The organism is Pseudomonas sp. SCPG-7 (assembly GCF_002156405.1).
GTDB classification, from domain to species: Bacteria; Pseudomonadota; Gammaproteobacteria; order Pseudomonadales; family Pseudomonadaceae; genus Aquipseudomonas; species Aquipseudomonas parakoreensis.
In genome coordinates this window covers 167456-280482 of sequence record NZ_MVOO01000004.1, presented here as the reverse complement: position 1 = coordinate 280482, position 113027 = coordinate 167456, and the positions used below count along the sequence as shown (strand labels likewise).

The following is a 113027-nucleotide window of genomic DNA, read 5'->3' as shown; positions in this document are numbered from 1 at the left end:
GGCCGACCGACACGTTCGGTTCACCCTGGGCCAGGCTCTGCGAGCCGATGGCGCGGCCAATCCAGTACGCGGTTTCGGCATTGAGGAATTCCGGCACGGTGCCGCGAATGTCATAGGCGCGGAAGATGCTGTCAGGTAGCTTCGGGGCGATCTTGGCTGGGGTGCTCATCTGCACAAATGCTCCATCTCGAAAGTGGCGGGACAGACCGACGACTCACTCGGCGGCAGGCTCAAACTGAAGGGTATGACGGCGTTTTCCACAGAGAGTTCGTGGTGTGAAAGGGCCATGACGCCTCGGCTGGCGTGGCTTTCGGCCGGCAAAACCTTGATTTTCGGTGTTAAAACCTGCTGCCGATGTAGCGCATTTTTTGTGGCGAGGGGGCTTGCTCCCGCTTGGGTGCGCAGCGCCCACAAGATTTTGGGTCTGCTGCGCAGCCCAGCGGGGGCAAGCTCCCTCGCCACAATGATGTATATCCGGTTATTTAGTGCCGGTATGACCGAAGCCGCCCGCGCCGCGCTCGGTTTCGACGAACTCTTCCACCATTTCGAAGTGCGCCTGTACTACCGGCACCAGCACCAGCTGCGCCAGACGCTCGCCGACGGTCATGGTGAAGTCGCTCTGGCCACGGTTCCAGCAGGACACCATCAGCGGGCCCTGGTAATCCGAGTCGATCAGGCCGACGAGGTTGCCCAGCACGATGCCGTGCTTGTGGCCCATCCCCGAGCGCGGCAGGATCAGCGCGGCGAGGTTCGGGTCGCCGATGTAGACCGACAGACCAGTAGGGATCAGCACGGTTTCACCCGGCTTGATCACGATGTCCTGCTCCAGCATGGCGCGCAGGTCGAGGCCGGCGGAGCCCGGGGTGGCGTATTGTGGCAGCGGGAATTCGGTACCGATGCGGGGGTCGAGGATCTTGGCTTGCAAAGCGTGCATGTAAATTAAACCTGGTTCAGACGTTCGGCGATAAAAGTGACCAGTTGGCGAGCGATCTTGCCCTTGCTGGTCTGGGCGAAAACGGTGGCGTGAAGCTCACGGTCGATCACGCTGCAGGCGTTTTCTTCGCTGTTGAACCCGATGCTCGGATTGGCCACGTCGTTGGCGACGATCAAATCGAGATTCTTGTCTTTCAGCTTGCGTGCAGCGTAGTCGAGAAGGTGTTCGGTCTCGGCGGCGAAGCCGACACTGAACGGACGGTCGGGACGGGTCGCGATGGTGGCCAGGATGTCCGGGTTACGCACCATTTGCAGGACGAAACCGTCGCCGCTTGTAGGGTCTTTCTTGAGTTTTTGCGGGGCAACCACTTCCGGACGGTAGTCCGCCACCGCTGCCGAGGCGATGAACACATCACACGGGATGGCCGATTCGCACGCCGCGAGCATGTCGCGGGCACTGACCACATCGATGCGGGTGACGCGATCCGGCGTCGGCAGGTGCACCGGGCCGCTGATCAGGGTCACGCGGGCGCCGGCTTCCACCGCGGCTTCGGCCAGAGCGAAGCCCATTTTCCCGGAGCTGTGGTTGGTGATGTAGCGCACCGGGTCGATGTTTTCCTGGGTCGGGCCGGCGGTGATCACCACGTGTTTGCCGGTCAGTGCCTGACGCAGGAAGCAGTCCGCCGCACACTGCGCCAGATCGGTGGCTTCCATCATCCGGCCCATGCCGACGTCACCGCAGGCCTGGCTGCCGGAGGCTGGGCCGAAGGTCTTCAGGCCACGGCTTTCAAGAAGTTGCAGGTTGGCCTGGGTCGCCGGATCGCGCCACATGGCTTGGTTCATTGCCGGCGCGACCGCCACTACGGCGTCGGTAGCAAGAACCAGAGTGGTCAGCAAGTCGTTGGCGATGCCCTGGGCCAGACGGGCGATCAGGTCGGCGGTGGCCGGCGCAATCAATACCAGATCGGCCCACTTGGCCAGCTCGATGTGGCCCATCGCCGCTTCGGCAGCCGGGTCGAGCAAGTCGAGGTGAACCGGGTGCCCCGACAGGGCCTGCATGGTCAGCGGGGTGATGAACTCGGCGCCGCCATGGGTCATGACCACGCGCACTTCGGCACCCTGGTCGATCAGGCGACGAACCAGATCGGCACTCTTGTAGGCTGCAATGCCGCCGCCGACGCCCAGAACGATGCGTTTCCGATACAGCCGCTGCATAGGTCTGCCTTTCATTTCGTGGTTGATACGTGGCGAAACCCCCTCCCCAGGGTGAATTCGCCCGCAAAAAAGATGGGCTACGATATCACAGCGACCGCTACGGAACAGCGGCGCCCACAGACAAGGAAGGTGTATGAGTATTCGCGATTGGCCGGCGGCGGAGCGGCCGCGAGAAAGGTTGTTGGAACAGGGCCCGGCGAGCCTTTCAGACGCTGAGTTGCTGGCGATTTTTTTGCGTACGGGAGTCGCTGGAAAAAGCGCAGTGGACCTGGCGCGACACTTGTTGAATCAGTTCGGCAGCCTGCGTTTGTTGCTTGAGGCCGATCAGGAAGCATTCAGCAAACAGTTGGGGCTGGGGCCCGCAAAGTTTGCGCAGTTGCAGGCTGCTCAAGAAATGAACCGCCGGTATCTGGCCGAGCGCTCACGTAGAGAGCCGGCATTGGAGAATCCACAGGCTGTTCGGGATTACCTCAAATCCATGCTGCGCCATGAGCCCCACGAGGTTTTTGGCTGCCTGTTTCTTGATTCCAAGCATCAAGTGCTGACGTTCGAGGCGCTGTTTCGCGGCTCGATCGACAATACCAGTGTGCATCCCCGGGAAGTGGTGAAGCGCTCATTGGCCAACAACGCGGCGGCGGTGATTCTCTGCCACAACCATCCATCGGGGAACAGCGATCCGAGCCAGGCGGATCGGCAACTGACCAAGCGCCTGCAGAAGGCTCTGGATCTGATTGACGTTCGGGTGCTTGACCACTTTATCGTCGGCGACGGCGAGCCGCTGTCGATGGCGGAGTGTGGTTGGATGTAATGCAAACAGGCAGCAGAAGTGCACTCTTGTGGCGAGGGAGCTTGCTCCCGCCGGGCTGCGCAGCGGCCCTGAAAGCTTGTGAGCGCTGCGCACTCAAGCGGGAGCAAGCTCCCTCGCCACAGAGGTTTTTCCACAGTAACGAGGGTTATTTCAGGTTGACCTTGGAGTAGTCCTGCCGCCCGAACGGGCTGACGGAGTAACCCTGCACATCCTTGCGGGTCAGCGCATAAGCGGTCGGGTGTGCCAGTGGCAGCCACAGCGCCTGCTGCTGAATCTGCGCCTGCGCCTGTTCGTACAGTTTGGTGCGCACGCCTTGCTCGCTGGTGGTTTTGCCGGCGCTGATCAGCTTGTCCAGGTCGGCATTGCAGTAGCGGGCGAAGTTGGTGCCGGACTTGACCGCTGCGCAGGAAAACTGCGGCGTGAGGAAGTTGTCCGGATCACCGTTGTCGCCGGCCCAGCCCATGAACAGCAGATCATGCTCGCCCGCCTTGGCGCGGCGAATCAGCTCGCCCCACTCGATCACGCGGATTTCCGCCTGAATGCCGATTTCTGCCAGGTCCGATTGCAGCAACTGCGCGCCCAGACTCGGGTTCGGGTTGAGCAGGCTGCCGGACGGACGCGTCCAGATGGTGGTCTGGAAGCCGTCCTTGAGTCCGGCCTTGGCCAGCAGCGCCTTGGCTTTGGCCACGTCGTGCGGATAGCCTGGCAGGTTCTTTGCGTAGCTCCAGGTGTTCGGCGGGTAAGGGCCGTTGGCCGGTTCCGCGGTGTCTTCGAATACGGCTTTGACGTAGTTGGCCTTGTCAAAGGCGAGGTTGATCGCCTGACGTACTTCCGGCTTGTCCAGCGGTGGATGCTGGCTGTTGATGCCGACGAAAGCGGTCATGAACGCGTCCGTCTTTTCCACTTTCAGCGTCGGCTCTTCCTGCGCGGCCTTCACGTCCAGCGGTTTTGGCGACAGAGCGATCTGGCACTCGTTGCGCCGCAGTTTTTGCAGGCGCACGTTGGCGTCAGGGGTGATGGCGAAGATCAGCGGATCGACCGCAGGCTTGCCGCCAAAGTAGTCCGGGTTGGCCTTGTAGCGCACCGAGGCGTCTTTCTGGAAGCGCGTGAACACGAACGGGCCGGTACCGATCGGTTGGCTGTTGAGCTTGTCGGTGGCGTCGGCCTTGAGCAGCTTGTCCGCATATTCGGCGGAATAGATGGAGGCGAAGCCCATGCTCAGTGTCGCGAGGAACGTCGAATCCGGGTGGTCAAGGGTAAAGCGCACGGTCAGCGGGTCGAGTGCGTCGATCTTCTTGATCAGCGTCGGCAACTGCATGGACTGGGCGTGCGGGAAGCCGCTTTGCGCCACTTTGTGCCATGGGTTGGCCGGGTCGAGCATGCGGTCGAAGCTGAACTTGACGTCTTCGGCGCTCAGGGTGCGGGTCGGCTTGAAATAGTCAGTGCTGTGAAACTTCACCTGCGGGTGCAGCTTGAACACGTAACTCAGGCCATCGGGGCTGACTTCCCAGCTGTCGGCCAGGCTTGGCACGACTTTGCCGCTGGCGGTGTCGAAGTCCACCAGGCGGTTCATCAGTACGTCGGCCGAGGCATTGGTGGTGGTCAGCGAGTTGTATTGCACCACGTCGAACCCTTCAGGGCTGGCCTCGGTGCACACGCTCAGGGCGGCAGCCTGGGCCAATGGGCTCAGCAGAAGCGGGGCGAGCAACAGGGGTAGGGCAGCGAGGCGCATGGTCGGCTTCCTTTACAGATCGAAGGCCCATCTGCAGGTGCAGTCTGGAAAAGGGTTACCCTAGAGGGCTGGATTGCAAATGACTATCCCCTTTTTGCATTTTTCGGGCCGGGACAGTGGTGTTTTTCAGACCACGGTGCACGGGGAAAAGTCGGGAACCTCTTTTAGAGCGGTTTTCTGCGACGAGTGGTCAAGACGCGCCTCAGCCTTTATCCAAAGCGCCCGCAGCCGGAAAATGCGCGTTTTTACCGGTCGATTGCACATCCATTGTTGTTGCACCCCGGTCTTTCTGGTATAAAGCAGCGCTCTTTTCTAGGGGCCCGGTTCCTTCACTGTAGGTGTAGCCGGTAAGACCTCTAAAGAAACGCGGCGCCTGGCGCCAAATGACTGAGAGATTAAGCGGCCAACCCATGCCGGGTTGGGCATGTGGTTTTAGAGGGCTGAGGCATGTCGAGAGTATGTCAAGTTACCGGTAAGGGTCCGGTAACCGGGAATAACATTTCCCACGCAAACAACAAAACCCGTCGTCGTTTCCTGCCGAACCTGCAGCATCACCGCTTCTGGGTTGAAGAAGAGAAACGTTTCGTACGCCTGCGCGTTTCCGCCAAAGGCATGCGTATCATCGACAAGCGTGGCATCAGCGTTGTGCTGGCCGAGCTGCGTCGCGACGGCAAGATTTAAGGGAGCTAATCATGCGTGAATTGATTCGTTTGATTTCGAGCGCCGGTACTGGTCACTTCTACACTACCGACAAGAACAAGCGTACTACCCCGGACAAAATCGAGATCAAGAAATATGATCCGGTTGTTCGCAAGCACGTGATCTACAAGGAAGGCAAAATCAAGTAATTGATTTTTCCCGACTTACGAAAAAGGCCCGTATCTCACGATACGGGCCTTTTTTGTTGCCTCGGATTTCTGCGGTGTCAGGCCGGGCCTCATCGCTGGCAAGCCAGCTCCCACAGTGATTACCGGTGTTCACAATGTTGGTGTTAATCACAAAACCTGTGGGAGCTGGCTTGCCAGCGATAGGGCCGGATCAGTCAGCGAAAGTCCTCAAGCCTTCTGTTCAAAGATCACATAGACCTTGCGGCAAGCCTCCAGCACTTCCCAGGTGCCACGGAAGCCTGCTGGAATCACAAAGCGGTCACCCACGCGCAAGGTCTTGGCATTGCCATCGCTGTCACGCAGCACCGAAACTCCCTGCAGGATTTCGCAATATTCGTGTTCGGTGTAATTGACCGTCCATTGGCCAACCGCACCTTCCCACACGCCAACACCCATTTGCCCGCAAGGGCTGTCGTATTGATTGAACACCGCTTGCTCGGGATCACCCTTGAGCACTTTGGCCGGGTCCGGGCGATAGCGTTCGGCTGCGCTGGTGGTCAGGCTGATGTCGACGACGTTCTGGATGTTCATTGTTGTTTTCTCCCGTGATGACGGCGCGGTGGCTTGAAAGGGCCAGAGTCTATGTTTATTAAAATGAACACCGCAAGGTCGTATGGCGCGCTTATGTCAAATATATTGAAACAAACCCGGCCGCTGGTTTAGGGTGGCGGGTGCCTTGGGCCGAAAAGCAGGCTGGCCGGGCAGCATTCCTGAAGACGACCGCGAAGAACGCGGCGCTCTATTCAACAAGAGGAGGACACTCGAATGACCACCCTGACTCGTGCCGATTGGGAACAACGCGCCCGCGACCTGAAGATTGAAGGCCGCGCCTACCTCAACGGTGAATACACCGACGCCGTTTCTGGCGAGACTTTCGAGTGCATCAGCCCGGTCGATGGCCGTCTGCTGGGCAAGATCGCCAGCTGTGACGCCGCCGACGCTCAGCGCGCCGTGGAAAACGCTCGCGCCACCTTCAATTCCGGCGTCTGGTCGCGCCTGGCACCGACCAAACGCAAAGCCACCATGATTCGTTTCGCCGGCCTGCTCAAGCAGCACGCCGAAGAACTGGCGCTGCTCGAAACCCTCGACATGGGCAAGCCGATCAGCGATTCGCTGTACATCGACGTGCCCGGCGCGGCGCAGGCCCTGAGCTGGAGCGGTGAGGCGATCGACAAGATCTACGACGAAGTCGCCGCCACTCCGCACGATCAACTGGGTCTGGTGACCCGCGAGCCGGTCGGCGTGGTCGGCGCCATCGTGCCGTGGAACTTCCCGCTGATGATGGCCTGCTGGAAACTCGGCCCGGCGCTGTCGACCGGTAACTCGGTGATCCTCAAGCCGTCGGAAAAATCCCCGCTGACTGCCATCCGCATCGCTGCGCTGGCCGTTGAGGCCGGTATTCCGAAAGGCGTGCTCAACGTGCTGCCGGGCTACGGCCACACCGTTGGCAAGGCGTTGGCGTTGCACAACGATGTCGACACGCTGGTGTTCACCGGTTCGACCAAGATCGCCAAGCAGTTGATGATCTATTCCGGCGAATCGAACATGAAGCGCGTGTGGCTGGAAGCCGGCGGCAAGAGTCCGAACATCGTCTTCGCCGATGCGCCGGACCTGCAAGCCGCTGCCGAATCCGCCGCCAGTGCCATTGCTTTCAACCAAGGCGAGGTCTGCACCGCCGGTTCGCGTCTGCTGGTCGAGCGTTCGATCAAGGACAAATTCCTGCCGATGGTGATCGAGGCGCTGAAAACCTGGAAGCCGGGCAATCCACTGGATCCGGCGACCAACGTTGGTGCGCTGGTCGATACCCAGCAGATGAATACCGTGCTGTCGTACATCGAATCCGGTCACAGCGATGGCGCCAAACTGGTCGCTGGCGGCAAGCGCATCCTCCAGGAAACCGGTGGCACCTACGTCGAGCCGACGATTTTCGACGGCGTGAGCAACGCGATGAAGATCGCTCAGGAAGAGATCTTCGGCCCTGTGCTGTCGGTCATCGCTTTCGACACCGCCGAAGAGGCGATCCAGATCGCCAACGATACGCCGTATGGCCTGGCCGCAGCAGTGTGGACCCAGGACATCTCCAAAGCGCACCTGACCGCTAAAGCGCTGCGCGCCGGCAGCGTGTGGGTCAACCAGTACGATGGCGGCGACATGACCGCACCGTTCGGCGGCTTCAAGCAGTCGGGCAACGGTCGAGACAAGTCGCTGCATGCATTCGACAAGTACACCGAGCTGAAGGCGACGTGGATCAAGCTGTAAGCCGTTAACGGGAGCCCGGCAACGCCGGGCTCCCTGACGAAACAGCGATCCCCTGTGGGAGCGAGCCTGCTCGCGAAAGCGGTGTATCAGTCAGCCATGGGCTGAATGTGAAACCGTATTCGCGAGCAGGCTCGCTCCCACAGGGGTTTTGTGGTGCCTATAAAAATATCCACAGGAGCGTGGACCATGCGTTGGGCGACGTATTTCGCCGTGTTGGCGTCTGTCTTGAGTGTCGGTCTGGCCCTGGGGGTCAGCATGCCGCTGGTGTCGTTGCGTCTGGAGGGTTGGGGCTATGGCTCTTTCGCCATCGGCGTGATGGCGGCGATGCCGGCGATTGGCGTATTGCTGGGCGCGAAAATTTCCAGTCATCTGGCGGCGCGTTTCGGTACGGCGAACCTGATGCGCCTGTGCCTGTGGGCCGGCGCGTTGTCGATTGGCTTGCTGGCGCTGCTGCCGAGTTATCCGGTCTGGCTGGTATTACGCCTGATGATCGGGGTGATCCTGACCATCGTGTTCATCCTTGGCGAAAGCTGGATCAACCAACTGGTCGTCGAACACTGGCGCGGGCGGCTGGTCGCGCTGTATGGCAGCAGTTATGCATTGAGCCAACTGTCTGGTCCATTGCTTCTGGGGGCGCTGGGTACTGAACATGATTATGGATTCTGGGTCGGTGTCGGGCTGCTGACGGTTTCACCTTTTCTGTTGATGGGCCGCAGCGGGGCGCCAAGCAGTGAAGCCAGCAGTGTGACCTTCGGCGATCTCTGGGGATTTGCCCGCGAGTTGCCGGCGATTGCCTGGGCGGTGTCGTTGTTCGCCGCGTTCGAGGCGATGATCCTCACGCTGCTGCCGGTGTATTGCCTGCAGCAGGGCTTCACTGCCGAGATTGCGCTGGCGATGGTCAGCACTGTGGTGGTCGGCGACGCGCTGCTGCAACTGCCGATTGGCGCGTTGGCAGACTACTTGTCGCGGCGCACGTTGTTCACCGGATGCGCGGTGATCCTGATGCTGTCGAGCCTGGCGATTCCGCTGTTGATCGATACGCTGCTGATCTGGCCGTTGTGGGTGTTGTTCGGGGCCAGTGCCGGTGGCCTGTTCACCTTGTCACTGATCCTGATCGGCGAGCGTTACCGCGACGATGCGCTGGTGCGGGCCAATGCGCACATTGCGCAGCTGTGGGGTGTGGGCTGTCTGATCGGGCCTTTGCTCGCGGGGGCGGGCAGCCAGTGGATCAGCGGGCATGCGTTGCCATTGTTGATGGCGGCCGGGGCGTTCGGGCTGGTGATTCTGCTGATGCGCCAAGGTGCATTCGGGACGGTGCAAACGGCTTAAGGTCAAAAGATCGCAGCCTGCAGGGAAACCGCATTCCTTCGCTGTAGGAGCTGCCGCAGGCTGCGATCTTTTGCTTTTTAAAGCATCCGTTCCAGGCCCACCGTGGTGCTGAACCACGCATTGAAGCGCCGCCACCAGCTCCCGGGTTCCTGGGTCAGCGTGTGCATCTGTCCGTTGTCTTCGGTCACCCAGACAATCTTCCCATCCTGCAATTTCGCCTGATAACTCAGGGCTGGCGCCATGCCCTGCAGTGCCAGTTCGCGCACATGTCCGGCCAGCTCCGGGCTGTCCACCAGCACCCCGACTTCGGTGTTCCACAACACTGAGCGCGGATCGAAGTTGAACGAGCCGATAAACGCTTTCTGTCGATCGAAAATCATCGCCTTGCTGTGCAGGCTGGAGTCCGAGCCGCGGAACGACTTGCTGTAAAACAAATGCGGACCGCTGCCATAGTTGTCCCCGGGCTGACGGCGCAGTTCATACAGTTTCACACCGTGTTCCAGCAACGCCTTGCGGTACGGCGCGTACCCGCCGTGCACCGCTGGCACATCGGTGGCTTCCAGCGAATTGGTCAGCAGGCTCACCGAGACCCCGGCGTCGGCGCGTCCGGTCAGGTACACCAGCCCCGGCTGGCCGGGCACGAAGTACGCCGAAATCATGATCAGTTCTTTGCTGACGCCGCGCAGCTCCGACGCCAGTTGCGTGGTCAGCAGCAGTTGCGGATCCGGCTCGTCCTTGGCCAGCACCTTGCTCGGCGCGTCCCACAGTGCCTGGTTCCAAGCCCAGATCAGTTCCTTGCGCCAGATATCCATGCGCGGCGCGGTCTTGAACGTCATCAACTGTTGATACAGCGCGTGGTTCTGTTTGCGGGTTTCATCCAGCGATTCTTCCAGGCGTGTGCGGGTGTTTTGCAGGTCTTTGATGCTCGGTTTGCTGGAGAGGAATTCGTCGATCGGCTTGCTCAGCGCGCTGTTCCAGTACTGATCGAAACTGTGCCCCAGCTGTTCAGCCACCGGGCCCACGCTGAGCATGTCGATGTCGGTGAAATTCAGGTTCGGCTCGGCATCGAAGTACTCGTCGCCCAGATTGCGCCCGCCGACGATGGCCACGCTGTTGTCGGCCAGAAACAGTTTGTTGTGCATGCGCCGGTGTTGCAGCGACAGGTTGAACAGGCGTCCGGCAGCGCGGGTCACGCCGGTGCTGCGACCCAAGTGCAGCGGGTTGAACAGGCGAATCTGAATCTGTGGGTGCGCCGCCAGCGTGGCGATGATCGTGTCCAGACCGTCGCTGGTGGTGTCATCGAGCAGGATGCGTACGCGCACGCCGCGGTCGGCAGCCTTGAGCAGTTCTTCCACCAGCATCCGCGTGCTGACACCGTCGTGAACGATGTAGTACTGCAAGTCGAGGCTGGTTTGCGCATTGCGGATCAGTTCGGCGCGCGCGGTGAACGCTTCAGTGCTGTTGGACAGCAAGCGGAAGCCGGAACGGCCCTGATAGGGCGCGGCCTGGGCGTGGATCGAACGGCCGAATACCGAGCCGGTGGCCGGCAACACCTGGCTGGGTTCGCGCGGTACATCAAGGGTTGCGCAACCACTGGCCAACGAACACAACACGCAGACAGCGAGCAATTTTTTTCCGGGTCGCACGTTGCTTTCTCGGCTGGAGGCTGGGGGGCGGAGTATGGCATGCAGAGGATTTCAAAGACCCTTCAAGGCAGATCCTCGCCACATTGGGTAAACCATTAGTCGTTCGAAAGTAGGAATGAGTTCGCATGTGGCTTTGGACTATTTGCTTTGTCGTTTTTTCTGTTTTGGCTTGGTGCCTATTCCTACATACGGAGCCTACAAAAAACGAAATCATCGCCCCGGCGTTCACGGCCTCGTGAAAGCGATGCACTGAACCACTGCCATTTATAAATAGCCGAACAGGTAGGGACTGATGAAAACATCAACATGGATGGCCGCCGTTGCGGCTGCAGTAATACCCACACTGGCGGTTGCCGAAAGCGTGGACCTGAGCGTGATCGGAACCATCATTCCGACGTCGTGCATTCCCGCGTTTGCCGGTGGCGGCACGGTAGATTTGCGCAAGATATCGGCAGCCACACTGAACAAGACCACGCAGACGCTGCTGCCGACGCACGATATATCGCTGCACATCAACTGCGATGCGCCAGCACCGGTGGAAGTGTCGGTCAGAGACAATCGCGCGGCGACCAAACTGCCGGGTATCAGCGATGGCGCCGGTAACAGCGATGCGGCCTTGTTCTATGGCCTGGGTGAAATCAACGGCATCCGTATCGGTGGCTTTGCGCTGCGCCACGGGCGTCCGGAGGCCGACGGCATCCAGCAGACCCTGATCACCCGAAGCCTGGCGGCGCCGACGTGGCAACTGCCTTCCTCGCCGCTGGTAAGCAATGCCCCGGCGCTGTACTCCTGGGGGACGGACGTGGCCGCTGGCCCGGTCGCGGCGCGCCACCACGGGTTTCCGATGAGCCTGCTGCCGATCATTGGTCCGAGTAACGCACTGCCGATCACCAGCGAGATTCCGCTCGATGGCTCGGTCACGTTCGATATGTACTACCTCTGATCGTCAGGACCCGGCCATGGCCGGGTTCTTTCTCGCTCTTTCGGCGCGCCCTTTGACGGGGGCGTTGCCATTCCCAGCGGAACAATACCGATGTCGATTTCGATGTGTCGTCCTGTCTTCAGGGCGCTGCCACTGTGCCTGCTCGCCCTGCTTTTGATGCCTGTCGTCCACGCTGCGGGCATGGTGCCGCAGACCCCTGTGCTGGTGGTGGATGAGGGCGTGGGCGAGGCAACCATGAACGTGCGCAATACCGAAACGCGTCCGGCCCTGCTGCATACCACGGTCGTAGACATCGAGCCGCATGATCAGACGCTGTTGCTGTTCAGCCCGTCGGTGGCCCGGGTCGAGGCCGGCGCGGTGCAGCAGGTACGGTTTATTTTGCAGAGCGCCGAACCGTTGCAGACCGAGCGTCTGAAGCGGGTGATCTTTGAGGGGATCAATCCTGTCACAGGTGTCGACGGCGCCCGGGTCAATCTGGGGGTTCGGCAAAACCTGCCGGTGATCCTGCGCCCCGCCGGCCTGCCAGTCGAGCGCGAGCCATGGAAGCGGCTGAGCTGGTCGGCCACGGCTGAAGGCCTGCTGGTCAGTAATCCCAGTCCTTACGTTGTGCGGCTGGCGAAGGCGATTGTTCCGCTGCCGGGCACGCAGGTGGTGGAGCTGCCGCGTACCTGGATCCTGCCCGGAGAGCGCCTGGCCGTCCGGTTACCGTTGAGCTCGACGGTGCGGGCCATGGCCGTACGGATTTTCCCGGCCACCACCTATGGCTTCGCGGTGGATCACTTCGATGCTCCGGTAACGCATTGATGCGCGCTTCTGCCCGTCGGGGACTGGCGCTGGTGATGGCTCAGGGTGTCGGCGTGGCGCTGGCCGGCGAGGTGGTGGAGTTCGATACGCAGATGCTTCGCGAGCGCGGACTCGATCCGGCATTGGCAGCGTACTTTCGCCAGGCACCGCGTTTCTCCCAAGGCACACGTCTGGTCGCGCTGGAGGTCAATGGACAGCCTCGAGGTCGGGTGTTCGTGACGTTCGATGCCGAGGGCGAGCCGTGCCTGCAACCGGCCTTGCTCAAGGCTGCCGGCGTGCGCGCACAAGCGGCTCCGGCGCCGGTCGACCCGTGTCTGACACTGCGCGAAGGTCTGCCCTCGGCCATCGTCGAGCTGCATCCCGGCCAGGAGCAGATCGACCTGCTGCTACCGACCGACCTGCTGGCGTTGCCGGGACCTCAACCGCACACCTTCACCAACGGCGGTGTCGGCGGCGTGTTCAATTACGATGCGTTGGTCATGGGCGGCCAGTCAGGGGGGCAGCGCAGCGATTTTCGCAGCCTGGGTTCGGAGATTGGCTTGAACGCTGGCAACTGGGTTTTGCGCAGTCGCCAGTCCTATACGCAATTGCCCGACAGTACGCGCTTCGAGCATCTGTATGCCTATGGCATGCGCACCCTGGAAGACTACGAAACCAGCGTGCAGATCGGTCAGTTGAACCTGCAGTCGCCCTTGTTTGCCGGCGAAGCGTTCAGCGGTGTGCAGATTCTGCCGGAGGATGCGTTCGCGCAATTGCGCGCGGCACAGCAGGGCGCGCGTGGCGAGGTCGAGGGCATTGCCTGGTCACCCTCGCGAATCGAAGTCCGACAGAACGGCGTGCTGATCTACACCACGCGGGTTCCCGGTGGGCCATTCACTCTGCGCGCGCTGCCATTGTTGAGCACCCAACTCGACCTCGAAGTCAGCGTGCACGAGCAGGAAGGGCAAGTGCGGCGTTTTCGCGTCCCGGCAGCCAGCCTGCAGGATTCACAATTTGATCGCGCCGACGGCTTCAATCTGGCGCTGGGCACGGTGCGACGCCAGGGTGCGGATGATCGTCAGGCGCCATCGTTTGCCACCTTTGGCCGGGAATGGAGTCTGTCGCGAGCGTTGCGCGTGAGCGGCGGGATCCTGGGTGGGGCGGACTACCTGTCGGCAGGCTGGGGGCTGCAGCGTCAATGGCCGGGCAATCTGAGCACCGGTGTGCGCCAGGTGCTGTCCAGTGATCGAGAGACAGGTATTGCAGGGCATCAATTACAAATGACCGTCAGTGCCGTGTTGTCGCCGAATCTGTCCACCAGCGTGGTTGCGGTGCGCCGTGGTCAGGGCTTTCGCACCCTGTCGGACATGGGGTGGAACCAGCAGCGGGGACGCGCCGAGGCCCCCGGGCGCGATCACTGGACATTTTCGCTCAACGGTACTGTCGAGCGCTGGGGGGCATTCGGCATGACCTGGTCGCGCTACACCAGCGTGGACGAACCGCCACACATGCGCCTGGGTTTGTCCTGGTCGCAGACGTTGCCCGAGCGGATCAGCCTGTCGTTGAGTCTTGAGCGCAGCATCGGCGATGTCGACGCGTGGCGTCGGGGCACCTCGGCTTATCTGACGGTCGGGATGCCATTGGGTGAGCAGCGCAGGGCTCGTAGCTATGTGCGCAGCGATCCGCGATCCGGAGTGCGCAGTGGCGTGTCGATGAGCGAGGTGCTCAGTGAAACCCTGGCTTATAGCGCCAGCGCCGAACAGCGTGAAGCCGCAGCGCCATCGCTGGGATTGCGGGTCAACGCACTGACGCATTACAGCCGTGTGGACCTGGGCCTGAACCAGCGTGACAGCGCAAGTGAGTTCGACGTGGGCCTGCGTGGCGGCATGGCGCTGCATCGCGACGGTGTGACGCTGTCGCCGTATCCGCTGCGCGAGACCTTTGCCGTGCTCAAGGCTGGTGACCGTGCGGGTCTGAAGCTGTACACGCCGCAAGGTCCGGTGTGGACGGACGTTGCGGGCCGGGCAGTAGCGGCGAGTCTGCCGCCCTATGCGACGGCCAGGCTGGAGGTCGACCCACTGAGCCTGCCGCGCAATGTGGAGGTGCTCGACGGTTATCAGGAGGTGGAGGCCGGGCGCGGCTCGGTTCAGCATCTGGATTTCACCGTCACTCGCGTGCGGCGTGTGCTGTTGAAGGCCAGAACGGTTGATCGGCAATGGCTGCCCAGTGGTTTGCTTGTTCAAGACCGGCAAGGCGCATTCGTGACCACGGTGCTTGAGGCCGGGACGATCTTTCTTCCGGATATCAAACCCGGGCAGCTGCTGCGGGTGCAACTGTCGGATAGCGCGCACTGCGACCTGCAATTCAATCTGGCTGAAGCGCCGGACGAGCACGCGTTGGTCGAGCCTGTCGACGCGCTCTGTCAGCCGTTGAACCTCACATGACTGAGTTATTGCGCATGCTTCGACTTATCTTGATCACGCTGGGAGCGCTGGCAGCAACGTCGGTCATGGCCAGCGACGCCTGTCAGATGACGCTCTCACCGAGCGCTGTGGACTATGGCATTTCGACGCGGCCGGAGCTGCGCGCCCGGCAGTCGGGCAATGACGGCAGTTTTGGGGTGCGCACGGTTCACCTACGGATTCAATGCCCGGTCGCGCGTTCGTTCACCTGGTCGTTTTCTGCCCCGAACAGCGATGCGCTGGATTATCGGTGGGCAGCGGGACGCTTGCAGCTACGCATAGTGGCGGCGCGTCTGGATGGCGCGCCGGTGCAATGGCAGCGCGAGGGAGGCCGGACGGGCGCGGCGGATTTGCTGCAGCCTGGCGATCGCATCGTGAACCAGCGCGCGGGCAGCATCGCCACCGGGCGCCATCTGGAGGTGGAACTGCAGATCGAAGCCCGCGTCAGCGATACCTCAAGCCGTGTCGCCGACCTTCAGCGCTTCGAGGGGTACGGTACGTTTCAGCTCGAGTGATTCGGACTCGGCCAGCAGCCGGATCGCCGCCGCGCCGACCTTGCGCACCGCTTCTTCGATCTGCGGTGTCGGTTTCGCCGCGTAATTCATCCGCAAACAATTGCGATACTTGCCCGACGCGGAAAAGATGCTGCCGACGGCAATCTGCACACCTTGGTCATGCAATGCACGATTGAGTTTCAGCGTATCGAAAGCCTCCGGCAATTCGACCCACAGCATGAAGCTGCCTTGCGGACGACTGGCGCGAGTGCCGGCCGGGAAATAGCGCGTCACCCAATCGATCATTACGTCGCGATTGCGCTGGTATTGCGTGCGCATTCTCCGCAAGTGCGGTTCGAAGTAGCCACCTTTGAGAAATTCGGCAATGGCAATCTGCGGCTGTGGCGCGGTGGAACCGGTGCTGATGTATTTCATGTGCAGCACCCGTTCCAGATACCGTCCCGGCGCGACCCAACCGATGCGCAGCCCCGGCGCCAGGGTCTTGGAAAACGAACTGCACAGCAGCACGCGGCCATCCTCGTCGAAGGATTTGATCGTGCGCGGTCGCGGGTAGGTGTAAGCCAGTTCGCCATACACGTCGTCCTCGATGATCGCCACATCGAAACGCTGCGCCAGCGTCAACAACGCGCGTTTGCGCGACTCCGGCATGATATAGCCCAGCGGGTTGTTGCAGTTGGGGGTGATCTGGATGACCTTGATCGGCCACTGCTCCAGCGCCAGTTCCAGCGCTTCGAGGCTGATGCCGGTCAGTGGATCGGTGGGGATTTCCAGGGCTTTCATGCCCAGCCCTTTGAGGGTCTGCATGGCGCCGTGGAAGCTCGGCGAATCCACCGCGACGATATCGCCCTGCTCGCAGATCGCGTGGATGCTGGTGGACAGCGCTTCGTGGCAACCGGTGGTGATCACCAGATCGCTGGCGCTCAACTGACAGCCGGAATCGAGCATCAGCCGGGCGATCTGCTCGCGCAGTTCGAGGGTGCCGTGGATGTTGTCGTAATACAGCCCGGGCATGTCCTGCCGGCGGCTGATCCGTGCCAGCCCACGCAGCAGTGGTTTCAGGGTGGGCGTGGTCACGTCGGGCATGCCGCGACCCAGTTGCACCACGTCCTTGCGCGGTACTGCGCGAATCAGCTCCAGCACTTGATCCCACTGCGAAATCTCCACCGGCCGCTGCGCCGGACGCCCGACGGCGGGCAGCTCCGGCAGCTCGCGGCCCACCGGAACAAAGTAGCCGGACTTGGGTTTCGGCGTTGCCAGGCCGCTGTCTTCAAGCATGCGATAGGCCTGCTGCACGGTGCTCAGGCTGACCCCGTGTTCTACGCTCAGGGCGCGCACCGAAGGCAGGCGATCACCGGGACGGTAGAAGCCTTGTTCGATGCGGGTGCCGAGCAGCTCGGCGAGGTTCACATACAGGGTCATGGCACTGCCTCGATGCAGGTGATTCATTAAACCAGTACAGATGCAGCAAAAATCGGTGATTCAGACGCAGAAGCGGCAAATCTGTATGGGATTAATACAGATGTGTTGAATCTGTAATGCTTTTGCCGACCCGCGCATCATGGAATCTCTGGCTACCCAAGTAAACAGGAGCGACAAAAATGAACGGCTTGAGCGATGTGCGGCTGACGTTACACAGTCAGGAACTGGCGGCAGGGCAGGAGGACAGCGCATGGAATAGCGCCATGCGCAACGCGCCGTCCGGCCTGAGTCGCTGGGGCCTGTTCTGGCATCGTCTGCACACGCGCAAGGCGCTTTTGAATCTGACGCCGGAGCAGCTCAAGGACGTCGGGTTGACCCGGGAGCAAGCAAATGAAGAGGGGTTGAAGCCGTTCTGGCGGATCTGAAACCTGTATTTTTCTGGCGGGCCTCATCGCTGGCAAGCCAGCTCCCACAGTAATTTGGTGTTCACAATATTTGTATTCGCCGCAAAAACCTGTGGGAGCTGGCTTGCCAGCGATGTCGGCTTCAAGGACGCAGCAAAAACATCAGACCAACTCTTTGAGGCGATGCCACAACATCCCCAACGCCAGCAACGGCGAGCGCAGATGCTTGCCGCCGGGGAAAGTGATGTGCGGCACCTTGGCAAACAGATCGAAGCCACCGCTGTGCTGCCCGCTGATTGCCTCGGCCAGCAGCTTGCCGGCCAGGTGCGTGGCATTCACTCCGTGCCCGGAATAGGCCTGGGCGTAATACACGTTCGGCTGGTCATTGAGTCGGCCAATCTGTGGCAATCGGTTGGCACCGATGCCGATCATCCCGCCCCATTGATAGTCGACCTTCACGCCTGCCAGTTGTGGAAACACTTCGAGCATCTTCGGTTGCATGTAGGCGCCGATGTCCTTCGGATCACGCCCGGAATAATGGCAGGCACCGCCGAACAGCAGACGCCGATCCGCCGAGAGCCGGTAGTAATCCAGCGCCACCCGCTGGTCGCAGACCGCCATGTTTTGCGGCAGCAGGCTGTGCGCCTGGGTTTCGCTCAACGGCTCGGTGGCGATGATGTAGCTGCCGGCCGGGAGCACTTTGCCGCTGAGTTGCGGATTGAGGTCGTTGAGGTAAGCGTTGCAGCCCAGCACCAGGGTTTTCGCCCGCACTGAACCTTGAGCGGTGTGGACGCGAACCTCGGTGCCGTAATCGATCCGCGTCACCGCCGATTGCTCGAACAGCTTCACACCCAATTGCTGTGCGGCAGCGGCTTCGCCCAGCGCCAGGTTCAGCGGGTGCAAATGCCCGGAGCCCATGTCGATCAAGCCCCCGACGTAACGTTTGGAGCCGACCACGGTGTGCATTTCATCGGCTTGCAGCAGACGGGTTTCGTAGCGATAGCCGAGGCTGCGCAGCTCTTCGGCGTCTTCGGCGAAGCCTTCGAGGTCGGCCGGCTTGTTGGCGAGGTCGCAGTAGCCCCAGGTCAGATCGCACGGGATCTGAAAGCGCTCGACGCGCTGACGGACGATTTCCACCGCTTCCAGGCCCATCAGTTTCATCTGGCGTACGCCGTCAGCACCGATGACATTGGCGAACTGGTCGAGGCCGTGGCCGACCCCGCGAATCAACTGCCCGCCGTTGCGGCCACTGGCGCCCCAGCCGATCCGGTGCGCCTCCAGCAACACCACGCTGAGGCCGCGTTCGGCCAGTTCCAGCGCGGTATTCAACCCGGAAAACCCGCCGCCGACCACGCACACGTCGGCCATCACTTCACCTTGCAGCTGCGGATGATCGGGCTGCGACAGGCTGCTGGCGGCGTAGTAAGAGGCAACGTGGGGTTGGCTCGCGAAGGTTCGGGCGCGGGCGTTCATGGGCGTCATCCAGCGGCTGAGTGTCGAGAAAATTTGACGGAGCATAAGCCGCACGCCCGAGCACGGGCAACACTAGTCGGTCGTTGCTGTATGGATCACGGCTTTTGCGGCACAATTGCCGCCTATTTCATGTGGGTTACCGTTTCGATGAGTTGCAATCGCCAGACCCTTCGCGACCTGCGTCAGCAGATCCCCACGTTCGACTGCGTGCCCGGCTGCCATGACTGCTGTGGACCGGTGACCACTTCCCCGGAAGAAATGTCACGTCTGCCGCGCAAGACCCGCGCCGAACAGGATGCGGCGATGGAAGAGCTGAACTGTGTGCACCTGAGCCCCAATGGTTGCACGGTGTATGGCGAGCGTCCGCTGATTTGCCGCTTGTTCGGTACCACCAAAACCCTGCCGTGCCCGAACGGGCGGGGGCCGGTGGAGCTGATTCATCCACGGGTGGAAAAGCAGATCTTCGAGTACATGGCTTCGAATCGGCAGGTGCTGGTTTAGCGCGATTGCTGGAACTGAGTCGACCCAATCGCTGGCAAGCCAGCTCCCACAGTGATCGTTGTCGTTCGCAGAATATCTGTTGACCACTGAACCTGTGGGAGCTGGCTTGCCAGCGATGGGGCCGGATCAGGCAGCACAAATCTCAGTCCGGAATCGGCAGGCTCAAACTCTCCTTCACCTCTTCCATCACGATATAACTCTTCGACTCGCGCACATGCGGCAGCTTCAACAGAATGTCGCCCAACAGCTTGCGGTACGAAGCCATCTCGGAGATCCGCGCCTTCACCAGATAGTCGAAATCCCCTGACACCAGGTGGCATTCCAGCACGTGCGGCAGTTTCAGCACCGCGCGGCGGAACTCTTCGAAGGTGTCGCCGGATTTGTAGTCGAGGCTGATCTCGACAAACACCAGCAGGCTACCCTTCAAGTGCTGCGGATTCAGGCGGGCGTTGTAGCCCATGATGATCCCCTCACGCTCCAGCCTTCGCACCCGCTCAGTGCACGGCGTGGTGGACAAACCAACCTTCTCCCCGAGTTCGGTAAACGATATGCGCCCGTCTGCCTGCAGGATCCGCAAGATGTTGCGGTCGATCTTGTCCAGCTCACGTTTGGTCTGAGTGTTGGTACGCATAGGGGATGCGCCTCCGTGAAAAGGGTTTTTGCCGAGAATTGTCGCCAAATATAGGCGCTTATATAGTGAAATGCACTGGCCATTCTTTTTTACACTGCGCGCATCATTGCTCTAACAACAGACGTACGCGGCCCCGCCGCGATGAGGGATACAAAAATGCGCGTAATGGTCTTGGGTAGCGGCGTCATCGGTACCGCCAGTGCTTACTATCTGGCCCGTGCCGGGTTTGAAGTGGTGGTGGTCGACCGGCAGCCAGCCGTGGCCATGGAGACCAGTTTCGCCAACGCCGGCCAGGTGTCGCCGGGTTACGCCTCGCCGTGGGCCGCGCCGGGCGTGCCGCTCAAGGCCATCAAATGGCTGCTGCAGCGCCACGCGCCGCTGGCGATCAAGGCCACTGCCGATATCGACCAGTACCTGTGGATGGCGCAGATGCTGCGCAACTGCACCGCCAGCCGTTACGCGGTGAACAAGGAGCGCATGGTGCGTCTGTCCGAGTACAGCCGCGACTGCCTCGACGAACTGCGTGCCGAAACCGGCATCGCCTACGAAGGCCGTAGCCTGGGCACCACGCAACTGTTCCGCACCCAGGCGCAGCTGGATGGCGCCGCCAAAGACATCGCCGTGCTGAAAGAATCCGGCGTGCCGTTTGAAGTCCTCGACCGCGCCGGCATTGCCCGCGTCGAGCCGGCGCTGGCCAATGTCACCGATATCCTCGCCGGCGCCTTGCGTCTGCCGAACGACCAAACGGGCGACTGCCAGATGTTCACCACGCGTCTGGCGGAAATGGCCGTGAAACTCGGTGTGGAATTCCGCTTCGGTCAGGACATCCAGCGCCTCGACTACGCTGGCGACCGCATCAACGGCGTGTGGATCGACGGCAAGCTGGAAACCGCCGACCGCTACGTGCTGGCCCTCGGCAGCTACTCGCCGCAACTGCTCAAGCCGTTGGGCATCAAGGCCCCGGTGTATCCGCTCAAGGGCTACTCGCTGACCGTGCCGATCACCAACCCGGACATGGCGCCGACTTCGACCATTCTCGACGAGACCTACAAGGTCGCGATCACCCGTTTCGACAACCGCATCCGCGTCGGCGGCATGGCGGAAATCGCCGGTTTTGACCTGTCGCTCAACCCGCGTCGGCGCGAAACCCTGGAGATGATTGTCAACGACCTTTATCCTCAGGGCGGCAATCTGACCGAGGCGAGCTTCTGGACCGGTTTGCGTCCGACCACGCCGGACGGCACGCCAATCGTGGGTGCCACGCCGTTCAAGAACCTGTTCCTCAACACCGGTCACGGCACGCTGGGTTGGACCATGGCGTGCGGTTCCGGTCGTTTGCTGGCCGATCTGATGGCGAAGAAAAAGCCGCAGATCAGCGCCGAAGGCCTCGATATTTCCCGTTACGGCAACAAGCCTCAGGAGTCCGCAAAACATGGCAATCCAGCGCCAGCTCACCAATGAGCGCATGAGTCAGATCGTCACCCACAACGGCACCGTGTATCTGGCCGGTCAGGTCGGTGATGACTTCAACGCCGGGGTCGAACAGCAGACCCGCGACGTGCTCGCCAACATCGAGCGTTTGCTGGATCTGGCAGGGACTGACAAGCAGCACCTGCTGTCGGCAACGATCTACCTGAACGACATCGAGGCGCACTTTGCCGGGATGAACTCGGTGTGGGATCAGTGGCTGCCCAAAGGCGCCGCGCCGGCCCGCGCCACTGTCGAAGCGAAGATGGCCAAGCCGAGCATCCTCGTCGAGATTTCCATCGTCGCCGCGTTGCCGTAACCGTTTCAAAGATCCCTCTCCCGGCGCTGTTGGCGGTTCACGCCGTCAGCCAGCGCCGGTTTTTATTCCCATGACCGCCTAGAAGTCTGCCGCCATGCGTCCTGCCCGTGCCCTGATCGACCTAGAAGCCCTGCGCCACAACTACCGAATTGCCCGCGAAGTCACCGGCGCCAAGGCGCTGGCGGTGATCAAGGCTGATGCCTACGGTCACGGCGCGGTGCGTTGCGCCCAGGCGCTGGAAGCCGAGGCCGACGGGTTCGCCGTCGCCTGCATCGAAGAAGCGCTGGAGCTGCGCGCGGCGGGCATCAAGGCCCCGGTGTTGTTGCTCGAGGGCATTTTCGAAGCCGATGAACTGGCGCTGATCGTCGAGCATGATTTCTGGTGCGTGGTGCATTCGTTGTGGCAGCTCGAAGCCATCGAGCAGGCGGCATTGAGCAAACCGATCACCGTGTGGTTGAAGCTCGATTCCGGGATGCACCGTGTGGGCCTGCATCCGAAGGATTACGCGGCGGCCTATCAACGCCTGCTGGCCAGCGGCAAAGTGGCGAAGATCGTGCTGATGAGTCACTTCGCCCGTGCCGATGAATTGCACGAGCAGAGCAGCGCCGATCAAGTGGCGGTGTTCGAGGCGGCGCGTCAGGGCCTAGCGGCCGAAGTCAGCCTGCGCAATTCGCCGGCGGTGCTCGGTTGGCCGCAGATCCCCAGCGACTGGGTACGCCCGGGCATCATGCTCTATGGCGCAACCCCGTTCGAAGAAGCCAACGCCGTGGCCGAGCGCCTGCAACCGGTGATGACGCTCGAATCGAAAGTCATCTGCGTGCGTGAATTGCCCGCCGGCGAGCCGATCGGCTATGGCGCCAAATTCATCACCGACAAGCCGATGCGCATCGGCGTGGTCGCCATGGGCTATGCCGACGGCTACCCGCGTCAGGCACCGACCGGCACGCCAGTGCTGGTGGCCGGTAAACGCAGCCGGATTCTCGGTCGCGTGTCGATGGACATGCTGTGCATCGACCTCACTGAGGTGCCGGAAGCAGACCTCGGTTCGACCGTCGAGCTGTGGGGCAAGAACATCCTCGCCAGCGAAGTGGCGCAGTGGGCGGACACCATTCCGTACCAGATCTTCTGCAACCTGCGTCGCGTGCCAAGGCTCTATTCCGAGGGTTGAGGCCACTGCGGGGGCCAAGTGTTGTAAATACTGAACGCTGTCGCCATGATAACGCTCAATATTCTTACAACATCAGGAGGCTCCCGCCTTGGACGTCGGTGAACGACTGCAATCGATCCGCAAGCTCAAAGGGCTTTCCCAGCGTGAACTCGCCAAACGCGCGGGCGTCACCAACAGCACCATTTCGATGATCGAAAAGAACAGCGTCAGCCCTTCGATCAGTTCGCTGAGGAAGGTACTGGGCGGGATTCCCATGTCCATGGTCGAGTTCTTTTCCGAAGAAATCCTGCAGGAAGTCCCGACCCAGATCGTCTACAAGGCCAACGAGCTGATCGACATCTCCGACGGCGCGGTGACCATGAAACTGGTCGGCCGCGCGCACCCGAGCCGGGCCATCGCATTCCTCAACGAAATCTACCCGCCCGGCGCCGATACCGGCGAAGAAATGCTCACCCATGAAGGCGAGGAAACCGGGATTCTGGTGGAAGGTCGTCTGGAACTGGTGGTGGGGCTGGAAACTTTTATTCTCGAAGCCGGCGACAGCTACTATTTTGAAAGTACCAAGCCGCACCGTTTCCGTAATCCGTTCGACGCGCCTGCGCGACTAATCAGCGCAGCCACGCCGGCAAATTTTTAAACACAGAGGCGCCAGGCCATGACGGCGAAGGCATCCGAAGAGTTTTTCCACTGCGCGGTATAACCCCTTCGACTATGGGGTTGTTTCAGTGTGGCGGGCTACCCGCTATACTTGCGCCCGCCTGCGAACCGTGGCCGCAGGCGTGAATAGCCACCATTGAGGGTGAACGCGTGAACCTAATTATGAAAATGCTGGCCGCACCAGCAACCGTACTGGCCCTCTGGGCTGTCAGCGCTCAAGCTGCGACGAATGACGACATTGCCAAGCGCCTCGAGCCGGTCGGCCAGGTGTGCGTTCAGGGGCAGGAATGCAAAGGAATGGAAGTTGCTGCCTCTGCGGGCGGCGGCGGTGGTGCGAAGACCCCGGATGAAGTGATTGCAAAACATTGCAACGCTTGCCACGGCACTGGCCTGTTGGGCGCACCGAAAATCGGTGACACCGCCGCCTGGAAAGACCGCGCCGATCATCAGGGCGGCCTCGACGGCATCCTGGCCAAGGCCATCACCGGCATCAACTCCATGCCGCCGAAAGGCACTTGCGCCGATTGCTCGGATGACGAGTTGAAAGGCGCGATCCAGAAGATGTCCGGCCTGAAATAAGCCGCGCTTCTGACGAAAAAGACCGTCTTCGGACGGTTTTTTTGTGCCTGCGATTCGCGACGTGGGCTGTCCTTTGCAGCAAAGTCGAGGCAAGCTCGGTCTACCTCTATTCACGGAACGGGCAGGAGGCTTCAGATGGTGCAGTTGTGTTCGATCGAACAGGCAGTGGACGAGGTGCTCGCACGCTTGCCGGCGCATATCCACATGGGCATGCCGCTGGGGCTGGGCAAGCCCAATCATTTCGTCAACGCGCTGTACCGGCGCATCAAGGATCTGCCCGAGCGACAACTGACGATGTACACCGCGCTGTGCCTGGGCCGCCCGACGCTGGGCGACGGTCTGCAGAAGCGCTTCATCGAACCCTTCGTCGAGCGTGTATTCGGTGATTACCCCGAATTCGATTTTCTCGCCGACCTGCGCCGCGACAGCCTGCCCGCCAACATCCGTATCGAACAGTTCTTCATGCAGCCCGGCAGCCTGCTCAACAGCGCACCGGCCCAGCAGGATTACGTCAGCAGCAACTACAGCCACGCCGCCCGCGACATCAATGCCGCCGGCCTCAATCTGGTGGCGCAGTTACTTGCCAGCAGCAGCGAACATCCCGATCGGTTGAGCCTGAGCTGCAACCCGGACATCACCCTTGACCTGCTGCCGATGATCGCCAAGCGCCGCGATGCCGGGGAGACCATTTTGCTGGTGGGTCAGGTGCACACCGACCTGCCGTACATGCCCGGCGATGCCGAAGTCGATATCGACACCTTCGACCTGCTGATCGACGCAAAGGACAGCAGCACGCTGTTTTCCACGCCGAACATGCCGGTGGGCTTTCAGGATCACTTCATCGGCTTGCACGCCAGTACGCTGGTGCGCGACGGCGGTACGTTGCAGATCGGCATCGGCTCGATGGGAGATGCACTGACCGCCGCACTGCTGGCGCGGCAGGCAGATAACGCCGGTTACCAAGCCTTGCTCAATGACATCAATCTCAGCCAATGGGCGCAGTTGATCGAACGCGAGGGCGGTACCGCGCCATTCGCCAAGGGCCTGTATGGCTGCAGTGAGATGTTCGTCAATGGTTTGCTGGTGCTGGCCGATGCCGGGATCATCCGGCGCAAAGTCTACCCCGACGTGCAGACTCAGGAGCAGGCCAACGCCGGCACCCTCGATGAGTCGGCGCAGACCGATGGCATCGCGGTACACGGCGGTTTTTTCCTCGGCCCGCGCAGTTTCTATGAGCGCCTGCGCGAGCTGCCGCTGAGCAAACGCCTCGAATTCAACATGACCCGCATCAGCTACATCAACGAGCTGTACGGTCAGGAAGAGCTCAAGCGCTTGCAGCGCCTCGATGCACGGTTCATCAACACCGTGTTCACCATGACCCTGATGGGCGCGGGCGTGGCCGATCAACTGGAGGACGGGCGGGTGCTCAGCGGTGTTGGCGGGCAATACAACTTCGTCGCCCAGGGCCACGCGCTGCACGATGCACGCTCGATTCTGATCCTGCGCAGCTGGCGCGAGTCCGGCGGCGAGGTCAGTTCGAACATTGTCTGGGAGTACGGCCACTGCACGATTCCACGGCACCTGCGTGACATCGTGGTCACCGAGTACGGCATCGCCGACCTGCGCGGCAAGGCCGATGCGGTGGTGATCGAGTCGTTGCTCAATATCAGCGATTCGCGCTTCCAGCCGGGGTTGATCGAGCAGGCACAGAAGGTCGGCAAGCTGCCGAAGGACTTCCGCCTCGATCCGCGATTTGCCGACAACACCCCGCAACGCTTGCAGGCCATTGCCGCAAAGCATCCGAACCTGTTTCCGGAGTATCCGCTGGGTTGTGATTTCACCGCGATCGAGCGCGATCTGCTGCGAGCGCTGAACTGGCTGAAGAGCAAGTTCAAGCTGAGCGAGATTCTGGAATTGGGCAAGGCTGCGCTGGATGCGCCGGAGGCTTCGACGTTCCCCGAACACCTTGAACGTATGCAGCTGACCAACCCGGAAGGCTTGAAGGAAGACCTGTTCCAGCGCCTGCTGCTCACCGGGCTGAAGGCCACCGCGCAATAAAAAACGACAAAAAAAACTGTGGGAGCGGGCTTGCCCGCGATGGCGGTGTATCAGTCAACGTGGATGTTGAAGGATAGGTCGCCATCGCTGGCAAGCCAGCTCCCACAGGAATTGCGGTGTACTTGCGTCTTTCAGCCGTTATTCGATGAAGGTCACGACGCCATCCTTCAGCGACTTCACGCGAGCCAGCGATTCAACGCGATAGCCCTGCGAGTCCAACTCGGCACGCCCACCCTGGAATGACTTCTCGATCACGATGCCCAGACCGGCAACCGTGGCGCCAGCCTGTTTGATGATCGAGATCAGCGCCTGCGAAGCCTTACCGTTGGCCAGGAAGTCGTCGATGATCAGCACGCGATCGCTGCTGGTCAGGTGACGCGGCGAGATGGCCACGGTGCTTTCGGTCTTCTTGGTGAACGAGTAAACGGTCGCCGACAGCAGGTTTTCGGTCAGGGTCAGGGACTGTTGCTTGCGGGCGAAGATCACCGGCACGCCGAGGTTCAGACCGGTCATGATCGCCGGGGCAATGCCCGAGGCTTCGATGGTGACGATCTTGGTGATGCCCGAATCCTTGAACAGCGTGGCGAATTCGTCGCCGATCAGCTTCATCAGGGCCGGGTCGATCTGGTGGTTCAGGAAGGCGTCGACCTTCAGGACCTGGTCGGAAAGCACGATGCCTTGTTCGCGGATTTTCTGGTGCAATGCTTCCATGAAGCTGTCCTCATTTGGCGCTTTGTGCGCCGAAGGTCTAGTAAAAAGTGGTCAATTCTAGCGCTTTAACATCGCGCGTATATCAGCCAGTGCGCTGTTGCCCCGCACGGCTTTGACTTCGGTCGGTGTGTCGTCGTTGCCTTCCCACGCCAGATCGTCCGGCGGCAGTTCATCGAGGAAGCGGCTGGGCGCGCAATCGATGATCTCGCCGTACTGTTTGCGTTTGGCAGCGAAGGTGAAGGCCAGGGTCTGACGCGCGCGGGTGATGCCCACGTAGGCCAGGCGGCGCTCCTCTTCGATGGTGTCGGCTTCGATGCTGGAGCGGTGCGGGAGAATTTCCTCTTCCATGCCCATGATGAACACGTAAGGGAATTCCAGGCCCTTGGACGCATGCAGGGTCATCATCTGCACGCCTTCGGCGCCGTCCTCTTCTTCCTGCTGACGCTCGAGCATGTCGCGCAGGACCAGTTTGCCGATGGCGTCTTCGACGGTCATCTCGCCGTCTTCGTCTTTTTCCAGAGTGTTCTTCAAGGCCTCGATCAGGAACCAGACGTTGCTCATCCGGTAGTCCGCAGCCTTGTCGCTGGAGCTGTTGGTGCGCAACCAGTTCTCGTAGTCGATGTCCATGACCATGCTGCGCAGGGCCGAGATCGGGTCTTCGCCGGCGCACTGTTCACGGACCTTGTCCATGAAGCGCTTGAAGCGCGACAGGCGATCGGTGAAGCGGCTGTCCAGATGCTCGCCCAGACCGATTTCGTCGGTGGCGGCGTACATCGAGATCTTGCGTTCGGTGGCGTAGTTGCCGAGTTTTTCCAGCGTCGTGGAGCCGATTTCCCGGCGCGGCACGTTGATCACCCGCAGGAAGGCGTTGTCGTCATCCGGGTTCACGATCAGGCGGAAGTAGGCCATCAGGTCCTTCACTTCCTGACGCCCGAAGAAACTGTTGCCGCCGCTCAGGCGATAAGGCACCTGGTGGTGCTGCAACTTCAGCTCGATCAGCTTGGCCTGGTAGTTGCCGCGATAGAGAATCGCGAAATCGCTGTACGGGCGGTCGGTGCGCAAGTGCAGGCTGAGGATTTCCATAGCCACGCGCTCGGCTTCGGCGTCCTCGTTGCGGCAGCGGATCACGCGGATCTCGTCGCCGTGGCCCATCTCACTCCACAGTTGCTTTTCGAATTCGTGCGGGTTGTTCGAAATCAGCACGTTGGCGCAGCGCAGGATGCGGCTGGTGGAGCGGTAGTTCTGCTCCAGCATCACCACTTTCAGCGACGGATAGTCGTCCTTGAGCAGCATCAGGTTTTCCGGCCGCGCGCCGCGCCAGGCGTAGATCGACTGGTCGTCGTCGCCCACCACGGTGAACTGGTTGCGCTTGCCGATGAGCATTTTCACCAGCAGGTACTGGCTGGCGTTGGTGTCCTGGTATTCGTCGACCAACAGGTAACGCACCTTGTTCTGCCACTTTTCAAGAATGTCGGCGTGCTCTTCGAAGAGCTTTACCGGCAGCAGGATCAGGTCATCGAAGTCCACCGCGTTGAACGCCTTGAGCGTGCGCTGGTAGTGGGTGTAAACGATGGCAGCGGTCTGTTCCTTGGGATTGCGCGCGTTTTCCAGCGCCTGGGCCGGCAGGATCAGGTCGTTTTTCCAGGCGCCGATCATGTTCTTGATCTCGTCGACGCCGTCGTCGCCTGCGTATTCCTTCTGCATGATGTCGGTCATCAGGGCTTTGACGTCGGTCTCGTCGAAGATCGAGAAACCGGGTTTGTAGCCCAGCCGCGCATGCTCCTTGCGGATGATGTTCAGGCCCAGGTTGTGGAAGGTGCAGACCGTCAGGCCGCGACCTTCGCCGGCACGCAGCAGGGTGCCGACCCGCTCCTTCATCTCGCGCGCGGCCTTGTTGGTAAAGGTCATGGCGACGATGTACTGGGCGCGGATGCCACAGTTCTGGATCAGGTGCGCGATCTTGCGGGTGATCACGCTGGTCTTGCCGGAGCCAGCGCCGGCGAGCACCAATAGAGGGCCGCCGACGTAGTTCACGGCTTCTTGCTGCCGGGGATTGAGTCGGGACATACGAAAATTCGGGAGTCGTTGACGAAATGGGCCGGCATTTTAACAGGCTCAGCGATTTGTGCTGCTCTCTCCGACTTGTGACGCACCACGCGATTCAAATTTGCCGGTTTTGTTACTTTCGCGGAGGATACACGGTGATTTTGCGGCTAATGTTCTCATTCGTGACACAAAATAACGTTCTGATAATCGTTGTCATTGAACATCGCAACGGCATAATGCCCCGCCCACATCATTGCAGAGTCTAGGGAGCTAGCTTGTCTACGCCTGTCGAACCCTTGCGTTTGCTGCTACTGGCCGAAGAGCCAGCGTGGACAGCGTTATTGCGCGAGTGTCTGGCTCCGATGGGGAGCGCGGCGGTGCTGATCAGCGCGCCGAGCTGGGAGTCGGTCAGCAGTCTGTTCGAAGACAATCGCCACGCGGTGTTGTTGACCGTTCCCGCGCTGCAGCCGGCCCCGGGCCGTTGCAGCCTGCCGACGGTGTTGCTGCTGGAGCACGAACCCGCCACCGCGCCGGTGGGTGTCAGTGACTGGCTGGTGTTCGACGCGCTCGACGCCGGCATGCTGCGCCGCTGCCTGCGCCACGTGCGTGAGCGCGGCGTGCTGGAAAACACCCTGCAACGCCTCGCCGAACAGGATCCGCTGACCGGCATCGCCAATCGCCAGGGTTTCCAGACCTTGCTCGCGGCGCGCCTGGCGGAAAACGACGGTCGCGGTCTGGCCCTGGGGCATCTGGATCTCGACAACTTCCGTCACGCCAACGACGCCCTCGGCCATCAGGCCGGCGACCGGCTGATCCTGCAGGTCGTTGCGCGGCTGAAAAGTCAGTTGGAGGCCGGTGATCAGCTGGCCCGCCTGGGCAGCGATGAGTTTGCCCTGCTGATCGACACCCGCCGTGCGCCACAACGCGCCGAGTGGATGGCCGAACGCATCACCGAAGCCTTGTCCGAACCGTATTGGGTCGATGGCGAAAGCCTGTTGATCGGCTCCAGCCTCGGCATCGCCCACGCCCGTGCGCAGGGCGGCGCCGATCCGCTGATGTGGCACGCGCACATTGCCATGCAGCAGGCCAAGAGCACCCAGGGTTGCACGTTCCATATCTTCAACGAACGCATCAACCGCAACGCGCGGAGCATGGCCGACCTCGAAAGCGAACTGCGCCGGGCCTTGCGTCGTGATGAGCTGGAGTTGCACTACCAGCCACGCCTGAATCTGGCGGACGGGCAAATCGTCGGCCTTGAAGCGCTGGTGCGCTGGCGTCATGGCGAGCGTGGTCTGCTGCCGCCGAGCGAATTCGTGCCGCTCGCTGAACAAAGCGGTTTGATCGTGCCGCTGGGTTACTGGGTGATTTCCCGCGCCCTGCGTGACATGCAGGCGCTGCGCGAGCGCGGGCTGCCTGCGCTGCACATGGCAATCAACCTGTCGTTCCGCCAGTTTCAGGACAGTCAGTTGCTGCCGACGCTCAGTCGGCTGATTGCCGAGCGTGGGGTCGAGGCGCAGTGGCTGGAATTCGAACTCACCGAAACCGCCGTGATGCGCCGCAGCGATCTGGTCAAACAGACCATGGACGCCCTCGGCCGCCTCGGCGTGCGTTTCTCGCTGGATGACTTCGGCACCGGGTTCTCGTCGTTCGTGCACCTCAACAGCCTGCCGATCACCTTGCTGAAGATCGACAAGAGCTTCGTCGGCGGCATGGAACAGCGCGAAGAGAACCGCAAACTGGTGCACGCGATGATCAACCTCGCGCACAACCTGCATCTGGAAGTGGTGGCCGAAGGCGTGGAAACACCGGAACAGCTGGAGTTGTTGCGCGGCTTTGGCTGCGACCAGGTGCAGGGGTATCTGATCAGCCGGCCGTTGCCGTTGGCGGAGTTGGTTGAGTACCTGACGTTTGGCTCAAGTCAGCAGGTTTCTGTGGAGGCCGTTTAAAAGATCGCAGCCTGCGGCAGCTCCTACACAATTCCCTGTAGGAGCTGCCGAAGGCTGCGATCTTTTGATCCTAATCTGCGCGAACGGCCTCAAACCTCTGTGACACAGGCTCCAGCCGGATCATCCGCTTCATCTTCCATTCAAACGCCAGCGTCAGGCTCACCGCCGCACACGCCAGACCCAGCGCCAGACCCCACCAGACACCCGTCGGCCCCCAATGCAGGTGGAACGCCATCCACCACGCCGCCGGCGCGCCGATCAGCCAATAGCAACCGAGGCCGACCAGAAACGTGGTTTTTGCGTCCTTGAGTCCACGGATACAGCCCATGGCAATCGTCTGCGTACCGTCAAACAGTTCAAACCATGCCGCCACCGCCAGCAGGCTCACCGCCAGGCGGATCACCTCGGCAAACGCCGGGTCGTGGTGATCGAGGAACAAACCGACCAGTTGATTCGGCAACAGCCAGAACACCATGGCGAAACCCAGCATTACCACTGCACCGAAGACGATCCCGACCCGGCCGGACATGCGTGCATCGCTCAGTTGCCCGGCGCCGTAGTGCTGGCCGACGCGCATGGTGATCGCGTAGGACATCCCCGCCGGCACCATGAACGCTACCGAAACGATCTGCAGGGCAATCTGGTGTGCGCCCAGTTGCGTGCTGCCCATGGTCCCCATGCACAGCGCGGCGAAGGCGAACAAACCGACCTCCACGGCATAGGTGCCGCCAATCGGCAGGCCGAGTCGCCACAGTTCTTTCAGATACTGACGATTTGGCCGCGACAGGCCGGCGCGCAGCGGGTAAGCGTCGTAGGCCGGGTGCCGGCGGATGTGCCAGGCCAGCGCGAGCGCCATGCAGTTGGCAACGATTGCCGTGACCAGTCCGATGCCGGTCAGCCCCAGTTTCGGCAGGCCGAACAGGCCGGTGATCAGCGCGTAATTGAGCAGGAAGTTGGCCACGGTGCCGCCCAGGCTGATGACCATCACCGGCGTCGCCCGGCCGATCGCACTGGTAAAGCCGCGTAGGGCCATGAAGCTCAGATAGCCGGGCAGGGCAAAGGGCAGGGCGATGAGGAATTGCCCGGCGGCCTGGACGTTGGTTTCGGTTTGGCCGAACAGCAGTAACACCGGTTTCAGATTCCACAGCAGCAGACCGGCGCCCAGCGCCATCAGCCATGCCAGCCATAATCCGGCCTGAGTCAGGCGGGCCGCGCCGATGATGTCGCCGGCGCCCTGACGGATCGCCACCAGGGTGCCGACCGCCGCGATCACGCCGATGCAGAAAATCGACACGAACGAATAACTTGCCGCGCCCAGTCCGCCACCGGCCAGCGCCTCGGGACTCAGGCGCGCCATCATCAGCGTGTCGGTCAGCACCATCAGCATGTGCGCCAACTGTGAAGCAATCAACGGCCCCGCCAGCCGCAGGATGGCCCAGAGTTCGGTACGCACAGGATGCTGCATGGTCATCACCACCCATCAATCAAAGGGAACAAGAGACCGTCGATTCTCGGCGCTTGGCAGGGTTTGCACAAAAGGATAAAAAGGATGGGTGGCATGATTAAAACTCATCATGAATAAACCTCGCCGGGGTGGCCGGATGCCGCCAAAGGAGCTTTGTGTATGTCCCGTCGTCTTCCACCCTTGTATGCCCTGCGCGCATTCGAAGCGGCGGCGCGGCACAGCTCGTTCACCCGGGCGGCCGAGGAGTTGTCGATCACCCAGAGTGCCGTCAGCCGGCACATCAAGACGCTGGAAGAACATTTTGCCTGCAAGCTGTTTCACCGCAGCGGACGCAACCTGCAACTGACGGAATCGGCGCGGATGTTGTTGCCCGGCATCCGCGAGGGCTTTGCAGCCCTCGAACGCGCCTGCAATACCTTGCGCGCTGAGGACGACATCCTGCGCATGAAAGCGCCATCGACCCTGACCATGCGCTGGCTGCTGGCGCGACTCAGTCGTTTCCGCCATCTGCAACCGGGCAACGAAGTGCAACTGACCAGTGCCTGGATGGACGTGGACTCGGTGGATTTCAACAATGAGCCATTCGATTGCGCGGTACTGCTCAGTGACGGGCACTTCCCGCCGGACTGGGAGGCCAGCCTGCTGTTTCCCGAAGAACTGATCCCGGTCGGCGCGCCGAACCTGCTGAACGATCAACCCTGGGATGTGGCGCGGCTGGCCTCCACCGAGTTGCTGCACCCGACCCCGGACCGGCGTGACTGGCGCAGTTGGCTGGAGCACATGGGGCTGTCCGATCAGGTCTCGCTCAAGGGCGGGCAGGTGTTCGATACCCTCGAACTGGGCATGATCGCTGCAGCCCGAGGCTATGGGGTGTCGATGGGGGATCTGCTGATGGTCGCCGAGGATGTGGCGCAGGGCCGCTTGAGCCTGCCGTGGCCGACTGCCGTCGCCAGTGGCCTGAATTACTACCTGGTGTGGCCGAAAACCCGTCCGGGAGGTGAACGTTTGCGCCGCCTCAGTGATTTTCTGCAAGGCGAAGTGCGCGCCATGTCGCTGCCGCAGGTCAAGCGCTTGAGCTGAAACGTTAGAGCCGCCACAATGCCGGCCTTGCGCCATAACCCCGCTATTTACTCAAGTATTCGGTTTGACCGCCGAAAATGAGCATGTGGGACCGTCGTGCCGGTCTCCACGATTCCACCCCCATTATTAGAATTTTCCGAGCAGGTGCTGCGATCAAGGAGGATCCGGTGGCTCGGCCAGGAGCTGTTCATGTCTCAACCTCGCGCTCGGATCGCTTCGCAGCTGGGCCTCGCGCTCGCTGTGATACTGGCGATCGTCATCAGCGGCAGTACGGTATTTGCCCTGCGTTCGCTGGATTCCGCCAATCTCGCCACCCGTGAAGAACACCTCGCCAGTGAGGCGCGGCTGCTGGCTGACCAGTTGAGCACCTTCCACGGCACGCTGCGCGAGAGCACGCAGCGCCTGAGCGGGTTGTTCGAGAAGCGCTTCAGCGCGGGCCTGAGCATTCACCCGGATGAACCGGTGAACGTCGCCGGCACCCAGACCCCGGGCCTGCACCTGGGCAGTGAAGTGCTGAACAACAACTTCAAGGAAGTCGACGAGTTCAAGCAGATGACCGCTGGGGTCGCCACGCTGTTCGTGCGCAGCGGCGAAGACTTCGTGCGCGTCAGCACCTCGCTGACCAAACAGGACGGCACGCGCGCCATCGGCACCTTGCTCGATCATGCGCACCCCGCCTATGCCAGGTTGATGGCGGGGCAGGGCTACGTCGGCCGTGCCTTGTTGTTCGATCGTTCCTACATGACCCAATACACCCCGGTGCGCGACAGCAGCGGCAAGGTGATCGCGGTGTTGTTCGTTGGTTTTGACTACACCGATGCGCAGAACGCCCAGTTTGCCAATCTCAAGCGTTTCCGCATCGGCCAGACCGGTTCGTTGGCGTTGCTGGATGAGCAGAATAAATGGCTGGTGGCGCCCGCCGGCGTGCAAGCGCTTGATCAGGCCGTTCCGGTGATCAAGGGTCTGGCGGCGAAACCGGGCAAGGGTGAGTTCTGGAGCGACACCTCTGAGGACTTTTACAGCATTGCTGTTCCGTTCGAGGGCGGGCCGTGGTCGGTGGTGGCGAGCATGCCGAAAACCGAGATCCGCGCGGTGACCTGGAGCGTCGGTACGCAACTGGCTATCGGCAGTCTGCTGGCGATGTTGTTGGCGGTCGGTTCGGTGGTCTGGCTGCTGCGCAGCAAACTGGCGCCATTGAGCGATCTGGTACGTCAGGCCGAAGCCTTGGGCGCCGGTGATCTGAGCGTGCGCCTGAACGTGTCGAGCAATGACGAGATCGGCCAGCTGTCCCGCGCGTTCAACCAGATGAGCCAGGCGCTGTCGACCATGGTCGAGCACATCCGCCGCGCTTCGCAAGAGGTCAACAGCCGCGCCCAGGCACTGTCCGGTTTGTCCGGTGGTGCGTACGAAGGCATGGAACAGCAGTCCGGCGAAATCACCAGCATGGCCGGCGCGGTGGAAGAGTTCAGCGCCACTTCGCTGAACATTGCCGACAACATGGGCGCGACTCAGCGTCTGGCGCAGGAAAATGCCCAGCAAACGCAGATCGGTCGCAGCTCGATGGAAGAAGCCTCGTCCTCGCTGGAGCAAATCGCTGGCGCGCTGAACACCACGGCGTCCGTGATCAACACGCTGGGTCAGCGCTCTCAGGAGATTGGCGGCATCGTCAGTGTGATCACTTCGATTGCCGAACAGACCAACCTGCTGGCGCTCAACGCGGCGATTGAAGCGGCGCGGGCCGGTGAACAGGGCCGTGGTTTTGCTGTGGTGGCCGATGAAGTGCGTAACCTGGCGTCGCGCACCCGTCAGGCGACCGATGAAATTTCCGGGATGATCCACAGCATCCAGCAGGAAACCGGCAACGCCATCAGCACCATGGAGCAGGGCAATGTGCTGATGCAGGAAGGCCTGTCGCGCAACGCCAACGTGGCGTCGGCGCTGGCGCGGATCGATGAGCAGAGCCGTTCGGCAGGGCAGCAGTTTGCAGCGATTACCACGGCGACGCAGGAGCAGAGTAGCACCGCGACATTGTTGAGCAGCAATTTGCAGAGCATTGCGCTGGCCAACAGTGAGCAGCGTGAGGTTGTGTCGAACCTGGCTGTTACGGCTAGAGAGCTGGAGAAACTGGCGGCGGACTTGCGTTCCGAGGTTGATCGCTTTCGTTGATACAGCCTTGATATAGCTTTCGCGAGCAAGCTCGTTCCCACAGTTTCCGGCGTGAATCACAGATTCTGTGAACACCCGAGATCCCTGTGGGAGCGAGCTTGCTCGCGAATGGATCCCCGCCAATTCTTGGGAAATCACACGATCGCAAGCTCCATTGCACTTGCTGAAACGTTTCCGCAGCGCTATAAAAATGGCACAACTCCAATAAAGGCTGCTGCCATGACCCCGCTCAAATTCGCCGTTGCCCTCGGCGCACTCTCTGCTGCTACCCACGCGATGGCTTGGGATTACGTACTCCTCGATACCAACAAGCCCGCGCAAAACTGGACGATCACCAGTGAGCAGCTCGGTGTGAAAACCGGCAAACCTTTCTCCATAAGCTTGCGCACCCTGCACGGTGGGCGACAGGAAGGTGTCAGCATCGTCGATATCGATAACGGCACGATGAAACTCTCGGTGGTGCCAACCCGCGGCATGAATGTCCTGCAGGCCTCCGTCGGCAATGTACGCATGGGTTGGGATTCGCCGGTCAAGGACGTGGTCAACCCGGCCTTCATCGAACTCAATGGGCGCGGTGGTCTGGGCTGGCTGGAAGGCTTCAATGAACTGGTGACCCGCTGCGGTTACGAATGGGTCGGCCATCCCGGCATGGACAATGGCGAGTTGCTGACCCTGCATGGCCGCGCTGCCAATATCCCGGCCAGCAGCGTCACGCTGCACATCGATGAAAAACCACCCTATGCCATCAGCCTGCGCGGCGAACTCAAAGAGCAGGCGTTCAAGAAAGTCGACTTTTCGGTGATGACGGAGCTTGTCACTGAGCCCGGCAGCACCCGTTTTGCCCTTAACGATACGCTGACCAACAACGGCGATTATCCAAAGGAATACCAGGCGCTGTACCACAGTAACTTCAGCACGCCGTTCCTCGAGCAGGGCGCGCGGTTCGCGGCACCGGTGAAACAGGTCTCGCCCTTCAACGACAAGGCCAAAGCCGAGTTGGCCGACTGGCAGACCTATCGCGGGCCGACCAAGGACTATGACGAAACCGTCTACAACGTCATACCCTACGCCGACGCCAAAGGCGAAACCTTGACCGTGCTGCATGACAAGGCTGGCAGCCTCGGTGTCTCCGTCGGCTTCAATACCCGGCAGCTGCCGGTATTTTCTCTGTGGAAAAACACCGACACCCAAGGGCAGGGCTATGTCACGGGCCTTGAGCCGGGAACCAGTTTTTCCTACAACCGCCGCTATCAGCGTCCGCTGAACCTGGTACCGACCATTGCGCCAAAGGCCAGCCAACAGTTTCAGATCAGCTACAGCCTGCTGGCAGACAAAAGCGCTGTGGATAACGCATTGAAGCGCGTGACCGAGATTCAGGCCGGGCGCGAAACCGAAGTACGGCAGGCGCCGCTGGTGGATTTGACCGAGCATTAAGGCGTTGCCGGGCGGTATTGCAGCGCCTCGGCCAAGTGCTCACGCTTGATCGCATCCACTTGCTCAAGGTCCGCCAGTGTGCGCGCAACCTTGAGCAAGCGATGTGCCGAACGCAGTGAGAGTGTCAACCGTTCACAGGCTGACTCGAGCCATTTCTCATCGGCTGTGGATAACTGGCAGTGCCGCTTGAGCGCCGGTAGATCAAGAAAGGCGTTGGCACAACGCTGGCGTTTTTGCTGGCGTTCTCGTGCCTCGGCCACCACGGCTGCCGCACTGGCACTGTCCTCGCCCGGTTTGACCAATGGATTCAACGCCGTTGCCTCCCGCGCCACCGTCAGGTGCAGATCGATCCGATCCAGCAACGGCCCCGAGAGCTTGTTACGGTAGCGCTGCACCATGTCTGGTGTGCACGAACACTTGCCGCTCGGCTCGCCCAGATATCCACAGGGGCAGGGGTTCATCGCTGCCACCAGCTGGAAACGCGCGGGGAATCGCACGCGATCCTTGGCTCTGGCGATCACGATATATCCGGATTCCAGAGGTTCGCGCAGTACCTCCAATACCTTGCGATCAAATTCCGGAAGCTCGTCGAGAAACAGCACGCCGTGGTGGGCGAGGGTGATTTCGCCGGGTTGTGGTTTCGAGCTGCTGTGACATTTGGGAATAGATGCAACGCACCTACGCTGTGCTCCGCATTCTGTCGTATGATTCGCCCAAATATTACGCAACTCAAACATGCTAATAGGTGCAACTGGCCGCATTATGGATAGCAATAGCTGCAACCAGCCTCGGTTCTCAGTTGCGAGGCGCATAAAATCTACGACGCGTAGCCTTTCCGGAGTGTTTGCTTTTCGCGGACAAGGCGTTGCCTTCGAGTCCATGTTGGAGCGTGACTTCCTCAGTCGGATGGATTTCAGGAAGGATGTTCTGACTGTGGTCTCGCAGCCGGTTCAACTGGATTTCGTTGCTCGCAGCGGCCGATCCTATACTTATACCCCGGATTATCTGGTTCATTTCCATTCTCACACCCATCTGCGCCCCATGCTCGTGGAGGTCAAACCGGCAGAGAACTGGCGTGAGAACTGGCGCGACCTGCTACCAAAATGGAAGGCAGCGTTGCGTTATGCGAAGGAGCGAGGTTGGCGCTTCCATATCTATGACGAATCGCGGATCAGAGGCCAATCACTGAAGAACATCCAGTACTTAGAACGATTCAAGAACGCGGATTACGCGGATCAGGATCTGGACGCCATCATTCGCACGGTCGCTTTCAAGGGCATTGCATCAATCAGCTATCTCGTGGCGCTGCACTTTCAAGGCGCTGAAGCTCTGGGCAAATCGCATATCTTTCATCTCATCGCGACCCGTCAGTTGGATTGCGATATTTCCGGGCCTCTGAGCGATTCGTTAGAAGTCATGGTGGCCGAATGAATGACTTCGTTAGTGAACAGCCTAAGAGAGGCAAGATTGACCGGTCTTTCGTAAATATCGCGCCCGGCCAGGTTGCTTGCTATCAGAAAGAGACCTTCCGGATTACCCAGATATTAGATTTCCAATCCGTGCTGGCGATCAATGTCGAAACCGGGCAACCGAAGGTGCTTCAAATCGGCGAGCTCAAGCCGTTTCTTGGTGACAAGGTAAGAGGGCCCTACGCAGATTACGATTTAGAGGATATCGGTGCTGAGGAATGGGCCATCGCGCAGAAACGCTACGCGGTCATCGCCCCACTCCTGAGCATTGAAGGTCAGTCACGTAGCGTGGTCGAGCAACGTGCGAAAGACGCCGGTGTTGATGCGGTTACGGTTTACAGATGGCTGCGCCGTTACAAAGAGCAAGGCGAAGTTACCGCACTGATCCCACTTAAGCGTGGGTGGGGCAAAGGTCGTTCCAGGATCTCTGAGGGCGTCGAGAAGGTTATTGCCGAGACCATCGACGATTTTTACCTGACCGAACAACGCCCGGATGTTGCCTCAACGGTTTATGAGGTCCGAAAGCGTTGCAAGGCTTTGAAGCTGTCTCCTCCAACCGTGTCGACGGTGCAGGCGCGCATCAAGAACATTCCTGATCGGACGCGTTTGCGAAGACGCGGCGATAAAGAACTCGCGGGCAACAAATATGACCCGCGCCCAGGCGGACTTAACACTGAGTACCCGCTCCAGATCGTGCAGATCGACCACACGCCGGCGGATATGATCATTGTCGACGACGTTCACCGGCGCCCCATCGGTCGTCCTTGGTTGACGCTGGCAATCTGCGTGTATTCGCGAATGGTGACCGGCTACTACCTGTCGATGGATGCCCCCTCTGCGGTCTCGGTGGCAATGTGCGTTGTCCATTCAATCCTACCTAAGGAAAAGTGGCTGGCACTTCATGGGGTGGATGCTGAATGGCCGGTGTGGGGGAAAATGGGCACGCTGCACAGTGACAACGGTGCTGATTTCAAGACCAATAGCCTTGTGCAGTCCTGTGTGAACCACAATATCCGTCGTGACTTCAGGCCGAAGAAAAACCCGCAATGGGGTGGACACATTGAGCGCTGGATGGGCACATTCGCCGGCATCAACAAAAAAGATCGGGGCGCAACCTTTAGCAATCCTGCCGAGCGTCGTGAATATGACTCTGAGAAGCAGTCGATCTACACGTTTGCAGAATACGAGCAGCGGTTGGTCAGAAACCTCATCAAGTACAACAATAAATTCCATGAAGAGATCGACATGGCGCCGATCAAGAAATGGAATCTGGCATTTTTCGGAGATAAAGAGCACGACCCGATTGTGCCACTACCGCCCAGGGTCGCGGATCCGTGGGGTTTCCAACTCGACTTCTTGCCTGCGACGCTGCGAACCATTCACCCCTATGGCGTGGAAATGGACGCGATGTATTTCGCTGAAGCACTGCGGCCGTGGATAGGTGCAACCGATCCTAAAACAGGCAAGGCTCGAAAATTCCTTTTTCGCCGCGACCCTCGTGACATTAATCGAATCTGGTTCTACGACCCGGCGTTGAGAGAGCACTTTGAGGTACCGATCATTCGTGGCAGATACGCCGGCGTAACGGTGGGCGAGTACGTCAACGCCAAGAAAAAAGCGAGGAAGGCCGGCCGCGACGCGGTCAACCACGACGTTATCGAACGGATGTTGGACGAAAACAAGCAGCAGGAAACTGAGGCTGCCGTGCGCACCAAGCAGGCTCGCAAAAGTGTTCAGAAGCGGACGAACAACACCAAACAAACTACGCCGGCTCGGCCCACGCCGCACGTCGAGCCCAAGTTGCCACCTATTGGGTTACCTGAATCGCCGCAACTGTTGTCGGTGGATGAAGTGGACACTTTTGGAGAAGTCTGGTGACCAATTACGCCCATATCACACCGCAGTTCAGAGACGTGATGGAAAAGTCCGATCTTGATCGGCTCGCATTCCTGGATGAGCCGCGCTGGGTTGATTACCAGGCGGCTAACAACCTGATGGACATCCTCAATGGCTTGCTACGCAAGCCCGAGCGTCCTCGCATGCCAAACCTCATGCTTGTCGGTGAGTCCAATACAGGCAAAACCACGGTGGTCACCCGGTTCAAGGAGCTATCAGGGCAGCCGTACGTCAGTGACGATGCGGTCAGCGTGCGGCCAGTGATTTGCGCTGAAGTTCACAAGCCTGATGAGCGAGAGCTGTATAACGCCATTCTTCGAGAGTTCTGGGCACCCCACAACCCCGTCGCGCCGCTGGAAAAGCTTCGACATCAGGCCATTCATCTCTTGCGTGATGCGCGTACTCGCATGCTCATTCTTGACGAAGTGCATACGATCAACAACGGATCGGCTGCCAAGCGCATGGATGTCATGAACGAATTGAAGATGCTGTCGAACATCCTCCACATTCCTTTGGTGTTGGTCGGCACCCGGACGGCACTTCAGCTACTGGTCCTGGATTCGCAGTATTCAAGCCGGTTTGAGGTTGTCTCGCTGCCCAACTGGTCGGTCAATGCCGAGTTTCAGCGTTTCCTGAAAAGCTTCGAATCAGTGCTCCCTCTCAAATTCGCTTCAAAACTGTACTCGTCGGAGCTCACCCCGCTCATTCACGCGATCTCCAATGGCAACACGGGCAACATCGAATACCTTTTACGTGAGTGTGCAAGGGAGGCGATTCGAAACGGTTCGGAAGTGATTGACCGTCGACTGCTGGAGAAAAACCAATGGATGCGTCCTACCAGTGCAGATGGGGTGCGGGAGCGCGTCCTTTAAATCCGGTCTGGCCGATGGTGCCAGCTCTTCTGCAGGACGAAGTTATCTCCTCCTGGCTAATGCGATGTGCTTTGGCCCAAGGTTGCGATGCCACGACGCTAACAGGCGAGGTCTGGCCTAGGCTGAGGTACTGGTGCAACGATCCGGACAGAGATTTATCCATTGAACAGTCGCAGCATCTGACCCGCCTTTCTGGCATTCCCACAGCAGCGCTTCAAGCGGCCACTTTACAGCCGCTGTATCAGTTGATGACGGGAACTGCGGAATTCCCAAGAGGGATAGCGCCCTGGTTTCTCTGTCTGGGGTGCCGGAATCGACGTCGCAGCGGTGGCCTTCAGTACTGCCCAAAATGCTTCAAGGAACGACTTCCTCATTACCTGATACAGGATCGGCTGGCGTGGCACAGCGCATGTCCACTGCACCAGGTGATTCTGCTGGACCGCTGTGAATGCTGCCATGCGCCATTATGCCCTCATCTGCTTGCACCACCTGAGCAGACGCTAGGTCGGTGCCATCGCTGCGGATATGAGCTGGGCTTCGCGTCAACTGACAGGGCACCGATCCAGGCTCTGAGTTTCCAGCTTGCGGCTGATGAGCTGTTTTCCAAACCTACCCTGCGGTATGGCGAGAACCATCTGCTTCTGACTGAATGGTTTGCTCTGTCGCGATGGATGATTGGTATATTGCGCACCGCCGCGCGCGCACCCAGCCCCTGCACGGAGATGTTTTTCCGTGAGCTTGGTGTGAACCTGGCCGAACTCAGGCCTCCTCCAACGGGCTTGCCATTCGAGTATTTGTCACCCGTGGACCGCGCAGGCCTCTTGGCACACGTCTGGAGCATGCTGGAGGTCGGTCCCGAGCGCTTGATGGCCGTGGCCGAGCGGGAGCGCGTGCGCCCATCGCTGTTGCTGCCGCGCTCGGGAGAGTTACCGGCCTCACTTGCTAGACTTGGCGCAGTGCTGAAAAGCAGTCGACGCCGTAACTACAACCTCGCCCCAGTCCGAACCCCGCGCTCTGTGAAAAGCGTATTGATGAGATGGCGACGATTGCTCAGGAAGTTTCAACGATGACACCTCCGGAACTGCCACTGAAATGCGATGAATGCCAATGCATCGCATCGAAGATTCACCGGATCCACAAGGGACGGCGATTCTGCAACACGTGCTATGCCCGACTGTTCAAGCGCCGATTGTGTTCCGGCTGTGACAATTTCGCCCGGCTCCCCGTATTTGAAAAAGACGCCAAATGCATCCGCTGCGAGTCGAGAGCGCCTTGTGTACGGTGCAAGAAGACCGGGAAGCCGGTCGGATTGATGACGGTCTATGGCCCAGCATGTGCCAGCTGTGCACATCACTTTTCCGAACCTGAGCCTTGCCACCGATGCGGCAAGCTATCAACAAAACTAACCCGAGTCCTAGCGATCGATCCCGATGTTCGCTGCTGCGCTCAATGCGCACGGGCAGGCGCGGCAACGTGCCCGGATTGCCGGCATCACCGTTTCTTGGTCCAGTGCAACGATGGTCTGATGCGGTGTAAATTGTGCGCTGAAAAAGGCAAAGTTCAGTGTGCCAGCTGCACCCGGTTGATGCCGGCGGGACGCAAAAACGAATGCGAGACCTGCGCCTGGGAAAAGAGCCTTGATCGTCGCGCGCATATTCATGTCGAACTGTTCGCCCATGCCAGCACGCGTCAACGCTTCAATGAGTTCTGCCTGTGGCTCAAAAGTCAGATGGGGGCGCAGAAGGCTGCGCTGAAACTCAAACACTACGTGCCCTTTTTCAGCTTCCTGGATGCGCATTCCGTAGGTTTACCCTCGTACGTTTTCCTGCTCGAACATTTCAGTGCAGAGGGGCTTCGTAGGATGCAGACCCCAATGCTATGGCTCAGTGAGCGGTACGGTGTCGCGGCCGATGAGCAACTGCGCAACCAACACTCCGAAAAACGCCGAATTCAAGAGTTGATCGAATCGACGCCCGCCGGCGTTGGCTTGGAAGCACTGCTGGGTTACCGAGAGTATCTTCGGACCAAACAAGGCGACGGATCTACGTCGATCAGTTCTGTTCGGCTTTCCTTGCGTGCCGCGAAAAACGTATTGGCTTCAGCGTCACAGCAGTTCGATACGTTGCCCACGCAGAAGACGGTAACGGCATATCTCACTCAGTCGCCGGGACAGCGTGCGACCGCGCAGGGCTTCATCAGTTATCTGAACCGAACCCATGGACTCAGCCTTACAACAGAACTCAGCGAGCGTGCGGTAGCAAGGGCGAAAAATCGTAAGCTTGAGGCCACGCTATACAACTTGTACTCCACCGGTGGCGAAGGTGAAGCCTACGAGCGTGCATGGATCAAGGCCGCACTGATGCTGTTGCATGGGTTGAGGAGCGTGAATAAGAAGAGGTTCTCGTATAGCGCTCTCGTGGTGAAGGGAGTAGCTGGTTTTAATGTGGTGATCAACGTTCAAACGTATTGGGTACCTAGCTTTACCTCCGGTACTTCCTTGTTAAGTGATCCTATGATCTGAGGCTGATTGATATCAGATCGATCGAGATGAGACACAAATCGAGGGCTACATGCCCAATGCACTGAAGCATCCACTTTCATTTTTTGCCGATGGAGCTTTGGATAACCCTATCCAAACGGATGGAGCAGTCGTTGTGAGTTTGCGATGAGTGTTTTTGCGACGCTCGATGTCGCTCGAATCCGAGGTGTATCAAAGTTATGGAGTTTATGTTCGGAGCATAAACTCCATAATTTCAGTACAAATCCCGTCACTGCTCAGATGAGGGTGACGCCCAAGCGGTAGAAGGCGTAGAAGATCGTTGTGCCGATGTCAGAGTGATGCCGAAATATGTTGTGCGGATGTCTCAACGGCGTTTTCAGGTTACGGAAGTTACCGTTGGCAAACCGGATCTCAGCGCAAATTCTGGAGATCTCGACCAGCGCTTCGGCCTCGTTGTTGATTTCCACTAGAAGCCCTGAAATTTTCTCTTCACTGTACACGGTGTCTTTTCGAATTTTCTTGCGCTGTAGTTCAAACAGGTAGAAAGAGCGGCCCCTAATCTTGATGCGCGCAACCAAGATACCTCGACGGTGGTTAGCATTTTCTTTGTAAGAAAGCCATGTTCTATTCTTATCTTTGGGCGCTTCGGATGGGGTAAACGCCGCCAGTGTTAGTAATCTGAAGTCTTCGCTTTGCACGAAACCCTGACGCTCTGACTGCCACGCCAAGCTAGAGAAGCGGTTTTTGCCCAGGTGGTGTCGAAGCTTATCCCAAACAGTTTGAAGTGCGCCTCCATCACCCAAGACCCGCTTTGCGACAGCAGTGAATTTGCCGACGCCTTTGTTGTAGCCCTGCGGGTCTCCAGTGGAGAGCACCTTGGTCGTGCCCGGCGGGACCAGAATGGCCTTTTTCTTTGAAAGCGATCGCTCGTCAAATGAAACGGTATGGGGGCATTCCGGCCCGAGAATTTCAAACCCAGGATCGGGCTTTGACCATCGAGCAGATCCTTGATCGGGTTCCTGACGGTCGGTGATCAGAAACGGGTCCTGTGGCTTTTCCGTTTCAATCTTGACCCTCATCGTGTCGAGAAGGGTTGGATCTTGTTCAGAATCATCCTTGGAATATTTGACCCGGTTTATCTCGTAGGGATGATCCTGTGGCTGACTCATACCTGTGACTTCGTAGCACAGAAATGTGGTGCGATTGTTGATCCAGCGGCCACGAACCTTGACCTTTGCAGGGCCCTGGAACCACGGCTTAACCCGCAAACTCATTTCCTTCATGCGCTTGCCGTATGCATTGTCCAGTTCGGCGTAGAGCAGCTTGGCGGCCTCTTCGGTGTAATTGTTGTAAAGGGCGTATGCGAGAAACAGCCCATCGTCGTCAGGAACATTGGGATGTGGTTTTACAAGCCAGCTGTTGGGGTCTTTCTGGGTATCGGCATAGAGAAGCTCCCGCACCTTGGGCCATGGGTAGGTCGTCAGTATCCGCGCCATGTCCGACGTGCTGCCATAACACCGGTACAGAAATTCAATACAGGGGATCAGGAGGTTTTTGCCTTTCGGTAGGGGAAAGCTGAGAAACTCGGTCAGTGCCTTATCTGTTGGCTGGCTTCTAAGCGGATAATCGATCTTGAAATAGGGAACGGGTTGGTGATTGCCTTTGATACTGACGTAGGACCAGACACCTTCAGTGAAATCCACAGAAAACTCTTGGTCTTTACCCAGGTCCGTTTCGGCAATGCATTTTCCCCCTTGCCAAATGGTCCCCAGACGAAAGCTTCCCAGCCGGCTTACGCCGATCAACGCAGGCGTCACGCCGGCAGGCTCATCGTTGCGGTCTAAAAACCGAAAGATGACCTCCACAAAGGGAATGCTTTCAGCTTCGAAATTTTTTCTAATGCGCTCGTAAGACCAGACCACCACTGTTCCATTGCGGATGTGCTTGATGGCATCGCCATCTTCGGTAGTACAAAGGTTGTCGCGGGGAGGAACTCGCTTGATTCGATGAAACAATTCGCAACTCCGAATATGCAGGAGCATCACGCTCGTCGCTGATTAGTGGCTGACTAAGCGTGGACTCGTGCATATCGTCCTGATCATTTGAAGCTCCGTCAGAGGGGCTGTACGTTACCTGCAAAAAAGGATCAGCACCAAGTCGGCACCTCATGCATGCCGATCATTTTCTTTAGCATCTGTGAAACAGAGTCAGAACGACATCCCTTCCGATGCTTGAGCAAGAAGCTGCTCCACCTGACGGAATCCAACGGTTGTGGAGAGCATCTCAATCGAGCTTTTACCCAAGAAATGGGACTTCGGTTTTGACAGCCAGCGCAGAGCCTTGTCAGTGTCGCCAAAAAAGGACTCGGCTAAGGCAATGGTATGTGCCAGGCGAAACAGGTGGTCACTTTGACTCGCGGTTAATCGCTCACCTGTGGCCAGCTTTGTCGTAATAGTTGGGGTGGGAAGGATTGCGTCCAGAGTACCGGAGCTGATGAGCCCTAAGTCGCTCATTGCCGTAAGGGCGGTTGCCTCAAAGCCAGCGTCGATCATCTCGTGAATTTGCTGTGCAGTCGCGTCGACCGGGATATTGAGAAGAACATTCATACGGTTTCGGTAACTGTCATGAGCTTGAGCGCGTAAGACGTCGGTGCCCCTTGCAGACTCACGCTTCATGGCGCGTACGGGTGTCAGGATTATCGTGTCGCCGGCGACGGTGATAGCCAGCTCATCCCCGATGCCCAGACCCATTTCCTGCAACAGGGCGGGAGGTAAATCGACGATGACATCGTCACTGCCGTCTTGGGTGGCCTGGGTTTGAACGTACCAGTGTCTGTCTTTCTTCATATCATCCACCTGACGTGCAGTCTGCGATAAAGGATGCCCTATGCTCGCGCGTGCAACGGCATCTGTCATGGATAAAAAGAGCCTTCGCAGGATGCCGGGGCTTGAATGCGATCAGTGGTCCACTCGGTTTGAGCCCGAAGGCGCTGGCTGTGGCTCGCTCAACTCAAACTCAGTAAATCACTCAGCGTAATTCTCTGGCGCGTGCCCGTGCCGAGCAGCACGTACAAAGTATTTCTGGTAAAAAAGAGCCCTTCGTCCTCGTATCTCAGTTGAAACGTGCTGCGAACCCAGTCACCTCGGTTAAAGCGCTCGCGACTGTCGAGCACAACGTTGCGCGCATAGATCAGCACTGGTTCGAGGCCACGGGAGCGTAAGGCGTCGTAATCCTCGCCGCAGGATTCCAGCTCCAGCAAGGTCCAGTCCCGAACCAGGCAGTACGAATACTCGCCAAAATTGCTTTGTATAAAGTCGATTGCATCTTCAACTGACAAGTCGCATCCGTTGATGCTCTCTCCTTGCCCACTCAACAGTTGCTGTAGCCGTAAGAGATCCATTCGCGCAAGCCCCCCTTAGAGAATACTCGTTCGACTGAGCGCCGGCGGTTGTTCAGTGAGACCGCCGGAGTTACGTAGAGATGGTGATAGCGTGTATCGCCGATTGGCAAGCAGGCCTGTTGGGTGCCTCGTGATGCAGCGATGGCGTAGAGGATTGGGCGTCCTTTCCAATGCCGTCTCGGCATTTTTCAGTGTGCGTCCCCAGACCTGCCTGCGCGAGCCGTCCAGATGATCTCCGAACGGCCGGTACGCTACGCCCTAAACGCTACGCGCGATCACCACCTTCATCTGCGGCGTCCAGTAATTTCTCCAGTGCTTCATAGCCTTCGTCTCGGCGCATGAGAAAGCCGATGACATCGTCGGCATCGAATCTGAATGGCTCAGAATCCAGGACTGTCCTGAAAAACGTGTTTGCTAGAACGATACCGCCCTGATTCAGCCAAAGCTCTGCTTTTCTACCATCGAGTTGATCAAAAAATACCGATAAAACCGCAGTCGCCAATGGGCGCATTTCGCTGGACGATGAGGAAAGCTCCCAATGCCAGCGTCCCTTGGTAGGGCAAAACGTTGGGCTATCATCGCTCAGCATGTAGTTCCAATTGTTGCTTTCCCACATCCAAGGCGCGGGCTGAAGCAGAGTTGGGGGAGTGCCTTCTCTATAGACGGTCACTTCATGGTTTCGACCATTACCCCAAACTTCAACTGGTCGGGTCTGGAAATATTTTAGGGCGCGCTCGCGAAGTTTGAAGGCTGCCAGTCGAGCGTTGACGCCACTTTGCACCTGCGCAGGTGTCCTGCCCTCGGCCACTTCCATCACTGCCGTTCCGAGATCAATGTTCAGTTGATGCAGAGGTTGCAGATCTAGGTAGAGGCGTCCGATCAAAGGCTCAGGCAACTGGTCAGCACACCCCGCTTCCAGGATGACTGGCACAATCCGCACGCCCGGTTCATAAGCGATCTCGGCAAGCATTTTCAGCTCACGGTGCAACCCCGAACCTTTCTGTTGGGCGGCTCTGATGTAGTCCTGGTCACACAGGCATAAGATCTGGACTGGGCGCTTGGACAAGGCTTTAGCGATAACGCCATCGATTGAATCTCCGTAGGCGATGCTATCCCTATCCCAAAATACGTCATGGTTCCAACTTATTTGGGTGAGGACGCGCTGGCGTACCCACTCTTTGTTCTCAAACCCGTTGCCCCAGGCGTAGGAAATGAAGATGTGGCCACGGTTTTCTACTTCAGTCATTTTTCCAAGTCTTCTGTAACGAGGGAGCGACATCACCAGGTCGCCGGTCTGGGGTGACGAATGCGACGCACACGTCAACAGAAAGACCTTACCGAGGAATGATGAAGGCTAAAAGCCATCGTATTGGAAATTATTGAGCTTTATGGGGTGGTTGTTCGGGTAGCGCCTGATGGGTAGCGGATGAGGCGGCCAGCAAACAGCGTCAGTTGTGCACTGAGTCTCTGTTGGTGTTGCCAGTTACTTTGCTAGTTTCTGAATAGATCTCTACATATTTATTAATGGGCGAAAACAAGCTCACTTTGACGTGTCGGAAATTTCCGCCACTCCCGTCAGTGTTTATTGCCACGCCTAAAGTTAGTTTAAGGTCGAGTTCTCTATCGCGACGATCAATATTGTTTGTTTGCGTTATTAATAATGTTGATGTTTGAACGGTCTTTCAGCCCTATCGTTTTGGGTGCTTGGTGTCGCAGTTTCTACAGCTGCTGCCGCTCGTCGATTGGTTCAATAAAATCAAGGAAATTCGAGAGAAATACTGGACAAAAACCCACCATGGGCGATACTCTTACGTATAACTTAACGTAAGGAGTTTGAAATACTCTTTACGCTTCAAAATGGAATGGAGTCCTCATATGTTAGCTCGCAATGATTCAGCCTTTTAGTTGCACTGCTTAGGGCAGGAATTGGTTTCATGAGTTGACGACTCTGAGAAACAACCTTATGGCAGGATATATAAAATGGCGAATGGAAAAGTACTCAGGCAACTTGTAAAAGCGGGTGCTGTCGGAGATATGGCGGCGTTCCGTCGTGCATCTGAAGCTATCATCGAAGAAGAGCGCCAAAAGCAACATCACTTATTGGCAAATGATTTAGAGCAGATCCTTTATGGTGGGGATATGCATGTCCAGTCTGCACGTAAACCGCAGTTTACTGCGGACATTCCTGTGGACAAGGAACGTGGACTTCCTTTGCTTGATATCAGGCCACCCAAGCGCTCGTTGGAGGAGATCATCCTTCCCGAAAGCAGTGCCTCTATGATCGACGAGATGCTGGAAGAGCATCGACGCGCAGAGGTGCTTCGTAGCTATGGCATGAAGCCATCCGGCAAAGTGATTTTCTTTGGCCCGCCTGGATGCGGTAAGACCTTGGCTGCTGAAGTCATCGCTTTCGAACTGGATCGCCCGCTGGCAATTGTTCGTCTCGATGCATTGGTCTCCTCGTTTCTGGGTGAAACAGCCGCGAATTTACGCAAGGTCTTTGATTTCATTGCGAAACATCAGTTAATCGTTCTTTTCGACGAGTTTGATGCCATTGGTAAAGAGCGTGGTGATAGCGGTGAGCACGGCGAGCTACGCCGCGTAGTTAATGCGGTGTTGCAGATGATGGACGCCTACGACGGGCAAAGCCTTATTCTGGCAGCAACTAACCACGAAAATATTCTGGATTCGGCAATTTGGCGCCGGTTTGATGACGCCATTGAGTTTCCGCTGCCTGATCACAAGCAGCTGATGGCATTGTTACAGCTGAAGTTGCGTGGGACCCGTCGTCAGTTCGAACTGGATGATCCCGAGTTACTAAAAGAATTCGATGGAAAAAGCGGTGCGGATGTGGAACGTGTTGTCCGGCGCGCTGTGAAGCGTATGATATTGCGTAATCAGGAGTTCCTCACGATCAAAGAACTACGTAACGCACTGGTGCGGGAGGGACTCCGCAAGCACTAACCTGCTATCAAGGACGATGAATTGGCAACTTACAAACACCTGAGTTTTGAGCGCGAAAACCTGGACAATCGTCGTCGGACGAAAAATCCCCCCAAGTTCACCAAGCGCGATGACTTGCGGGGGCATGGCCAGAAGCTTAACGGCTATTTTGCGACGGCAGCGGGTGTTGCTGCAAAGCAGCACAAGTCTGCCGAGAACTCCCCGTTTGTATTCAAGTTGCAGTACGACGGCGCGATGACGTTTGAAAATCTCCAGAAGCATGGCCTGGAATTCATCAGTCAGGAGGGCAAGCAGGTTTGTGTGGTGTTTGCGACCGAGGCCGGCCTGGCCATCTTTCAAGACCACCTGAACAAGTTGGGCGTGCTCGGGCAGAATGTCAGCTACAAGCAGATTCTGGAAGCCATCGAGGGTATCGATGCGTGGTCCGCCGAGGACCGCAAAAGCTGGGCCTTACGCCATATCGGCCTTCCAGACTCTGAAACATTCACACTGGACGTCGAACTCTGGCCACACCACGTCACCAATCATCCGGCACGCATTCGCCTTTGCGCCTCGTTCGAAAAGTGGCTGGCGGACAACGGCATCAAGACGATCCACAAGCTCAACTTCGACAGCTTGGTGATGTACCGCGTCGAGGTGAGTGATGTTCAAGCACAAGGGCTGCTCAACCATAGTGACGTGCGCATGGTTGACCTCATTCCCCAGACTGGCATCTCTTACCCGCAGCTGAACCGTGACATTGCTCAGATCCCGGCAAACATTCCACGCCCTGCCGACGATGCGGCGCGGGTGTGCATCCTGGACAGCGGTATCAACACTAACCATCCGTTGCTTCGATCGGCAATTGCAGAAAGTGAGTCATTCGTGGCGGGTCAGGACGCATTCGATGAGGCTGGCCACGGGACAGCCGTCGCCGGGATTGCGCTTTATGGCGACGTAGAAGCCTGTGATCGAAGCAACTTCTGGAATCCGCAAATCTGGCTTTACAACGGTAAGGTCATGCGCAAATGCCCAGACACCCACAATGCTATTTATGACGAGCACACGGTAGAAGCGACTCTGACAGAGGCCGTTGAGCATTTCGTGGGACTGGGCTGCCGCATCTTCAATTTGTCGCTGGGAAATACCAATGCGCCTTACGACGGTACACACATTCGCGGTCTGGCCTACATCCTCGATGTGCTTGCGCGTAAACACAACGTGCTGTTTGTCGTTTCTACCGGCAACTTCATGGGCTCTGAGGATCCGGCCGTACCGATAAAAAGCTGGCGGGACGAGTATCCGGAATACCTGCTGCACGAACGCAGTGTCATCATTGACCCGGCACCTGCGTTGAATGTGCTGACCGTCGGCAGCATTTCCCGCCACGACGCCACTTTCGACAGCCAGCGACACCCCGAGATCCATCAGCTGTCTCCGGCATCGGAGAACCAACCCTCACCGTTCACCCGACATGGCCCGTCGGTGAAAGGGGCTCTAAAGCCGGAGTTGGTCGCTCATGGTGGCAACCTGGCGTGTCCGGTGCATTACAACAATCAGCAGTGGAAGACCGACATGCGCGGTCTGGGCGTGCTGACGATGAACCATCAGTTCCAAGGCAATACGCTGTTCAAGGAACTCAGTGGCACTAGTTTCTCTGCGCCTTACATCACTCATTTGGCAGGGCGTCTGCTCAATGAATACCCGGAGGCTTCAGCCAATCTTCTGCGAGCCATGCTCGTGAACCATGCGTCTCTGTCGAGCGAGGTGGAGAGCACTTTCTCGGAGGAGATGCGCAAGGGTTACAAAGCCAATAAAGCGACCTACAACCGCGAGATTTCCCGCGATGTGGGTGGATACGGCCAAGTGAGTGAAAGTGACTTGTTCCGATCCTCGGATCAATGCGTTGTATTGATGTGCGAAGAGAGCATCGAGAAGGATGCCTGCCAGTTTTATGAGCTGCCTCTTCCTGCTACCTACCTGCGCAAGACGCGGGGTCTTAGGGAGTTGTGCGTCACGCTGGCCTACTCGCCGGCAGTGCGTACCACTCGCCTGGACTATCTTGCGACTCAGATCAGTTTCCGTTTGGTCAAAGGGGCTTCCCTGGACGAGGTGCAGGGCTACTTCAACAGGGACAAGCAGGAGGAAAATGAGACCCGTAGTGACGACGCCGAGCCGAACCGGGATATCTCCGCTCAACTGAGAAGTCGAGGTACGGTGCAGTCATCCAAGTGGACCTTCAAGCAACGCAATCCTGCTGAGAAATGGTTTGTCGTCGTGATTCGTCAAGATCGGGAGTGGAATCACCCGGACGTATTGGACAAAGAACCCTATTCGCTCGTGGTGACAGTAGCTGATCGCGATAACGAGCGGGCTCAGTTGTACACAGAGATCCAAGCCCAGCTCGAACTGCAGCTCCAGGCACGAGAAGAGGCCCGGCAGCGGGCGGCATTTTAGTCGGTTGAAGCTGCGTTACTTCATGAGATGCTCTCTGTTGTAGAGACCGGACGTCGGGGAAGATGGGCTGACGATTTCCTCAGGGCACCGGTCTCTCAACCTGAGCGCCAGTCGATGGGCGCATCAGAAAAACTAAAGCCGGAACGATTTCTGTTGCGCGCCCCACTAGGCACAACTCACGGCAGCTCGGCTGCGCAACTTGCACTAGATTGATGTGCACGACGTAAGCACCGGCTCGCAGAGCCATGGTTGGAATCTCTGCGGCCGGGAAGACCACCCCCGAAGTGCCGATCGACAGCAGAACGTCGCAATTTTTTGTTGCAAGAACAGCCTTCTTCCAAGCCACCGCCGGCAGTTCTTCACCGAACCACACCACACCCGGGCGTAGCTTGCCGCGGCAGCGGGGACAGCGAGGCGGCTCGATCCTCATATCCTCCCTAGCAATCGGTTCCTCGAACGAGAAGGCCGTTGGAGTCCTATGGCAGGCAAAGCATTTGGGCTGTTCCAAGCTACCGTGCAGATGGATTACATCCACTGCTCCAGCTCGCTCATGCAGGTCGTCGATGTTTTGCGTGATCACCGTTACATCTCGCGTCCATGTCAACTGCGCAATGGCTTGATGCGCAGCGTTGGGCACCGCTTGCGCGACTTGCGCCCGCCGCCATAGATACCATCCCCAGACTAATGCTGCGTCCTCGCGGAACGCGTTAGCTGTCTCCAGCTTCTCCGGATCCTGGCGCGCCCATATTCCGGTCAACGGATCGCGGAATGTGGGTATACCGCTTTCGGCCGAGATGCCCGCACCGGTAAATACCACGATCCGCTTCGCACCCCCGACCAGCGAGACTACGGCTTCGACAGTGCTGTTCATCTTCCCACCACCTACGGCGCTTGTCTGTGCCAATAACGGGATGCTTCCGGCGTTGCTCAATACACGCCATATTCAATGCGGCCCAGATAGTCTTTGATCCGCTGATAGCCATGGTCATCATCAATAACGCTGCAAGGCGGTTGATAATCCAGGCCACGGGCGGGTTCGTTGAACCATTGCTCGGCACGATCACAGCTGCCGAGCACCTCTGCCGCCTGTCCCAAGATCATGTATCGCCGTACTAGATATGCTTGGTGGTGGCTGCTTAGACAATTGACGTTAGTAAAAGTGTTCTTACCAATCGACCAATAGTAAGGTTTGGGTTGTACTTTTGAGTGCATCGTTGCCACCTGCGAATTGCGACATTCAGCAGGTTCAGCATACATCGGCACTTGGCATCCGAGCAGTACATCCCGTCGAGCAGGGAAGGTTCGTATGACATTACCTCGCGACTGTCGAACTGGCACAGTTTTGCAGTCGTTGCTCCACGATTTCGCAGTCAACAGGTGGGAATCCCATTGCAGAGCCCTTCCACAATTCGACTATTGGAGCTTTGTGATTACCTTGAGTCTCAAATACAGCGAGGATCGTGTGTGAGAGGGACTTGTAACTGGACTTCCTTCAAGCCGGGGCATGCGCGGGATCAGTGTTTCCGCCCCATACGCGGACTGCATACAGTGATCCGTCAGGATGGGGGCAAAAAGGGAGCATCATGACAACTCAGAAATTATCCATTTGCGATTTGCAGTTAAACGTTTCAATCCGTGGCCAGGGTTCACCGCTGCTTCTGCTCAACGGCATGGGTGGCTTAATCCGTGCGTTCGACCCTCTGCGAAATGAACTGACCGACTACACGACCATCACGTTGGACGTTCCCGGCGTCGGCAAATCGCAGACGCCGCGTTGGCCAATGCGTCTGCCGCGTTATGCCGATACGATCGCTCAGATGCTCAAGCAATTGGGGTTCGACCAGGTCGATGTATTCGGCGTGAGTTGGGGCGGTGCTTTGGCACAGGAATTCGCTCTACGTTATCCAAGCATGGTGCGTCGCTTGATACTCGCTGCGACCTCGGCCGGCCCAGCAATGTTGGTAAAACCCGCTGATATCTTGGATTTTTTTAGCATGGCTAAAAGCGCCAAACCGCATAAGCAAAAAGGCCGGCGCAATTCGACAAAGGCGCTTATGCATTTCGGGGTTGCGAATGGGATGCTCTCGGTTAATCCCCAAACCTATTACCGTCAATTCACGGCATTGGTCGGCTGGACGAGCCTGTTACGTCTGTTCCGCCTTCGCCAGCGGACGCTCATTCTCGCCGGCGATCGCGATCCGCTGGTGCGGCTTTATAACGGGCACATTTTGCGTCACGGCATTCGCGGTGCCGAACTGCATGTTCTGCGTGGCGAGGGTCATTTCTTCGTGTTGACCAGTGCTAAGCAAACCGCCGAAGTCATACGCGAATTCCTTGAGCGACCGCACGACGATAAAAAGCCCGCGATCGCCAACCTCACCTAACTGGCCACGTGAGCATTCAGCTTCAGTAGACCTCTGCGTAATTGCCCGCTCCCTCCGTTTTATACATCTCTGCAAACACCGGATTCTCGCAATCAATTTGGGCCGGTCTACAGGAATCACGCGTTTCGAACTGGGTTTGCTTAAGCTCCTTGCGTCGGCATCCTCCAGCCTTTCATTTGGATAACCTAAACTTCATCAGTGATGATGCTGACACCACCGGCTACGGATAGGTAGGCGCGTTTACATCCAACGGGTTAACTGACGCTCGATTAATTACCGTGAAAATGTGAACCAGTATCCGTTTCGGCCTTGAAAGCCAAACTTTTGTCGCCAGAAATGTATCGTCTTGATCGCAATGGCTCGAGAAATCCTAGGGCCTGCATCTGCCACTCAACACTACATGTCTTGCTTCGGGATACGACACTGGAGGAAATGAATGATTTCAACCCTGGAGCTGCGCAGAATCATTGAAGAGAGCTTTCGACCGCTGGAGTGCCAATGCACTTTAGTGACTGGAAATTCACTACAGGTCCGAGTGACTGATCCCGCGACGGGCAGCGTCGATCTGCTTGTCACTGGAATTTCGACGAATACATTGGTCAGTCCTCGGGCGATCTCAGAGCTGATTGCTGAGCTTCGGTACGATCTGGCGACCAACAAACAAAGAAACCTGTCGGGTATCGCTGCCACCCGTTGATAGTTGTAGGTGCCGAGGGCTTAGCCAATCCTAAGCCCTCATCGCGACTGCTAGGGCATTGGCGTTTCCGCCGGAGGCAGCGCGGCGGGCTTTTGGATGTCCTGCGTTACGGATGCAGTTTCCGTGCACTCAAGATTCACCTCTTCCTCTTCTCCCATCGTGCTGTAACGCTTGCGTAACTCACGCAGCTCCTTGGTATCCAGATGATCCAATGACATGAAGGCGTTCTGCGCGTCCTTTGTTGCTCGGATCAGTTCATCGAGTTTCAGGTGCAAGATGTCGTTATCCCTGTTCTGTGTGTTCTGGATGAGGAATACCATCAGGAAGGTGATGATCGTTGTTGACGTGTTGATGATCAGTTGCCAGGTGTCGTTGTAGTGAAAATACGGACCCGTTAACGCCCAAGCGATGATCAGCAGAATAGCTATCAGAAAGGTTTTCGAGCTGCCGGCCCAGTTCGAGAGTGCTTGGCAAAACTTTGCGAATTTCATGACCATAAATCCAAGTGGGAGATGCCATTTCGACCACGCAAACTCTATGAAATTCTTTGTTACATATGTCTTCTCTCTCCTCGCAATTCCTCCATCGGAAACGCTCCTAACTCTGATAGCGGTTGAGCTGACTGATCACGCAAAAGTTTGCGAAGCCTCCGAGGAAGGCCGACGACTGGCGATTAAAGTCTCAAAAAAAGTCATTCCGCGCCGCTTGTCGCCGTGACTGAAAACAAATTGCAATTACTCACACGGAATTCGCTTCAGATGTCTGTGAGCTCGCATTCGATCTTTCTCGAATGAGCATCGAGCCTCGTCTGACCTGAGGAGATTTGTCATGTTTCTACATAACAAGCGACTTCAATACACCGTGCGGGTTGCCGAGCCCAATCCAGGCTTGGCCAATCTGTTACTTGAACAATTTGGCGGCGCACAGGGAGAGCTCGCGGCGGCATCGCGATACTTCACCCAAGCGCTGGCCGAAGATGATCCGGGCCGTAAAGACCTGCTGATGGACATTGCGACAGAGGAGCTAAGCCACCTCGAAATCGTCGGCTCCATCATCGTTATGTTGAACAAGGGTGCCAAAGGCCGAATGGCCGAGGGCGTTGAAGAAGAAGGTGAGTTGTACCGGGCCATCAATGGTGCGGGCAACGATTCGCACATCACCAGCCTGCTGTATGGCGCCGGCGCACCGCTGACCAACTCCGCCGGCGTGCCTTGGTCGGCAGCCTATGTCGATACGATCGGTGAGCCGACGGCCGACTTCCGCTCCAACATTGCTGCCGAGGCTCGCGCAAAAATCGTCTATGAGCGGCTGATGAACGTGACGGACGATCCTGGCGTTAAAGAAGCACTGGGCTTTCTTATGACCCGCGAAATCGCCCACCAACTGTCCTTCGAAAAAGCACTCCACGCAATCCAGCCGAACTTCCCGCAGGGCAAGCTCCCCGGCATGCCGGAGTTCACCAACGTGTACTTCAACATGTCGCAAGGGGAAGGCAGCACCCGTGGTCCGTGGAACCAGGGCGACGATTGGGAGTACGTGGAAAACCCCGCGCCTGCCGTGGACGGCGGTGACGGTACCGCCAGTGTTCAACTAAGCGCTGAAGAAGAGGAACTGCTGCTGGATATGAAGGCACGAACCATGTCCGACCCGGACAGCAATCCTATCACCGGCGCCGATCTTGGCGCGGGTGTTCAGGGTGAACCGAACGCTTGATGACCAATACCGCACGCCACAACGGCGTGCGGTTTCTTTATCCATGCAATCCGAGGTACACGGCATGAATTCGAATACCGGCGTTTTCAACAATGACCTGGCGCAGTCCTTGTCCGATCGCTTCAACGCAACCGCTGCATCCTTTGATCGGACCGCTATGCGGATCGCCCAGACGTTGCGTCACTCGACCGCCAACGCCACAGGGAAACATCCAGCCGGACGATAGGAGGCGACATGTCACTTTCCTCATCGTCTGCGAGACCCTCACTGCGCAATTGGTTGGGCATGGCATCCAGTGGCGGTTGGCCTGGGGTGCTGTTTTGGTCGACGCTCCTGCTGGTCACTGGTTTGCTGTTGTTCAGTGGTTACTCGGCGCTGGTAGGGGCTGAAAAGGAAAATCTGCGTCTGGCGGCATTAGGAGGGTTGTCTGGATTCGCCGCGACCACCCTGGGCGCTGTGGTGGCGATCATCCTTCGCGATATTGCCTCGCGTACCCAAGACATCATGCTGGGGTTCGCCGCCGGCATGATGCTGGCAGCGAGCTCTTTCTCGTTGATTCTTCCGGGCATTGAGGCCGCTCAGGCACTGTGTGGAAACCAGCTACTGGCCGCCTGTGTTGTGGTGTTTGGACTGGCTCTGGGTGTGGCATTGATGATCGGTCTAGATCGTTTCGTGCCTCATGAGCATCAGGAAAGCGGCAGGCGCGGACCGGACTCTCAACGGTTCAATCGAGTGTGGTTGTTTGTCCTGGCCATCACCCTGCACAACCTGCCGGAGGGCATGGCCATCGGCGTCAGCTTTGCCAATGGCGATATGAAAGTGGGCCTGCCGCTGACGACGGCCATCGCCATTCAAGACATCCCGGAGGGGCTCGCCGTTGCACTGGCTTTGCGCGTCACCGGTATCTCTGCTTGGCGGGCGGCGTTGATCGCCATCGGTTCCGGTTTGATGGAACCCTTGGGCTCAGTGGTCGGACTCGGCGTATCGAGTGGTTTCGCCTTGGGTTATCCAATTGCCTTAGGTCTCGCAGCCGGCGCGATGATCTTTGTGGTGTCCCACGAAGTCATTCCTGAAACACACCGTAACGGCCACGAGACACCTGCGACCCTCGGTCTGATGTTGGGATTCGGGGTGATGATGTTCCTCGATACCGCACTGGGCTAATGGGATGAACACTTCATCCGGGAAGCGAAAAAATCTTGGAACGCCTCTTAAAAGAGCTTGGTCAGTTTTCATGATCACCACGATGGCGGACGAGCAATCCTCATCACGCCTCGGGTAAACATCCATTGACCAGAAGGAAGTTAGAAATGGCTAGGAAAACTGTTGAAGACTTGTTCATCCATGAACTCTCCGATGTTTACAGCGCCGAGAAACAGATCACCAAAGCGTTGCCGCGCCTAGCGCGGGCGGCGACCAATCCGCTGCTTGCTGAAGCCTTCACCTCGCACCTTGAAGAAACACAGGGCCAAATCGAACGTATCGATCAGCTGGTCGAGCTGACTGGACTGAAGCTCAAACGCATGAAGTGCGTTGCGATGGAGGGCCTGGTCGAGGAGTCCAAAGAGCTACTGGACGAAATCGACAAAGGTGCGGTGCTGGATGCAGCACTGATCGGCGCTGCGCAAAAGGTCGAGCACTACGAAATCGCCAGTTACGGCACGCTGATCGCGATGGCCAAGCACCTGAAACTCGACGATGCCGCTGCATTGCTGGAGGCCACCCTGGCTGAGGAGAAAGGCGCCGACGAGAAGCTGTCGAAGATCGCGGAGCAAGGCGGTAACCAGGCTGCGACCCTCGAGAAAAAATAAAGATTCAAATTGAGGCGGTAAGAACGCCACGGCGACTTTCGTTACCGTGGCGTTCTTTTAGCCAAGCTGACCTCGCCTTATCCAAGCCGGATACTTTATGGATCGCCGGTGCAGCGGTTGCCCTGCTTCTGGACCTTTATGGGCCATCCCACTGGAACACAAAAATAGATGATCATCGTTGCAGGTCATTTCTGAGGTAAACGCGTTGCCAAGAATCCTGACTTCACCGACCAGCGAGGCCGAGTTGACCGAACACAACGCCAAGATGTTCGGATCGCCCAAAGAACGGTTGGAATTTTATCGTCGCGAAATTCATTACGAGACCTCGATCCTGGCCAACCGGACTGACGCCTATCTGGCGGCGCAATCCTTTCTGGTCATCGCGTTCGCGTCCTGCATGGGGAATCTCAACCCTGAGTGGGGCAAGCTCTTCACGCTGATCGTGCCTCCCTTTCTCGCGCTGTTGGGATTACTCAGCACGCTCAACGCATGGCCCGGCATTCGGGCGGCCTACGACATCATCGATCATTGGTACTACAAGCAGAGCGAGCTATTGAGGAGCGAGCCGGTGATGGGCATGGCTTACGATGAATCACCGCTGTTTTGCGAGCGAGAGTCCACCCATAAGGGGTACCGAAAGGCGCTGTTGTTCTCGGTGCGCACCCCTTGGATTTTTGCAACGTTCTGGATCCTGCTGGGTTTCTGGTCGGTGCTCATCCAGCTCACGAAGCCGTTCGGTTAACCTTGAGGCCCCATGTACATGCTCACGTCCCCGGAGAATTTATGAGTTGACCGCGAATGCGCAGGAGATCCTGCTGCGCTTCGATACGCTTAGCATCGGCCTGCGCTTTCGCTTCAGTAAAGCGCTCCCAGGACACTGCACTGGTAGAGTCGCCCTCAAGCATGCTGTAGGCATGCGCCTCCAGCCGGTCCGCCTCGAGGAAAAGAGCTGCATTTCGCGCTAGCTCATCGTCGGTCGATGATACCGCTGATTGCGTTGTGTCTTGGGTCATATTGAAACTGCCTCCGTCCACGCTACTTTGGTGGTTTCCCGCCATCTCACATCTGTCACGCCGAACCTCTCAGCCATAGGCTTGCTGAACACCTTGAGCGGAGCCTTCCCCGGTTTTGGGATAGGCGCCAAATCCGCGTCGCAACATGCCCAATGCCAAGCATCCGCGTTTCGCATTTTGGGCGATCGAATGACGAACGACTTTGGCTTCCCGTGAAGCCGATATTCAATGACGTACAGATCAGTGCGATTCATGAGGCCCTCCTTTTGCTCATATGCAAAGGAGCGATGCGCTGCCGAAAAATTCCAAAAAAATATGTAGGAATGTGGCTGTCAATACACCTTGGTGCAAAGCGCTCCCTTCGAGAGGTATTTGTCCTCTGGTCGGCTCCTCTGAACTGTCTTCAAAGCAGTTGGCTCAACTGGCAAACCATGTCGCAGAGTCATCACCATGAACAGCTGCAAAATCCTTTTCTCTCCAGAGCAAGAGGCCAAGCTACGTGCCTACGATCGCTGGCATAGCGCAATGGATGATTGCACGCTGCGAATGGACTGCCCGGATGCTTACCACGACGAACTTTTGCGTCTAGCTGATGAAATGGATCGGTTGGGCGTCGTGACCTGGCAGGAATGGCGTGAGCTGCGTATTGAGGCCGATCAGGCTTATCTTCGTGCCGTCGCCGGCGCTGACTACCATGATTAGCACTACCAGCCGCGATGGGTGATCTGTGTAAAGCCATTGAAGAAGCTCGGCAATCCGCGCGATCACCGAAGCGCAGCGAGTCAGTTTTTACGCAACGGATAGCCTGGCTGTAAAACCGCTGCCACCGCCACGACAAAGTCATCCAATGACCACGGCTTTTGCAGGTACTGGGTCGAACGGGGGATAGTTGATGGCTCCAGCAAATAGCCAGAGATTAGGATGGATCCCGTGGAAGGCCACTTGCCCTTCACCATCTCGATAAATTCAGCACCCTGAATCTGTCCCGGTAATGCATGATCCACCACCACCAGAGGGCACGGCACATGCGCCTCAAGCAAATATGTCAAAGCATCGTCAGCTGTCTCAAAGGCTAGGGACTGTGCGCCGATTTCCTTCAGGATATCGCCCATGAGCATACGAAGCGTCGGATCGTCTTCAATCACGATGACTTTGCCAGAAATTGGCAGTAGACCTTCCCAAGTGAGCTTCAATCTCCGGATCCTTAACGTCTGCAGAGTTCAAAAGAAAATTCACGTCCGTCAGTGTAGTACCGGAACTGAATCGTCCAGGAATTAATACCCACCAGTCGACCGCCGCGGCATTGGAGACTTAGATCTACGACATGTTCCCGGATGAGAAAAAATCAGCGTGCCACAATTCGTCTGAGACCTAGACCCCCTAATCCATGGGATCTTGATGCCCTCCCTTGCCAGTTCACCCAATTTTCTTGGAGTATGGTCGAATGGTGTCGGGCGCCTGCGGGTGCACATTGAGTCAAAACGAGCTAAGGGAATGTCTCGCCGCTCAATATCATAAAGGGCAAATTATGCCTCACGAGTCTTTCGCAGCTGGTCTTGCAAAAGTTAAGGAAGCAGAGCTCACCACGTCTGAGCACGGGGTGACGAAAGACAAGGTTCGCGCAGCGATCGGCTTTCTCCTGGCAGTTTGCCTTTCGCTAGTGGTGGTTGCCATCTGGGAGGGCTGGAATTCGCGTGACTACCGGTTGCACGACAAGGAAGTGTCAATGGCCAACCTCGCGCAAACCCTGGCGTCACAAGCTCAGGCATCCATCAAACAAGCCGACACCGTGCTGTTCAGCTTGGTCGATCGAATTGAAACGGAAGGAATGAGCCCGGAGCAGTTACCTCTCCTACTACGTCTTCTCAATGCACAGCGAAACGAGCTGCCACAGTTGCATGGGTTATTTATCTATGACCAGAACGGCGCCTGGATAGCGGACTCGAGCGGCATCCTGCCGCCGAACGCAAATAACGCCGATCGTGAGTATTTTATCTACCATCGCGATCATCCTGACCGAGGCCCGCATGTAGGGCTGTCCATCAAAAGTCGCTCAACGGGCGATTGGGTCCTGCCGGTGTCGCGCAGGATCAACAACCCTGATGGCAGTTTTGCCGGCGTGGCATTGGCAACTATCTATCTTGATCACTTTCTCAAGCTCTACAACAGCATCGATATTGGCAGTAATGGCGTTATCAACCTGATTTCCTCCGACGCCAGAATCATCATCCGACGCCCCTTTAACGATGCGATCATTGGCAGCAGTGTTGCGGACGGCCCGCTATTCACCCAGTTGCTACCAAAGGGGCCATCTGGAACGGCCACGGTCAGATCATACGTAGATGGTGTAGAACGCGTCGTCGGGTTTCGACGGGTCAGTGGGTATCCTCTCGTGGTGTTTTCAGCCATGAATAAAGAGGAGGTATTGGCAAGCTGGTGGCAGGAAACATTGATGAGCTCCGCCATCGTAATTTTGCTGATGAGCGTTTTGGGTGGGATCGGTTATCGCTTCATCCGGTTGATGAAACAACAGAACCGAATTCAAAACGAATTACTGGGCGCTCAAGACAAGCTGCTTGATGTGAATCGAACCCTGGAACTGCTCGCCTTGGAAGACGCACTGACCGGGCTCGCAAACCGTCGCCAGTTCGACTTGTTCACGCAGGCTGAGATGGGAAGGGCCAAACGTAGTCACACCACCCTGGCCTTGCTGATGATCGACGTCGATCACTTCAAGCGTTTCAATGATCGGTATGGCCACTTGGTCGGTGACGAGTGTCTACGCAGGCTAAGTGGGATCATCCTTGAAAACATTAAGAGACCAGGCGATCTCGCTGCACGATTTGGCGGCGAGGAGTTCGCAGTTGTTCTGCCGGCAACCGATTACGTTGGGGCTTTTATCGTCGCGCAAAAGATCCGCAACGCAGTAGAACAAGCGCAGATTGCACACAAAGACAGCGAGCAGGGGATAGTGACGGTCAGCATCGGTGTAAGCGCCTGTAGCCCAAGAACTGAGGACACCCCGGACGATCTGATTGGTGCTGCTGATAAAGCGCTTTACATTGCCAAGACCAGCGGCCGAAACATGAGCGTGATCGCTGACTGAAAGGCGAACAAGCGAGCGCAAAAAACACTTCAAGCGTGCTCCCTGAAAAGCATCCTCGGTATCTGCTCGCCACAGGTACCACAGCAGTGCTCCTCGCCTGCCTACAAAACGACAAATGGGTGCGCTATCACTGTTGGTAGACGCAACTATGATGATTAGGTCGGCTCAACCATTGAGTGGAAACGTTCCAATTCTCGAGTGAGAAAGCGAAACGCCATAGCGGCAAGCGCTCACAGAAGTGTTAAGCAACCTAATCGTCTGATCACAAGCCGGGAGTCATACGTGGAAGCCCTCGACTCAGTCCTCACGGCGGCGCGTGCCCAGTTCGCGACCACCATCAGTTTTCACATCGTGCTGGCGGCGTTCACCATCGGTCTGTCGAATTTTCTACTGGTACTCGAGGCGTTGTGGCTCAAGACCGGTCGCGAAGTCTATCTGGATGTCTATCACTACTGGCTCAAGATATTCGCCCTTAATGTGGCGGTGGGTACGGCGTCAGGGCTGATTCTGGAATATCAGTTTGGGCTGAACTGGTCGCGTCTGGTGGTACAGGCGGGCGATATTCTTGGACCGTTGATGTTCTACGAAGTGTTGGCGGCGTTTTTCCTCGAGGCCGGGTTCTTGGGCATCATGCTTTTCGGATTGAAGAAGGTCGGCCCACGACTGCATTTCTTCGCAACTGGTGCCGTAGCCATGGGTTCGTTGATCAGCGCATTTTGGATACTGTCGGCCAACTCCTGGATGCACACACCCGCAGGCTATTCGATGTCAGGGGAGGGGCGCTTTCTGGCCGAAGACTGGTGGGCGATCATTTTCAATCCCTCGTTCCCCTATCGCCTGGCGCATATGACATTGGCCGCGCTGCTGGGTTCGGCAACGCTGGTGGCCGGCGCCAGTGCCTGGCAGTTGCTCAAAAGCTCGCACAATCCCCGCGCACGCCTGCAATTGTCCATGGCCTTTTGGACGGTCGTGGCTCTAACTCCCGCGCAAATTGTGGTCGGCGACCTACATGGCGAACACACTTTGAAGGTTCAACCGCAGAAGGTAGCCGCCATTGAAGGTTCGTGGACGCGTCCACCCGCAGGTGCGGGTGAACCGCTGCGCCTATTCGGCTGGCCGGATATGTCCGAAAGACGCAATCACTGGGAAGTGGCTATTCCGCGGATCGGCTCGCTTTACCTTCGTCACGACCTGAGCGGCACCATCGCCGCACTGGACGAGTTCGCGCCTGAGGACATTCCGCCGGTGCCGCCAGTATTTTTCGCATTTCGCCTGATGGTCGGGCTGGGGTTGATGATGTTGGCGCAAGGCATCGCCAGCCTCGTTCTTCGCTTTCGTAAGCGTCTGTACATTGCACGCGGGTGGTTATGGAGCTGTGTGCTGATGGCCCCAACGGGATTTGTAGCGATGCTCAGTGGTTGGATCGTCACTGAGGTCGGGCGTCAGCCCTTTACCGTCTACGGGCTACTGCGCACGGCCGACAGCGTGTCACGGGTCTCACGCGAGCAGGTGGTGACTTCTACGTGGGGAATTCTGCTGTTCTATCTGCTGGTATTCGGCATCGGCTTGTGGGTGCTGATGCGTTTGCTACGTGAGCCACCGCGCCGTGGCGAGCCGGGTCCGCAACCAACACTGCCTGACGAAACCGGACGGTCTTGAGGAAACGAGTCGATGGACACTGACTGGCTGACCCTGTTGTGTGCAGCAGCTCTGGCATTCTCGGTGATGAACTATGTGTTGCTCGACGGAACCGATCTGGGTGTCGGCATACTGCTGGGCCTGACGCATAGCAGCCGCAATCGACGCGCCATGGCTGTGACCATCCTGCCGATTTGGGATGCCAACGAAACCTGGCTCGTTCTCGGTGGCGGCGGGCTTCTGGCTTTGTTTCCGCTGGCCTACGCCATTCTGCTCCCCGCGCTGTACGTGCCATTTATCGCCATGTTTCTGGCATTGATACTGCGTGCAATGGCGCTTGAATTTCGTGATCACGCGCCCAGCGAGCGCGTTAAACGGCTGATCGACGGAGTGTTGCTGTGTGGCTCCCTGTGCACGGGACTGATTCAAGGTATTGTGCTCGGCACCCTGGTCAAAGGCGTCCCCCATCTGGGCAGTCAGTACAGTGGCGATGGCCGCGAGTGGCTCGAACCCTTTCCGCTATTTTGCGGCCTCGTACTCGTGCTGGGCTATACCTGGCTGGGCGCTTGCTGGCTGTATTGGCGAACCGTTGATGAACTGCAGCACCGTTCTGCGCGTCAGGCGAAGCAGCTGGCTTGGGGCACGGCAGGGCTTCTGCTGGTTTTAGTCGCTTGGACCACCACCTTGCACGATCAGTACTCGCAGCGGCTGACGGCGCCGGTGGTGTGGGTACCCGCGGTTTTGATTCTGATGGCTTTGCTGGCGGTATTCCGATCAGGGTTTCGCAGTCGTTTTGACTGGGTACCGCTGTTCTGCGCCCTGGGTGTATTCGTACTGGCGTTCGCCTTGATGCTCGTCGCGCTTTACCCGCTGATCATTCCCCCGGGTCTGACGCTACAAGCCGCCACCTCAAAGCCCAATAGCCAGGTCTTCATGCTCGTCGGCTTTGCCGTGTTGATACCGGTGACGTTGATCTACAACACCTATGGATTCAGAGTCTTCAGCGGCAAGGTACGTGTGGGAACAAAAAGCTGAAAAATTGCGGGTTTCTAAGACTGAATTTGTGGAAAAAAGACTTCAAACGTTGTGCCTTCTTCGGTGTTGGAACGCACCGTGACGTTCCCTCCATGTGACCGGGCGATTTCCCTCACGATGAACAATCCAAGCCCTACGCTGCGTGCGTTACGGTCGTTGGTGCCGCGGATCATGGGTTCGAATAGAGTCGCCATCAATGACTCAGGGATAATCGCGCCCTGGTTGCGAACGGACACAATGGTTTGATGCTCTTCACAAGATGAAGTGATGATGATCGGCTGCTTCAAATCTCCATAAGCAACGCTGTTAGCAACCAGGTTGCCAATAACTTGCTGTACCCGATCTGCATCAATGTATGCGATACCCGATCCATTGCATTGATGCTGCAAATTTGCAGCGGGAAAAGCGACGCGCAATTCATCGACACTCAGGCTGACTAAAGTATGCAGATCAACCGGGGCCGGCGTTACTGCTATTCCTCGGCCGACCCGGGCCAAGGTAAAGTCCAACAGATCGGCAATCATTCGTTCAGCGCGGCCAGCTGACTGGCTGATATGGCCGAGCATTTTGAATTGCTTAGCAGACAGTTCGTCTCTGGTTAACATGTCAGACGCCATTTTTATCGCAGTCAGCGGTGTTTTCAGGTCATGGCTGACGATAGCAACCATCTGCTCGGCGAATGAGGCACGACGTTCGGCCTTTTCGTAGGCTATTTTCAACTCGCTTTGAGCAAGCTGAAGCGCAGTTTCCGCAACGGTTTTCTCGTGCAGTAGACCTTCGGCGACTTTTCGGGAGCTGAGTAGTTCGCGCTCATATTTGTCGCGATCGCTTATCGTGAATAGTGCCAGTTCAAAAAAAGCACCATCGGCATTTTCGCGCCTTACACCGTTAAGCAGCATTGTGACGCAATGTTTGTCCTTGTGGACCAGATCGAGCTTCACCTCGGCTACTGAGCCTTGCATACGCATCAGCGGCGCCCAATGGGTTTGGTGAAATATACGGCCGCCTATTGTCAACAGGTCTTGGAAACGCCGCCCGATCAAAGAGCAGGCGTCGAAGCCGATCCAACAGCAAAATGTCAGGTTGGCGAGCAAAATCGTCCCGTCCTCTTGCGTAACCACGAGGCCGCAAGGCGCGCCTTCAAATAGTGTCTGCGAGTCGGGACCTGGCGGTGCGTCAGTCGACATCCGCACCTGCCCTCAGCGTCAGGAAGCTGTCCATGGCTTCCGAACAGGCACTCGGTGCGCTCATGTGTGGGCAATGACCAACGTTAGCCACCAAGCTGAGTGTGCTGTTGGGAAGTACAGCATGCAGATATTCACCTACGGCGATGGGAGCGATGAAATCGTCGGTGGATTGCAGAATCAAGGTTGGTGTGACCAATCCCGCAACGTCCTTGCGATTGTCTGACATGAACGTCACGCGTGCGAATTGCTTGGCGATCTCAGGGTCGGTACGGCAGAAGCTATTGGTCAGTTCTTCTCCCAGTGCAGGTTGCCCGGGCGCGCCCATGATTACCGGTGCCATATTGCTGGACCAGCCAAGGTAGTTGCTGTCCAGCGTGTCGAGCAAGGACTGGATGTCTTCGAGTTTGAATCCCCCCACATAGTCATCGGAGTCAATGTAGCAGGGTGAAGGGCCAATCATCACATGCGCCGCAATTTTTCCAGGGCATAGGCGGTCCAGTAGGACACCTATCATGGCGCTAACAGAGTGGCCGACCAGAATTACTTCACCAGTGGCAAAATGATCGACGATTTCACCCAGATCATGGGCGTATCCCATCAAGGAACTGTATTTTTCCCGATCATACGCGCCGATATCTGACTGCCCCGACCCGACAAGGTCATAAAGGACAATCTTAAAACGAGACGTGAAGTGGTCGACCAAATAGCGCCACATGCTCTGGTCACAGCCAAAACCGTGGGAAAAGATCAGTGTCGAAGGACCTTCACCCATCACTTTTATGTTGTTGCGGTATCGCAGGTTCATGCGCGTCATCCCGAGAGTATCTAAGGTCTTTTGGCATTTTCGGCATTGTAGATAGCGCGGGTTGCGGTCATGCAGACCATTACAATAGCTACCCGTTAAGAGAGTATTCAGAAAACACGTGCTGCGATCTATCAGTACTATGGGGTCGGATGGCGGGGGAGGTGATTTTTATTCGGTACGTTAAGCGAATGATTTTGGCAGCTTCTGTGGCTTTTGGTTCAAATCATGCCGGTTGGAATCCATGCGATGAAAGTCACCACCCGGTAGATGTCTATGTCGAATGATCGGATTACCGTTTAAATCGGACTTGCGTCCTGAATTCCTTCGTTATCGTCCGCTGATCTGACTTTCAGAAAGCTTACTGAACTCCAGTGTGCCCGAGTCCTTCGGTATGAAGACCAACGTCTTTTATTGAACGTACGAGGACATCACCATGCGAGCAATGACCTATCACGGCGCCCATGACGTCAGAGTCGAGAGCGTGCCGGATCCGGTACTAGAAGCGCCGGACGACATTATTCTGCGCGTCACCGCCACAGCCATCTGTGGTTCTGATTTGCACCTGTATCGCGGCAAGATTCCCACCGTCGAGCATGGCGATATCTTCGGTCACGAGTTCATGGGCATCGTCGAGGAGACCGGTTCTGGCGTGACTGCGGTCCAGCGCGGTGATCGGGTGGTGATTCCGTTTGTCATCGCCTGTGGTGATTGTTTCTTTTGCCAACAGGAGCTTTACGCCGCGTGTGAGACGACGAATACCGGCCCGGGCGCGGCGATGAACAAAAAACGGATTCCGCCGCCGGCGGCACTGTTCGGTTATAGCCGAATGTATGGCGGCATTCCGGGAGGTCAGGCTGAACTGGTTAGGGTGCCTAAAGCCAACACTGGGCCATTTAAGGTTCCAGGCACGCTGGCGGATGAGAAGGTGCTGTTTCTCTCCGATATCCTGCCAACCGCCTGGCAGGCGGTTCTCAATGCAAATATCGGTCAAGGTTCAAGTGTGGCCATCTACGGCGCTGGCCCGGTGGGACTGCTGAGCGCCGCCTGCGCCCGCATGCTCGGTGCCGAGCGCATCTTCATGGTCGATCATCATGCGTATCGCCTTGAGTATGCGCAGCGTACTTACGGTGTTATCCCGATCAACTTTGATGACGATGATGATCCGGCCGACACCATCATCCGGCAGACTCCGGGTAGCAGGGGGGTGGACGGGGTGATCGACGCCGTGGGGTTCGAAGCCAAGGGCAGCACCACCGAAACAGTACTCGCCACTCTCAAGCTGGAAGGCAGTAGCGGCAAAGCACTGCGCCAGTGCATCGCCGCGGTACGGCGCGGCGGCGTGGTGAGTGTGCCCGGCGTGTACTCAGGGTTCATTCACGGTTTTCTATTCGGCGATGCGTTCGACAAGGGCCTGACGTTCAAAATGGGTCAGACTCATGTGCAGCGGTTCTTGCCTGAGCTGTTGGAACACATTGAGACGGGTCGGTTGCAACCCGAGGCCATCATCACCCACAGGCTGTCGCTGGAACAGGCAGCGGAAGGTTACCGGATCTTCGACAAGAAACAGGAAAACTGTCGCAAGGTTATCCTGACACCTGGCAGCAGCGACGTACCACTGGCCGACGTGAATGAGACTCCGCCAATGGTCCCAGTCGCTTAACGGTAACCCTTATCCTGCTGGCCGCTGATAGTGCCAAAACTTAAGCCGTGACTCTTGGAGTGAAGCCTGTCCTCACCATTGGATGACAGGCTTTATACTTGCAGCAGGCTACCGTCGTCATAAACCAGAACACCCCTAGGTTCCTTGGCCCATGCCTTCAACTGCCCGCCGATAATTTGCCGTCGCTTTCTCAATCATCGATCTGCGCTCCTCTTTGGTGATGAACCCCTCTTCGCAATACTCCTCGGCAAGGCGCAGTAATTCATCGTATTGCTCAGGAGCGCTCATTCGAATTTCAGGATGAGTGAATAGTCGCTGCCAGGTTTCCAGTGCCTGTGCTTTTCTGTCTTCATACATGACATGACCCTCCAAGTATGGACGGTAGAAAGGTCTGCACGTTTACGGTTCAATACCGGTGACGAGTGGGTGGCTAGAGTTTAAAACGCCGAGCCGCACGAGAGTATGTTGAGAAACACCCGCAATACTTGGCTTTGAAGCATAAACACTTAAAGATCCGCATCACATGTGAGTTGCATCAATTTCCAATCAGTTGCATTTATTGTCAAATGTCACAGCTGCCACCGACCAGCGCCGGCCCCGATGCAGAATGGTGCGGTTGACGGAATGGACGCTGCGGCCAATGAGTCAGCGGCACGCCGCTGGCGACCGATTGAATCGCCGCCACTTCCAGCGCTTCGGATTCGGACAGGGGCGGCAGCAGGCCTGGCAGGCGACTCGCCAACAACGTTTTGCCAGTGCCCGGCGGCCCGCTGAACAACAGGTTGTGCGCGCCTGCCGCCGCAATCAGCAGCGCCCGTTTGGCGGCCATCTGTCCTTGCACTTCGTTGAGGTCGGGATAAGGTTTCGCCGCGTGGATCAGCCCGTCCGAGACATAAGGCTCGACCGGCGTATGCCCGTTGAAATGCGCCACGGCTTCCAGCAGATGATCCACCGCAAACACTTTCAGGCCCGAAGCCAGACAGGCCTCCTCGGCATTCGCCCGCGGCACCACCAGGGCCCGCCCGGCCTTGCGCGCCGCCAGCGCCGCTGGCAACACCCCGCGCACCGGCCGCACCGCGCCGGACAGCGCCAGTTCACCAAGGCATTCCACCTCATCCAGCGTGAGACACGGCACCTGCACACTTGCCGACAGAATCCCCAAGGCAATCGCCAGATCAAACCGCCCGCCGTCCTTGGGCAAATCCGCCGGCGCCAGATTCAGGGTGATCCGCCGCGCCGGAAACTGCAGCCCGGAATTGATGATCGCGCTGCGCACCCGATCCTTGCTCTCCTTCACCGCCGCCTCGGGCAGGCCGACCATGGTCAGCGACGGCAGGCCGTTGGCCAGATGAACTTCGACGGTAACGGCAGGTGCATCCACGCCTATTTGGGCGCGACTGTGGACGATGGACAGGGACATGGTCGTTCCTTGAGCTGAATCGGGGGCCGCTTCCTGCGGGTTTTTGAAGGGTAGTCGGGGAAAGGGGAGCTGGCGGGCGCGAACTTTCACTGGATGTTGCGGGAGGAGGTCAACCAATTTCGAGGCGAAAAAAAACCGCCTTGAGTAGACGGTTTTCAGTTTGCAGGCTTCGGTGAGGCCAAGGCCTGCGTATCCTTTGCGGACACACTCGTGTATGTGCAGGTTATGCACGTTTTCACGTTGACGCAAGCACCGACATCATTTGTCCAAAGTCAATATCGCCTTGAAATGATTGACTCATTAAGGTGTGAAACATTGCTTAATCACTTGATACAACTTGTTTAAGTCCCCTTCGAACTACCGGCATAACATCCCCGGCGACGATGCCCACTCCTCGAGTTTTCGTGAAGTGTGGCCAGGAGCTAAAGATTTCATGTTCCTCGACACGGTATGAGACCCGTGCCGGTGCTGTTTTTGGGGAACCCACACCCGGCCGCCTTGGCGGACACACTCGTGTGTAGTCCCGAAGATGTTCGTACGCCGGAAAGTGCATCGGAGGTTTGGCCCCACGCAAGGAGGGCCAAAGTATGTCTAAGTTTCTTAAACATATGTGGCGCCTCGTCAGAATCGCGTTATGGGCTTTTCGCCTGTACGAGTTTCTGCGAGACCGTTGGAATAATTCGTTGTAGAGGATTGATCTGACGGAAACCGCTCCTGCCTCGGCGGGGGCGGTTTAATGTCTACTCGCAAACTTGAAGGCGTCTCGGCCCAGGGGCTGCAGTCTTACTCGGCCGGCGGCGTCAGCCTGGCTTCCAGTTCTGCGACTTTGGCTTCAAGGCTTTCAAGGCGAGCGCGGGTACGCGCCAGAACGACCATCTGACTATCAAACTCTTCGCGGCTCACCAGGTCCAGTTTGCTGAAAGCACTTTGCAGCAGCATCTTGAACTGGCTTTCGATTTCGGCTTTTGGCAGCGGGGTGTCGCCGCTGAACAGGCGGGAGGCAGTGCCGCTCAGGGCGTCGAGGAAGTCTTTGGGCGCGAGCATGGAATGTGTCCTGTAAACAGTGGCGCGCATTGTATCACGCAGTGTCTATAGTCATTGACGCAGGCCCGGATGCACGCTTTTCGCGCAAGCGGACGGACGGCAGCGCACCGTTGTTGTGCGTAACCGTCGGGCGTTTTTCGTGCAAACGCCTGCGGCAGCGGCCAAGGGACTGAAATCAGAGGAATTTGGCGAGATGGCAAGCTTTCTGCTTAGTCGGTAGTGACCCATGCACTGATGCAGTCGCTGTGACGAATGCAGTGCGGCAGGCGGAGCGGGGAGTTTCGCCGGCAGCGGTTAGCTGGCGTCAGTCGGGCAGGTAAGGCCGACGATGCGTTACAAAGCCAGGCACTGCGCTTAGACTTGAGTCGGGTTTGTTTTCCTGGGGCAAGTCCACCAATTCGGGAGAGAGTTTCATGAAGCTAGTCACTGCCATCATCAAGCCGTTCAAGTTGGACGACGTGCGCGAGTCGCTGTCCGAAATCGGCGTGCAGGGCATTACCGTTACGGAAGTCAAAGGCTTCGGCCGGCAGAAGGGTCACACCGAGCTGTATCGCGGCGCGGAATATGTGGTCGATTTTCTGCCCAAGGTGAAAATCGACGTGGCCATCGACGACAAGGATCTGGATCGGGTTATCGAGGCGATAACCAAGGCGGCCAACACCGGCAAGATCGGTGACGGCAAGATCTTCGTGGTCAATCTGGAACAGGCGATCCGCATCCGTACCGGCGAAACCGATACCGACGCGATCTAAACGCCGCCACAAACCCAACGCCCCAGGAGAAAACAATATGACTCTGCGTAAATTCGCAGGGCTAGGCGCCCTGTTGTCCATCGTAATGCCCGGCCTGGCCATGGCGGCAGATCCGGTGGCGCCTCCAGTCCTCAATTCCGGCGATACCGCCTGGATGCTGACCTCCACAGCCCTTGTGCTGTTCATGACCATTCCCGGCCTCGCGCTGTTCTACGGCGGCATGGTTCGCTCCAAAAACATTCTTTCGGTGATGATGCAGTGCTTCGCCATTACCGGTCTGATCAGCGTCCTGTGGGTCATTTATGGCTACAGCATCGCGTTTGACACTACCGGTATGGAGCAAGGCGTCGTCAACTTCAATTCCTTCGTCGGCGGCATGGGCAAGGCCTTTCTGGCCGGTGTCACTCCGGCGAGCCTGACCGGCCCGGCGGCGTTGTTCCCTGAGGCGGTGTTTGTCACCTTCCAGATGACCTTCGCGATCATCACCCCGGCGCTGATCGTCGGTGCGTTCGCCGAGCGGATGAAATTCTCGGCGATGCTGATTTTCATGGGCGTGTGGTTCACCCTCGTCTATGCACCGATTGCACACATGGTCTGGTCCGGTAACGGCGGCCTGTTGTGGGACTGGGGCGTACTCGACTTCGCGGGCGGCACCGTGGTGCACATCAACGCGGGTATCGCCGGCCTGGTAGCGTGCCTGGTACTGGGCAAGCGCAAAGGTTTCCCGACCACCCCGATGGCGCCGCACAACCTCGGTTACACACTGATGGGTGCAGCGATGCTGTGGGTCGGCTGGTTCGGTTTCAACGCCGGTTCCGCCGCTGCTGCCAACGGTACTGCCGGTATGGCGATGCTGGTCACTCAGATTGCAACCGCAGCTGCCGCACTGGGCTGGATGTTTGCCGAGTGGATCACCCACGGCAAGCCAAGTGCACTGGGCATCGCCTCGGGTGTGGTTGCCGGTTTGGTTGCAATCACTCCGGCGGCTGGCACCGTGGGCCCGATGGGCGCACTGGTGATTGGTCTGGCGGCGGGTGTGGTGTGTTTCTTCTGCGCCACCACCCTGAAACGCAAGCTTGGTTATGACGACTCCCTGGACGCATTCGGCGTGCACGGTATCGGCGGTATCCTCGGTGCGATCCTGACCGGTGTATTCGCTGCACCGTCGCTGGGCGGCTTCGGCACCGTGACCGACATCGCGGCGCAAGTGTGGATTCAGTGCAAGGGCGTCGGCTTCACAGTGATCTACACCGCGATTGTCACCTTCATCATCCTCAAGGTGCTGGACGCCGTGATGGGGCTGCGGGTGACCGAGGAAGAAGAATCGGTTGGCCTGGACCTGGCACAACACAACGAACGCGGCTACAACCTGTAAGTACGCGCATCGAAAAAACTTGCCCGGCTTGCCGGGCATTTTTTTGTCCGGGATTTGTCATTGAGAGAGCAGCTGAAAGGATTTTTCGTACGGCTTTCGTCGTGTTTACGATGGGCATTTTTCTGCGGCCAATGGCTTACATCATTGCAGGAATATTAGGGCCTTTGTTTTTTCCCAGAGCGCGCTAGAATGCGCCCCGAACGTGCGGAGAACTGTATGTGGCAACAGACTCTGATAACCCTGCGGGCACGGCCCCGGGGCTTTCATCTGGTAACGGACGAGTTACTCGCCGGCCTGCCTGAACTCAAGGCGTGCCGGGTCGGTCTGTTGCATTTGTGGCTGCAGCATACCTCGGCGTCGTTGACCATCAACGAGAACGCCGATCCGGCGGTCCGTCGCGACTTCGAACGATTTTTCAATCGTCTGATCCCACAAGGAACAGACGGCTATGAGCATAACGACGAAGGCCTGGACGACCTCCCGGCGCACTTCAAGGCCAGCGTGCTTGGCTGCCAGATCAGTCTGCCGGTATCGGCTGGGCGTCTGGCTCTGGGAACCTGGCAAGGCGTTTATCTGGGCGAGCACCGTGATCATGGCGGTGCCCGTAAAGTCCTCGCCACCTTGCACGGTGACGGGGCGTAAACCGCTGGTCACCAGCGGTTACCGATTTTTTTCCGGCGACTTTCGACAGTCGCCAAAGCTGGTCTATAACTAATCTGCTTTTCGCAAGTCATGAGGTAGAACATGAGCGACGATGATCTGGAAAACGACGACCTCGAAGTAGGCGACGAAGACGAGGCCGAGGACGGTCTGGAAGCAGCAGCGGAAGACGTTGCTGAAGACGATGGCGGTGACGATACGCCGGCCCCGGCTGCCAAGGGCAAAGCCAAGGCTGCGGTGTCGGTAGACGAGTTGCCGAGCATCGAAGCCAAGAACAAGGAGCGCGACGCCCTGGCCAAGGCCATGGAAGAATTCCTTGCGCGCGGCGGCAAGGTGCAGGAAGTGGAGGCCAACGTGGTCGCCGATCCGCCCAAGAAGCCGGACAACAAGTACGGCAGCCGCCCTATCTGAGGCGTGCCACTTGCTTGCTGAAAAAGCCCGCCGTCGCTGCGGGCTTTTTCATGCCTCGAACAAAGCGCTCGTTCACTGGGACATTGTGGCGAGGGAGCTTGCTCCCGCTGGGTCGCAAAGCGACCCCAAAATCTGCAGGCGCAGTTTTTCAGGAATATTGTGTTGGCTGGTTTTACGACTGCTGCGCAGCCGAGCGGGAGCAAGCTCCCTCGCCACAAAAAAAACGGTTGTGTGTCAGGTGGCAAGGGCATTCCAGCGGGCGACTACCGCTGGCAAGTCGGTCAGGCTGCGGATCTCCGCATCCGGCTGACGCTCCGCTTCCCAGACCTTGCCCGCCGGGTTGAACCAGATCGCGCGCATGCCCGCTTGCTGCGCGCCGGCAATGTCATCGCCTGGATGATCGCCGATATGTACGGCGGTTTCGGCTGTGGCACCACCACGCTGCAACGCCTCGTGAAACAGCCGCGCATCCGGCTTGGCAATACCGATGTCTTCGGCGCACAACGCAAACTTGAAGTAATCGGCGAGCCCGAGGCGGCGCACGTCAGCGTTGCCATTAGTGACCACGCCGAGGGCGTAGTGGTTGGCGAGAATTTCCAGGGTTGGTTCGACCTCGGGAAATACCGTGATCTGGTGCCGTGCGTGCAGGAACACTTCAAAACTTTTGTCGGCCAGATCCGAAGCTTCGCCGTGGGCGTACCCGGCGTCTTCCAGTGCGTGGAACAGCACCCGTCGGCGCAGCGCGCTGATGCGGTGCTTGAGGCCCGGTTCGCGGGTCAGCACCCGTTCGCGAATTGCCCACAGATGCTCCACCGGCACCGCGCCCAGGTTCGGTGCGTGTTCGCTCAGCCATTCGCGCAATACCGCTTCGGCGCTGACGATCACCGGCGCGGTGTCCCACAGGGTGTCGTCGAGGTCGAAGGTGATCAACTGGATGTTCATGAATCGTCGCCTTTGCTGCGTTTGGCCCGTGGGTGGGCGCTGTCGTAGACCGCCGCCAGGTGCTGGAAGTCCAGGTGGGTGTAGATTTGCGTGGTCTTGATGTCCGAGTGGCCGAGCAGTTCCTGCACCGCGCGCAGATCCTGCGAGGATTCCAGCAAGTGGCTGGCGAAGGAGTGCCGCAGCATATGCGGGTGCAGGTTCTGCCCCAGTTCGCGCTCGCCGGCCAGTTTCACCCGCACCTGAATCGCCCGTGGGCCGAGGCGTCGGCCTTGCTGGCTGACGAACACGGCGTCGTCGGCCGGGTTGGTCATGGCCCGCAGTGGCAGCCATTGCTCCAGTGCTTCGCGGGCCTTTTTGCCCACCGGCAGCAGGCGGGTCTTGCTGCCCTTGCCGAGCACCTGAACCATGCCGTCGGCCAGATCCAGCTGATCGAGGTTGAGCCCGGTCAGCTCGGACAGGCGAAGGCCCGAGGAATAGAAGAGTTCGAGAATCGCCTGATCGCGCCGCGCCAGAAAATCATCCTCGACGGCACCTTCCAGCAGTTGCAACGCACGGTCGGTGTCGAGGGTTTTCGGCAGGCGCCGTTCGCCTTTCGGCGGCGCCAGACCGGTCGCCGGGTCGTGGTCGCACAGACCTTCGCGATTCAGATAGTGATAGAGCCCGCGCACCGCCGAAAGCAATCGGGCGAGACTGCGTGACGATTGTCCCTGAGCATGCAGCCGGGCGATCAGGCTGCGCAGACGCTGAATATCCAGCGCCGCCCAGCTGCCGATGTTCTGCTTGATGCACCAGCCGAGGACTTTATCGAGGTCGCGGCGGTAGGCCGACAGGGTGTGCGGCGACACCTGTCGCTCACTGCGCAGGTGTTCGCAGTAGGCGTCCAGCTGTCGTTCCATGCTCAGCGTACCGAGCGCAGTGAGCTGTTGACCCGTGGCAGCACGCGGCCCATGACTTCGGCGATGTAGCTGAGAAACAGCGTGCCGACCGAACTCTTGTAGTGCTGCGGATCGCGGCTGGCGATGGCCAGAATACCGTGGATGCCTTGGTGGCTGACGGCGACCACGGCGGTGGAGCCGATCTGCTTGCGCTGTTCTTCGCCGAACAGGAAGTCCAGCTCATGCTCACGCAGGCTGCCGCTGACGCTTTTGCCTTCGGTGAGCAGGCCGCCGATGGCGGTTTGCGCGTCGGCGTGGGTCACCCAGCGGCCGACCGAGGCCGGATTGTCGCCGAGCAGGATCAGGCTGACAAAAGGCACCTGGAAATCCTGACGCAGACTGTCTTCGACACTGATCACCACGTCTTCGAGGCTGGCGGCGTCCATCAGCGACAGGATCAGGCGACGGGTCTTGTCGAACAGCCGGTCGTTGTCGCGGGCGACGTCCATCAAATGCGAGAGGCGATGACGCATCTCGATGTTGCGGTCGCGCAAAATGCTCATCTGCCGTTCGACCAGCGATACGGTGTCACCGCGCTGGTGGGGAATGCGCAGGGCGGGCAGCAGTTCTTCGTGCTCGACGAAGAAGTCCGGATGAGCCTCCAGGTATGCGGCAACCGCTGCCGCCTCCAGGCTCTCGGACGCTGATTCGTCGGACTGTCGGGCGGGTACCTGAGGCTTATCGGTCATGGTTTCTGCTCACTCAAAGACGCACTTGTCCTTCGTATACACGCACTGCCGGGCCGGTCATCAGCACCGGATGGCCGGGGCCTGCCCATTCAATGGACAGACGCCCGCCGGGCAGGTCGATCAACAGCGGCGAATCCATCCACCCCTGGCTGATAGCCGCGACAGCCGCGGCGCAAGCGCCGGTGCCGCAGGCTTGGGTCTCCCCGGCGCCGCGTTCCCAGACGCGCAATTGCGCGCGGTGGCGGTCGATGACCTGGATGAAACCGACGTTGACCCGCGCCGGAAAGCGCGGATGGTGTTCGATTTTCGGTCCCAGTTCATGCACCGGTGCGGTATTGATGTCCTGCACGCGCAGCACCGCATGGGGGTTACCCATCGACACGGCGGCCAGTTCGACCGTGGTGCCGTCGACTTCCAGCTGATAGCTGGACGCCTGCGCCGGTGCGTCGAACGGGATGTCCGCCGGGATAAGGCGTGGTGCGCCCATGTTCACGCCGATCTGGCCGTCGTTACGCACATCCAGCTCGATGATGCCGCCCTTGGTCTCGACGCGAATCTGCCGTTTGGCGGTCAGGCGTTTGTCGAGCACGAAGCGCGCGAAGCAGCGCGCACCGTTGCCGCACTGTTCCACTTCCGAGCCATCTGAGTTGAAGATCCGGTAACGGAAATCCACGTCCGGGTTGCTCGGCGCTTCGACGATCAGCAACTGGTCGAAACCGATACCGGTGTGCCGGTCGCCCCATTGCTTGGCGTGCTTGGGCTGAATATGCGCGTGCTGGCTGACCAGGTCGAGAACCATGAAGTCATTGCCCAGGCCGTGCATTTTGGTAAAACGCAGCAGCATGGGTTACTCCGGCAGCAGGCTTTCGCCGGCAAACAGCTCGGCCACGGTTTCGCGGCGGCGCACTTCAAAAACCTGATCACCGTCTACCAACACTTCAGCGGCACGGCCGCGGGTGTTGTAGTTGGAACTCATCACGAAGCCATAGGCACCGGCCGAATGCACGGCCAGCAGGTCGCCTTCTTCCAGCGCCAGCTCACGATCCTTGGCGAGGAAATCGCCGGTTTCGCAGATCGGGCCAACCACGTCGTACTGGCGCGCGGCGCTGTCACGCGGCTTGACGGCGGTGACGTCCATCCAGGCCTGATACAGCGCCGGGCGGATCAGATCGTTCATCGCCGCGTCGACGATGGCGAAATCCTTGTGTTCGGTGTGCTTGAGGTATTCGACCTGGGTCAGCAGCACGCCGGCGTTGGCGACGATAAAGCGGCCTGGCTCGAACACCAGTGCCAGGTCACGACCGTTCAGACGCTCACGCACAGCCTTGATGTAATCGCCGGCCAGTGGCGGCTCTTCATCGCGATAACGCACGCCCAGGCCACCGCCGAGATCGATGTGGCGCAGGTGAATGCCGCAATCGCCGAGGCGGTCGACCAGGTCCAGCAGACGGTCGAGAGCGTCGAGGAACGGCGGCAAGGTGGTCAGTTGCGAGCCGATGTGGCAATCGACACCGATCACTTCCAGGTTCGGCAGGTGCGCGGCACGCACGTACACGTCTTCGGCGTCGGCAATGGCGATGCCGAACTTGTTCTCTTTGAGACCGGTGGAAATGTACGGATGGGTGCCGGCATCGACGTCCGGGTTGACGCGCAACGAGATCGGCGCGCGAACGCCCAGCTCGGCGGCCACCACTTGCAGGCGCTCCAGTTCGTCGGTGGATTCGACGTTGAAGCAGTGCACGCCGACTTCCAGCGCGCGACGCATGTCATCACGGGTCTTGCCGACACCGGAGAAGACGATCTTGTCGGCGCTGCCGCCAGCGGCCAGTACACGCTCCAGTTCGCCACGGGAAACGATGTCGAAACCGGCGCCGAGACGGGCCAGAACATTCAGCACGCCGAGGTTGGAGTTAGCCTTTACGGCGTAGCAGACCAGGTGCGGCATGCCCGCCAAGGCATCGGCGTAGGCCAGATACTGGGCTTCGATGTGCGCACGCGAGTAGACATAGGTGGGCGTGCCGAAGCGGTCGGCGATGGCGGACAGCGCCACACCTTCCGCGAACAGCTCCCCGCCACGGTAGTTAAAAGCGTCCATGGCGATCCCTTATTGGTAAACGTCGTGCTTGTGTGCTTTGGACGGCTGCTTTTGCGAAGACTGGGCTTGCTCGGCCGGGTCCTGATCGTCATCCGGCAGGTACAGCGGGCCTTTTTGACCACAGGCCGAAACGAGGCAGGCAACCGCGACGAGCGCAGCAAGGGAAGAGATCAGGCGCTTCATGGCGAAATCCTTGAAAATGCGTTAATTGCGCCGGAGTATACCGGCCACCCGGCAGCTTGCCTATGCGAGGGGGTTCCCGTCCGGCGGGGCTCTCTGGATACACCTGGAGCCTTGTGGGAGCGAGCCTGCTCGTGAAGAGGCCGGCACATCCGATATGTTTGCTGGCTGACACACCGCTTTCGTCGGATCGCCGCCCGGAGCCGGCTCGCTCCCACAGGCGCCAGTGCTGGATGGGAAACGGTGCTTGGTCGTTAATCTTTGCAATCGGCCGGCAGCGCCCGTATCTTGCGGCGCTTGAGCCTGACCCGACATTTTTTGAGGTTGCCACAATGAGTTTGTCCGAAGCGCGTTTCCACGATCTGGTCGATGCCACCCAGCAGGCGTTGGAAGAGTTGCTGGAGGATCATGCCGACGATATCGAGATCACGGCCGGCATGATGACCATCAAGTTCGACAACGGCAGCCAGCTGATCATCAGCCGCCAGGAGCCGCTGCGTCAGCTGTGGCTGGCGGCGCGTTCCGGTGGTTTCCACTTCGACTACGACGAAGAGTCGGGCAAATGGAGCTGCGAGAAGTCTGAAGAACTGCTCGGTGAAGTCCTGGCTCGTTGCGTTCAGGACCAGACCGGCCTTGAGCTGGATTTCGAAGAGATCTGATCGTGACCGAGGTTGCCCCGCGCCCACCCAAGCCGCTCTACAGCAACGTCAGCCCAGCGGTGCCGTCACCGTGCACTGGCGTTTGCCGGCTGGATGAGCAGAAGGTTTGCCTTGGCTGCTTCCGCCATGTCGAGGATATTCGCGAATGGCGCTCGGCGGACGATCAACGCCGCCGGGTCATCTGCCAGCAGGCTGCCGCACGAAAATCACATGCCTGATCCGATCTGTGGCGAGGGAGCTTGCTCCCGCTCGGCTGCGCAGCAGTCGTAGGAATTTCAGGGCCGCTACGCGCCCCAGCGGGAGCAAGCTCCCTCGCCACAAGGGTCTCCTCCGGTCTGGAAGGTGGCTTGTATATTTTTTGAGCTGTGATAGTGTCCGAACACGCCTCAACCCATCGAGGCCTGGTGAAAACCCCGTCTTTTTTGGCGGGGTTTTGCTTTTTTTGTGTGCAGAAGAAAGGAGTCTGCCCGGATCATGACCGCACCTTCCATCACCCTTACCCGTCTGGACGTACAACGTCTGGAGCGCCTGATCGACAACCTGAACGAGAAAGACCAGGCTGCGCCGGGCGTGATCGCGCTGCAAACCGAACTGGACCGCGCCGATACACTGGTCGGCCACGATGAAGTGCCCGCTGATGTCGTGACGATGAATTCCCGCGTGCACTGCCGCGAAGAAGGCAGCGGCAAGGATTATCACCTGACGCTGGTCTACCCCAAGGATGCCAACGCCGACGAAGGCAAGATCTCGATCCTCGCACCGGTCGGCAGCGCGCTGCTGGGCCTGAAGGTCGGTCAGCACATCGACTGGCCCGCGCCGGGTGGCAAGACCCTGAAACTGACCTTGCTGGAAGTCGAGTCACAACCAGCCAACGGCGGTGATTTCCGCGAGTGACCCCGCCTCAGATCTGTTCGAGCGCCTCGTTCAGGGCGCGCTCCAGGTCGGCCTTGTAGCGCAAATACAGATTGCTTGAACTCTGCCCGTCACCAAGCAGGCCCGAGAGGTCCAGGTCGGTGATATAGCAGCGATAGCGCTCGGTCTCGCGGCGCTGTTCGACGATCTCCCGGGCGACCACGCGAAACAGCTGGTCGCCATGTTCGAGCTCGCTGAATTCTCGTTGATTGCAATACAGGGTGACCTGCACTTCGCCCGGTGCGGCTTTGCCAATGATTGCCTGCACATCGTAGAACGGTTTGTTCACCGGGGTTTGCGGCGCCGGCCGTGCTTCGACCCGGCGCGCGCGCCCCGGGCCTGAAGGCAATAACTGGTAATACAAGGTTTCGAGGCTGATCGCCGGGCTGCCGTCCATCGGCAACAGTGCTTCTCGCCGGTACTGGATCGATTGCAGGAAACGCTGCAGCGGCACCAGCAGGCTCTGTTCGTCGTGATACGGCAGATGTTGTTGCCACAGCGCGTTGAACTCATCCAGCACATACAACTCGGCCTGTTGTTCGGTGATCCGGTAGAACACCTGAATCGCCTCCGGCTGACCCATGGGCAGAATCAGCGCGAGGTCATGATCCTCCAGCGCCATCGGATCCAGGTGCAGCGGGCTGTAGCGCGGCTGTTCTTCGCCCAGATAATCCAGCAGCGCCGGCAATGTCGCGAGGGCTACGTGATTGACCTGGCCCGGCACCAGTTCCAGCACGTGATAGTGCTGTTGCACCTGAATCAGGTAGCGGTGATTGAGCTCGCTGAGCAGCAGGGTCTGCGCGGTGTCGATGACTTCTTCGACGCGCCGGGCAATGAACTGCGCGCGGTTGTGGCAGAAGCAGCGCACTTTCAATGACGGCTGCTGTGGGCCGCGCGGCAGGTTGTTGAGGTAGTCACGCAGGCAATCGAGCAGCGCGTGGGGGCCGTCGAAGCGGTTGACCAGCACTTCATTCCAGCTGTTGAGCGTGACTTGATCGAGGGTCAATACAAGGTTTTCGCGCACCCCGGCGTAACTCAACGAATCGGTGCGCTCGGTGGTCATCAGGATATTCAGGTCGCGATGATGCTTGAGCGGGTCGACACCGACGTTGACCAGTATCAGCACCTCGCTCGGCATCGCGGCACGCAGCAGCGGCTCTTCTGCAACGGTTGGCAGGGGCAGGGCGATGCACTGCTGCAGGCTGCCGAGCAAGTTGAACAACTCGAACTCGCTCATGTCGCTGGTGCCGGGATGAAGGGCCAGGCGCGTGCTGCTGTCGATCACGCCGTTGCGATGGCACCAGGTCAGCAGCTCGAGCAACTCGCGGCTGCGCTTGATCGGCGCAAAGTGCTCCCATTCCAAAGCGTTCAGACTGCCGTTGTACAAGCCCCACTGGGTTTGCCCGGGTTCTTTCTTGTTCGGCGACTGCACCAGGGTCAGGGTGTCTTCGGCCAGGTCCGGGGCGATGCCGGGATTGATGAATTCGACCTTGTCGGCCTTGCGCTCGAACGCCGCGTACAGGCGGCGCCCGAGCACGTTGAGATCACGCTTGTTGATCAGGCTGACGGTCTGTTCGCTGCGGGCGAACTGGGTCAGGAAGCGGTAGCTGTAATTCAGCTCATTGACCAGGGCGCGGCGTTCAGCGCTGACCTGGCGGACTTTCCACTGGCTGCGGCTGTCGAGCAGGGCCAGTTGGCGCTGATCCCAATGCCATTCGTGCGCCAGGCGTTCCAGCAGCGAGCGCTGCCAGCTCTGGGTGCGGCTGCTGCCAGTGAGCTTGCGGTTGACCTTGAGGTACAACGCGCGTCGTACCAGCTCCAGCCGCTCCGGCTCGTTGCGGGCGGTCAGGTACTCTTCGATGCGTCGGTACACGACCATGTACGGATCCAGCTCATCCAGATCCAGTTGATTGGCAAACACGGCCTGCTTGTAACGCAGACTCAGGCACTGCACGTTCGGGTGTTCGCTGGCGTAGACCTCGGTCAGCAACAACTTGAGTACCGATTTGTAGGGCGACTCAATGCCCTTGAACAGTTGCCACAGGCCGGCGCCGATGAACTCGCCCGGCGGAATCCTCGCCAAATGCCCGAGATCCAGCGTCTCGTCGGCGCGAATGAAGCGCTTGGACAGCAAAGTGTGGGTGTACAGGTCGTACGCACTTTCTTCGTAGACCGGCACCAGCCACCAGATCGGCGTGCGTCCGCCCAGCCAGATCGCGGTGCGATAAAACTCGTCCAGCAGCAGATAGTGCTGAGTGCTGCCGCAATTTTCGGAGCTGAGTTGGCTGTCGCGTTCGCCTGTGACGAAACGCACCGGGTCGATCAGAAAGAAGTGCGCCTCGGCGCCCTGGGTCGTGGCCCAGGCTTCGAGCAGCTGGCATTTTTTGCGCAGCTCGGCGATCTCGCTTTCGCCCAGATCCGGCGCATGGCAGACCCACACGTCCATGTCGCTCTGATCGGCCTGGGCCAGGGTGCCGAGGCTGCCCATCAGGAACAGCCCGTGAATTGGCCGTGGCGGGTTGCTGCCGTGGCGTGGTTTGTAGGAGAACGAGCGAGTCAGGCGTTGTGCTTCGGCGAGGGCGGTAGCGTCCGGTTCATAGTTGGACAGCCCGGCTGGCGTGCTGCCGGAAACATAGCCCGGCAACAGCGGGTGATTGACGTGGAAGAACAGCGGCAGCAGGGTCAGCACGCCTTGCTGGCGGGTCGACAGACCTTCGAGTGCCCGGCCAAGGCGACCTTCATTGAGCTTGAGAAAACGCGCGCGCAGCTGGCTGAGTACCTTGCGGTCGATGCCTTCGTCCAGATCGGGGCGGATTTCGTGGGTGCGCGTCATGTCAGCTCAAACCGGCTCGTGGGCTCGGACGAAGAGGGTCTCGGAATGGGAGGCAGTTTAGCCTTTGCACGGCGGGACTTTTAAGCTGAATTTGTTTTTTGACGTCAGATTTTTAGCGCGAGGGCCAGGCAGGCCCGCGGAAATCCCGTGGCAGGAGTTCCCGTGGGCAAAAGAAGGGGGAATCAGGCGGTTTCCTGCTCTCTCAGAATGGTCAGCACGGTTTGCACATTTTGCGCGGCATCGCGACCCAGGCTGGTCAGATACCCGCCATCGGGCTGGTCGGTGAGTTCTTTTTCGAAGAGGCGTTTGGCGGCGGCAATGTGTTTCGGGGCAGCGGTCTGATGAATTTTCAAACCTTCCTGGGAACTGTCCAGGTTGAAGAGTGCGAGGACTTCCAGTTCGGCAACCAACTCAGGGGTAAGCGACATAAGGACTCCAGACTTTCTAGGAATTGGACGACAGCGTCCCTAAGGTGAACCCGCTTTTGCGGCATGTCCAGTGCTCAGATCAGGGATTTTGTCTTGAGGCGGATTCCAGTGTAGTCGGGGCCGGAGAGATGGCTGGATGGATGGGTGACAAATTGTGTGGGAGCGAGCCTGCTCGCGAAAGCGGTGTGTCATATAGCGTTGTTTCTGCTGATACACGGCATTCGCGAGCAGGCTCGCTCCCACAAGGGGATGTGTTTTGCTTACTGCTTTTCCGGTGGCAGCTCTGGCAGCGCACGCAGGGCGGTTTCATACCACTCGGTATCGAACGCGCGGTCTTCGTCGAGCATCGCGTCAATCTCATAGGCCAGCACGTGCGCCATCAGGTTGAGGATCTCTTCGCGCTCGACACCCACGAGGGTCAGCTTGTTGAAGGTCGCCTTGGCGGCTGGCGGGTTGTCGCTTTCGATCTGGTTCTCGATGGCTTCGATCAGCGTCGCCTCGGTGAACTCTTCTTCGTCGTTGTCGATGTCTGTCGGCTCGCTCATGGCAGGCTCCTCAAGGAAAGGCGCCAGTTTACCCGCATTCAGCGGCGTGATGCTGCTGGCAGGATCGTGACGGGCGATCTATAAACAGTGCCTGCCCACCCCGCACGGCCTGGAGGCTATGTGATGTTCAAGCTCTATGGATTCGCTGTCAGCAACTACTACAACATGGTCAAGCTGGCGCTGCTGGAAAAAGGCCTGGCGTTCGAAGAGGTGACGTTCTACCCGACGCAGACCCCGGAATCGCTGGCGATCAGCCCGCGCGGCAAAGTACCGGTACTCGGTGTCGATGCCGGATTTATTAACGAAACCGCGATCATCCTCGAATACCTTGAGCAGACCCAGAAAGGTACGCCGCTGTTACCGAGCGATCCATTCGAGCGAGCGCAGGTGTTGGCGATTGCCAAGGAAATCGAGCTGTACATCGAGCTGCCGGGGCGCGCCTGTTATGGCGAGGCGTTCTTCGGCGCGACGGTGCCGGACGCGATCAAGGAGAAAACCAAAGCCGAGCTGTTGCTGGGTTTTGCGGCACTGGGCCGACACGGCAAATTCGCCCCGTACGTGGCGGGCGACAGTTTGAGCATCGCGGATCTGTACTTCCTGTACAGCGTGCCGCTGGCCTGTGCGGTCGGGCAAAAGTTGTTCGGGATCGATTTGCTGGCGGAGATGCCGAAAGCCAAGGCGCTGCTGGAGCGGCTTGAGCAGAATCCGCATGTGCAGAAGATTGCGGCGGACAAAGAGGCGGCGATGCCGGCGTTTTTGGCGATGATCGCTGCCAAGAAGTGAGTATTGCGGCGTTTGTAAATAGGTAATCGCTGGCAAGCCAGCTCCCACAGGTCTTTGGGTCGAACACAAAATTGTGTTCCAACAAAGAACCCTGTGGGAGCGGGCTTGCCCGCGATGCTTTTAGCGGCTTGCGATCAACGCCTGACCGCGAACCACCGCTGCCTTGACCTGCGCCGGCGCTGTCCCGCCGATGTGGTCACGGGCATTCACCGAGCCTTCCAGCGTCAGTACGGCAAACACGTCCTGCTCGATCTGGTCGCTGAACTGGCGCAATTCTTCCAGGCTCATCTCGGCCAGATCCTTGCCAGTGTCCACGCCGTATTTCACCGCGTGACCGACGATTTCGTGGCAGTCACGGAACGGCAGGCCACGGCGTACCAGGTAGTCCGCCAGGTCGGTGGCGGTGGAGAAACCGCGCAGGGCCGCTTCACGCATGATCGCGTGTTTCGGCTTGATCGCCGGGATCATGTCGGCAAAGGCGCGCAGCGAATCGCGCAAGGTGTCGGCCGCGTCGAACAGCGGTTCCTTGTCTTCCTGATTGTCCTTGTTGTAGGCCAATGGCTGGCCTTTCATCAGGGTCAGCAGGCCCATCAGCGCGCCGAATACACGGCCGGTCTTGCCGCGTACCAGCTCCGGCACGTCCGGGTTTTTCTTTTGCGGCATGATCGAGCTGCCGGTGCAGAAACGATCCGGCAGATCGATGAACTGAAATTGCGCGCTGGTCCACAGCACCAGCTCTTCTGAGAAGCGCGACAGGTGCATCATCGCAATGCTCGCGGCCGAGCAGAATTCGATGGCGAAGTCGCGATCGGAAACGTTGTCCAGCGAGTTACCGCCGACGGCATCGAAACCCAGCAGTTGCGCGGTGTATTCGCGGTCGATCGGGTAGGTGGTGCCGGCCAGCGCAGCGCTGCCCAGCGGCATGCGGTTGGTGCGCTTGCGGCAGTCGACCAGACGCTCGTAGTCGCGGCTGAGCATTTCGAACCAGGCCAGCATGTGGTGGCCGAAGGTCACCGGTTGTGCGGTCTGCAGGTGAGTGAAGCCGGGCATGATGCTCGCCGCTTCACGGTCGGCCTGCTCCAGCAGGCCTTTTTGCAGGCGAGTGATTTCGGCCAGGATCAGGTCGATTTCGTCACGCAGCCACAGGCGGATGTCGGTGGCGACCTGGTCGTTACGGCTGCGCCCGGTGTGCAGTTTCTTGCCGGTGATGCCGATGCGGTCAGTCAGGCGCGCTTCGATGTTCATGTGCACGTCTTCGAGGTCGACGCGCCAGTCGAACTGGCCGGCCTCGATTTCGCCCTGGATGGTCTGCAGGCCATCGATGATGCTGTCGCGCTCGGCATCCGTCAGCACGCCGACCTTGGCCAGCATGGTGGCGTGGGCGATCGAGCCTATGATGTCGTGGCGATACAGGCGCTGGTCGAAAGTGACGGAGGCGGTGAAGCGGGCGACGAAGGCGTCGACGGGTTCACTGAAGCGGCCGCCCCAGGACTGATTGGTCTTGTCAGTGCTCATGAATTCGCTCGTATCGGCTTGGAGAAAGAAGGCGTGAAACGCTGGCGCGGATAATAACAGGGTTGCCAATCCTGTCGCTGACACCGGTCGATACGTTTTTTTCTCATCTGCTCGTTCATAGTCGGCGCTGTCTGCAGGGGATTTGCGCAAGGATATTTTTCGATTGAGCAATATCGGCCCGGCAAGCGTCTACAGTTGGACATAAGGGTCGGCGCGACTGCAGATCGCGCTAAGGTCTGGACGCCGACTATAAGAAGAGGGGGTGGGTGGATTTGTCCTTTGGCATACCCCGTGAAAAACGCAGAATACAGCGGGCTTTGAGCAGTACGACCCGGACACTGGCAAATATTGCTGGCCGACGTACGGCACTTTTTGGCGCTCGGGCTAGTCTTAGCGTGGATCGCGGTGACGGACGTCACTTCACCTGTCTACGCTATCCTTGTGCGAGACTCACGCAGGAATCCAGCGCAATATGAATGTCCTGATCGTTGATGACGAACCACTGGCTCGCGAGCGCCTCAGCCGAATGGTGAGCGAGCTCGAGGGTTATACAGTTCTGGAGCCCAGCGCCACGAATGGCGAAGAGGCGTTGGCGCTGATCGACAGCCACAAGCCGGATATCGTGCTGCTCGATATCCGCATGCCGGGCCTCGATGGCCTGCAGGTGGCTGCCCGTCTGTGCGAGCGTGAAACGCCGCCGGCCGTGGTGTTTTGCACCAGCCCCGATGAATTTGCCGTGGAAGCCCTGCAGGCCAGCGCCGTGGGCTATGTGGTGAAACCTGTGCGAACCGAACATCTGCATGACGCCCTGAAGCGGGCTGAACGTCCCAACCGGGCGCAACTTTCGGCCCTGACCCGGCCTGCCGCCGAAAGCGGCAACGGCCCGCGCAGTCATATCAGCGCCCGAACCCGAAAAGGCATCGAACTGATCCCGCTGGATCAGGTGGTCTATTTCATTGCTGATCACAAGTACGTGACCCTGCGCCATGAAAGTGGCGAGGTGCTGCTGGACGAGCCGCTCAAGGCCCTCGAAGACGAATTCGGCGAGCGTTTCGTGCGCATCCACCGTAACGCGCTGGTCGCCCGCGACCGTATCGAGCGTCTGCAACGCACGCCGCTTGGGCATTTTCAGCTGTTCCTCAAAGGCCTCAATGGTGATGCGCTGATCGTCAGCCGGCGGCATGTGGCCGGTGTGCGCAAGATGATGCAGGGCCTCTGACCCGGCCTTCGCGCGCGGTTGCACGTTCTTCTGCCGGGCATTGCAGGCCAGGGAGGCCACGCCGTTTCTGATTCAAGTCAAAGTGGATTTGGCTGAGCTGTTATTATCCGTCGTATCTATTCAGTACGGATTGATCCATGTCCTCTCGCGAAATCCGCATCGCCACCCGTAAAAGTGCGCTGGCCCTCTGGCAGGCCGAATACGTCAAAGCCCGTCTGGAGGAGGCCCATCCGGGTCTGCTGGTGACGCTGGTGCCCATGGTCAGTCGCGGCGACAAGCTGCTCGACTCACCGCTGTCGAAAATCGGCGGCAAGGGCCTGTTCGTCAAGGAACTGGAAACCGCGCTGCTGGAAAACGAAGCCGACATCGCCGTGCACTCGATGAAAGACGTGCCGATGGACTTCCCTGAAGGCCTGGGCCTGTTCTGCATCTGCGAACGTGAAGATCCGCGTGATGCTTTCGTTTCCAATACCTATCAAAGTCTGGACGCGCTGCCCGCCGGCGCCATCGTCGGCACCTCCAGCCTGCGTCGTCAGGCACAACTGTTGACCCGTCGCCCGGATCTGGAAATCCGCTTCCTGCGCGGCAACGTCAACACCCGTCTGGCCAAGCTCGATGCCGGTGAGTACGACGCGATCATTCTTGCGGCAGCCGGCCTGATTCGTCTCGGTTTCGAAGACCGCATCACCTCGGCGATCAGTGTCGACGACAGTCTGCCGGCCGGTGGCCAGGGCGCGGTCGGCATCGAATGTCGTAGCGCCGATACGCAAATCCACGCCTTGCTCGCGCCTTTGCACCATGCCGACACCGCTTCGCGCGTGACCGCTGAACGTGCTCTGAACAAACATCTGAATGGCGGTTGCCAAGTGCCGATCGCCTGCTACGCCGTGCTTGAAGGTGAGCAGTTGTGGCTGCGTGGCCTGGTGGGCGAGCCGAGCGGTGGCAAGCTGCTCAGCGCCGAGGCCCGCGCGCCGCGCGCCGATGCCGAAGCGTTGGGCGTGCAGGTCGCTGAAGCCTTGCTCAGTCAGGGGGCCGACGACATTCTCAAAGCGGTGTATGGCGAGGCAGGTCACGAGTGACTGCCTGGCGCCTGCTGCTGACGCGTCCTGCGGATGACTGCGCGGCGCTGGCCGGGGTGTTGGCCGCAGAAGGTTTTTTCAGCAGTTGCCTGCCGCTTCTGGACATCGTGCCGCTGCCGGTCTCTGACAAGATACGTCAGGCGCTGGCGCAACTGTCGGGTTGCAGCGCGGTGATCGTGGTCAGTAAACCGGCGGCGCGGATTTCGCTTGATCTGCTGGACGCTCATGGGCTTCAGTCGTTGTCGATGCCGTGGTTCAGCGTCGGCGCGGCGACCGCGCAGATTCTTCGCGATCACGGTCTCGACGTACACTTTCCCGCCGACGGCGATGACAGTGAAGCCCTGCTGCAATTGCCGCGTCTGCGCGAAGCGGTCAGCGGGTCCGACGCGCAGGTGCTGATCCTGCGCGGGGAGGGAGGTCGCGAGCTGCTCGCCGAGCGCCTGCGTGCGCTAGGTGCTAGTGTCGAGTATCTGGAGTTGTACAGGCGTGACCTGCCAGCCTATGCCCCGGATGAACTGCCACGACGGATCGAAGCGGAACGCTTGAACGGGCTGGTGGTCAGCAGTGGACAGGGTTTCGAGCACCTGTGCCAACTGGCCGGCGCTGCCTGGCCGGCGATTGCGCAGTTGCCGTTGTTTGTGCCAAGCCCAAGGGTCGCCGAGCTGGCACGTGCCGCCGGGGCCCAAACAGTTGTGGATTGCCGTGGCGCGAGTGCTGCGGCTTTGCTGACGGCGTTACGGGAGCATCCCGTGCCCGTTCTCTAATGCAAAGGATGGATACGTGAGCGAAACAGCCTTGCCTAAAGATGATGTCCAGCCTGTGATCGATGCCCAGGTTGAAACGCCACCGCCGGCCCAAGCGCCGCGCCGAGGCAACGGCCTGGCCATTGTCGCCCTGTTGCTCGGCGCTGCCGGCGTGGCGATCGGTGGCTGGGGTGTCTGGCAGGTGCGTCACCTGCAGACCAACACTGCGCAACAGTCTGGCCAGGTGCAGGCGTTGAACGATCAGGCGCAGAGCCTCAAGCTCAACGAACAGCGCCTGACCGAGCGTCTCGCGCAACTGCCCGGTGCCGATGAGCTCGCCGAGCGCCAGCGTCTGGTGACGCAACTGCAGGGTGATCAGCAACGCCTCAATCAGCGTCTGGAAACCGTCCTCGGTGCCAGCCGCAAGGACTGGCGTCTGGCCGAGGCCGAGCATCTGCTGCGACTGGCCAGCCTGCGCCTTTCGGCCTTGCAGGACATCAGCAGCGCTCAGGCGCTGGTGCAGGGCGCTGACGAAATTCTTCGTGAGCAGAATGATCCGGGATCGTTCGCCGCCCGCGAGCAAGTGGCGAAAACCCTCGTCGCGCTGCGCAGCACCGAACAGCCGGATCGCACCGGCCTGTTCCTGCGCATTGGCGCCTTGCGTGACCAGGTTATCGAACTGACCGAACTGGCCCCGGAGTACAAGGATCGTGGCGAGTCACTGCTGGGCCTGACCGCTGATGGCGATGGCGCCAGTCGCTGGGCGCAGTGGTGGGATCAGGTGTCGCGCTACATCCGCATCGATTTCAATGCCGACAAGAACGTGAAGCCACTGCTGGCCGGGCAAAGTCTGAGCCAGGTGCGTCTGGCCCTGAGTCTCGCGCTGGAGCAGGCGCAATGGGCGGCGCTCAATGGCCAGGCGCCCGTCTACACCCAGGCGCTGACCGAAGCGCGGGACGTGCTCAAGGGCAATTTCAACCCGGACAATCCGCAGAGCAAAACCATGCTCGAACAGGTTGCCGAGCTGAGCCAGCAACCGGTCACCGTCAAGACACCGGATCTGACCGGCACGTTGAGCGCGGTGCAGGCTTATCTGGAGCGGCGTAACGTCAACGCTGAAGAATCGGTCAAACCGTTCGCCAAACCTGCCGCCAACACCGCGCAGGAGACCACGCCATGAAACGCCTGTATGTGATCGTGTTTCTGGTGATCGCCGCGACGGCGGCGCTGGGCCTGGCGATTGCCGAGCACTCCGGTTACGTGCTGATCGCCTACAAGAGCTTCCGTTATGAATCGAGTCTGTGGGCGACGCTGGCACTGATTGCGGTGTTGTGGCTGCTGATCTGGGGCATCAAGGCCCTGGTCGAGCTGGTCATGGCCTCCAGTGGTGTGGTCAACCCGTGGTCGCGACGTAATCGCAGCCGGCGAGTGCAGGTGGCCATCGAACACGGTCAGCTGGATCTGGCCGAAGGTCGCTGGGCCAGCGCGCAACGTCACCTGTCTCGCGCCGCCGAGGCCGAGCGCCAGCCGCTGTTGTATTACCTCGGCGCGGCACGCGCGGCCAACGAGCAAGGCAAGTACGAGGAGTGCGATCAGTTGCTTGAGCGTGCGCTGGAGCGCCAGCCGCAGGCCGAACTGGCGATTGCCTTGAGTCATGCGCAATTGCAGACCGATCGCGGTGATACCGACGGCGCCCTGGTGACCCTGCAAGCGATGCACGAGCGGCATCCGCATAACGTGCAGACTTTGCGGCAGTTGCAGCGTCTGCATCAGCAGCGCGGCGACTGGTCGGCGGTGATTCGCCTGTTGCCGGAACTGCGCAAGGACAAGGCTCTGCCGCCAGCCGAACTGGCTGAACTGGAACGGCGAGCCTGGGGTAAAAACCTGTCGCTGGCGGCGCATCGTGACGAGGACGGCAAGGTTGGTCTGCAATCACTCACCCGTGCCTGGGAGCAATTGACGTCCGCGCAGCGTCAGGAACCGGCGCTGGTGCTGGCCTACGCCGAGCAACTGCGTCAGCTTGGCGCACAGGTTGAAGCGGAAGAAGTCCTGCGCAGCGCCCTCAAGCGCAAGTACGACAGCCATCTTGCTCGGCTGTATGGCCTGGTGCGCGGCAGTGATCCGGCGCGTCAGTTGCAGACCGCCGAAGGCTGGCTCAAAGAGCATCCGGCGGATCCGAGCCTGTTGCTGACCCTCGGTCGTCTCTGTCTGCAAAGCAGTTTGTGGGGCAAGGCACGGGATTACCTGGAAAGCAGTCTGCGGCTGCAGCGCAATCCGGAGGCCTGTGCAGAGCTGGCGCGTCTGCTTGCGCAACTGGGTGACACCGAGCGCAGTAACCAGCTGTTCCAGGAAGGTCTCGGATTGCTGGATGAGCGCCTGCTGGCTGCGCCGTTGCCAGTGCCGGTTCACGCCTGATTTCGCGAGGGAGCATGCTCCCTCGTGAACGTTCAGTGAGCGAATAATTACCACCGGCGGGCGTCTTGGGCGAAGTCCTACAGGGGACTACGCCTATTCCTCTCGCGTCTGTCGGGTTTTCCCTACACTTCTGGTGAACTGTCGCCAGAGCTCCGCCTTGAAAGGCTGACAAGCTTTCCTCTACCGTAACTGCCTGTCTCTACTGCTACGGAAAAGCCATGTCGTTGGCCTGTTCACGCTCCTTGTTATTCACGGCTTTCACTGCAGGGGCTATGGCCCTGGGAGCTTCCTATTATCTCGAGTATGCGGTCGGGCTGACGCCCTGCAGCCTGTGCCTGGCGCAACGGTTCTTCATGGCGTTGCTGACGTTGTGTTGCGGGGTGGCGGCAGTCCATGGCCCACGGCGTGTCGGCCTGTCGCTGTACTGGGGCGCCGCGCTTGGCCTGAGCCTGGGCGGGACGACGGCGGCCTGGCGACAGGTGTTGCTGCAGAGTGACCCGCTGATGCAAATGACCCGCTGCGCGCCTGATTCCGAAGCGTTGTTCAGCAACCTGCCCTGGTTGTGTGCCACGGTGCGGATGCTCAGAGGCGGTGGAGATTGCGCAGAAATTTCCTGGACACTGTTCGATTTGAGTATCCCCGAGTGGAGCCTGCTGTTCTTTGTGGCAATGTTCATCCTGTCTGTGTACCAATTGCTGCGGCTGGTCTGGAGCGCTCTGCAGCGCTCCCCCAGCGGCGAAGCGTCGCACCGCGCGCTGGTCAGGGATTAAACACTTGTATGAACTTTATCTCCTGCGTACCTTGAAGCCACAGGCGTGCGGGCATAATCTGGCCCGCACGTGTCATTGGATTTATGTTGCTCGATGACGCTCTGCCCGGTCCGCCTCCAAGCGATAACAGCCAGAAGAGGGGCGCGGGTGTAGAGCAGCATGACCCACAAGGGAAGAGAGATCGCCATGCTCGAAAGTTGTCAGAATGCTCAGGAACGCTGGGGTGGAGTTCATCTGCTGATCGACCGCTGGTTGCAAGAGCGTGAAGATCTGATCGGTGCCTACGACAAGTTGGGCGACAAGCCACAGGCTCTGTCCGAGAACCGTAAACCCTTGCTGGAATTCTGCGGTGTGCTGGTCGATTACGTCTCGGCCGGGCACTTCGAGATCTACGAACAACTGACCGGTGAAGCCAAGGCGTTCAACGACAAGCGCGGCCTGGAACTTGCCGAAACCCTTTACCCGCGTATCGACGTCATCACCGAAAAACTCCTCGCGTTCAACGACCTTTGCGATGCAGGCAAATGCGTCGCCGAGAAGTTCAAGGAACTGGGTGGCCTGCTGCACGAGCGCTTCGAGCTGGAAGACTGTCTGATTGAAGTGCTGCACACGGCACACAAGCAGGAAGATCCGGTTCAGGCCTGACAGGTTTCTCGCAGGCATAAAAAACGCGGTGCATCGAAAGTGCACCGCGTTTTTTTATGCCTGCGCGCCGGGTGCGATCAGCTCGTTGCGCCGCGCAACTCGACTTCAAACACCAGTGGTGTAAATGGCGCGATCAGATCGCCCGCACCGTCGGCCCCGTAGGCCTGATCCGATGGAATCACCAGCCGCCACCTGGCACCTACCGGCATGTTCTGCAGTGCGGTACGCCAGCCGGCAATCACACTGTCGAGGCTGAACCATTGCGGTTGAGTGTTCTGGTCGAACACCGTGCCATCCGGCAACCGACCGACGTACAGCACCTGCACTTTTCCATCGGGCCCGGCCTTGGCACCGGTACCCGGGGTCAGCTCGGTCAACAGGATGCCGTCGGCCAGTTCCTTTACGCCTGGCTTGGCTTTTTCGGCGGTGAGAAAACGTTGTTCGTTTTCCATCGCGGCATCGCTTGAAGGCAGCGTAGAGTGTTCGGCGTTTTGCGACTCGTGATCGGCGAGGATCTGCTCGATCCGTGCTTCGCTCAGTGCCAATGGCTTGCCTTGATAGGCCTGCTGCAATCCGTCGACCAACGCCTGAATCTGCAATTGCGGGACCTCTTGGCGCAAGCGCTCACCGAGGCTGGCGCCGAGGCTGTAGGCCAGATCGTGAGCATCGTTCGCGGTGGTTTTTTCGTCGGCGTGGGCGGCAGAAAAAATCATCCAGAGGGATAAAACAAGGTAGCGCGACATGGGCACACTCCGTCCTGAGATGCGGGCGATTATGCCAGCGCGAACGTCTGCAACGGTGAACTGCTTTTGTCTTTGTGCAGAACATTTTCGCTTCGTTGCAACGCAACGGTTTCGTTACTGTCAAGATGACCTAGCGGCGGTAACTGCAGAGGTCTAGTATGAGCCGCACTCACGTCAGCCAGGAGGTAAACCATGTCGGCCACCAAGAAGCCTGTAAACACTCCGTTGCACTTACTCCAACAACTCTCGGGCAGCCTGCTCGAGCATTTGGAAAACGCTTGCTCCCAAGCCTTGGCTGATGCTGAAAAACTGCTCGCCAAACTGGAAAAGCAACGCGGCAAGGCGCAAGAAAAACTGCACAAATCCCGCACCAAATTGCAGGACGCAGCCGCTGCCGGTAAAGCCAAGGCGCAGAACAAGGCCAAGGCTGCCGTCAAAGAACTCGAAGACCTGCTCGATGCGCTGAAGGATCGTCAGTCCGACACTCGTGGCTACATTCTGCAACTCAAGCGCGACGCCCAGGAAAGCCTGAAACTGGCCCAGGGTGTCGGTCGTGTGCAAGAAGCCGCCGGCAAGGCGTTGACATCTCGCGCAGCAAAACCTGCAGCAGTGCCTGCGAAGAAAGCGGCCGCGAAACCTGCGGCGGCAAAAGCGCCGGCGAAAACTGCTGCAGCCAAGCCAGCGGCAAAACCAGCGGCCAAGGCACCGGCTAAAACCGCCGCCAAACCTGCCGCCAAACCTGCTGCCAAAACCGCAGTTAAAAAACCGGCTGCGGCGAGCGCTGCGAAACCGGCTGCTCGTACTGCCGCTGCCAAACCTGCAGCGACAAAACCGGCTGCCAAGCCAGCGGCAAAACCTGCTGCGCGCAAAGCCGCTCCGGTAAAAACCGCTGCTGCTAAACCAGCTGCCAAAGTCGCGGTAAAACCGGCTGCCAAACCTGTCGCGAAAACCGCCGCTGCGAAACCGGCAGCAAAAACTGCGGCCAAACCTGCAGCAGCAAAACCTGCTGCCAAGGTTGCTGCCAAACCAGCGGCCAAGCCTGCTGTTAAAACCGCGGCCAAACCTGCAGCAGCAAAACCTGCGACCGCTGCGGCCAAGCCTGCTGCCAAACCAGTCGCCGCCAAGCCAGCCGCTAAACCGGCTGCCAAACCCGCCGCGAAAAAACCGGCCGCTGCCAAACCCGCGGCCGCCAAACCGGCGACTGCACCGGCTGCCAAGCCAGCCGCTCCGGCGCCGGCCGCTGCACCTGCTCCAGCCGCTTCTACCTCGACCACCACGACGGCGCCAACGCCAGCCGCTGCGTCGAGCGTCAGCAGTAACCCGACCAGCGCTTCCTAAGTGCCGGTTGCCGCGACGCGCAGCACTTGCAGCGCGTCGCGGTTCGGGCTGGCGGTCGATCCCGCCAGACTCTCGAGCCATTGCCCCGACGCTGAGACGTCATCGCGCGGCCAGTCCTGAGCGACCTGTTCCAGTTGCCACAGCAGATGCCGTTCGGCTTCCAGCTCCAGCGCTTTCATTTGTTCTCGCAACCCTTTGAGTACCGAATCTTCCTCGGCCAGGGTTTTCCATTGAGTGCGCAACGCACGCAGTGGCTGCACCACCTCCTGATCCCAAGGCCCCACCAGCTTTTTCAGCTGCTCCAGGCGCTGTTCGTCACAAGCTGCGCCACGTTGCTCAAGCCACAGACCACAGAGCAGCAGGCAGACATTGGCCCCCGCCGCTTGCAGTTGCAGGCAGGCAGGTTCCACGCCCGGTCGGGCGTAGGTGGCAAGGGAAAAGCTCCACAGGTCAGAGGACATCGTGCTACTCGCGCCAGTTGTGAGCGAAGCTGGTAGACTCCGCCGCCATTATGATCCGACTTCAGAACCTGACTTTACAGCGTGGCCCGCAACGTCTGCTAGAAGACGCCGAGCTGACCCTGCACGCCGGCCACAAAGCCGGCCTCATCGGTGCCAACGGCGCCGGCAAATCCAGCCTGTTCGCCTTGCTGCGCGGCGAGTTGCACCCGGACTCGGGCGATTGCCTGCTGCCGGCCGACTGGCGGATCGCGCACATGCGCCAGGAGGTCGACACCCTCGAGCGTCTGGCGGTCGACTATGTGCTCGATGGCGACCTGCGTCTACGTGAGGTGCAACGTGACCTCGCCGTCGCCGAAGCGGCCCACGATGGCACGGCGCTGGCCCGCCTGCACGCCGAGCTCGACAGCGCCGACGGCTATACCGCCGACGCGCGGGCGCGCAAGTTGCTCGCCGGTCTGGGTTTCACCAACGAGCAGATGGATCGTCAGGTAGGCGATTTCTCCGGTGGCTGGCGGATGCGTCTGAACCTGGCGCAGGCTTTGATGTGTCCGTCGGATTTGCTGCTGCTCGACGAACCGACCAACCACCTGGATCTCGACGCGATCATCTGGCTCGAAGAGTGGCTGAAAAGCTACCCGGGCACCCTGCTGCTGATTTCCCACGACCGCGACTTCCTCGATGAAGTGGTCGATCACGTGGCCCATGTCGATCAGCGCAAACTGACCCTGTACCGGGGCGGCTATACCGCGTTCGAGCGTGCCCGTGCCGAACGTCTGGCCCAGCAACAGCAGGCCTACGAAAAGCAGCAGGCGCAACGTGCGCACATGGAAAGCTACATCGCCCGCTTCAAGGCCCAGGCCACCAAGGCCCGTCAGGCGCAAAGCCGGATCAAGGCGCTGGAGCGCATGGAAGAGCTGTCGGCGGCCCACGTCGATTCGCCGTTCGACTTCGTCTTTCGTGAATCGACCAAGATCTCCAGCCCGCTGATCGACCTGTCCGATGCGCGTCTGGGTTACGGCGAAAAAACCATCCTGGAGAAGGTCAAGCTGCAACTGACCCCGGGTGCGCGGATCGGTCTGCTCGGGCCGAACGGTGCCGGCAAGTCGACCCTGATCAAGAACCTCGCCGGCGAGCTTGAACCGCTGGCCGGGCGCCTGACACGCGGCGAGAACACCGTGGTCGGCTACTTCGCCCAGCATCAGCTCGACTCGCTGGATGCCAAGGCCAGCCCGTTGCTGCACCTGCAGCGTCTGGCGCCGACCGAACGCGAGCAGACCCTGCGCGACTTCCTTGGCGGTTTCGACTTCCGTGGCGCGCGGATCGACGAGCCGGTACTGAATTTCTCCGGTGGCGAAAAAGCGCGTCTGGCCCTGGCGTTGATCGCCTGGGAGCGACCGAACCTGTTGCTGCTCGACGAACCGACCAACCACCTCGACCTGGAAATGCGCCTGGCGCTGACCATGGCGCTGCAGGAATTCAGCGGCGCGGTACTGGTGGTGTCTCACGATCGGCACTTGCTCAAGAGCACCACCGACAACTTCTACCTGGTCGCTGACGGCAAGGTCGAAGAGTTCGATGGCGACCTTGAAGACTACGCGCGCTGGCTGGTGGAATACCGTCAGCGCAACGCGCCGGTCAGCAACACGCCGGTTAACCCGGACAAAACCGACAAGAAGGCTCAGCGCCAGGCCGCCGCTGCATTGCGTCAGCAACTGGCGCCGCACAAACGCGAAGCCGACAAGCTCGAAGCCGAACTGGGCAAACTGCACGAGAAACTCGCCAAGGTCGACGCCAGCCTCGGTGACAGCGACATCTACGAGCCGGCGCGCAAGAACGAGTTGCGTGATCTGCTGGCCGAGCAGGCCAGGCTGAAAGTGCGCGAAGCCGAGCTGGAAGAAGCGTGGATGGAGGCGCTCGAGACGCTGGAAAGCATGCAGGCGGAGCTGGAGGCGCTGTCCTGATGGACGCGTTCAAGTGGCCATTGCCGGCGGTGTGGGTCGAGCCGATCTGGCTCGGCGTGCAGATTCTGCTGATCCTGCTGGCCGGCTATCTGGCCCAGCGCTTCGTTGCCAAAGGCCTGACCCGTCTGGGTGAGCGCTACCCGTTTCCGCCGCAGTTGCTGATGCCGCTGCGTGGCGGTCTGCGCTGGCTGATCATGGGCAGTGCGCTGATCTTTGTGCTGGAGCGCCTCGGCGTGTCGGCCACGGTGTTGTGGACGGCGCTGTCGGGTTTCGTCGCGGTGGCGGCGGTGGCGTTCTTCGCGATGTGGAGTGTGCTGTCGAACCTGCTCTGCGCGATCCTGATCTTCACCGTCGGCCCGTTCCGCCTCGGCGATGTGGTGGAGCTGGTCGACACCACTGACAAACCCGGGGTCAAAGGCCGGGTGGTGGCGATCAATCTGCTTTACACCACGTTGATCGAGGCAGAGGAATTGGGCACTGGCAGCGCCATGGTACAAGTGCCGAACAGCCTGTTCTTCCAGCGCTCGGTGCGGCGTTGGCGCGGGAGTGATGTGTTTCCGTCCAGCGGGTTCGAGAAGTAGTTTTCCAGACAGGATCAAAAGATCGCAGCCTGCGGCAGCTCCTGCAGGGATCGCATTTCAATGTAGGCGCTGCCGCAGGCTGCGATCTTTTGCTTTTAGGCCCAAACCGCATTAGCTTTGACGTCTGTCACGATTCAGAGTCGAGGTGTGCGATGGAGCTTCAAACATGGCTGGCATTCTTTGCCGCCTGCTGGGTGATCAGTCTGTCCCCGGGTGCTGGCGCCATTGCGTCGATGTCCAGCGGCCTGCAATACGGTTTCTGGCGCGGTTACTGGAACGCGTTGGGCCTGCAAGTTGGCCTGGCGGTACAGATTGCGATTGTCGGCGCTGGCGTCGGCGCGATTCTCACTGCTTCGGCCACTGCGTTCTATGCGATCAAATGGTTCGGTGTGGCCTATCTGGTCTATCTGGCGGTCAAGCAATGGCGTGCACTGCCCATGGACATGAGCGATGACGCAGCAGTCCGGCCGATCGGTAAACCGCTGGCGCTGGTGTTTCGCGGCTTCCTGGTCAACATCAGTAACCCCAAGGCGCTGGTGTTCATGCTGGCAGTGCTGCCGCAGTTCATCAATCCCCATGCACCGCTGCTGATGCAGTACCTGGTGATCGGCGTGACCATGATCTGCGTGGATCTGGTTGTCATGGCTGGCTACACGGGTTTGGCGTCCAAGGTGCTACGCCTGTTGCGCACGCCGAAGCAGCAGAAACGCATGAACCGCACGTTTGCCGGGCTGTTCATTGGCGCCGCTGCGTTCATGGCGACGTTGCGTAAAGCGGCGGTGTAAAGCGCGCGGGCACAAAAAAGGCGACCTGATGAGGTCGCCTTTTTTATCCGCCAAGACTTTGGAGTGACGCTCAATTGTGGCGAGGGAGCTTGCTCCCGCTTGAGTGCGCAGCGCTCACAAGCTTTTGGGTCTGCTTCGCAGCCCAGCGGGAGCAAACTCCCTCGCCACAGAACGCGTTCAGCCAAGAGTCAGTGCGAAATCACCGGCGCGGTATCACGCGGCAGGTTGTTGCGCTGCTGCGCCTCACGCGGCTGCTCGTAACCGCCGCCACCGAGCTGCATGCTCAGTTGCCCGGCGACGTCTTCGCCCAGCGCTTTCGACACTTCACGCACCACCCGCGGGCGGTTCAGCGAGATCTTGATGTCGCGGCCGTTCACCAGTTTGGTGTCCTGCGCTTCACCCATCGCCGTGAAGGCCGAGGTGATCTCGTAGGTTTTGGTGTTGATCAGGCTGAAATCCGCCACCAGCGTCAGACCCAGCACCGCCGAATAGCTGTCGGTGTGCGCCAGCTCGTTCATGTCCTGGGTGAAGTCGATGTCGGATACGGTGCCGAACAGCACGTAGTCGGCGCCTTTGAAGCTGCCGGCCTTGATGCGCTTGATCACGTCATAGACGTCACCCTTGGACGACGCGGTGTACGGCGTGCCCTGCACCAGCTGGAACATCCCGGTGCGCAGGATCTCGCCCTTGATGTCGCCGGTGAATTTACGCAGTTCACCCTGTTCGATGTAGCTGGTGGTCGCTTCCAGCTCGTTGTAGTTCGACGAACCACTGGAGCTGTAGTAACCCTCGCGGTAATTGTTCTGCGCCGAGACGATGTGGATGTACTGCTCCACACGTTCCTGATACGCCAGATCCGTTACCGTGACTTTCGGGGCCGCTTGCACGCTGAACGCGCAAGCCAGGGCCATCATGCCAATCCATGCGCGCATCAATTAACGCTCCGTGGTTTTGCGGATCTCTTTTTCGTCCATCCACTCGGCCAGACCGCTTTCGACGTCGATCAGTTGCAGGCTGAATTTGTAGAAGACGTCCTTGTAGTCGCTGCTGCGCTTGACGATCGAGCTGATCGAACCTTCCAGACGGTATTTGGCGGCGATCATGTTGCCGGTCTTGGCCACGGTGCTCTTCTTGTACAGGCCGCTCTGGTTTTGCAGCTTGAGCTGATCGACCTGGCTCTGCATCGCGGTGTTGTCGCTGGCGAAGCGGGCAGTGCCGGATTTCATCAGCTGAGTCTTGATGCTGGTGGTGATTTCGCGGGTATCGATGTACTCGCTGGTCTTGTTTTTCACGTCGTAGACCTGCACCACCGGGCGGCCCTGCAGAATGCCGGACTGGGCCAGGGAGCGGGTCATCGATTCGGCGATCATCTGCAGGTCGGTCGAACCGAATTCGTTGGTCACGGTTTCAACTGCTTTGGTGTCGCCGTAGCTGATGTTCTTGCTGCCCAGGGTCGGCGAGGTGTTGGCGCAACCGGAGGCCAGCAGGGCGAGGACAGCGATCAGGGAAAAGCGTGCAAACATGGGAATGCTCTCTAATACAGGAATAGGTTGGCGGGCTTAAGGCGTCTTGAGTTCGAGACGGAAGTCCACGGCTTTCGGGGTCGGGGCGATGCCTTGGATGAAGCTGGTCTGAGCGCCGTACATCATCTGGCTTTTCCAGACTTCTTCCTCGGCGACCGGAAAGCCTTCCGCACCGAGCCAAGCGAAGCGGTAGTAGAACGTCTTGTTGCTGTTGAGGGTGTTGGTCAACTGCACATTGACGGTCATGAAGCCGTTCTCACGGGCGACGCGCATGGCGCCGACCGCGATGTGTTTCTGCGGGCCCATGGCCACGACCTTGCTCGCGGCGCTGCCCGGCTCCGGCGGTGGCGGGGTGGCGCAGCCGCTGGCCAGGACGGCGAGGGCGGCAACGGCGAAGAGTTTGAAGCGCATGCAAAGACTCCGTTCTTAAGGTTGTTTGAGGCTGGCGACGTTGGTCGCGCCGACGCTCGGGATGACATGGGCGGCGACGCCGCCGGCAAATACCTGATTGCCCACCGCTCGCAGGCTGATCACTTGATAACGCTGATCGACGGTGACCTTGACCAGCGAACCGCCGACGGCGCTCGGCAGGCTGACTTGATGCTCGCCTTTCTTCAAGCGCAGACGCACCACTTGGGTATTGTCCGGCAGGGTGCGCCACGTACGGGTATCGGCACCTTCCAGCACGGCTGAAGAGATACCCACGGCCAGACCGGCCAGCGGATTGGTTTCGTTGATCTTCTTCTGCGCCACGCCTTTGGTGATTGCGCGCACGGTGGTGCGCACAATGATCCCCGGCATGTCATCGCGCAGGGCGCGGCGGGACATGGCGGTGGTGCTGTTGAGGGCCGTCAGGTTGACTTGCTGGCCATCGACACCGATCTGCGCGAACGGTGCGGTGGAGGTGTCAGGCTTGATGATCGGGAACGACAGTGGAGTGATCACCACATTGTTGGAGATCGGCAATGGCAGCGGCACGCGGATCGAATCGCGCGAAGGTGCCAGACCGCTTTGCACCACGATCAGGATGTCGCTGTCGTCGGACTTGCTCGGCTTGTCGAGGTTGACCAGCGCCTGCTCCAGCAGTGGGGTGTTCGGGCGCAGTTCGGCCGCCTTGCGGTAGCCCGGTGCAGCCAGGTCTTTCTCGCCCAGGGCTTCGTAGACGAAACCGGCCAGATAATGGCTGAACGCACTCTGGTAGCTGTTTTTCAGGCTGACCACTTCCGGCGCGTCGAGGCTGGCGACCGGGTAGCCTTGCAGATCCTTGTACTGAGTCTTGATCCCTTCCTTTTCGGCCTCTTCCTCACTCTTGAGGTATTCCTTGTCGCGCAGGTCGGCGATCACCGCTTCACGTTCGTGGGTTTTCTTGATCGCGGTGCGGGCGCCATCGAAGTCGTTGACGGCCAGCAGGTTGAGGGCCATCTGGGTGGTCAGCATGACTTTCTCGTAGTCGTAACCTTCGTAGCGACGGACCTTGTCGTTGACGATGAAGCTGCCGAACTGGGCCAGGTATTTGCCGGAGTCGAGCTTGACCGAATCCTCCCACTGACCGACCACCTGGTCGGCGCTGGTCCAGGCGTTCTGGCTGCCGGACAGGTCACCCTTGGCGCGCAGCAACTCACCTTTCTCGAAGTAATAGAGCAGATCTTTGTCGGGGCCGGTGTTGTTCTTTTCCAGCAGGGTCAGCGCGGCGTCGACGTTGCCGGTGGCCAGTTGCTGGTTGGTCTGGGCCAGTTCCGAATCGTAGTTGCGAAACGCCGAACAGCCTGACAGCAGAGTGACAGCGCTGAGCGCGATCAAGGTGGGAGTGCGCAATGCCATGGGGGTACTTCTTCCCTGAGCTAGTAACTGCATCAGCCGCCGGTGCTGGTCGGGCTGGTGTGACCCATCGACAGTGGCGCTGGCCTCCTGCCAATTCCTCATAACCAGAGGAGCTTTTATGCCGCGTCGCTATAGCGAGGGCGCGGCATTATAAGCGGGCGATGCTGGCCATGTAATAGCTTTTTAATCGCACTTGTTAGTTTGGTGCCATTACTTATTTCAGGCTGGATACTCGATTTTCCAGCGAGGTGCGGGACTGAAAAGCGCTGCCATTGGCGTAAATCTGTCCACCGAGCACGCGCAGGCCGATCATCTGCCGGTGCTGGTCGATACGGATCTTCAGCGGCGCCGTGGTATTCGACAGGCTGATCAGATGCTCGCCCTTTTTCAGGCGCAGGCGCACAACCTGCGTCAGGTCAGGCAGGGTGCGCCAGGTGCGGGTGTCAGCGTGTTCGAAATTGTCCCAGTGAGTCACGTAGGACGCCTTGCTCGGGTTGCGTCGATTGTCCGTGCCTTGAACATCTGCGGCGAGGAATGCCCGATAGGTCGTGCGCTGGATAATCCCGGGCATGTCGTCACGCAGCGTGCGCAAGGACATTTCGGTGATGCTGTTGACCGCGATCAGTTTCTTCTGGCGACCATCGATACTCACCTGACTGACCGGCGGGGTTGAGGTGTCCGGCACCATCACCGGAAACGAAATGTTGGCGACGATGACTTGCCCGTCTGCCAGCTTCACCGGGTACGGCACGCGTACTGAACTGCGGGCAGGTGCCAGCCCGCTTTGCACAATGATCAGCACGTCACTTTCATCGGCCTTGAGTCCGGGGCTGCCGAGGTCGCGCAGTGCCTGTTGAAAAAAGGCTACGTCCGGGCGCAGTTCAATGGCCTGACGATATCCGGGTGCGGCAAGATCCTTTTCACCCAGCGCTTCATAAGTGAAGCCCGCGAGATAGTGACTGAATGCACTTTGGTAACCGTTTTTCAGGGCAATCACCGCAGGCGATTCGAGCATTACCACCGGGTAGCCCTGCAGATCCCTGTAATGCACACGTGCGCCCTGGGCCTTGGCTGCTTCCTCGATTTTTTCGTATTCCAGCTCCCGTTGCCGAGCGATCAGCGCTTCGCGCTCGTGGGTTTTCTTGATGTCGGCGCGAGCGCCATCGAAGTCATTTAGCGCCAACTGATTGAGGGCCATTTGCGTGGTCAGCATGACCTTTTCATAGTCGTAGCCATCGTAGCGGCGCAGCTTGTCGTTGATGATGCTGCCCCAGTGATCGCCCATTGCTGCAAGCAACTTGTCACCAGTGGTCTGGATTGTGTCCTGGCGTTCGATAATCATCTGTTCGGCGCTGCGCCAGGTGGTCTGGCTTTGCGCAAAATCGCCGCCGGCACTCAGTACGGCGCCTTTTTCGAAGTAGTAGAGCAGGTCTTTTTCCGGGTCCGGATTGTTCGCTTCGATCACCGAAAGGGCACCTTCGATGTTGCCGTTTTTGAGCGGGGCGGTGGTCTGTTGCAGTTCCAGATCGTAATTGCGATACGCACCGCAACCGTTCAACTGCACAACGGTGGCGATCAACAGGGGTAGCAGCAAGCTATGGCGCATGAAGAGGGTTCGTCCTTGAGCAGCAAATGCAATGAGGTGGCGCAGTATAGAGTGCGGTAGTGGCCAAGTGATGCGTCCGTTTTCGCAGGTTCATGGCACCCGTCCCAGGTGGCGTACATCGACAACGCTTGAGTGAAAAGCGTTCGAAGTGAACAATATGTAACTTCGCATTTCCATTTGAGACTCATTCATGACTGCCGCGTCCCGATTTCTGGCCTGGCTGGTGTTCCCCTTGTGTGCCCTGAGCAGCTTCAACCTGCTGGCCGACACGGTGGAAGGCGCCCCGCAAGCGCTGCACCTGCTCGATTACATCAGCGCCGACTACCCGCCGACGGTTGAAGCGGGCAAGGTCGTCGACGACGGCGAATACCGCGAGCAGCTGGAATTCACCCAAGTGCTGCAAGGACTGATCGGCGGTCTGCCGGCCAAACCGGAGAAGGCTGCGCTGGAGCAGGGCGTCGAAGCTCTGCATGCGGCTATCACGGCAAAGCAGGATGGTGCCGACGTCGCCCGTCAGGCCCGGCAACTGGGGGCGAAACTGGCGGTGGCGTATGAGGTCAGCCAGGCGCCGATCATCACGCCGGATCCGACCCGTGGCGCGCCGCTGTATGCGCAAAACTGCTCGGTTTGTCACGGTGCCAACGGAGCCGGTGACGGTCCGGCGGGCCTCGGCATGGCGCCGCCACCGGCCAACCTGCGCGATGCCGCGCGGATGGATCATCTGAGCCTGTACGCGATCTACAGCACCCTCGGCCAAGGTGTCGAAGGCACCGACATGCCGGCGTTCGCCGATCAACTGGACGACCGTCAGCGCTGGGACCTGGCGACCTACATCGCCGGCTTCAGTGCCGACCCGGCCGCCGCCAAGTCCGACAAGACTTTCAATATCGCTGATCTGGCACGCCAGACGCCGGCCGAAGTACAGGCCGCCGAAGGTGCGCCAGTCGCCGCGACCTTCCGTGCCCAGCGCGCCCAGCCACCGCAGGTCAAACGCGGCCCGGCGCAATTGCTCGACTACACCGCCGCGACGCTGGACAAAAGCCTGGCGGCTTACCGCGCCGGTGATCGTGATCAGGCCTATGACCTGTCGGTGGCGGCGTATCTGGAAGGTTTCGAACTGGTCGAAAGTTCGCTGGATAACGTCGACGCCAACGTACGCAAGGACACCGAAAAATCGCTGATGGCCTACCGTCAGTCGTTGCAGGATGGTCTGCCGGTGGCGCAGGCCGAAGAGCGCCTGGACGCGGCCAAGGGCAAGCTCAAAGCGTCTGCCGAACTGCTTGGCAGCGATGGCCTGAGCTGGTCGCTGAGCTACATCTCCGGTCTGCTGATTCTGCTGCGCGAAGGCCTCGAAGCGATTCTGGTGCTGGCGGCGATCCTCGCGTTCCTGCGCAATACCGGCCAGCAATCGGCGGTGCGCAGCGTCAATGTCGGCTGGGGCCTGGCGCTGCTCGCCGGTCTTGGTACCTGGGCGCTGGCGGCGTATGTGATCGACGTCAGCGGCTCGCAGCGTGAATTGCTCGAAGGCGCGACGGCGCTGTTCGCCAGCGTGATGGTGCTGTGGCTCGGCGTGTGGATGCACGACCGGCGCCACGCTGCAGCCTGGCAGGACTACATCAAACAGAGTCTGGTGGGCGGCGGCGGGCGTTTCGGCTTCGCGATCCTCGCGTTCTTCTCGGTGTACCGCGAGTTGTTCGAAGTGATCCTGTTCTACGAAACCCTGTGGCTGCAGGCTGGCCCCGCCGGGCATGATGCGGTGCTGGCCGGTGGTGCGACGGCGCTGGTGCTGCTGATCGGTCTGGCCTGGGTGATCCTGCGTGGCTCGGCGAAACTGCCGCTGGCGCTGTTCTTCAGCATCAACGCTGGTCTGCTCTGTGCCTTGTCGGTGGTGTTCGCCGGGCATGGCGTGAAAGCGCTGCAGGAAGCCGGGATTTTCGGCACACGACCGGTGGCGTTCTTTGAATTCGACTGGCTGGGGATTCACGCCGACGCCTATTCGCTGACGGCTCAGGCCGTGGCGATTCTGGCGATTGTTGTGCTGTACGGGCGGAGTCGGATCGCGGAGAAGAAGCGGGTCACTGCTTAACAGCATTCGCTGCGCTCACATTCGCGGGCAAGCCACGCTCCCACAGGTTTAGCGTTAACCTTGTGGGAGCGCGGCTTGCCCGCGATGCTTTTAGAAGAGGAAAAAATCATGCGTGTATGGATCGATGCCGACGCCTGCCCGCGGGCCGCCAAGGAGCTGGTGGTGAAGTTCGCCCTCAAGCGCCGGTTCGAAGTGGTGCTGGTGGCGGGGCAACCGCAGATCAAGCCGGGGCTGGCGATCGTCAAGCTGATCGTGGTGCCCAGCGGCCCGGATGCGGCGGACGATTATCTGGTCGAGCACGCGGTGCCCGGAGAGCTGGTGATCTGCAGCGATATTCCGCTGGCCGATCGCCTGGTGAAGAAAGGTGTAGCGGCGCTTGACCCGCGCGGCAAGGAGTTCGACGCGCAGAACATGGGCGAGCGCCTGGCCGTGCGCAACCTGTTTACCGACCTGCGTGAGCAGGGTCAGATCAGCGGCGGCCCGGCACCGTTCGGCGAGCGTGAGAAACAGGCGTTTGCCAATGCACTGGACCGGATCCTCACGCGCCTTGCACGTCAGTCCTGATTCAACCGTATTCCTGTGGTGAGGGGATTTATCCCCGATGGCCTGCACAGCAGGCCCAATGCTTCAAGATGCAAAGGGCTGCTGCGCAGCCATCGGGGATAAATCCCCTCACCACGAAAATCCTTCAGAAAGGTCGCATCAAACATCGTTCTCGTGCGTCAGTTCGAGCACCCGGTCGACCAGCTTGTTGATCCCCGAAGCCGCCTCACTGATGTTCTGCGCCAGCATGTAGGCCGGGGTGGTCACCAGTTTGCGCGCCTTGTCTTCGATGATCTCGCTCACCGCGCAGTCTTCGTGGGTGGCGCCCATCTTGTTCATCGCGGTGGCGGTATCGGCGTCGTTGCCGATGGTGCAGGTTACGCCCGGGCCGTAGATTTTCGCCGCCAGTGCCGGCGAGATGCACATCAGGCCCACCGGTTTGCCCGCTTCGGCAAAGGCTTCAGCCAAGGCCAGCACCTCAGGCTGTACCGTGCAGCCGGCACCTTCGACGGCGAAGTTCGAGAGGTTCTTCGCGGCGCCAAAGCCGCCAGGCACGATCAGCGCGTCGAAGTCTTCGATGTCGGCCTCACGGATGTCCTTGATGTTGCCGCGGGCAATGCGCGCCGACTCCACCAGGACGTTGCGCGTTTCGGGCATTTCTTCACCGGTCAGGTGATTGATCACATGCAATTGCGCGATGTTCGGCGCGAAGCACTGCACCTGCGCGCCGCGTTGATCCAGGCGCAACAGGGTGATGACGCTCTCGTGGATCTCGGCGCCGTCGTACACGCCGCTGCCGGACAGGATCACTGCAACTTTTTTGCTCATGGGTTTCTCTCCAGATTCATGGCGCTAAATGTCCACTAAATTGTCGTACGTTGCCATAGGGGAAAAGGGCGGCTAGACCTAGGATCTGTCCATAGAATCCGACCGGGGCGCGCCATGGACTTCATTCTGTATGCAGTGCCATTTTTCTTCGTGCTGATTGCCGCCGAACTGCTTGCCGATCGCTGGCGCGGGACCCGACACTATCGCCTCGCCGACTCGGTCAACAGCCTCAGCGCCGGGGTGTTGTCGACCACCACCGGCCTGCTGACCAAAGGCCTGGGGCTGGTGACCTATGCGTTTGCCCTGGAACACCTGGCGCTGCTCAGGTTGCCGGCCGACAGTCTCTGGGTCTGGGTGCTGGCCTTTGTCTTCTATGACTTCTGCTATTACTGGCTGCATCGCCTGGGCCACGAGCGCAACATTCTTTGGGCCGCGCATTCGGTGCATCACCAGAGCGAGGAATACAACCTCTCCACGGCGTTGCGCCAGACCAGTACCGGATTTCTGCTGGGCTGGATCTTCTACCTGCCGATGGCCGTGTTTGGCGTGCCGCTGCTGGTGTTCGTCAGTGTCGCGGCGATGAATCTGCTGTATCAGTTCTGGGTTCACACCCGGCACATTCCCAAGCTCGGCTGGTTCGAGTGGTTCTTCGTCACGCCATCCAATCATCGGGCCCACCATGCACAGAACGCTCTCTACATGGATCGCAACTACGGCGGGGTGTTCATTCTTTGGGATCGGTTGTTCGGTACGTTTCAGGAAGAGGACGACAACGAGCCGGTGATTTTCGGTGTGACCACGCCGCTGGCGAGCTGGAATCCGCTGTGGGCCAATGTGCAGTTCTATGTGCAGTTGTGGGGCGACGCACGCCGTGCCGAGAGCAAGTGGGACAAGCTGCGGATCTGGTTCATGCGCACCGGCTGGCGTCCGGCGGACGTGGCGGCGAAGTACCCGCTGACCAAACCCGACTTGAGCCGCTTCCGCAAGTACGAGGTGCCGCTCGACAGCCGTCGCCAGTGGTATGTGGCGCTACAGTTCTGCGTCTATATCGCGCTGGGCAGTGACCTGATGGGGCAGGCGCAACATCTGTCGATCACAGCGCTGTTGCTGGGGTGGGGCGCAGTGGCGTGGGGTTTGTTCGCGCTGGGGGTGATGCTGGAGAATCGCCCGTGGGCACTGAAGGTCGAGCTGCTGCGGCTGGGGTCGAATGTGCCCCTGGTATGGCTGGCGCCGCTGCTCGGGCTATGGCCAGCCAGCCCGTTGGCCTGGGCTGGTCTGCTCGGTTACAGCCTGCTCAGTGGCATCGGGCTGTATGGCTGTCGCCAGCGTGTTACTCGGCTGGCGTCTTAGGCTCGGCGGGTTTGGTGTGTTCTGCCTGAAGCAGGCGCGCGGCTTTTGCGGCTTGTTCATCGGCGTAAACCTGCTTGGCCAGGCGCGCATTCTTGAAGCGGCGACGCAGCCACAGGCCGACACCCAGTACCAACAGGGCGCCGAGCACCCACAGTTCGTACTTCTTGATGCTGCCGAGCATGCCTTCGAGCACCGCGCCGAAGTGGTAGGCGGCGGCCGCCAGAGCGGTGGCCCAGATCGCTGCGCCGATGCCGTTGAGCAGCAGGTAGCGTCCCGGCGGATAACCCGACAGGCCGATCGCCACCGGCATCACCGTGCGCAGGCCGTAAACGAAGCGGAAGCTCAGGACCCAGATGTCCGGATGCTTGCGGATGTGTTCCAGCGCGCGGTCGCCCATCATCTGCCAGCGCGGTTTGCGCGCGAGCAATTTGCGCCCGTGCTTGCGCCCCAGGAAGTACCACAGCTGATCGCCGGCATAGCTGCCGAAGAACGCCACGACCACCACCAGGTTGATGTCCATGTATCCACGGAACGCGAGGAAGCCCGCGAGCACCAGGATGGTTTCGCCTTCGAAGAACGTGCCGAGAAACAGGGCAAAGTAGCCGAAGTCATGCAGAAATTGTTGGAGCATTGTCTGGGTGCTGGCGAAATGAACGCGCAGCCTAACCCTTCGGACACATTCAGGAAAGTGTCGAAATGTGTCTCGACGTGAACAATTCCTACGCTAACAATGGAATGCGGCTACATGTCACGGGGTACGCACAACTGTAATCTGTTGGTCATAATGGCCGCTTATAACTGTCACGCTCGCCCGTTTGCGCGGGCTCAGGAGTCTGCCGTGAGCTTTACCCCTGCCAACCGTTTGTTCCCCGCTACCCGTTTGCGCCGCAACCGTCGCGATGATTTTTCGCGTCGGCTGGTACGGGAAAACGTGCTGACGGTCGATGACCTGATCCTGCCGGTGTTCGTGCTTGACGGTGAGAACCGTCGCGAAGCCGTGGCCTCGATGCCCGGCGTCGAGCGCCTGACCATCGATCTGCTGCTTGAAGAAGCGGCGAAATGGGTCGAACTGGGCATTCCGGCGCTGGCGCTGTTCCCGGTTACGCCTGTCGAATTGAAATCCCTCGACGCCGCCGAAGCCTGGAACCCGCAGGGCATTGCCCAGCGCGCCACTCGTGCGTTGCGTGAGCGGTTTCCCGAGCTGGGAGTGATCACTGACGTCGCCCTCGATCCGTTCACCACCCATGGGCAGGACGGCATTCTCGACGAAGAAGGCTACGTGCAGAACGACATCACCGTCGACGCGCTGGTCAAGCAGGCGCTGTCCCACGCCGAAGCCGGCGCTCAGGTCGTGGCACCGTCGGACATGATGGACGGTCGGATTCAGGCGATCCGCGAAGCGCTGGAGATCGCCGGCCACGTCAATGTGCGGATCATGGCCTACTCGGCCAAGTACGCCAGCGCCTATTACGGGCCGTTCCGCGATGCCGTGGGTTCGGCAGCGAATCTGGGCAAGGCCAACAAAGCCTCGTATCAGATGGACCCGGCCAACAGCGATGAAGCGTTGCACGAAGTCGGCGCGGACTTGTCTGAAGGCGCGGACATGGTCATGGTCAAACCCGGCATGCCGTACCTGGACATTCTTTTCCGGGTAAAAGATGCCTTCAAAGTGCCGACCTTCGTCTATCAGGTTAGCGGCGAATACGCCATGCACATGGCGGCGATCCAGAATGGCTGGTTGAGCGAGGCGGTGATTCTCGAGTCACTGACCGCCTTTAAACGTGCCGGCGCTGATGGCATCCTGACTTACTTTGCTGTCCGCGCCGCTCAATTGTTACGAGAGCAGAAATAGCCCTCCCAGGAACATTCGATGAATACCGAAGGACTCACTGAAGTTGCAGTAAAAGAAGCTCAACCGGTGGTGGAGCAAATCACCGAAACCCCGCCGGAACTCGAACCTGCGCCGCCCGCGCCGGTCACCGAAGCCGTTGCGGCGGCGCCAGTGATTGCGATCCCGGGGCTGGATGACAGCAGCCTGTACATCCACCGCGAGCTTTCGCAACTGCAGTTCAACATCCGCGTGCTGGAACAGGCGCTGGATGAGTCCTATCCGTTGCTGGAGCGGCTGAAGTTCCTGCTGATTTTCTCCAGCAACCTCGACGAGTTCTTCGAAATCCGCGTCGCCGGGCTGAAGAAGCAGATCACCTTCGCCCGGGAACAGGCCGGTGCCGATGGTCTGCAACCGCATCAGGCGCTGGCTCGAATCAGCGAGCTGGTGCACGGTCATGTTGATCGCCAGTACGCAATCCTCAACGACATCCTGCTGCCGGAGCTGGAAAAGCATCAGGTGCGCTTCATCCGTCGCCGTCACTGGACGACCAAGATCAAAACCTGGGTGCGCCGCTACTTCCGCGACGAGATCGCGCCGATCATCACCCCGATCGGCCTCGACCCGACGCATCCATTCCCGTTGCTGGTAAACAAGAGCCTGAACTTCATCGTCGAACTGGAAGGCATCGACGCCTTCGGTCGCGATTCCGGTCTGGCGATCATTCCGGCACCGCGCCTGCTGCCTCGGATCATCAAGGTTCCGGAAGAAGTCGGCGGCCCGGGCGACAACTATGTGTTCCTGTCGTCGATGATCCACGCCCACGCCGATGACCTGTTCCAGGGCATGAAGGTGAAGGGCTGCTACCAGTTCCGCCTGACCCGAAACGCCGACCTGGCGCT

At 59.3% G+C, this 113027-nt stretch carries 107 protein-coding genes and 4 pseudogenes (2 of these 111 running past the window's edge); 64 read left to right on the top strand and 47 right to left on the bottom strand.

Going from position 1 to position 113027, the window contains the following annotated elements; genetic code table 11:
* The 3 genes and pseudogenes from B1722_RS10705 to coaBC form a co-directional block, all read right to left on the bottom strand.
* Positions 1–148: pseudogene (locus B1722_RS10705) on the bottom strand (phosphomannomutase/phosphoglucomutase) (its annotated part extends 1229 nt beyond the left edge of the window); the annotation flags it as partial.
* A gap of 330 nt (positions 149–478) precedes the next feature.
* The gene (gene dut, locus B1722_RS10695) at positions 479–934 is read right to left on the bottom strand and encodes a dUTP diphosphatase (RefSeq protein WP_003229483.1); all 456 of its coding nucleotides are present in this window, start codon (positions 932–934) and stop codon (positions 479–481) included.
* A 5-nt stretch (positions 935–939) separates the two neighbouring features.
* A complete protein-coding gene (coaBC, locus tag B1722_RS10690; protein ID WP_086792429.1) occupies positions 940–2148 on the bottom strand; it encodes a bifunctional phosphopantothenoylcysteine decarboxylase/phosphopantothenate--cysteine ligase CoaBC in 1209 nt (402 codons plus the stop codon).
* 133 nt (positions 2149–2281) lie between these two features.
* On the opposite strand from coaBC, the gene radC reads away from it, so the two are divergent.
* On the top strand, positions 2282–2956 hold the full coding sequence (gene radC, locus B1722_RS10685; protein ID WP_047297276.1) for a DNA repair protein RadC: 675 nt from the start codon (positions 2282–2284) through the stop codon (positions 2954–2956).
* A 145-nt stretch (positions 2957–3101) separates the two neighbouring features.
* Here the strand turns inward: radC and B1722_RS10680 are convergent, their stop codons facing one another.
* Positions 3102–4688: an ABC transporter substrate-binding protein gene (locus B1722_RS10680; protein ID WP_086792427.1), complete on the bottom strand. Its 1587-nt coding sequence runs from the start codon at positions 4686–4688 to the stop codon at positions 3102–3104.
* Between the two features lie 447 nt (positions 4689–5135).
* Between B1722_RS10680 and rpmB the strand changes: the two genes are divergently transcribed.
* Together rpmB and rpmG are read left to right on the top strand one after the other, a co-directional pair.
* Complete coding sequence (gene rpmB / locus B1722_RS10675; RefSeq protein ID WP_003229474.1) at positions 5136–5369, top strand: 50S ribosomal protein L28; 234 nt, start codon at positions 5136–5138, stop codon at positions 5367–5369.
* An 11-nt stretch (positions 5370–5380) separates the two neighbouring features.
* On the top strand, positions 5381–5536 hold the full coding sequence (gene rpmG, locus B1722_RS10670; protein ID WP_003177274.1) for a 50S ribosomal protein L33: 156 nt from the start codon (positions 5381–5383) through the stop codon (positions 5534–5536).
* Between the two features lie 207 nt (positions 5537–5743).
* On the opposite strand, the gene B1722_RS10665 is transcribed toward rpmG, so the two are convergent.
* Positions 5744–6106 carry a cupin domain-containing protein gene (locus tag B1722_RS10665; protein ID WP_041071946.1) on the bottom strand — a complete coding sequence of 121 codons (363 nt, stop codon included), beginning with the start codon at positions 6104–6106 and terminating at the stop codon, positions 5744–5746.
* A gap of 234 nt (positions 6107–6340) precedes the next feature.
* Here B1722_RS10665 and B1722_RS10660 point away from each other — a divergent pair, with 234 nt between their 5' ends.
* Both B1722_RS10660 and B1722_RS10655 read left to right on the top strand, forming a co-directional pair.
* On the top strand, positions 6341–7834 hold the full coding sequence (locus B1722_RS10660) for an aldehyde dehydrogenase (RefSeq protein WP_041071948.1): 1494 nt from the start codon (positions 6341–6343) through the stop codon (positions 7832–7834).
* A 186-nt stretch (positions 7835–8020) separates the two neighbouring features.
* On the top strand, positions 8021–9163 hold the full coding sequence (locus B1722_RS10655) for an MFS transporter (RefSeq protein ID WP_086792425.1): 1143 nt from the start codon (positions 8021–8023) through the stop codon (positions 9161–9163).
* Between the two features lie 77 nt (positions 9164–9240).
* On the opposite strand, the gene B1722_RS10650 is transcribed toward B1722_RS10655, so the two are convergent.
* On the bottom strand, positions 9241–10791 hold the full coding sequence (locus tag B1722_RS10650; protein ID WP_217436727.1) for a phospholipase D family protein: 1551 nt from the start codon (positions 10789–10791) through the stop codon (positions 9241–9243).
* A gap of 310 nt (positions 10792–11101) precedes the next feature.
* Between B1722_RS10650 and B1722_RS10645 the strand changes: the two genes are divergently transcribed.
* From B1722_RS10645 to B1722_RS10630, 4 genes are all read left to right on the top strand, one after another.
* Positions 11102–11752, top strand: coding sequence for a DUF1120 domain-containing protein (locus B1722_RS10645; RefSeq protein WP_086792421.1), 651 nt, complete (start codon positions 11102–11104; stop codon positions 11750–11752).
* Between the two features lie 90 nt (positions 11753–11842).
* Positions 11843–12556: a fimbria/pilus chaperone family protein gene (locus B1722_RS10640; RefSeq protein ID WP_041071955.1), complete on the top strand. Its 714-nt coding sequence runs from the start codon at positions 11843–11845 to the stop codon at positions 12554–12556.
* Entirely contained in the window at positions 12556–14979 is a 2424-nt protein-coding gene (locus B1722_RS10635) for a fimbria/pilus outer membrane usher protein (protein WP_086792419.1), read from the top strand. Before B1722_RS10640 ends, B1722_RS10635 begins: the two co-directional genes overlap by 1 nt.
* Positions 14976–15512, top strand: a complete 537-nt coding sequence (locus tag B1722_RS10630) for a hypothetical protein (protein WP_140396003.1) — start codon at positions 14976–14978, stop codon at positions 15510–15512. The genes B1722_RS10635 and B1722_RS10630 overlap by 4 nt, the downstream gene beginning before the upstream one ends.
* On the opposite strand, the gene B1722_RS10625 is transcribed toward B1722_RS10630, so the two are convergent.
* On the bottom strand, positions 15453–16931 hold the full coding sequence (locus B1722_RS10625; protein ID WP_041071958.1) for a PLP-dependent aminotransferase family protein: 1479 nt from the start codon (positions 16929–16931) through the stop codon (positions 15453–15455). The genes B1722_RS10630 and B1722_RS10625 overlap by 60 nt on opposite strands.
* 179 nt (positions 16932–17110) lie before the next feature.
* Between B1722_RS10625 and B1722_RS10620 the strand changes: the two genes are divergently transcribed.
* On the top strand, positions 17111–17356 hold the full coding sequence (locus tag B1722_RS10620) for a DUF1127 domain-containing protein (protein ID WP_041071959.1): 246 nt from the start codon (positions 17111–17113) through the stop codon (positions 17354–17356).
* A 141-nt stretch (positions 17357–17497) separates the two neighbouring features.
* Here the strand turns inward: B1722_RS10620 and B1722_RS10615 are convergent, their stop codons facing one another.
* Positions 17498–18808 carry an FAD-binding oxidoreductase gene (locus B1722_RS10615; RefSeq protein WP_086792416.1) on the bottom strand — a complete coding sequence of 437 codons (1311 nt, stop codon included), beginning with the start codon at positions 18806–18808 and terminating at the stop codon, positions 17498–17500.
* 147 nt (positions 18809–18955) lie between these two features.
* Here B1722_RS10615 and B1722_RS10610 point away from each other — a divergent pair, with 147 nt between their 5' ends.
* Positions 18956–19309, top strand: coding sequence for a YkgJ family cysteine cluster protein (locus B1722_RS10610; protein ID WP_086792560.1), 354 nt, complete (start codon positions 18956–18958; stop codon positions 19307–19309).
* A gap of 142 nt (positions 19310–19451) precedes the next feature.
* Here the strand turns inward: B1722_RS10610 and B1722_RS10605 are convergent, their stop codons facing one another.
* Entirely contained in the window at positions 19452–19940 is a 489-nt protein-coding gene (locus tag B1722_RS10605) for an Lrp/AsnC ligand binding domain-containing protein (protein ID WP_003177284.1), read from the bottom strand.
* Positions 19941–20096: 156 nt separating this feature from the next.
* On the opposite strand from B1722_RS10605, the gene dadA reads away from it, so the two are divergent.
* The 6 genes from dadA to B1722_RS10575 all read left to right on the top strand — a co-directional run bounded on the left by dadA (position 20097) and on the right by B1722_RS10575 (position 26188).
* Complete coding sequence (gene dadA, locus B1722_RS10600) at positions 20097–21401, top strand: D-amino acid dehydrogenase (protein ID WP_041071961.1); 1305 nt, start codon at positions 20097–20099, stop codon at positions 21399–21401.
* Complete coding sequence (locus B1722_RS10595) at positions 21373–21726, top strand: RidA family protein (RefSeq protein WP_041071962.1); 354 nt, start codon at positions 21373–21375, stop codon at positions 21724–21726. Before dadA ends, B1722_RS10595 begins: the two co-directional genes overlap by 29 nt.
* Positions 21727–21820: 94 nt before the next feature.
* Positions 21821–22894: an alanine racemase gene (gene alr, locus B1722_RS10590; RefSeq protein ID WP_041071963.1), complete on the top strand. Its 1074-nt coding sequence runs from the start codon at positions 21821–21823 to the stop codon at positions 22892–22894.
* A gap of 88 nt (positions 22895–22982) precedes the next feature.
* Entirely contained in the window at positions 22983–23531 is a 549-nt protein-coding gene (locus B1722_RS10585; protein WP_007920393.1) for a cupin domain-containing protein, read from the top strand.
* A 182-nt stretch (positions 23532–23713) separates the two neighbouring features.
* Positions 23714–24130: a cytochrome c5 family protein gene (locus B1722_RS10580; protein ID WP_041071964.1), complete on the top strand. Its 417-nt coding sequence runs from the start codon at positions 23714–23716 to the stop codon at positions 24128–24130.
* A 135-nt stretch (positions 24131–24265) separates the two neighbouring features.
* Positions 24266–26188, top strand: coding sequence for an acetyl-CoA hydrolase/transferase C-terminal domain-containing protein (locus tag B1722_RS10575; protein WP_086792414.1), 1923 nt, complete (start codon positions 24266–24268; stop codon positions 26186–26188).
* Between the two features lie 138 nt (positions 26189–26326).
* On the opposite strand, the gene B1722_RS10570 is transcribed toward B1722_RS10575, so the two are convergent.
* Positions 26327–26899: a xanthine phosphoribosyltransferase gene (locus tag B1722_RS10570; protein WP_003229440.1), complete on the bottom strand. Its 573-nt coding sequence runs from the start codon at positions 26897–26899 to the stop codon at positions 26327–26329.
* A gap of 57 nt (positions 26900–26956) precedes the next feature.
* Complete coding sequence (rep, locus tag B1722_RS10565) at positions 26957–28966, bottom strand: DNA helicase Rep (RefSeq protein ID WP_027610430.1); 2010 nt, start codon at positions 28964–28966, stop codon at positions 26957–26959.
* Between the two features lie 254 nt (positions 28967–29220).
* Here rep and B1722_RS10560 point away from each other — a divergent pair, with 254 nt between their 5' ends.
* A complete protein-coding gene (locus tag B1722_RS10560) occupies positions 29221–30891 on the top strand; it encodes a bifunctional diguanylate cyclase/phosphodiesterase (protein WP_041071967.1) in 1671 nt (556 codons plus the stop codon).
* Between the two features lie 70 nt (positions 30892–30961).
* Here B1722_RS10560 and B1722_RS10555 read toward each other — a convergent pair whose 3' ends face one another.
* A complete protein-coding gene (locus B1722_RS10555; protein ID WP_041072180.1) occupies positions 30962–32356 on the bottom strand; it encodes a NorM family multidrug efflux MATE transporter in 1395 nt (464 codons plus the stop codon).
* A 159-nt stretch (positions 32357–32515) separates the two neighbouring features.
* On the opposite strand from B1722_RS10555, the gene B1722_RS10550 reads away from it, so the two are divergent.
* The 3 genes from B1722_RS10550 to B1722_RS10540 all read left to right on the top strand — a co-directional run bounded on the left by B1722_RS10550 (position 32516) and on the right by B1722_RS10540 (position 37036).
* Positions 32516–33436 carry a LysR substrate-binding domain-containing protein gene (locus B1722_RS10550; protein WP_041071969.1) on the top strand — a complete coding sequence of 307 codons (921 nt, stop codon included), beginning with the start codon at positions 32516–32518 and terminating at the stop codon, positions 33434–33436.
* Between the two features lie 189 nt (positions 33437–33625).
* Positions 33626–35602 (top strand): methyl-accepting chemotaxis protein, encoded by a 1977-nt coding sequence (locus B1722_RS10545; protein ID WP_086792413.1) that lies wholly within the window; start codon positions 33626–33628, stop codon positions 35600–35602.
* Positions 35603–35821: 219 nt separating this feature from the next.
* A complete protein-coding gene (locus B1722_RS10540) occupies positions 35822–37036 on the top strand; it encodes an aldose 1-epimerase family protein (RefSeq protein ID WP_086792411.1) in 1215 nt (404 codons plus the stop codon).
* Here the strand turns inward: B1722_RS10540 and B1722_RS10535 are convergent.
* Positions 37033–37680, bottom strand: a pseudogene (locus tag B1722_RS10535) (ATP-binding protein); the annotation flags it as partial. The gene B1722_RS10540 and the pseudogene B1722_RS10535 sit on opposite strands and share 4 nt — an antisense overlap.
* Positions 37681–37915: 235 nt before the next feature.
* On the opposite strand from B1722_RS10535, the gene B1722_RS10530 reads away from it, so the two are divergent.
* The 5 genes from B1722_RS10530 to B1722_RS10505 all read left to right on the top strand — a co-directional run bounded on the left by B1722_RS10530 (position 37916) and on the right by B1722_RS10505 (position 43794).
* Positions 37916–38467 carry a TnsA endonuclease N-terminal domain-containing protein gene (locus B1722_RS10530; RefSeq protein ID WP_034139805.1) on the top strand — a complete coding sequence of 184 codons (552 nt, stop codon included), beginning with the start codon at positions 37916–37918 and terminating at the stop codon, positions 38465–38467.
* Positions 38464–40383 (top strand): Mu transposase C-terminal domain-containing protein, encoded by a 1920-nt coding sequence (locus tag B1722_RS10525; RefSeq protein WP_034139804.1) that lies wholly within the window; start codon positions 38464–38466, stop codon positions 40381–40383. The genes B1722_RS10530 and B1722_RS10525 overlap by 4 nt, the downstream gene beginning before the upstream one ends.
* Complete coding sequence (locus B1722_RS10520; protein ID WP_086792409.1) at positions 40380–41273, top strand: TniB family NTP-binding protein; 894 nt, start codon at positions 40380–40382, stop codon at positions 41271–41273. The genes B1722_RS10525 and B1722_RS10520 overlap by 4 nt, the downstream gene beginning before the upstream one ends.
* Positions 41225–42343 (top strand): TniQ family protein, encoded by a 1119-nt coding sequence (locus tag B1722_RS30105; RefSeq protein WP_080761498.1) that lies wholly within the window; start codon positions 41225–41227, stop codon positions 42341–42343. Before B1722_RS10520 ends, B1722_RS30105 begins: the two co-directional genes overlap by 49 nt.
* A 455-nt stretch (positions 42344–42798) precedes the next feature.
* The gene (locus tag B1722_RS10505) at positions 42799–43794 is read left to right on the top strand and encodes a hypothetical protein (RefSeq protein ID WP_256578842.1); all 996 of its coding nucleotides are present in this window, start codon (positions 42799–42801) and stop codon (positions 43792–43794) included.
* A 254-nt stretch (positions 43795–44048) separates the two neighbouring features.
* On the opposite strand, the gene B1722_RS10500 is transcribed toward B1722_RS10505, so the two are convergent.
* The 4 genes from B1722_RS10500 to B1722_RS10485 form a co-directional block, all read right to left on the bottom strand.
* A complete protein-coding gene (locus B1722_RS10500) occupies positions 44049–45788 on the bottom strand; it encodes a hypothetical protein (protein WP_034139918.1) in 1740 nt (579 codons plus the stop codon).
* 192 nt (positions 45789–45980) lie between these two features.
* Entirely contained in the window at positions 45981–46619 is a 639-nt protein-coding gene (locus B1722_RS10495) for an antitoxin Xre/MbcA/ParS toxin-binding domain-containing protein (RefSeq protein ID WP_239778396.1), read from the bottom strand.
* A 158-nt stretch (positions 46620–46777) separates the two neighbouring features.
* Positions 46778–47110 carry a hypothetical protein gene (locus B1722_RS10490; protein ID WP_239778395.1) on the bottom strand — a complete coding sequence of 111 codons (333 nt, stop codon included), beginning with the start codon at positions 47108–47110 and terminating at the stop codon, positions 46778–46780.
* 328 nt (positions 47111–47438) lie between these two features.
* Positions 47439–48419 carry a toll/interleukin-1 receptor domain-containing protein gene (locus tag B1722_RS10485; RefSeq protein WP_034139801.1) on the bottom strand — a complete coding sequence of 327 codons (981 nt, stop codon included), beginning with the start codon at positions 48417–48419 and terminating at the stop codon, positions 47439–47441.
* Between the two features lie 734 nt (positions 48420–49153).
* Here B1722_RS10485 and B1722_RS10480 point away from each other — a divergent pair.
* Both B1722_RS10480 and B1722_RS10475 read left to right on the top strand, forming a co-directional pair.
* Positions 49154–50137 carry an AAA family ATPase gene (locus B1722_RS10480; RefSeq protein WP_034139800.1) on the top strand — a complete coding sequence of 328 codons (984 nt, stop codon included), beginning with the start codon at positions 49154–49156 and terminating at the stop codon, positions 50135–50137.
* A 21-nt stretch (positions 50138–50158) separates the two neighbouring features.
* On the top strand, positions 50159–52573 hold the full coding sequence (locus tag B1722_RS10475; RefSeq protein WP_034139799.1) for a S8 family peptidase: 2415 nt from the start codon (positions 50159–50161) through the stop codon (positions 52571–52573).
* Between the two features lie 79 nt (positions 52574–52652).
* Here B1722_RS10475 and B1722_RS10470 read toward each other — a convergent pair whose 3' ends face one another.
* Together B1722_RS10470 and B1722_RS10465 are read right to left on the bottom strand one after the other, a co-directional pair.
* Positions 52653–53444: an NAD-dependent deacylase gene (locus B1722_RS10470; RefSeq protein ID WP_034139798.1), complete on the bottom strand. Its 792-nt coding sequence runs from the start codon at positions 53442–53444 to the stop codon at positions 52653–52655.
* A gap of 56 nt (positions 53445–53500) precedes the next feature.
* The gene (locus tag B1722_RS10465; protein WP_176393372.1) at positions 53501–53785 is read right to left on the bottom strand and encodes an MbcA/ParS/Xre antitoxin family protein; all 285 of its coding nucleotides are present in this window, start codon (positions 53783–53785) and stop codon (positions 53501–53503) included.
* 371 nt (positions 53786–54156) lie between these two features.
* Here B1722_RS10465 and B1722_RS10460 point away from each other — a divergent pair, with 371 nt between their 5' ends.
* Together B1722_RS10460 and B1722_RS10455 are read left to right on the top strand one after the other, a co-directional pair.
* Positions 54157–54957 carry an alpha/beta fold hydrolase gene (locus B1722_RS10460; RefSeq protein ID WP_086792405.1) on the top strand — a complete coding sequence of 267 codons (801 nt, stop codon included), beginning with the start codon at positions 54157–54159 and terminating at the stop codon, positions 54955–54957.
* Between the two features lie 436 nt (positions 54958–55393).
* A complete protein-coding gene (locus B1722_RS10455; RefSeq protein ID WP_034139797.1) occupies positions 55394–55654 on the top strand; it encodes a DUF1652 domain-containing protein in 261 nt (86 codons plus the stop codon).
* A gap of 50 nt (positions 55655–55704) precedes the next feature.
* On the opposite strand, the gene B1722_RS10450 is transcribed toward B1722_RS10455, so the two are convergent.
* Positions 55705–56145, bottom strand: coding sequence for a low affinity iron permease family protein (locus B1722_RS10450; protein ID WP_080761495.1), 441 nt, complete (start codon positions 56143–56145; stop codon positions 55705–55707).
* 337 nt (positions 56146–56482) lie between these two features.
* On the opposite strand from B1722_RS10450, the gene B1722_RS10445 reads away from it, so the two are divergent.
* The 4 genes from B1722_RS10445 to B1722_RS10430 all read left to right on the top strand — a co-directional run bounded on the left by B1722_RS10445 (position 56483) and on the right by B1722_RS10430 (position 59920).
* Complete coding sequence (locus B1722_RS10445; RefSeq protein WP_034139796.1) at positions 56483–57367, top strand: manganese catalase family protein; 885 nt, start codon at positions 56483–56485, stop codon at positions 57365–57367.
* A 234-nt stretch (positions 57368–57601) separates the two neighbouring features.
* The gene (locus B1722_RS10440; protein WP_034139795.1) at positions 57602–58531 is read left to right on the top strand and encodes a ZIP family metal transporter; all 930 of its coding nucleotides are present in this window, start codon (positions 57602–57604) and stop codon (positions 58529–58531) included.
* A gap of 146 nt (positions 58532–58677) precedes the next feature.
* Positions 58678–59178, top strand: a complete 501-nt coding sequence (locus B1722_RS10435; protein ID WP_034139794.1) for a ferritin-like domain-containing protein — start codon at positions 58678–58680, stop codon at positions 59176–59178.
* A gap of 205 nt (positions 59179–59383) precedes the next feature.
* On the top strand, positions 59384–59920 hold the full coding sequence (locus B1722_RS10430) for a hypothetical protein (RefSeq protein ID WP_034139914.1): 537 nt from the start codon (positions 59384–59386) through the stop codon (positions 59918–59920).
* A gap of 22 nt (positions 59921–59942) precedes the next feature.
* Here B1722_RS10430 and B1722_RS10425 read toward each other — a convergent pair whose 3' ends face one another.
* Both B1722_RS10425 and B1722_RS29805 read right to left on the bottom strand, forming a co-directional pair.
* Positions 59943–60191, bottom strand: a complete 249-nt coding sequence (locus tag B1722_RS10425) for a hypothetical protein (RefSeq protein WP_052199021.1) — start codon at positions 60189–60191, stop codon at positions 59943–59945.
* A complete protein-coding gene (locus B1722_RS29805) occupies positions 60188–60445 on the bottom strand; it encodes a DUF6555 family protein (protein WP_034139792.1) in 258 nt (85 codons plus the stop codon). The genes B1722_RS10425 and B1722_RS29805 overlap by 4 nt, the downstream gene beginning before the upstream one ends.
* 196 nt (positions 60446–60641) lie before the next feature.
* On the opposite strand from B1722_RS29805, the gene B1722_RS10415 reads away from it, so the two are divergent.
* Complete coding sequence (locus B1722_RS10415; protein WP_034139791.1) at positions 60642–60893, top strand: hypothetical protein; 252 nt, start codon at positions 60642–60644, stop codon at positions 60891–60893.
* Between the two features lie 80 nt (positions 60894–60973).
* Here the strand turns inward: B1722_RS10415 and B1722_RS10410 are convergent, their stop codons facing one another.
* Entirely contained in the window at positions 60974–61384 is a 411-nt protein-coding gene (locus tag B1722_RS10410) for a response regulator (protein WP_034139790.1), read from the bottom strand.
* Between the two features lie 335 nt (positions 61385–61719).
* On the opposite strand from B1722_RS10410, the gene B1722_RS10405 reads away from it, so the two are divergent.
* The 3 genes from B1722_RS10405 (at position 61720) to cydB (ending at position 65970) form a co-directional block, all read left to right on the top strand.
* Complete coding sequence (locus tag B1722_RS10405; protein ID WP_034139913.1) at positions 61720–63297, top strand: sensor domain-containing diguanylate cyclase; 1578 nt, start codon at positions 61720–61722, stop codon at positions 63295–63297.
* Between the two features lie 282 nt (positions 63298–63579).
* Complete coding sequence (locus tag B1722_RS10400; protein ID WP_034139789.1) at positions 63580–64956, top strand: cytochrome ubiquinol oxidase subunit I; 1377 nt, start codon at positions 63580–63582, stop codon at positions 64954–64956.
* A gap of 12 nt (positions 64957–64968) precedes the next feature.
* Positions 64969–65970: a cytochrome d ubiquinol oxidase subunit II gene (gene cydB / locus B1722_RS10395; RefSeq protein ID WP_034139788.1), complete on the top strand. Its 1002-nt coding sequence runs from the start codon at positions 64969–64971 to the stop codon at positions 65968–65970.
* A 14-nt stretch (positions 65971–65984) separates the two neighbouring features.
* Here the strand turns inward: cydB and B1722_RS10390 are convergent, their stop codons facing one another.
* Together B1722_RS10390 and B1722_RS10385 are read right to left on the bottom strand one after the other, a co-directional pair.
* Positions 65985–67157, bottom strand: a complete 1173-nt coding sequence (locus B1722_RS10390) for a PAS domain-containing sensor histidine kinase (RefSeq protein ID WP_034139787.1) — start codon at positions 67155–67157, stop codon at positions 65985–65987.
* On the bottom strand, positions 67147–67962 hold the full coding sequence (locus tag B1722_RS10385) for an alpha/beta fold hydrolase (protein WP_034139786.1): 816 nt from the start codon (positions 67960–67962) through the stop codon (positions 67147–67149). Before B1722_RS10385 ends, B1722_RS10390 begins: the two co-directional genes overlap by 11 nt.
* A 433-nt stretch (positions 67963–68395) precedes the next feature.
* Here B1722_RS10385 and B1722_RS10380 point away from each other — a divergent pair, with 433 nt between their 5' ends.
* The gene (locus tag B1722_RS10380) at positions 68396–69622 is read left to right on the top strand and encodes a zinc-dependent alcohol dehydrogenase (RefSeq protein WP_034139785.1); all 1227 of its coding nucleotides are present in this window, start codon (positions 68396–68398) and stop codon (positions 69620–69622) included.
* A 135-nt stretch (positions 69623–69757) separates the two neighbouring features.
* Here B1722_RS10380 and B1722_RS10375 read toward each other — a convergent pair whose 3' ends face one another.
* From B1722_RS10375 to B1722_RS10365, 3 genes and pseudogenes are all read right to left on the bottom strand, one after another.
* Entirely contained in the window at positions 69758–69979 is a 222-nt protein-coding gene (locus tag B1722_RS10375) for a hypothetical protein (RefSeq protein WP_034139784.1), read from the bottom strand.
* A 220-nt stretch (positions 69980–70199) separates the two neighbouring features.
* Positions 70200–71042 (bottom strand): annotated as a pseudogene (locus tag B1722_RS10370) (YifB family Mg chelatase-like AAA ATPase); the annotation flags it as partial.
* A 783-nt stretch (positions 71043–71825) separates the two neighbouring features.
* Positions 71826–72086, bottom strand: coding sequence for an accessory factor UbiK family protein (locus B1722_RS10365; RefSeq protein ID WP_041071977.1), 261 nt, complete (start codon positions 72084–72086; stop codon positions 71826–71828).
* Positions 72087–72499: 413 nt separating this feature from the next.
* Between B1722_RS10365 and glnK the strand changes: the two genes are divergently transcribed.
* The 4 genes from glnK to sutA all read left to right on the top strand — a co-directional run bounded on the left by glnK (position 72500) and on the right by sutA (position 75284).
* The gene (glnK, locus tag B1722_RS10360; RefSeq protein ID WP_002555808.1) at positions 72500–72838 is read left to right on the top strand and encodes a P-II family nitrogen regulator; all 339 of its coding nucleotides are present in this window, start codon (positions 72500–72502) and stop codon (positions 72836–72838) included.
* Positions 72839–72875: 37 nt separating this feature from the next.
* Positions 72876–74213, top strand: coding sequence for an ammonium transporter (locus B1722_RS10355; RefSeq protein WP_041071980.1), 1338 nt, complete (start codon positions 72876–72878; stop codon positions 74211–74213).
* Positions 74214–74429: 216 nt separating this feature from the next.
* Positions 74430–74855, top strand: a complete 426-nt coding sequence (locus tag B1722_RS10350) for a secondary thiamine-phosphate synthase enzyme YjbQ (RefSeq protein ID WP_086792400.1) — start codon at positions 74430–74432, stop codon at positions 74853–74855.
* Between the two features lie 102 nt (positions 74856–74957).
* Positions 74958–75284: a transcriptional regulator SutA gene (gene sutA / locus B1722_RS10345; RefSeq protein WP_007951900.1), complete on the top strand. Its 327-nt coding sequence runs from the start codon at positions 74958–74960 to the stop codon at positions 75282–75284.
* Between the two features lie 234 nt (positions 75285–75518).
* Here sutA and B1722_RS10340 read toward each other — a convergent pair whose 3' ends face one another.
* From B1722_RS10340 to B1722_RS10315, 6 genes are read right to left on the bottom strand one after another with little or no spacing between them, the layout of a single operon-like run.
* Positions 75519–76226, bottom strand: coding sequence for an HAD family hydrolase (locus tag B1722_RS10340; protein ID WP_086792398.1), 708 nt, complete (start codon positions 76224–76226; stop codon positions 75519–75521).
* On the bottom strand, positions 76223–77122 hold the full coding sequence (gene xerC / locus B1722_RS10335) for a tyrosine recombinase XerC (protein WP_041071985.1): 900 nt from the start codon (positions 77120–77122) through the stop codon (positions 76223–76225). Before xerC ends, B1722_RS10340 begins: the two co-directional genes overlap by 4 nt.
* Positions 77123–77124: 2 nt before the next feature.
* Positions 77125–77850 (bottom strand): DUF484 family protein, encoded by a 726-nt coding sequence (locus B1722_RS10330; protein ID WP_041071987.1) that lies wholly within the window; start codon positions 77848–77850, stop codon positions 77125–77127.
* A 13-nt stretch (positions 77851–77863) separates the two neighbouring features.
* The gene (gene dapF, locus B1722_RS10325; protein ID WP_086792396.1) at positions 77864–78694 is read right to left on the bottom strand and encodes a diaminopimelate epimerase; all 831 of its coding nucleotides are present in this window, start codon (positions 78692–78694) and stop codon (positions 77864–77866) included.
* Positions 78695–78697: 3 nt separating this feature from the next.
* On the bottom strand, positions 78698–79945 hold the full coding sequence (gene lysA / locus B1722_RS10320; protein WP_086792394.1) for a diaminopimelate decarboxylase: 1248 nt from the start codon (positions 79943–79945) through the stop codon (positions 78698–78700).
* Between the two features lie 9 nt (positions 79946–79954).
* Positions 79955–80128, bottom strand: coding sequence for a lipoprotein (locus tag B1722_RS10315; protein WP_007911098.1), 174 nt, complete (start codon positions 80126–80128; stop codon positions 79955–79957).
* 329 nt (positions 80129–80457) lie between these two features.
* On the opposite strand from B1722_RS10315, the gene cyaY reads away from it, so the two are divergent.
* From cyaY to rnk, 3 genes are all read left to right on the top strand, one after another.
* The gene (gene cyaY / locus B1722_RS10305) at positions 80458–80784 is read left to right on the top strand and encodes an iron donor protein CyaY (protein ID WP_041071991.1); all 327 of its coding nucleotides are present in this window, start codon (positions 80458–80460) and stop codon (positions 80782–80784) included.
* A gap of 2 nt (positions 80785–80786) precedes the next feature.
* Positions 80787–81002 carry a DUF1289 domain-containing protein gene (locus B1722_RS10300; protein ID WP_084234229.1) on the top strand — a complete coding sequence of 72 codons (216 nt, stop codon included), beginning with the start codon at positions 80787–80789 and terminating at the stop codon, positions 81000–81002.
* 256 nt (positions 81003–81258) lie between these two features.
* The gene (gene rnk / locus B1722_RS10295; protein ID WP_041071993.1) at positions 81259–81678 is read left to right on the top strand and encodes a nucleoside diphosphate kinase regulator; all 420 of its coding nucleotides are present in this window, start codon (positions 81259–81261) and stop codon (positions 81676–81678) included.
* A 7-nt stretch (positions 81679–81685) separates the two neighbouring features.
* Here the strand turns inward: rnk and B1722_RS10290 are convergent, their stop codons facing one another.
* The 3 genes from B1722_RS10290 to B1722_RS10280 form a co-directional block, all read right to left on the bottom strand.
* Positions 81686–84529 (bottom strand): class I adenylate cyclase, encoded by a 2844-nt coding sequence (locus tag B1722_RS10290; RefSeq protein WP_086792392.1) that lies wholly within the window; start codon positions 84527–84529, stop codon positions 81686–81688.
* A 182-nt stretch (positions 84530–84711) separates the two neighbouring features.
* Positions 84712–84957, bottom strand: a complete 246-nt coding sequence (locus B1722_RS10285) for a TIGR02647 family protein (protein WP_003229392.1) — start codon at positions 84955–84957, stop codon at positions 84712–84714.
* Positions 84958–85217: 260 nt separating this feature from the next.
* Positions 85218–85502: a hypothetical protein gene (locus tag B1722_RS10280; protein ID WP_007964529.1), complete on the bottom strand. Its 285-nt coding sequence runs from the start codon at positions 85500–85502 to the stop codon at positions 85218–85220.
* 123 nt (positions 85503–85625) lie between these two features.
* Here B1722_RS10280 and B1722_RS10275 point away from each other — a divergent pair, with 123 nt between their 5' ends.
* A complete protein-coding gene (locus B1722_RS10275) occupies positions 85626–86285 on the top strand; it encodes a glutathione S-transferase family protein (RefSeq protein WP_041072000.1) in 660 nt (219 codons plus the stop codon).
* Between the two features lie 120 nt (positions 86286–86405).
* Here the strand turns inward: B1722_RS10275 and argH are convergent, their stop codons facing one another.
* Complete coding sequence (gene argH / locus B1722_RS10270; protein ID WP_086792390.1) at positions 86406–87800, bottom strand: argininosuccinate lyase; 1395 nt, start codon at positions 87798–87800, stop codon at positions 86406–86408.
* A gap of 335 nt (positions 87801–88135) precedes the next feature.
* Between argH and B1722_RS30100 the strand changes: the two are divergent.
* The 8 genes and pseudogenes from B1722_RS30100 to B1722_RS10230 all read left to right on the top strand — a co-directional run.
* Positions 88136–88276: pseudogene (locus B1722_RS30100) on the top strand (sensor histidine kinase); the annotation flags it as partial.
* Positions 88273–89019 (top strand): LytTR family DNA-binding domain-containing protein, encoded by a 747-nt coding sequence (locus B1722_RS10260; RefSeq protein ID WP_041072003.1) that lies wholly within the window; start codon positions 88273–88275, stop codon positions 89017–89019. The pseudogene B1722_RS30100 and the gene B1722_RS10260, both read left to right, overlap by 4 nt.
* A 137-nt stretch (positions 89020–89156) precedes the next feature.
* On the top strand, positions 89157–90098 hold the full coding sequence (gene hemC, locus B1722_RS10255) for a hydroxymethylbilane synthase (protein WP_041072005.1): 942 nt from the start codon (positions 89157–89159) through the stop codon (positions 90096–90098).
* Entirely contained in the window at positions 90095–90862 is a 768-nt protein-coding gene (locus B1722_RS10250; protein ID WP_086792386.1) for a uroporphyrinogen-III synthase, read from the top strand. The genes hemC and B1722_RS10250 overlap by 4 nt, the downstream gene beginning before the upstream one ends.
* Before the next feature lie 16 nt (positions 90863–90878).
* Positions 90879–92021 (top strand): uroporphyrinogen-III C-methyltransferase, encoded by a 1143-nt coding sequence (locus B1722_RS10245; protein ID WP_041072009.1) that lies wholly within the window; start codon positions 90879–90881, stop codon positions 92019–92021.
* Positions 92018–93256, top strand: a complete 1239-nt coding sequence (locus B1722_RS10240; RefSeq protein WP_086792384.1) for a heme biosynthesis protein HemY — start codon at positions 92018–92020, stop codon at positions 93254–93256. The genes B1722_RS10245 and B1722_RS10240 overlap by 4 nt, the downstream gene beginning before the upstream one ends.
* Positions 93257–93474: 218 nt before the next feature.
* Positions 93475–94026, top strand: coding sequence for a disulfide bond formation protein B (locus B1722_RS10235; RefSeq protein WP_041072011.1), 552 nt, complete (start codon positions 93475–93477; stop codon positions 94024–94026).
* 186 nt (positions 94027–94212) lie between these two features.
* The gene (locus B1722_RS10230; RefSeq protein WP_041072012.1) at positions 94213–94671 is read left to right on the top strand and encodes an Rsd/AlgQ family anti-sigma factor; all 459 of its coding nucleotides are present in this window, start codon (positions 94213–94215) and stop codon (positions 94669–94671) included.
* Positions 94672–94748: 77 nt separating this feature from the next.
* Here B1722_RS10230 and B1722_RS10225 read toward each other — a convergent pair whose 3' ends face one another.
* On the bottom strand, positions 94749–95414 hold the full coding sequence (locus B1722_RS10225; RefSeq protein ID WP_041072013.1) for an FKBP-type peptidyl-prolyl cis-trans isomerase: 666 nt from the start codon (positions 95412–95414) through the stop codon (positions 94749–94751).
* A 192-nt stretch (positions 95415–95606) separates the two neighbouring features.
* On the opposite strand from B1722_RS10225, the gene B1722_RS10215 reads away from it, so the two are divergent.
* Positions 95607–96752, top strand: a complete 1146-nt coding sequence (locus tag B1722_RS10215; protein ID WP_086792382.1) for an AlgP family protein — start codon at positions 95607–95609, stop codon at positions 96750–96752.
* Here the strand turns inward: B1722_RS10215 and B1722_RS10210 are convergent.
* Positions 96749–97213 carry a TIGR02444 family protein gene (locus B1722_RS10210; RefSeq protein ID WP_041072017.1) on the bottom strand — a complete coding sequence of 155 codons (465 nt, stop codon included), beginning with the start codon at positions 97211–97213 and terminating at the stop codon, positions 96749–96751. The two genes, B1722_RS10215 and B1722_RS10210, sit on opposite strands and share 4 nt — an antisense overlap.
* A 50-nt stretch (positions 97214–97263) precedes the next feature.
* Between B1722_RS10210 and B1722_RS10205 the strand changes: the two genes are divergently transcribed.
* From B1722_RS10205 to rhtB, 3 genes are all read left to right on the top strand, one after another.
* Positions 97264–99174 (top strand): ATP-binding cassette domain-containing protein, encoded by a 1911-nt coding sequence (locus tag B1722_RS10205; RefSeq protein WP_041072019.1) that lies wholly within the window; start codon positions 97264–97266, stop codon positions 99172–99174.
* Entirely contained in the window at positions 99174–99755 is a 582-nt protein-coding gene (locus B1722_RS10200; RefSeq protein WP_003229371.1) for a mechanosensitive ion channel family protein, read from the top strand. The genes B1722_RS10205 and B1722_RS10200 overlap by 1 nt, the downstream gene beginning before the upstream one ends.
* Positions 99756–99907: 152 nt before the next feature.
* Positions 99908–100540 carry a homoserine/homoserine lactone efflux protein gene (gene rhtB, locus B1722_RS10195; protein WP_041072021.1) on the top strand — a complete coding sequence of 211 codons (633 nt, stop codon included), beginning with the start codon at positions 99908–99910 and terminating at the stop codon, positions 100538–100540.
* 188 nt (positions 100541–100728) lie between these two features.
* On the opposite strand, the gene B1722_RS10190 is transcribed toward rhtB, so the two are convergent.
* The 5 genes from B1722_RS10190 to B1722_RS10170 form a co-directional block, all read right to left on the bottom strand.
* Entirely contained in the window at positions 100729–101472 is a 744-nt protein-coding gene (locus B1722_RS10190) for a penicillin-binding protein activator LpoB (protein ID WP_086792380.1), read from the bottom strand.
* A 3-nt stretch (positions 101473–101475) separates the two neighbouring features.
* On the bottom strand, positions 101476–102063 hold the full coding sequence (gene lpoB / locus B1722_RS10185) for a penicillin-binding protein activator LpoB (RefSeq protein ID WP_003229365.1): 588 nt from the start codon (positions 102061–102063) through the stop codon (positions 101476–101478).
* A 36-nt stretch (positions 102064–102099) separates the two neighbouring features.
* Positions 102100–102474 carry a YcfL family protein gene (locus tag B1722_RS10180; RefSeq protein WP_041072023.1) on the bottom strand — a complete coding sequence of 125 codons (375 nt, stop codon included), beginning with the start codon at positions 102472–102474 and terminating at the stop codon, positions 102100–102102.
* A 15-nt stretch (positions 102475–102489) separates the two neighbouring features.
* Positions 102490–103884: a COG3014 family protein gene (locus B1722_RS10175; RefSeq protein WP_041072025.1), complete on the bottom strand. Its 1395-nt coding sequence runs from the start codon at positions 103882–103884 to the stop codon at positions 102490–102492.
* Positions 103885–104098: 214 nt separating this feature from the next.
* Complete coding sequence (locus B1722_RS10170; protein WP_041072026.1) at positions 104099–105490, bottom strand: COG3014 family protein; 1392 nt, start codon at positions 105488–105490, stop codon at positions 104099–104101.
* A 190-nt stretch (positions 105491–105680) separates the two neighbouring features.
* Between B1722_RS10170 and B1722_RS10165 the strand changes: the two genes are divergently transcribed.
* Positions 105681–107576, top strand: coding sequence for an FTR1 family protein (locus B1722_RS10165; RefSeq protein WP_086792378.1), 1896 nt, complete (start codon positions 105681–105683; stop codon positions 107574–107576).
* 108 nt (positions 107577–107684) lie between these two features.
* Complete coding sequence (locus B1722_RS10160) at positions 107685–108140, top strand: YaiI/YqxD family protein (protein ID WP_047297238.1); 456 nt, start codon at positions 107685–107687, stop codon at positions 108138–108140.
* 138 nt (positions 108141–108278) lie between these two features.
* Here the strand turns inward: B1722_RS10160 and elbB are convergent, their stop codons facing one another.
* Positions 108279–108947 (bottom strand): isoprenoid biosynthesis glyoxalase ElbB, encoded by a 669-nt coding sequence (gene elbB, locus B1722_RS10155; protein ID WP_086792376.1) that lies wholly within the window; start codon positions 108945–108947, stop codon positions 108279–108281.
* A 114-nt stretch (positions 108948–109061) separates the two neighbouring features.
* Here elbB and B1722_RS10150 point away from each other — a divergent pair, with 114 nt between their 5' ends.
* Positions 109062–110297 (top strand): sterol desaturase family protein, encoded by a 1236-nt coding sequence (locus B1722_RS10150; RefSeq protein WP_086792374.1) that lies wholly within the window; start codon positions 109062–109064, stop codon positions 110295–110297.
* Here the strand turns inward: B1722_RS10150 and B1722_RS10145 are convergent.
* Positions 110278–110928 (bottom strand): DedA family protein, encoded by a 651-nt coding sequence (locus tag B1722_RS10145; RefSeq protein WP_041072031.1) that lies wholly within the window; start codon positions 110926–110928, stop codon positions 110278–110280. The genes B1722_RS10150 and B1722_RS10145 overlap by 20 nt on opposite strands.
* Before the next feature lie 207 nt (positions 110929–111135).
* Here B1722_RS10145 and hemB point away from each other — a divergent pair, with 207 nt between their 5' ends.
* Both hemB and ppk1 read left to right on the top strand, forming a co-directional pair.
* The gene (hemB, locus tag B1722_RS10140; RefSeq protein ID WP_041072033.1) at positions 111136–112149 is read left to right on the top strand and encodes a porphobilinogen synthase; all 1014 of its coding nucleotides are present in this window, start codon (positions 111136–111138) and stop codon (positions 112147–112149) included.
* Positions 112150–112167: 18 nt separating this feature from the next.
* Positions 112168–113027, top strand: the start of a protein-coding gene (gene ppk1, locus B1722_RS10135) for a polyphosphate kinase 1 (RefSeq protein ID WP_041072035.1). 1366 nt of this gene lie beyond the right edge of the window; the window shows 860 of its 2226 coding nt (coding positions 1–860); it begins with the start codon at positions 112168–112170; its stop codon lies beyond the right edge, outside the window.

What these genes read in the sequence shown, in the direction of transcription:
- B1722_RS10635 (WP_086792419.1), top strand. Translation starts at nt 12,556, where the DNA reads ATGCGCGCTTCTGCCCGTCGGGGACTGGCGCTGGTGATGGCTCAGGGT.
- elbB (WP_086792376.1), bottom strand. Translation starts at nt 108,947, where the DNA reads ATGAGCAAAAAAGTTGCAGTGATCCTGTCCGGCAGCGGCGTGTACGAC.
- B1722_RS10365 (WP_041071977.1), bottom strand. Translation starts at nt 72,086, where the DNA reads ATGCTCGCGCCCAAAGACTTCCTCGACGCCCTGAGCGGCACTGCCTCC.
- B1722_RS10160 (WP_047297238.1), top strand. Translation starts at nt 107,685, where the DNA reads ATGCGTGTATGGATCGATGCCGACGCCTGCCCGCGGGCCGCCAAGGAG.
- radC (WP_047297276.1), top strand. Translation starts at nt 2,282, where the DNA reads ATGAGTATTCGCGATTGGCCGGCGGCGGAGCGGCCGCGAGAAAGGTTG.
- B1722_RS10460 (WP_086792405.1), top strand. Translation starts at nt 54,157, where the DNA reads ATGACAACTCAGAAATTATCCATTTGCGATTTGCAGTTAAACGTTTCA.
- B1722_RS10550 (WP_041071969.1), top strand. Translation starts at nt 32,516, where the DNA reads ATGTCCCGTCGTCTTCCACCCTTGTATGCCCTGCGCGCATTCGAAGCG.
- B1722_RS10190 (WP_086792380.1), bottom strand. Translation starts at nt 101,472, where the DNA reads ATGCGCGCATGGATTGGCATGATGGCCCTGGCTTGCGCGTTCAGCGTG.
- B1722_RS10620 (WP_041071959.1), top strand. Translation starts at nt 17,111, where the DNA reads ATGAACGGCTTGAGCGATGTGCGGCTGACGTTACACAGTCAGGAACTG.
- B1722_RS10350 (WP_086792400.1), top strand. Translation starts at nt 74,430, where the DNA reads ATGTGGCAACAGACTCTGATAACCCTGCGGGCACGGCCCCGGGGCTTT.
- B1722_RS10615 (WP_086792416.1), bottom strand. Translation starts at nt 18,808, where the DNA reads ATGAACGCCCGCGCCCGAACCTTCGCGAGCCAACCCCACGTTGCCTCT.
- B1722_RS10145 (WP_041072031.1), bottom strand. Translation starts at nt 110,928, where the DNA reads ATGCTCCAACAATTTCTGCATGACTTCGGCTACTTTGCCCTGTTTCTC.
- B1722_RS10625 (WP_041071958.1), bottom strand. Translation starts at nt 16,931, where the DNA reads ATGACCCTGTATGTGAACCTCGCCGAGCTGCTCGGCACCCGCATCGAA.
- rpmG (WP_003177274.1), top strand. Translation starts at nt 5,381, where the DNA reads ATGCGTGAATTGATTCGTTTGATTTCGAGCGCCGGTACTGGTCACTTC.
- hemC (WP_041072005.1), top strand. Translation starts at nt 89,157, where the DNA reads ATGTCCTCTCGCGAAATCCGCATCGCCACCCGTAAAAGTGCGCTGGCC.
- B1722_RS10330 (WP_041071987.1), bottom strand. Translation starts at nt 77,850, where the DNA reads ATGACCGATAAGCCTCAGGTACCCGCCCGACAGTCCGACGAATCAGCG.
- dadA (WP_041071961.1), top strand. Translation starts at nt 20,097, where the DNA reads ATGCGCGTAATGGTCTTGGGTAGCGGCGTCATCGGTACCGCCAGTGCT.
- B1722_RS10260 (WP_041072003.1), top strand. Translation starts at nt 88,273, where the DNA reads ATGAATGTCCTGATCGTTGATGACGAACCACTGGCTCGCGAGCGCCTC.
- dut (WP_003229483.1), bottom strand. Translation starts at nt 934, where the DNA reads ATGCACGCTTTGCAAGCCAAGATCCTCGACCCCCGCATCGGTACCGAA.
- B1722_RS10660 (WP_041071948.1), top strand. Translation starts at nt 6,341, where the DNA reads ATGACCACCCTGACTCGTGCCGATTGGGAACAACGCGCCCGCGACCTG.
- B1722_RS10440 (WP_034139795.1), top strand. Translation starts at nt 57,602, where the DNA reads ATGTCACTTTCCTCATCGTCTGCGAGACCCTCACTGCGCAATTGGTTG.
- B1722_RS10525 (WP_034139804.1), top strand. Translation starts at nt 38,464, where the DNA reads ATGAATGACTTCGTTAGTGAACAGCCTAAGAGAGGCAAGATTGACCGG.
- B1722_RS29805 (WP_034139792.1), bottom strand. Translation starts at nt 60,445, where the DNA reads ATGAATCGCACTGATCTGTACGTCATTGAATATCGGCTTCACGGGAAG.
- B1722_RS10465 (WP_176393372.1), bottom strand. Translation starts at nt 53,785, where the DNA reads ATGCACTCAAAAGTACAACCCAAACCTTACTATTGGTCGATTGGTAAG.
- B1722_RS10655 (WP_086792425.1), top strand. Translation starts at nt 8,021, where the DNA reads ATGCGTTGGGCGACGTATTTCGCCGTGTTGGCGTCTGTCTTGAGTGTC.
- coaBC (WP_086792429.1), bottom strand. Translation starts at nt 2,148, where the DNA reads ATGCAGCGGCTGTATCGGAAACGCATCGTTCTGGGCGTCGGCGGCGGC.
- B1722_RS10405 (WP_034139913.1), top strand. Translation starts at nt 61,720, where the DNA reads ATGCCTCACGAGTCTTTCGCAGCTGGTCTTGCAAAAGTTAAGGAAGCA.
- lysA (WP_086792394.1), bottom strand. Translation starts at nt 79,945, where the DNA reads ATGGACGCTTTTAACTACCGTGGCGGGGAGCTGTTCGCGGAAGGTGTG.
- B1722_RS10640 (WP_041071955.1), top strand. Translation starts at nt 11,843, where the DNA reads ATGTCGATTTCGATGTGTCGTCCTGTCTTCAGGGCGCTGCCACTGTGC.
- alr (WP_041071963.1), top strand. Translation starts at nt 21,821, where the DNA reads ATGCGTCCTGCCCGTGCCCTGATCGACCTAGAAGCCCTGCGCCACAAC.
- B1722_RS10205 (WP_041072019.1), top strand. Translation starts at nt 97,264, where the DNA reads ATGATCCGACTTCAGAACCTGACTTTACAGCGTGGCCCGCAACGTCTG.
- sutA (WP_007951900.1), top strand. Translation starts at nt 74,958, where the DNA reads ATGAGCGACGATGATCTGGAAAACGACGACCTCGAAGTAGGCGACGAA.
- B1722_RS10435 (WP_034139794.1), top strand. Translation starts at nt 58,678, where the DNA reads ATGGCTAGGAAAACTGTTGAAGACTTGTTCATCCATGAACTCTCCGAT.
- B1722_RS10355 (WP_041071980.1), top strand. Translation starts at nt 72,876, where the DNA reads ATGACTCTGCGTAAATTCGCAGGGCTAGGCGCCCTGTTGTCCATCGTA.
- B1722_RS10315 (WP_007911098.1), bottom strand. Translation starts at nt 80,128, where the DNA reads ATGAAGCGCCTGATCTCTTCCCTTGCTGCGCTCGTCGCGGTTGCCTGC.
- B1722_RS10580 (WP_041071964.1), top strand. Translation starts at nt 23,714, where the DNA reads ATGAAAATGCTGGCCGCACCAGCAACCGTACTGGCCCTCTGGGCTGTC.
- B1722_RS10470 (WP_034139798.1), bottom strand. Translation starts at nt 53,444, where the DNA reads ATGAACAGCACTGTCGAAGCCGTAGTCTCGCTGGTCGGGGGTGCGAAG.
- xerC (WP_041071985.1), bottom strand. Translation starts at nt 77,122, where the DNA reads ATGGAACGACAGCTGGACGCCTACTGCGAACACCTGCGCAGTGAGCGA.
- glnK (WP_002555808.1), top strand. Translation starts at nt 72,500, where the DNA reads ATGAAGCTAGTCACTGCCATCATCAAGCCGTTCAAGTTGGACGACGTG.
- B1722_RS10555 (WP_041072180.1), bottom strand. Translation starts at nt 32,356, where the DNA reads ATGCAGCATCCTGTGCGTACCGAACTCTGGGCCATCCTGCGGCTGGCG.
- B1722_RS10545 (WP_086792413.1), top strand. Translation starts at nt 33,626, where the DNA reads ATGTCTCAACCTCGCGCTCGGATCGCTTCGCAGCTGGGCCTCGCGCTC.
- cydB (WP_034139788.1), top strand. Translation starts at nt 64,969, where the DNA reads ATGGACACTGACTGGCTGACCCTGTTGTGTGCAGCAGCTCTGGCATTC.
- B1722_RS10505 (WP_256578842.1), top strand. Translation starts at nt 42,799, where the DNA reads ATGCGGTGTAAATTGTGCGCTGAAAAAGGCAAAGTTCAGTGTGCCAGC.
- B1722_RS10240 (WP_086792384.1), top strand. Translation starts at nt 92,018, where the DNA reads ATGAAACGCCTGTATGTGATCGTGTTTCTGGTGATCGCCGCGACGGCG.
- B1722_RS10280 (WP_007964529.1), bottom strand. Translation starts at nt 85,502, where the DNA reads ATGAGCGAGCCGACAGACATCGACAACGACGAAGAAGAGTTCACCGAG.
- B1722_RS10225 (WP_041072013.1), bottom strand. Translation starts at nt 95,414, where the DNA reads ATGTCGCGCTACCTTGTTTTATCCCTCTGGATGATTTTTTCTGCCGCC.
- B1722_RS10215 (WP_086792382.1), top strand. Translation starts at nt 95,607, where the DNA reads ATGTCGGCCACCAAGAAGCCTGTAAACACTCCGTTGCACTTACTCCAA.
- B1722_RS10235 (WP_041072011.1), top strand. Translation starts at nt 93,475, where the DNA reads ATGTCGTTGGCCTGTTCACGCTCCTTGTTATTCACGGCTTTCACTGCA.
- B1722_RS10485 (WP_034139801.1), bottom strand. Translation starts at nt 48,419, where the DNA reads ATGACTGAAGTAGAAAACCGTGGCCACATCTTCATTTCCTACGCCTGG.
- lpoB (WP_003229365.1), bottom strand. Translation starts at nt 102,063, where the DNA reads ATGTTTGCACGCTTTTCCCTGATCGCTGTCCTCGCCCTGCTGGCCTCC.
- B1722_RS10180 (WP_041072023.1), bottom strand. Translation starts at nt 102,474, where the DNA reads ATGCGCTTCAAACTCTTCGCCGTTGCCGCCCTCGCCGTCCTGGCCAGC.
- argH (WP_086792390.1), bottom strand. Translation starts at nt 87,800, where the DNA reads ATGAGCACTGACAAGACCAATCAGTCCTGGGGCGGCCGCTTCAGTGAA.
- B1722_RS10150 (WP_086792374.1), top strand. Translation starts at nt 109,062, where the DNA reads ATGGACTTCATTCTGTATGCAGTGCCATTTTTCTTCGTGCTGATTGCC.
- B1722_RS10425 (WP_052199021.1), bottom strand. Translation starts at nt 60,191, where the DNA reads ATGACCCAAGACACAACGCAATCAGCGGTATCATCGACCGACGATGAG.
- B1722_RS10630 (WP_140396003.1), top strand. Translation starts at nt 14,976, where the DNA reads ATGACTGAGTTATTGCGCATGCTTCGACTTATCTTGATCACGCTGGGA.
- B1722_RS10680 (WP_086792427.1), bottom strand. Translation starts at nt 4,688, where the DNA reads ATGCGCCTCGCTGCCCTACCCCTGTTGCTCGCCCCGCTTCTGCTGAGC.
- rhtB (WP_041072021.1), top strand. Translation starts at nt 99,908, where the DNA reads ATGGAGCTTCAAACATGGCTGGCATTCTTTGCCGCCTGCTGGGTGATC.
- B1722_RS10575 (WP_086792414.1), top strand. Translation starts at nt 24,266, where the DNA reads ATGGTGCAGTTGTGTTCGATCGAACAGGCAGTGGACGAGGTGCTCGCA.
- B1722_RS10605 (WP_003177284.1), bottom strand. Translation starts at nt 19,940, where the DNA reads ATGCGTACCAACACTCAGACCAAACGTGAGCTGGACAAGATCGACCGC.
- rnk (WP_041071993.1), top strand. Translation starts at nt 81,259, where the DNA reads ATGACCGCACCTTCCATCACCCTTACCCGTCTGGACGTACAACGTCTG.
- B1722_RS10450 (WP_080761495.1), bottom strand. Translation starts at nt 56,145, where the DNA reads ATGAAATTCGCAAAGTTTTGCCAAGCACTCTCGAACTGGGCCGGCAGC.
- B1722_RS10210 (WP_041072017.1), bottom strand. Translation starts at nt 97,213, where the DNA reads ATGTCCTCTGACCTGTGGAGCTTTTCCCTTGCCACCTACGCCCGACCG.
- B1722_RS10665 (WP_041071946.1), bottom strand. Translation starts at nt 6,106, where the DNA reads ATGAACATCCAGAACGTCGTCGACATCAGCCTGACCACCAGCGCAGCC.
- B1722_RS10285 (WP_003229392.1), bottom strand. Translation starts at nt 84,957, where the DNA reads ATGTCGCTTACCCCTGAGTTGGTTGCCGAACTGGAAGTCCTCGCACTC.
- B1722_RS10290 (WP_086792392.1), bottom strand. Translation starts at nt 84,529, where the DNA reads ATGACGCGCACCCACGAAATCCGCCCCGATCTGGACGAAGGCATCGAC.
- B1722_RS10480 (WP_034139800.1), top strand. Translation starts at nt 49,154, where the DNA reads ATGGCGAATGGAAAAGTACTCAGGCAACTTGTAAAAGCGGGTGCTGTC.
- B1722_RS10595 (WP_041071962.1), top strand. Translation starts at nt 21,373, where the DNA reads ATGGCAATCCAGCGCCAGCTCACCAATGAGCGCATGAGTCAGATCGTC.
- B1722_RS10540 (WP_086792411.1), top strand. Translation starts at nt 35,822, where the DNA reads ATGACCCCGCTCAAATTCGCCGTTGCCCTCGGCGCACTCTCTGCTGCT.
- B1722_RS10385 (WP_034139786.1), bottom strand. Translation starts at nt 67,962, where the DNA reads ATGAACCTGCGATACCGCAACAACATAAAAGTGATGGGTGAAGGTCCT.
- B1722_RS10570 (WP_003229440.1), bottom strand. Translation starts at nt 26,899, where the DNA reads ATGGAAGCATTGCACCAGAAAATCCGCGAACAAGGCATCGTGCTTTCC.
- B1722_RS10200 (WP_003229371.1), top strand. Translation starts at nt 99,174, where the DNA reads ATGGACGCGTTCAAGTGGCCATTGCCGGCGGTGTGGGTCGAGCCGATC.
- B1722_RS10645 (WP_086792421.1), top strand. Translation starts at nt 11,102, where the DNA reads ATGAAAACATCAACATGGATGGCCGCCGTTGCGGCTGCAGTAATACCC.
- rpmB (WP_003229474.1), top strand. Translation starts at nt 5,136, where the DNA reads ATGTCGAGAGTATGTCAAGTTACCGGTAAGGGTCCGGTAACCGGGAAT.
- B1722_RS10375 (WP_034139784.1), bottom strand. Translation starts at nt 69,979, where the DNA reads ATGTATGAAGACAGAAAAGCACAGGCACTGGAAACCTGGCAGCGACTA.
- B1722_RS10445 (WP_034139796.1), top strand. Translation starts at nt 56,483, where the DNA reads ATGTTTCTACATAACAAGCGACTTCAATACACCGTGCGGGTTGCCGAG.
- dapF (WP_086792396.1), bottom strand. Translation starts at nt 78,694, where the DNA reads ATGCTGCTGCGTTTTACCAAAATGCACGGCCTGGGCAATGACTTCATG.
- B1722_RS10340 (WP_086792398.1), bottom strand. Translation starts at nt 76,226, where the DNA reads ATGAACATCCAGTTGATCACCTTCGACCTCGACGACACCCTGTGGGAC.
- B1722_RS10610 (WP_086792560.1), top strand. Translation starts at nt 18,956, where the DNA reads ATGAGTTGCAATCGCCAGACCCTTCGCGACCTGCGTCAGCAGATCCCC.
- B1722_RS10275 (WP_041072000.1), top strand. Translation starts at nt 85,626, where the DNA reads ATGTTCAAGCTCTATGGATTCGCTGTCAGCAACTACTACAACATGGTC.
- rep (WP_027610430.1), bottom strand. Translation starts at nt 28,966, where the DNA reads ATGTCCCGACTCAATCCCCGGCAGCAAGAAGCCGTGAACTACGTCGGC.
- B1722_RS30105 (WP_080761498.1), top strand. Translation starts at nt 41,225, where the DNA reads ATGGATGCGTCCTACCAGTGCAGATGGGGTGCGGGAGCGCGTCCTTTA.
- B1722_RS10165 (WP_086792378.1), top strand. Translation starts at nt 105,681, where the DNA reads ATGACTGCCGCGTCCCGATTTCTGGCCTGGCTGGTGTTCCCCTTGTGT.
- B1722_RS10455 (WP_034139797.1), top strand. Translation starts at nt 55,394, where the DNA reads ATGATTTCAACCCTGGAGCTGCGCAGAATCATTGAAGAGAGCTTTCGA.
- B1722_RS10380 (WP_034139785.1), top strand. Translation starts at nt 68,396, where the DNA reads ATGCGAGCAATGACCTATCACGGCGCCCATGACGTCAGAGTCGAGAGC.
- B1722_RS10530 (WP_034139805.1), top strand. Translation starts at nt 37,916, where the DNA reads ATGTTGGAGCGTGACTTCCTCAGTCGGATGGATTTCAGGAAGGATGTT.
- B1722_RS10170 (WP_041072026.1), bottom strand. Translation starts at nt 105,490, where the DNA reads ATGCGCCATAGCTTGCTGCTACCCCTGTTGATCGCCACCGTTGTGCAG.
- cyaY (WP_041071991.1), top strand. Translation starts at nt 80,458, where the DNA reads ATGAGTTTGTCCGAAGCGCGTTTCCACGATCTGGTCGATGCCACCCAG.
- B1722_RS10175 (WP_041072025.1), bottom strand. Translation starts at nt 103,884, where the DNA reads ATGGCATTGCGCACTCCCACCTTGATCGCGCTCAGCGCTGTCACTCTG.
- B1722_RS10390 (WP_034139787.1), bottom strand. Translation starts at nt 67,157, where the DNA reads ATGTCGACTGACGCACCGCCAGGTCCCGACTCGCAGACACTATTTGAA.
- B1722_RS10230 (WP_041072012.1), top strand. Translation starts at nt 94,213, where the DNA reads ATGCTCGAAAGTTGTCAGAATGCTCAGGAACGCTGGGGTGGAGTTCAT.
- B1722_RS10415 (WP_034139791.1), top strand. Translation starts at nt 60,642, where the DNA reads ATGAACAGCTGCAAAATCCTTTTCTCTCCAGAGCAAGAGGCCAAGCTA.
- B1722_RS10495 (WP_239778396.1), bottom strand. Translation starts at nt 46,619, where the DNA reads ATGAAGAAAGACAGACACTGGTACGTTCAAACCCAGGCCACCCAAGAC.